This window comes from Streptomyces sp. NPDC043726, assembly GCF_056436565.1.
Genome location: NZ_JBWKCI010000001.1, coordinates 114,022 through 226,039 on the forward strand (window position 1 = coordinate 114,022; position 112,018 = coordinate 226,039).

Sequence of the window (112,018 nt, forward strand, 5' to 3'; positions counted from 1 at the left end):
GTACGGATGTTGTCGGACATGCCGCCGTCGACGGAGACGTAGGTACGAAGGTTGTCGAGCGGCTTGATGGTGCCGACCTCGTAGAGCGTGAAGGCCGTCGGACCGACGATGGCCCGCCCCGGCTCGACGGAGATCCGCGGCGTCCGCAGCCTGGCGCCCTCGCACTCGCGGGTGACGATCTCGGTGAGCGCCTTGGCGATCTCGTGCGGCTCGCGGGGGTCGTCGTCGCTGGTGTAGGCGATGCCGAGGCCGCCACCGAGGTCGATCTCGGGCAGCTCGACACCGTGCTCGTCGCGAATGTCCTTGAGCAGCCCGACGACGCGGTGGGCGGCGACCTCGAACCCGGACATGTCGAAGATCTGCGAGCCGATGTGCGAGTGGATGCCGATCAGCTCCAGCGAGTCGAGCTGAAGCGCCCGCCGCACGGCCTCCGCGGCCTGCCCACCGGCCAGTGGGATGCCGAACTTCTGGTCCTCGTGGGCGGTGGCGATGAACTCGTGGGTGTGGGCCTCGACGCCGACGGTGATACGGATCTGCACGCGCTGCCGCTTGCCGAGCTCGCGAGCGATGTGGGCGACGCGCACGATCTCCTGGAAGGAGTCGAGGACGATGCGCCCGACGCCGGCGCGGATGGCGCGCTCGATCTCTTCCGGGGACTTGTTGTTGCCGTGGAAGGCGATGCGGTCGGCGGGCATGCCGGCGGAGAGGGCGGTGGCGAGTTCGCCGCCCGAGCACACGTCGAGGTTGAGCCCCTCCTCGTGCAGCCAGCGCACGACGGCGCGGGAGAGGAAGGCCTTGCCCGCGTAGAAGACGTCCGCGTCATGGCCGAACGCGGTGCGCCAGGCCCGCGCCCGGGCCCGGAAGTCGGCCTCGTCGACGACGTAGGCGGGGGTGCCGTGCTGTTCGGCGAGGGTGTTCACGTCGATACCGCCGACGGTGAGGACGCCGTGCTCGTCACGGGTGACGGTCTGGGCCCACACCTTGGCGTCGAGGGCGTTGAGGTCCGCCGGCGGCGCGGAGTAGTGCCCCTCGGGCAGGACATCGGCGTGCCGGGGCCCGGCGGGGTGTGCGGAACGGCTCATGACTCTTCTGGCTTCCTCAGAGGTGTTCGGGTGCGTCGATGCCGAGCAGGGACAGGCCACCGGCCAGCACCGCCCCGGCGGCTTCGGCGAGCGCGAGCCGGGCACGGTGGGCGGCCGAGGGTTTCTCCGCACCGCGCGGCAGCACGGCGGGCAGAAGGACGAGAACGGCATCGGCGACGCTGACGAGGTGCCGGGCGAGACGATCGGGGGCGCGGTGCGCGGCGGCTTGGGCGAGGATGCGGGGGTGGTCGGCGAGGAGGGCGAGGAGGGGGGCGCCGGCGGGCACGGGGCGGGCTTCGGCGGGCACCGGGCGGGCTTCGGCCGGCGTGGGGCGGGCTTCGGCCGAGGGTGGGGTGAGGGCTTCGGCCGGCGGTGGGGTGGGGGCTTCGGCCGACGACGGGGTGACGGCGTCGGTCGGCGCGGTCAGGGTGTCGGTGGGCGCGGTCAGGGCGTCGGTGGGCCCGGCGATTGCTTGGGTCCGCCCGGTTGGGGCTTGGGTCGGCCCGGCGAGGACGCGAGTCCGCCCGGTGGGGGCTTCGGCCGGCCCGGTCAGGGCTGGGGTCCGCCTGCTGGAGGTCTCGGTCGGCGGCGCGATGACAGCGTCGGCCGGCGCGGTCAGGGCGTCGGTGGGCCCGGCGATTGCTTGGGTCCACCCGGTGGGGGCTTGGGTCGGCCCGGTGGGGGCTTGGGTCGGTCCCGGTTCCGCTGAGAAGTTGAGGTCGGCGGCGTTGCGGGTCAGGGCCCGGGTGCGGGCGTGGGCGTAACGGACCCGGAAGAGGGGGTTGGCCTCGCGCTGGACGAGGTGTTCGTCGGAGATGCGGGGCCGGTCGTGGGCGGCGGGGTGGAGCAGCGCCCAGCGGGCGGCGTCCCGCCCGAGCGGGAGCGGATCGGCGGGCGCGGGGACGGGTCGTACGTTGACGTCGAGGGGCGCGGGTGCGCCGGGCCGTCCGCAGGCGTCGACGCGCACACCGAGCACGTCCTCCCAGGCGGCCTCGGGAGGGGCCGCGCAGCTGGTACGTACAAGAGCACCCTGAGCCCGCAGCAACCGCGCGCAGACGTCCATGACGACGGCGGCCCGGACCTCGTGGGGGCAGTGGAGCTGCACGACCTGCCCGGTGGGCCGCTCGGCGAACCCGTACCGCGGTCCGCGCCGCAGGATCTCCTCGACGAGACCGACGCCCTGGGAGCCCTGGCCGGCGAGGCTGAAGTTGATGAATCCGGGCCCGGTGACGACGACGTCGGCGACACCGTCGGCTCCGACGAGGTGCGGGCGCAGGATCTCGGCGACGCGCAGGGGCGGCTGCCCGGCGGATCGAGCGAGCTGAAGGGCGACGTTGGTGGCGTAATCCCCACAGCCACCGGCCCCGGGCACGGTCACGAGAACCCGCTCCGGCACGGCCACGTCCAGCTCCCCGTCATCGACAGCACGACGCACCGCGCGCAGCACGGTACGGGAGAGCTCGACGGGGGTCACGGGACAAGCGTATGGGAGAAGGGGGGTGGGTAAGCGAGCGGGTTTGGACGATGGTCCGGGATGTGGACAGGCCGGTGCCCGAACGGCTCAGGGAGCTCAGGAGTCAACGCGAGCCGCTGCGCTCAACGCCGATCGGCGGCGGCTCCGAGAACCCCGCCGAAGAGAGGTCCACCACCCTCACCCTCGCTCTCGCCCGTCCCGCCGCGCTTCCGCTCGATCAGCTTGCGTACGAGGCTGACGAGTTCGGCGGGTTCGAAGGGCTTGGCGAGGAAGGCGTCGACGCCGACATCGAGGCCGCCGTCGACCTCGTACTGAGTGCAGGCGCTGACGATGGCGAGGGGCAGGTCCCGAGTACGGGGATCCGCGCGAAGGCGCGCGGCGGTGCGCAGTCCGTCCAGCCGGGGCATGACGACGTCGAGGGTGACGACGTCCGGACACACCTGATGCACCACATCCAGACACTCGGCACCATCGGCCGCGGTCACGACCTCGAGGCCCTCCAGCTCGAGATTGACCCTGATCAGCTGCCGGATGACCTTGTTGTCGTCCACAACAAGCACCCGGCCCGACGCGCCTGGCACATGTTGAGAGTAGGTCCGGACCGGCCACCGCGTCCGGGTTTTGCCCACTTCCACCCCGTGCGGACGACCCGACCCTCCCGGAAACCCGTTCATGAACACCCTGTCAGAGCTGGTAGGGTTCTACCCGTCGCCGCCAAGCAAGGCGCCCGACACGCCCCCGTAGCTCAGGGGATAGAGCAACGGCCTCCGGAGCCGTGTGCGCAGGTTCGAATCCTGCCGGGGGCACTCGCCGGTCAGACAGCAGGAATCTGGCTCTGAACTGTGCGGATGCCGACAGAAGAGGGCGGGAGTCAGTTTCACTGGCTCCCGTCCTCTTTCGTTTTTCTCAGCGTTCGCTTGCGTGAGCCGCGGCGGTCGCCGGTTGTTGGCAGCGACGCTGCAACACGGCGATGGACTCGCCGCGTTCAGACCACCGCGGGCATGAGAAAGGCAAGGAGGTCGATGCGCTCCTTGCCACTCTTAACTTATAGCCGACGGGGGGCCTTGCGGCAAGGTCACCTCTCTGGCGCAGAATTCCCTCCTCGATGGCCGTGACCAGGGGGAATTGGGGTTCTGATGATTGATGTGATCGTGGTTGGCGGGGGGCCTACCGGGCTCATGCTCGCCAGTGAGCTGCGGCTGCACGACGTGGACGTCGTCGTGCTGGAGAAGCTGGACGCGCCCACCAAGGAGTCCCGGGGGCAGGGACTGCACGCGCGCAGTGTGGAGATCATGGATCAGCGGGGGCTGCTGGACCGGTTCCTCGCGGTGAGTGAGAAGTTCCAGGTCGGGGGGCTCTTCGGCGGGGTCGTCAAAGGCTGGCCGGAGGGGATGGACACAGCGCATCCCTACGGTCTCGCCACCCCGCAGCCGGTGAGTGAGCGGTTGCTCGGTGAGCGGGCCCTCGAACTCGGTACCGACGTCCGGCGCGGGCAGGAAGTGGTCGGGCTGAGTCAGGACGACGACGGGGTGAGCGTCGAGCTGGCGGACGGTACGCGGTTGCGTTCGCGGTTCCTCGTGGGGTGCGACGGTGGGCGCAGCACCGTGCGCAAGCTGATCGGGGTCGGGTTCCCGGGTACCGCCTCCACCGTGGAGACGCTGCTGGGGGACATGGAGGTGACCGCTGACCCGGAGACGATCGCGGCGGTCGTCGCTGAGGTCCGCAAGACCCAGCTGCGGTTCGGCGTCATTCCGCAGGAGGGCGGGGTGTGCCGGATCGGTGTGCCCGCCGAGGGTGTCTCCCAGGACCGGGGCGCGCCGACGCTGGAGGAGTTCAAGGAGCGGCTGATCGCCGTCGCGGGCACCGACTTCGGGGTGCACTCGCCGCGCTGGCTCTCTCGGTTCGGGGACGCCACCCGGCAGGCCGAGCGGTACCGGGTCGGGCGGGTGCTGCTGGCGGGCGACGCGGCACACATCCATCCGCCGACCGGCGGCCAGGGGATGAACCTCGGCGTCCAGGACGCCTTCAACCTCGGTTGGAAGCTCGCCGCGGCCGTGGCGGGCTGGGCGCCGGAGGGGCTGCTGGACACCTACCACTCCGAACGGCACCCGGTGGGCGCCGCCGTGCTGAACAACACCCGCGCCCAAATCACCCTGTTGGGCACCGACCCGGGGGCGACCGCGCTGCGGGAGCTGTTCTCGAAGCTCATGGACTTCGAGGACGTGAACCGGTACGTCACCGGGTTGATCACCGCGGTCGATGTCCGCTACGACCTGGGCGAGGAGCATGACCTCGTCGGGCGGCGGATGCGGGACGTCCAGCTGAAGGAGCGGGGGCGGTTGTACGGGCTGATGCACGCCGGGCGCGGGCTGCTGCTCGACCGGACGGGGCGGTTCTCTGTCGCCGGCTGGGGGGACCGGGTCGACCACGTCATCGACGTCAGCGAGGAACTCGACGTGCCCGCCGTGCTGTTGCGGCCGGACGGGCACGTGGTCTGGGCAGGCGATGATCAGCGGGAGCTCGAGGGCCGGCTGTCCCAGTGGTTCGGCGCCCCTTCGGACTGACCCGACGGCCGAAGTGTCCGACTAACTAGCCGCCCTCGCGGCCAGCGCCACGCGCAGGCACTCCGTGAAACGGGCCGTGATCGTGCCGGTGGGGTCCAGGTGGGGGTTGAAGATCGTGACGTCCAGGCCCCGGCAGCGGTCGTCGGCCAGTGCCGTGGTCAGGACGTGGCCTAGTTCCGCCCAGCTCAGACCGCCGGGGAGGCGGTAGTCGACGGCCGGCATGAGGGTGTCGTCCAGGACGTCGGCGTCCAGGTGGGTCCAGTAGGGGGTGGGGAGACGGGCGAGGGCCTGGGCTGTCGCCGCCTCGATGCCCAGTGCGCGGACCTCGGTCAGGTTCATCGCGTGCAGGGCCTGGGGCAGCGGCTGCATGCCCGCCTCCGCCGACTCCGGCTCGTCCCGGAAGGCGAAGGCCACCACGTCCTCGTCCCGGAGCAGCGGGCCCCGGCCTTCGAGGTCCGTCAGGACCGCCGGGCCCCGGCCGGTGGCCAGGGCGAGTTCCATGGAGGCGGCCTCGCCGTTCGGCTCGGCTGACGGCTGGTAGAAGTCCGTGTGCCCGTCCAGGAACAGGAGTCCGGGCCGGCCGCGGCGGCGCAGGGCCAGGAGGTTGCCCAGCAGGACGGTGCAGTCCCCGCCGAGGACCATCGGGAAGAGGTCCTGGTCGAGGGCGGTGGTCACGGCGTCGGCCAACTCGGTCGAGTAGCGCGCGATTCCGGCGGGGTTGAGGACGCCCGTCTCCGGGTCGCGGACGGGGTCGTACTCGGGGGGTTCGAGGCGCCGCGCCAGGGCCACCTGGAAGCCGTCCAGCAGTCCTGCCCGCCGTAGCGCCGTCGGCAGGTGGGTCACGCCGCCCGGGCGCAGGCCCAGTACGGACGGTGCCTCGATGATCGCCAGGCTCTGCACGTTCGTCTCCTCCACGTGCTCGATGATCGGCAGGCTCCGCACGATCGTCTCCTCCACGTGACGGAAGCAGCACGCTCGGCAGTGCGTCGAGGCCTACGCCGAGCGCTTTCGGGACGTCGTCTTCTTCGCCTGTGTCTTCTTGGCTGTGCTCTTCGCCGTCGTCTTCTTCGCCGTCGTCTTCTTCGCCGCCTGGGCCGACTTCGAGGTCGACTTCTTCGCCGACGCCGTCTTCTTCGCCGCCGTCTTCTTCGCCGTCGACTTCGTGCCCGTCGGCTGCTTCGGGGTGGACTTGCTGCGGGGAAGGTGTCTCACCTCCGCCGGTTCCTCGCCCCGGGACTCCTTGGCCTCACGGACGCTCTTCTCCAGGGCCGCCATCAGGTCCAGGACCTTGCCGCCCTTGGCCGGTTCGGGGGTCTCGCGCGGGGTCTCGCCGGCGGCCTTCGCGGCGATGACCTCCTCCACCGCCTCGCGGTACTCGTCGTGCAGGTCCTCCAGGTCCACCTCGCCGAGCGTGTCCATCAGGGCGTCCGCGAGGTCCAACTCCTTGTCGCGGACCGTCACGTCCACGTCCGGCGCCACGCCCTCCGGGGCACGCACCTCGTCCGGCCAGAGGAGACCGTGCATGGCGATCGCGTCGCCCACGACCCGGAGCATGCCGAGGCGTTCCCGGCCGCGCAGGGCGAACTTGGCGATCGCCACCTTGTTGCTGCGCTTGAGGGCTTCCCGCAGGAGTGTGTACGGCTTCGCCGCGGGGGCACCGCTCGCCGCCAGGTAGTACGCCGCGTCCATCTGGAGCGGATCGATCCGGTCCTCCGGCACGAACGCCACGATCTCGATCGTCTTCGCCGTCGGGATCGGCAGCTGGGACAGATCCTCGTCGGTGATCGGCACGATCGTGCCGTCCGCGTCCTCGTACCCCTTGCCGATCTCCGACTGGGTGACCTCCCGGTCCTCCAGCTCGCAGAACTTCCGGTACCGGATGCGGCCGCCGTCCTCCGTATGGATCTGGCGGAAGGAGATCGAGTGGCTCTCGGTCGCGTTCACCACCTTGATCGGGATGCTGACCAGACCGAACGAGATGGCACCGTTCCAGATGGATCTCACGTGCAGCACCCTTTCGCCGGGTTTGAGGCGACTTAAGATCTCTTCATCCTATTTCCATGGGATTCTCATCGTATGACGCCGATCACAGAGGTGGAGGGGCGACGGCTCGCGCTCAGCAACCTGGAGAAGGTGCTGTACCCGGCGACCGGCTTCACCAAGGGCGAGGTGCTGCACTACTACGCCACCACCGCCGAAGTGCTGCTGCCCCATCTGCGTGACCGGCCGGTCTCCTTCCTGCGCTACCCGGACGGGCCGGACGGACAGGTCTTCTTCACCAAGAACGTGCCGCCCGGTACACCCGAGTGGGTCACCACCGCCGAGGTCCCCCGTTCGGAGGGCCCTGCCCGGATGGTCCTCGTGCAGGATCTGCCGAGTCTGATGTGGGCGGCGAACCTGGTCACCGAGTTCCACACCCACCAGTGGGTCGCCCAGGCGCCCGGCGCCGCCGACCGGCTGGTCTTCGACCTGGACCCCGGCACCCCCGCGACGGTCGTGGAGTGCTGCGAGGTCGCCCTGTGGCTGCGCGAACGGCTCGCGGCGGACGGGATCGAGGCCCACGCGAAGACCTCCGGCTCCAAGGGGCTGCATCTGCTGGCCGCGGTCCGGGGCTCGTCCTCCGACGAGGTGTCGGAGTACGCCAAGAAGCTCGCCGTGGAGGCCGAGCAGGCCATGCCCCGGCTCGCCCTGCACCGGATGACCCGCAGCCTGCGGCCCGGGAAGGTCTTCGTGGACTGGAGCCAGAACGCCGCCCGGAAGACCACGGCCACCCCCTACACCCTGCGCGCCCGCCCCGAGCCCTGGGTCTCCGCGCCCGTCACCTGGGCCGAGGTCGAGCAGTGCGGCTCCCCCGCGCAGCTCGCCTTCACCGCACCGGACCTCGCCCCCCGGATCCAGGACTACGGCGACCTGCTGGCACCGCTGCTCGACCCGGACCGGGCCACGGCACTCCCCGGGCGCTGACCGGTCCGGGACCACATCGAGCGGCGCGGGCTGGACATCGTGGACGGAGCCCGGCTGTTCGCGGCGGCCAACACGGCGACCGCGGACGCGGCGATCACGGCGTGGAACGCCAATTTCACCCATGCGCAGCGGCGGCCCGTCACGGCGATCCGGAGGGCCGACACGGACGACAACGCGGCGACCACGGCCGACCCGGACTGGGAGCCGCTGCCGCGTACGCCGCCGTATCCGGACTACGTCAGTGGTCACTGCGCGATCGACGGGGCCGCGATCACGGTGCTCGACACGCGGACGTACAGGACCGCGGCCGAGTTCAACCGCCACGCGATCGACGCCCGGGTCCTCGGCGGGATCCGCTACCGGACCAGCGGCAGGGTGGGCAACGGGATGGGACGGGAGATCGGTAAGTTCGCCCTGGACCACTGCTTCGGGCCGGTGGACTAGACCCTCCCCCACGTGTTCCGGTCCCGCGCCATCGCGTGCAGCGCCTCCACGTCCGCCGGTTTGAGGACCCCGCCCTGCCTCGCCAGCTCGCCGAGGCCCGTGTCCTGGAGGACGCGGACCTCGCGGACCGGGGCCGTCACCGAGACGTCCGCCGGGCCCGCGAGGCACAGGACCGGGTGGACCTCGGCGGTCAGGGCGTAGGACGCCCGGTCCGCCTCCGCGCGCAGGCGGCGCAGCAGTGGCCGGGGTTCCCGGCGGGCCGCCGTGACCATGGGGTCCGCCACCCTGACGCGCTGCTTGCGGGCGTACAGGGAGTGGATCGCGAACAGGCCCGCCGGGCCGATCGCCAGATGGTGGATGCGGGCGCCGCCGGGCAGCGGGATCGAGTGGAGGGTGTGCCAGCCCGCGCCGTCCAGGCGGTCCAGGGCCTCGCCGACCGTCTGCTCGGCGGCGAGCGCGTGGCGCCTGGGGTCCGTGCGCAGGCGGCGGGCCGGCCCCGGGTCCCGGTCCAGGGCGATCAGGAGCGCCTCGCCGGGGCGGTTGGGCGCCAGGTCGTCGTCCGGGTGGAGCGTGAGGCGGGCCAGTTCCGCCGGGGTCGGGACCGGCGGCGGGCCCACCGTCACCGGGCCGGTCAGGAAGGGGCCCAGGGCCTCCAGGACGTCCTCCCTGCGCTCGTCGCTGAGCAGGTTGACCCTGGCCGCCTCACGGTCGTACCACGCGATGTTCCTGCCGTCCGTGAGGCAGACGTACAAACGTTCCTGACCGTGGCGCCAGGCCGGCACGACACGCAGTCCGCTCATGCACCATCACCCCTTTGACCATGGGAACAGGCGGGGTGCTCCAGGGGCAAGAACCCGGTTACCTTTGAGAGGAGTTGGGAGGGGAAGTTGGGGGAGGCGCCAATTGCGTACCCGCGGGAAGCAACCCGACGTTCCTGCTCCGGACACCCCGTGGGACGAGATCGTGCCCGGCCTGTGGATGGGCGGGCACGAGTTCCAGGCGGTGTCGGGACGGGTGGAGTTCGTCGTCGTGCGGGACGAGTTCGATCTCGTACAGACCCTGCTGCGGCTGCCCGGGCACGGGCCCGACGGCGAGGTGGAGCACCATGTGTGGCCCATTCCGGACGGGCCGCTGGACGGGACGCAGCTCGCGGGGGTCATCCGCCTCGCGCAGTCCGCCGGGGAGGCGCTGGACGCGGGGCGGTCCGTGCTCGTGCGCTGCTTCCACGGCTACAACCGGTCGGGGCTCGTCATCGCCCAGACGCTGGTGCGGCGGGGGCACTCCGCGGAGGAGGCGATCCGGCTGATACGGTCCCGGCGCTCGCCCTGGGCCCTGCACAATGACCTCTTCGTCGAGTACCTGCGTGCCGGGCTCTCGACCGCCCGCCTCCTGGAGGAGCTCACGGAGTGATCGACCCGGGCGGGCAAAAGGGACTTCCCTCCGAATAAGGTGTACGGGGCCACCGCTCACCTCAGAACCGCAGGAGCACCGTGCCCCTCAGCCGTGTCCGTACGACCGTCGCCGTCGCCCTGCTCCTGGCGACCGCGGCGGGCTGCGGTGACGCCGGGGGGCTCCAGGGCGCGGGCGCCACCCCGACCGCGGTCAGCCCGGCCCGGCTGTGGCCGGAACTGACCCCCGCGTCCAGCCCGGCCTTCGAGATCGGCGAGGTGACCACCGAGGTCGTCAAGGGCGTCGAGGTGCCCGGTGACGACATCCGGGAGGTGGACCCGGTCGCGGTCGTGCGGGCCGAGATCGCCGATCACCCCGGCGACTACGCGGGCGCGAAGGCGCCGTACCGGCAGACGGCCGACCGGATGGCCGACTGCGGCCCGGGCGGCGACAAGGCCCGCTGTCCCGTGCTGACGCCGTACTACCGCGACCTGAACGGCGACGGCCACGAGGACCTGACGCTCGGCTTCCGGCTGCTGCCGGACGGGCTGACCGCCATCCGCGTCTACACCGTCCAGAAGCACCGGCTGGTGCGGGTCATGTCCTACGACGACGCCGTCAGCGCGGTCGAGCTGGCCGGGCGGTCCGTCATCGTCCGCGCGCCCTCGGAGGTCGCCGGGTACGAGTACCGGCTCCAGTGGACCTGGGACGCCGACGCCAACGCGATGCTGCTGACCCACGACGAGATGCTGCGCACCGGGGAGCACAAGAGCTCGGTGAAGCCGGAGCACGACAGCTCGGTGAAGCCGGAGCACGAGAGCTCGGTGAAGCCGTCGCCTTCCGCGAGCGCGCGCCCGTCCGAGTCCGCGAGCGGCCGATGAGGCTCGCGCTGCCCCGCTGGGCCGGGACGCTGTTCACCAAGGCGGCCGTGTTCATCACCGTGATGTGCTGCGCGCTCACGGCGCTGATCGGCGTGCTGGTGCATGTCTCGGTGACCAACCAGACCGTCGGGCGGGCCCGCGGCGAGGCGCTGGACCGGCTGACCGACGCGACCACGGCGTTCGAGGCCGGGGACCGGCTGATGCCGGGGGCGGGCGTCGATCCGGCGGGGCTGCCCGGAGGTCTGCGGGATCTCGCGGTGTCCGGGGACCGGGGCACGATGGTCGCCGATCACGAGGGCCGGCCGACGATGTGGGCGGCGGGCCCGGCCGACGGCGGACGGGCGCTGGCGGTGCAGGTGGACTACTCGCAGCAGGCCCGCACGATCGACGGTCTGGACCGGGCGATCCTGTGGTCCTCGGCGCTGGCGATCGGGACCACGCTGCTGGTGGGCGCCCTCGCGGTGACCCGGGTGACCCGGCGGCTGCACACCACGGCCCAGGTGGCCCGGCGGATCAGCGGCGGCGACCTGGACGCACGCGTCGACGACCCCCGGACGAAGGATCCGACGCGCCCCCAGGACGAGGTGGCCGCGGTGGCCGCCGCGCTGGACTCCATGGCGGCCTCGCTGCAGGGCAAGCTCCAGGCCGAGCAGCGGTTCACCGCGGACGTGGCGCACGAGCTGCGCACCCCGCTCACCGGGCTGCACGCGGCGGCGGAGCTGTTGCCTCCGGGGCGCCCGACGGAACTGGTGCGGGACCGGGTGGCGGCGTTGCGGACGCTCACCGAGGACCTGCTGGAGATCTCCCGGCTGGACATGGGCCGGGAGCGCCTCGACGTGGACGCCGAGCAGCTGGGGCCGCTGGCCGAGCGGGCGGTGCGGGCGGCCGGGGACCGTACGGAGGTCGTGGTCGAGCGGGATGTGACGGTGGAGACCGACCGGCGGCGGCTGGAGCGGGTGCTCGGGAATCTCCTCGCGAACGCGCACCGGCACGGGCGGGCACCGGTGGTGCTGACGGTCGACGGTCCGGTCGTCACCGTGCGGGACCACGGGGACGGGTACCCGGACTACCTCGTGGAGCACGGGCCGCAGCGGTTCCGGACCGAGGGCGGGACGAAGGGGCACGGTCTCGGCCTGACCATCGCGCTGGGCCAGGCCGAGGTGCTCGGGGCGCGGCTGGAGTTCGGGAACGCGCCCGACGGCGGCGCCCTGGCCGTGCTGACGCTTCCTCAGGGCCCGGCCTGAGGCGGCGCAGGAGTGGCCCGCGTCCCTTATGGCTCACTGTGAGGGGCGCCGAGCGGGAGCCGATCCTAATGTGGCGAATAGTCAAGTTCGCCCCCTTCGTGGAGGTACTCCTCATGTCCCTGCGCTCCCGCCTCTCCATATCCGTCGCCGCCTGCGCCCTCGTGGCCGCGGCCGCCACCCCCGCAGTCGCGAACGACGACTGGGGCTCCTCCCGCGGCGACAGCGGCCGCCAGCAGAACCAGAGCCAAAGCCAGAACCAGAACCAGAACCAGAGCCAGAGCCGGAGCCAGCAGCGCCTTTACAAGGGCGTGGTCACCGCGAACACCCTGCTGCTGCGCAGCGCTCCGAACCGGGGCGGCCAGGTCATCCGGACCGCGCACCGCGGGGAGATCGTCAAGATCTTCTGCAAGGCGGTCGGCCAGAACATCCAGGGCAACCCGCTGTGGTACCTCCTCACGGACGGCACCTGGGCCTGGGGCGCCGCCCGGTACATCGACAACATCGGGGCCTCGCCACGCTGGTGCTGAGCCGCAAGGCGCACAAGACGCCCGATTTGGGTAAGTTCCGGACATGAGCAAGGCCGGAACCACCGTGGCGCGAGCGGACACACCCGCTCCCGCCGTACGCCTCCCCCGGCGCCGTGGCATCGAACTGGCCCTCATCGTCGTGGCCGTCCTGCTGTCCGTGTACGGCTACTGCGCTGTCGGCCTCGCCCATGACGGCACGGTCCCGCCCGGCGCCGCCGGCTACGGCGCCGGGCTCGGTGTACTGGCGCTCGTCGCCCATCTGGCGGTGCGGCTGCGGGCGCCGTACGCGGATCCGCTGCTGCTGCCGATCGGGGTGCTGCTCAACGGCCTCGGCCTGGTCCTGATCTACCGACTCGACCTGGAGACACCGGGCGACCGGGCGGCCCCCGCCCAACTCGTGTGGTCCACGCTCGGAGTGGCGTTCTTCATCGTGACGGTGGTACTCCTGCGCGACCACCGCGTCCTCCAGCGCTACGCGTACGTCAGCGTGGTCGCCGCCCTCGCGCTGCTCATCCTGCCGATCCTGTTCCCCGCCGTGAACGGCGCCCGGATCTGGATCCGGATCGCGGGATTCTCCATCCAGCCGGGCGAGTTCGCGAAGGTGCTGCTGGCGGTGTTCTTCGCCGCCTATCTGGCCGCGAACCGGGGGGCGCTGGCCTATGCGGGCCGCCGGGTCTGGCGGCTGCAACTGCCGACCGGACGGGTCCTCGGGCCGATCGTCACCATCTGGTTGCTGAGCGTCGGCGTCCTGATCCTGGAACGGGACCTCGGCACCTCGCTGTTGTTCTTCGGCCTGTTCGTGGTCCTGCTGTACGTCGCCACCGGGCGCACCGGGTGGATCGCCGTGGGGCTGCTGCTCGCATCGCTGGGGGCGGTGGCCGTCGGGTGGCTGGAGCCGCACGTGCACAGCAGGGTCCAGGACTGGCTGCACCCCTTCGCGTCCATCGAGGCGGGCCAGGGCCCGAACCAGCTCTCCCAGTCCCTGTTCGCCTTCGCGGCGGGCGGCATGCTCGGCACCGGCCTGGGGCTCGGCCACTCGGTGCTCATCGGCTTCGCCGCCAAGTCGGACTTCATCCTGGCCACGGCGGGCGAGGAGCTGGGCCTGGCCGGCCTGTCCGCGATCTTCCTGCTCTACGGCCTGCTGGTGGAGCGGGGCTACCGGGCCGGGCTCGCCCTGCGCGACCCCTTCGGGCAGCTGCTCGCGGTGGGGCTCGCCTCCATCGTGGCGCTCCAGGTCTTCGTGATCGCGGGCGGGGTGACCGGTCTGATCCCGCTGACCGGGATGGCGATGCCGTTCCTGGCGCAGGGAGGCTCCTCCGTCGTCACCAACTGGGCGATCGTGGCGCTGCTGGTCCGGGTGAGCGACTCGGCACGACGGCAGTACGACACGCTCCCCGAGGAAGCCCGGTGATCCGGCACATCCGGCTGGCGGCCGTCTTCTGCGCGCTGCTGCTGGCCGCGCTGCTGGTGAACGCCACCCGCGTGCAGGTCGTGGAGTCCGGCGCCTACGACGAGAACCCCGCCAACCGGCGGCAGACCATCGCCCGGTACGCCGCACCGCGCGGCGACATCCTGGTCGGCGGCCGCCCGGTCACCGGCTCCAAGGACACCGGCGAGCAGCTGCGCCACGAACGCACCTATCTGGACGGCCCGTTGTACGCGCCGGTGACCGGCTTCGCCTCGCAGGTGTACGGCACGACGTTCCTGGAGCACACCGAGGACGGGGTGCTGTCGGGCACGGATCCGATGCTGTCGCCGTTCCCGCTGCTGGGCGACCTGACCCGGGCCCGCGCGCCCGGCGGCGACGTGGTGACCACGCTCAACGCGCGGGCACAGCGCGCGGCCTACGACGGACTCGGCGGCCGCAAGGGCGCGGTGGCGGCGATCGAACCGTCCACCGGACGGGTCCTGGCGCTGGTGTCCACGCCCTCCTACAACCCGGAGGCGCTGTCGGGGAACGGTCCGACGGTGTCCCGGTCCTGGGTCGGGCTGAACGAGGACCCGGACAAACCGATGCTCAACCGGGCGGCACGGCAGACGTATCCGCCGGGGTCGACCTTCAAGGTGGTGACCGCGGCGGCGGCGCTGGACGCGGGGGTGGTGACGGACGTCGACGAACCGACCGACTCCCCCGACCCCTACACCCTGCCCGGGACCTCGACGAGCCTGACCAACGAGGCGAAGGGGTGTGCGGACGCCTCCCTGCGGGCCGCGTTCGAGTGGTCGTGCAACACGGTGTTCGCGAAGCTGGGGGTGCGGGTCGGGGTGACCGATCTGGCGGCCACCGCGCAGGCCTTCGGGTTCAACGACACGGGGGTGCGGATCCCGTACTCGGTGGCGCCGAGCACCTTCGACACGACGGTGGACCGGGCGCAGCTCGCGCTGTCGGCGATCGGGCAGTACAACACGCGGGCGACGCCGTTGCAGATGGCGATGGTGGCGGGGGCGGTGGCGAGCGGGGGCCAGGTCCGTGAGCCGTACCTGGTGGAGCGGACGACGAGGCCGGGCGGCGCGACCATCGCCACGGCGGGTTCCCGGACGGTCCGGCAGGCGATGCATCCGTCGACGGCCGTCCAGCTGCGGGAGCTGATGACGAACGTGGTGCGCGAGGGCACCGGCACCAACGCGGCGATCCCGGGGGCGACCGTCGGCGGCAAGACCGGCACCGCCCAGCACGGCATCGGCAACTCCGGTACGCCGTACGCCTGGTTCGTGTCGTGGGCGCAGGGCGAGCGGGACCTGGAGGCGAAGGTGGCGGTCGCGGTGGTGGTGGAGGACGCCGAGGCGGACCGCGGGGAGATCAGCGGGGGCGGGGACGCGGCGCCGATCGCGCGGGCGGTGATGAAGGCGGTGCTCGATGGGTGAGACGGGGGGTTCCACGACAGGAGCGACCGACCTAACGTTCGGTCCATGACTGCCGCATTCGAGCTTGCCGAAGTCAACATCGCCCGCCTCAAGTTCCCGCTGGACTCACCGGAGTTGAAGGACTTCGTGGACGCCCTGGACCCCGTCAACGCCGACGCCGACGCCGCGGACGGATTCGTGTGGCGTCTGCAGTCCGAGGGCGGCGACGCGACGGACATCCCCGTCCTCGGGGACGAGTGGCTGATCATCAACATGTCGGTGTGGCGGGACACCGACTCGCTGACGGCGTACATGTACCAGGGCCGCCACCGGGAGATGCTGGCCCGCCGCCGGGAGTGGTTCGAGAAGGTCCAGGAGGCGATGCTGGCGATGTGGTGGGTCCCGGCCGGCCACCGCCCGACCGTCGCCGAGGCGGAGTCCCGCCTGCTTCACCTGCGCACGAACGGCCCGACGCCGTACGCCTTCACCCTGCGCACGTCCTTCCCGCCGGGTGAGTCGCAGCCGCTGCTGGGCGAGGTGCCGGAGGGCCTCGGCTGCTCGGTCTAGTCTCCTGAGCCGGGAGACCGGCGGCCGTCCTCGATCGCCCGGCTCACCTCCGCCATCCGGTCCCGTTCCTCCGCCGCGAAGCGTTCGGCGTCGAGTTTCTCGGCGATCTCCTCGTCCTCGGCCATGAGGAGATCCAGGTTGGAGTCGCCCATCTCGAAGACGCCCATGTCGACATAGGCCTGCTGGAGGCGCTTGCCCCACAGGCCTATGTCCTTCACGCAGGGGACTATGCGGGAGAAGAGCAGCTGCCGGAACAGCGCCAGGAACTCGGACTGTTCGGTGTACTCCTCGGCCTCGGCGGTCGGGATGCCGAAGTTCTCCAGGACCTCGACGCCCCTGAGGCGGTCGCGCATGAGATAGCAGCCCTCGATGACGAACTCCTCGCGCTCGCGCAGCTCGGCGTCGGTGAGCTGCCGGTAGTAGTCGCGCAGAGCCATGCGGCCGAAGGCCACGTGCCGGGCCTCGTCCTGCATGACGTAGGCGAGGATCTGCTTCGGGAGCGGCTTGTCGGTCGTGTCGCGGATCAAGCCGAAGGCGGCGAGGGCGAGGCCCTCGATCAGGACCTGCATCCCGAGGTACGGCATGTCCCAGCGGGAGTCGCGGAGGGTGTCGCCGAGCAGCGCTTGGAGGTTGTCGTTGATCGGGTACAGCATGCCGATCTTCTCGTGCAGGAAGCGGCCGTAGATCTCGGCGTGCCGGGCCTCGTCCATGGTCTGGGTGGCCGAGTAGAACTTGGCGTCCAGGTCGGGGACGGACTCCACGATGCGCGCGGCGCAGACCATCGCGCCCTGTTCGCCGTGCAGGAACTGGCTGAACTGCCAGGAGGCGAGGTGCCGGCGCAGCTCGGCCTTGTCCCGGTCGCTGAACCTGGCCCAGTACTTGGTGCCGTACAGGGAGATGGACTCGTCAGGGACGCCGAGGGGGTCGTAGGGGTCGACCTCCAGGTCCCAGTCGATGCGCTTCTGTCCGTCCCACTGCTTGTCCTTGCCCTTCTGGTAGAGGGCGAGAAGGCGGTCGCGGCCGTCGTCGTACTCCCAGGAGAAACGTGCCTGGCCGGTGGCCGGTACCTGCCAGAGGGGGTCTCCCGCGGGGTTGGCGTACAGGTCGTGTGTCGGCATGTCTCGCAGGCTCCCGCGCGGTAGACGCGGGGTCAACAAGTGGCGCGCGAGGGATTGACGAGCTTGCTGACAGGCAGTCTCATAAGACTACGGAGGATGTGACCCCGGGTAACAGGTTGGGAGAACCATGACGACGCTCACGGAAGCCGACGCGCTCGCGGGCCTGCGCGACGCGCTGGGCCTGCTCAAGGACCGGGAGCAGGTGGCCGAACGGCTGCTCGACTCGTCCGCGAAGCATTCCTTCGATCCCGACAAGGAGCTCGACTGGGACGCGCCCTTCGAGGAGGGGAAGTGGTTCTGGCCGCCGGAGCTGGTGTCGCTGTACGACACGCCCCTGTGGAAGCGGATGGGTGAGGAGCAGCGGATCCTGCTCTCCCAGCACGAGTCGGCGGCACTGGCGTCGCTGGGGATCTGGTTCGAACTGATCCTGATGCAGCTGCTGGTGCGGCACATCTACGACAAGGCGGCGACGAGCGCGCATGTGCGGTACGCGCTGACCGAGATCGAGGACGAGTGCCGGCACTCGAAGATGTTCGCCCGGCTGATCTCCCGCGGTGAGACGCCGTGGTACCCGGTGAGCCGGGCACATCAGCAGCTGGGCCGGCTGTTCAAGACGATCTCCACGACTCCGGGGTCCTTCACGGCGACGCTGCTCGGTGAGGAGGTGCTGGACTGGATGCAGCGGCTGACGTTCCCGGACGAGCGGGTGCAGCCGTTGGTCCGGGGCGTGACGCGGATCCATGTCGTGGAGGAGGCCCGGCATGTCCGGTACGCCCGTGAGGAGTTGCGGCGGCAGATGGTGACGGCGCCGAAGTGGTCGCAGGAGTTCACGCGGGTGACGTCCGGCGAGTTCGCCCGGGTGTTCTCGGTGGCCTTCGTGAACCCGGAGGTCTACACGAACGTGGGCCTCGACAAGCGGGAGGCGATGGCCCAGGTGAAGGCGAGCGGCCACCGGCGGGAGGTCATGCAGACGGGAGCGAAGCGGCTGACGGACTTCCTGGACGACATCGGGGTGCTGCGCGGTGTCGGACGCCGGTTGTGGAGGTCTTCGGGGCTGCTGGCGTAGGCGAGGGCCGGGGCGGGGGTCTGGGCGGGGCCCGGGGCGGGCGTCTGGGGGCGTGCGGGCGAAACAGTTACGCTGCACGTCATGAGCCCCCCGGCCCCTACGCCCGCTTATCGCCGTCTCAGTGTCGAGGAGCGGCGCAGCCAGCTGCTCGCCGCCGCTTTGTCGCTGTTCGCGCATCGGGCGCCCGAAGAGGTGTCGCTGGACGATGTGGCGGAGGCCGCCGGGGTGTCGCGGCCGCTCGTGTACCGGTATTTCCCCGGCGGCAAGCAGCAGCTCTACGAGGCCGCCCTGCGGTCCGCCGCTGAGGAGCTTCAGCTCTGTTTCGACGAGCCCCGGGAAGGGCCGCTGCTGCCCCGGCTCGGGCGGGCGCTCGACCGGTACCTCGCCTTCGTCGACGAGCACGACGCCGGGTTCAGCGCGCTGCTGCAGGGCGGCAGTGTCGTCGAGACGTCCCGGACCACCAGCATCGTCGACGGGGTCCGGCGGGCCGCCGCCGAGCACATCCTCCGGCACCTCGGCGTCTCCGGTCCCGGGCTGCGGCTCCGGATGACCGTCAAGGTGTGGATCACCGCCGTCGAGGCCGCCTCCCTGCTCTGGCTGGACGAGGGCAAGCAGCCCCCCGTCGACGAACTCCGCGACTGGCTCGTCGACCAGTTCGTCGCCGTCCTCTCCGTGACCGGCGCCCGCGACCCGCAGACCGCCGCGCTGGTCCAGGCGCTCGCCGGAGATGGCTGACACTGGTGCCGTGAAGAGCGAAGACACCCCCTTCGAGGGCGGTCCCATGGACGGGCGCGTCCTGCCCGTGCTGCTGGGGATCACCGGGCACCCGCCCAAGACGTACCGCATCCCCGTCCCGGACCCCGACGGCGGCCCGCCCACCGTGCTGGTCTACCGGCGCGTCCCCCGCGTCGAGGGCCGGCCCGTCGGGCTCAGCCGCCGCTGGAAGTACGCCTACGACCCCGAAGGGCTCCTGGCGCCGAAGCGCAAGTGGCCGTGGTCGAGGCCAGACGCCACGCCGGGCGGCAAGCCGGACGACGCGGACGGGTGACGTGGTTGCGCCGAACCGCGCACACTCGGCGCGCGCGGGGCGAGCGCCCGCCTGATGCTCGCGGTGCGGGGCAGAGAGGCTGCCCGCACCGGAGGTGATGACGTGTCAGGAAGGCTTCTGCGCTTGGTGTGTACGGCGGCGGTGGCCGCCTGCACCGCCCTCGCGCCCGTCCCCGCGCTCGCCGTACCCGAACCCGGCGAGCCGTCCGTTTCCGGGCAACCGTCCGTCTCCGACGGGCCGTCCGCGGCCGAGCCGCCCGCCGCCGAGGAACCCTCCGTCGCCGAGTTGCTGGCGGACCTGCAGCGGCTGTACCGGGACGCCGAGCGCGCCACCGAGGCCTACAACGCCACCGAGGAGAAGCTCGGCAAGCAGCGTGCCGAGGTCGCGCGCCTGGACGGGGAACTCGCCCGCGTCCGCCTCTCGCTGCACGACAGCCGGGGCGCGGCGGGGCGGCTGGCCCGGCAGCAGTACCAGAGCAGCACCGAGATCTCCTCGTACGTACGGCTGTTGCTCGCCCGCGATCCCCAGCACGCGCTCGATCAGGGGCATGTGATCGGGCAGTTGGCGCGGGAGCGGGCCGAGACGGTGGGGCGGCTGACCGGCAGCGAACGCAAGGCCGCCGGACTCGCCCGCAAGGCCCGCGCGGCCCTCGACAAGCAGCTCGCGCTGGCCGAGCGGCAGAAGAAGGACCGCGCGGAGGTGGAGGGGCGGCTGAAGGACGTCCAGGAGATGCTGGTCGCGCTCAGCGCCGAACAGCTCGCCGAGATCGCCGAGTTGGAGAGGAAGGGCGTCGACAGGGCCCAGCGGGACCTCGTCACCTCGGGGGCCCTCAGCAGTGAGCGCGAACCCTCGCCCGGCGGCGAACGGGCGGTGCGCTACGCACTGCGGCAGCTCGGGAAGCCGTACGAGTGGGGCGCGGAGGGGCCGAAGACGTACGACTGCTCAGGGCTCACCTCGGAGGCTTGGAACGACGCCGGTACCCCCATCCCCCGCACCAGCCAGGAACAGTGGGCCCGGCTGCCGAGGGTGCCGCTGAAGGAGCTGCGCCCCGGCGACCTGGTGATCTACCACCGCGACGCCACGCACGTGGCCCTGTACCTCGGCGAGGGCGAGGTGGTCGAGGCCCCCAGGACCGGCGAGCGGGTCAAGATCTCGCCGATCGCGTCCCACCCGATCCTGGGAGCCGTACGCCCGGACCGGATCAGGCCAGAGACGCCAGGTACGCCTCGGTCTTAGCCGGATCGTAGAAGAAGTTCTCGAAGTCCGCCGGGTCGTTGAAGGCGTTGGCGAAGCGGTCCGCCGCCGGCTGGAGCTGGCCCGCCGCGCCGATGAGGTTGAGGATGTGCTCCGGCGGCGGGGCCAGCATCGCGTTCGTCCACTTGGTGACGTGCTGGGCGGTGTCCCAGTAGCGGTCGAACGTGGACTGCATCCACTCCTCGTCGAACGGCTTGTCACCGTGCTCGACGATGGACGCGAGGTAGGCGGCGGCGCACTTGGACGCCGAGTTGGAGCCCTGGCCGGTGATCGGGTCGTTCGCCACGACCACGTCGGCCACGCCCAGCACCAGCCCGCCGCCGGGCAGCCGGCCGATCGGGTTGCGGACCGTGGGCGCGTAGCGGCCGGCCAACGTGCCGCCCGCGTCGGTCAGTTCGACCTTCGTCGCCCGCGCGTACTCCCAGGGCGTGTACCGCTCCATGAGTTCCAGGGTCAGGGAGAGGTGCTCCGCCGGGTCCTTGACGCCGTTGAAGACGTCCAGCGGGCCTCCGGGTATGCCCTCCCAGAACAGGATGTCGGCGCGGCCGGAGGTGGTGAACGTCGGCATGATGAACAGCTCGCCGACACCGGGGACCAGGTTGCAGCGGACCGCGTCGAACTCCGGGTGCTCCGGGCGCGGGCCGAGGCCGTGCACGTAGGCCACCGCGAGGGCGCGCTGCGGCTCGCTGTACGGCGAGCGCTCCGGGTCCCGGGCGAACATCGACACCAGCTCGCCCTTGCCGGCGGACACCAGCACCAGGTCGTACGTACGGGAGAAGTAGTCGAGGTCGCCGACGGCCGCGCCGTGGATGACGAGCTGACCGCCGCGCTGGGCGAAGGTCTCCATCCAGCCGGCCATCTTCACCCGCTGGTCCACGGACTGCGCGTACCCGTCGAGGTGCCCCACCCAGTCGATCGCGCGGGCCGCGGGGCCCTCCGCCCACGAGCCCGGCGCCGCCACCGAGACGCCGAGTGCTTCGATCTTCGGGGCCTGGGACTCCCAGAAGTTCAGCTGGAGATCGCGCTCGTGCTGGAGTGCCGTGTGGAACATGCACTGCGTCGACATGACCCGGCCGGTGCGGATCTCGTCCGCGGTCCGGTTGGACATGAGGGTGACCTCGTACCCGTGCGACTGGAGTCCGAGGGCGAGCTGGAGTCCGGACTGGCCGGCTCCGACGACGAGTATCTTCCGCATACGGGGTCTGGTCTCCTACTCGGGTGTTTCGTCCAGCGCGTGTCCCACGAGGGACAGGAGGGTCTCGATGACCGAGATCCGGCGCCGCGCGTCCATGATCATGACAGGTATGTGCGCGGGGATGGTGAGCGCCTCCCGCACGTCCTCCGGCTCGAACCGCTCGCTGCCGTCGAAGTGGTTGACCGCGACGATGTACGGCAGCCCGCAGCTCTCGAAGTAGTCCAGGGCCGGGAAGCAGTCCTTCAGGCGCCGGGTGTCGGCCAGCACGACCGCGCCGATCGCGCCGCGCACCAGGTCGTCCCACATGAACCAGAACCGCTGCTGGCCCGGCGTGCCGAACAGGTAGAGCACCAGGTCGTCGTCGAGCGTGAGGCGGCCGAAGTCCATGGCCACGGTGGTGGTCAGCTTCTGCGGCGTGGCGGTGAGGTCGTCGGTCTCCTCGCTCGCCTCGGTCATCAGCGCCTCGGTCTGCAGAGGCGTGATCTCCGAGACGGCGGTGACCAGCGTGGTCTTGCCCACGCCGAACCCGCCCGCCACCACGATCTTCGTGGCTATGGGGGCCCGGGTGCGGTCCGTCTGCCAGGACTTCAGGTCCTCATCGGGGTCCGCAATACCGGTGTCATCAAAGACGACGGAGTCCACTCAGCACCCTTTCGAGCAGAGCGCGGTCCGGACGGCCGGTGCCGTGACCGGTGCCGGTGCCGTACACACGGATCTTTCCCTGGTCCGCGAGGTCGCTGAGCAACACCCGGACCACGCCGAGCGGCATGCGCAGCAGCGCGGCGATCTCGGCCACGGTGCGCATCCTGCGGCACAGTTCGACGATGGCCCGCATCTCCGGCATGACCCGGGTGCTGAGGGAACCCTTCGTCAGTTCCTTGCGCTCCTGCGGGGCCTCCAGGGCCGCCACGAAGGTCTCCACGAGGAGGACGTGGCCGAACCGGGTACGGCCGCCGGTGAGCGAGTAGGGGCGGACCCGCGCGGGCTTGCGGTCGCCGCCGCGGACGGGGAGCTTCTTCGGTGCGCTGCTGCTCATCGGGGACTCCCGGTCGACTCGGCTTCCAGGGATTTTCGTAGCTCGCTGCGGAGTTCGGGCGTCAGCACGTGGCCGGCGCGGCCGACGAACAGGGCCATGTGGTAGGCGACGACGCTCATGTCGCAGTCGGCGGAGCCGTGGACGCCGAGCAGGGAGCCGTCGCTGATCGACATCACGAAGAGGCTGCCCTCGTCCATGGCGACCATCGTGTGCTTCACCCCGCCGTACTCCATGAGGCGGGCGGCGCCGACGGTGAGGCTGCCGATGCCGGAGACGATGGTGGCGAGGTCGGCGGCGGAGCCCCTCGGGCCGGTGCGCGTGGGTTTGGCCGCCTTGGCCTCCTCGTTCCTTCCCGGGTCCGAGGAGAGCAGGAGCAGGCCGTCGGAGGAGACCACGGCGACCGACTCGATACCCGGCACCTCCTCGACCAGGTTCGTCAGCAGCCAGTGCAGGTTGCGGGCCTCACTGCTCAGTCCGAAGGTACTGGGCGCGGTCAACTGCTTGCCTCCTCGACTGTGCCCCCCGTGGCTTCTTCGGAATCTTCGATTTCGGCTTGTACGTCGCGGTATCCGGCCTCCGCCCCCCGGCGGAAACCGCCGAGCCTCCGGCGGAGGGCGTCGGCGTCCACGGAACCGCTGCGCTGGCGGGGCGGTTCCGTGGGGGCGGTGATCTTCGGGGTGCGCTTGGGGAGGCCCTTCGCGGTGAGCCGGTCCTCGTCGTCGGCGCGGGCGTGCTCTGTGTCGGCCTCGGCTTCGGGTTCGGGGGTGCGTTCGGCTTCGGACGCGGGTTCCGGCTGGGCCGGGACCAGGAGTTCCATCGTGGTTTCCGCGAGGGCCTCGGTCGGCCTTTCCGTGGAGCCCGCTGCGGAGTCGTCTGTGGAGGCCTTCGCCGGTTGCTCCTCCGACTTGTGCTCCTCCGACTTGTGCTCCTCCGACTTGTGCTCCTCCGACTCGCGGACCGCCCGCTCCGCCAGGGCCACCAGGTGGTCGTCGTGGGCCCTGGCGCCGTGGAGGACGTTGGAGTTGGCCTCCGCGTCGGCGCCCGGGAGGGAGAAGGTGTGGGTCGCGCCGGGGGTGGGGGCGGCCGGGGCCGGGACCGCCGTGGGCGGGGCCGGGGAGAGGAGCTGCTGGGGCAGGACCGCCACCGCCGCCACGCCGCCCTGCTTCTGCTCGCGCAGCTGGACCCGGACTCCGTGGCGGTGGGCCAGGCGGGCGACCACGTACAGGCCGAGGCCCAGACCCTCCTCGCCCTCCTGGTCGTAGGAGGCCTCCGGGTCGAAGTCGGCCAGCCGGGCGTTGAGGCGGGTCATGCGGGCGTCCGTCATGCCGATGCCCTCGTCCTGGACGGAGAGCATCACCTCGCCGTTCTCCAGGAGCCAGCCGGAGACCTCGACCGGCAGGTCCGGCGGGGAGAACGACGTGGCGTTCTCCATCAGTTCGGCCAGCAGGTGCGACAGGTCGTCCGCGGCGAAGCCCGCGATGTGCGCGTGGGGAGGGAGCGCCGCGATGCGGACCCGCTCGTAGCGCTCGATCTCGCTCACCGCGGCCCGGACCACGTCCACCAGCGGGACCGGGCCCGCGCTGTGCTGGACGTGTTCCGTACCGGCCAGCACCAGGAGGTTCTCGCTGTGGCGGCGCATCACCGTGGCGAAGTGGTCCAGCTTGAAGAGCGTGGCCAGGCGCTCGGGGTCCTGCTCCCGCTCCTCCAGGCCCTCGATCACCCCCAGCTGGCGTTCCACCAGGCCCAGCGTGCGCAGGGCGAGGTTCACGAAGGTCGAGCCGATGCTCGTGCGCAGGCGTTCCAGCTGGGCCGTCGACTCCGCCAGTTCCGTGCGCAGTTCGTCCCTGGCTTCCGCCATCTTCTGGCGCTGGCCCACGAGGTGCTTGCGGTCGGACTCCAGCGTCGCGATGCGCTCGTGCAGGGCCACCGCCTGGGCGTGGAGGGTGTTGACCGAGTCGACGACCTTCGCGAACTCGTCCTTGCGGCCCGTGAAGCGCACCGGCTCCTGTGCCGCCGGCTCCTCCGCTCCGGCCAGCCGCGCGGAGCCCAGCCGCAGCACCGCGAGGGGCCGCGTCAGACTGCGGGCCATCCCCGTCGCGACGCCGATCGCGAGCAGCACCAGCACGCCGAGGATCGCGATCCGGATCTCCAGCTCGGTGACGTCGTCGTCCCGGAGGAGGGCCAGGTCCTTGGTGCGCCGGTCGTGCAGGGCGGACTCGGCGCCGCGCATCATCTCGACGCGGGCGGACAGCGCCTCGTCCAGTTTCTTGACGCTGGTGGCGAGTTCGGCGTCGGAGAGGGTGGGCTGGTCGGTGAGGGAGGCGAGGTACTTCTCGGCGGCCTCGGCCTCCGGTCCGGTGACCGTGGAGTCGTAGGACGTGACGGACTTCTTCGGCGCGGTCTCGCGGAAGTCGGCGAGGGCCGCGTCGGAGCGCAGCCGGGCCTCCTGGGCGGCGGTGGTGAGCGCGTCGCGCTGCTTGCGGTCGGCGTCGGAGGAGGAGCTGACCGTGCTGGGCAGACCGGTGATCGGGTCGATGACGGTCTGGGTGGAGCGCGGGACGCTCAGTGCGGCGAGCAGCAGACCCCGGGTGGAGGCGGCCTGTTGTACGGCGGTGTCGAGCTCGGTGAGGGCGTGGGCGCCGGAGCCCGCACGGGGCGGCATCTCCTCGGCCAGCCGCTCGGCGAGGCCGTGCAGTTCGGTGAGGGCGGCGGAGTACGCCTTGTGCGTGTCGAGAGCGCTGCTCTTGCCCGTGAGCGCCGCTCTGCGCAGGGCCGCGATGTCGTCCAGGTCGGCGCGCAGGGAGGCCGGGGTGTCGGGGTGGGCGCGCAGTTCCTCGACCAGGCGGTCCACACGGGCGCTGCGCTGCTCCGAGGGGGCCTTCGACTTGGGGCGTCCCGCGGCGACGTAGGAGGTGACCTCGTCGCGTTCGTCGGCCAGCGAGTGGGCGAGCGCGAGGGCGTCCTCGGTCTGCTCGGAGAGGGTCACCAGCTCCTGGGTGTCGTGCAGCTGCGCGGAGGCGGTGACGATCGACGGGGCGCCGGCCGCGGCGATGGCGGCGGCGACGACGGCCACGGCGACGATGAGCCGGTTGCGTACGTGGGTGGGCCGCCCTTTGCCGGCCGAGGTGACGCCGGTCCCGGTCGTGGCGCCGGTCCCTGCCGTGGTGCCGGTCCCAGTCGTGGCGCCGGGCGTGTGCTCCGGGCCCCCTGCGGAGGCCTTCTGCTTGCCTGAGCGACGAGGCCGCGTCTTCTGCACCGGTGCTCGCATTCCTGAACTCGTGATACCCATGGGCCCGGGTGACGCTCCGTCAACTGGCGCATACGCCCGGTACGCTTCCCGACCCTCCCAGTGCCGGTGGGCGGTTCTCTCGCATCACCTGACCCGCCACCCGAAGGAGTGAACCTCGGAGGGGAGTTGGCGGGCAAGTTCCCGCGGCGCTTGCGGAGACCTTGTCCGGCGGGCCGGTTGGACGTCTGCGGCGGGCGGTGGCAGGATTCGCCACCACGTCTGCCCGGAGTGAATCATTACCGCCCAAACCAGGCGGTTGACCTGCGCGAGTCCGCCAATTGCGCAGCGGTTGCCAGCCTTTGGCGAACGTTGTGAAGGGCTCGTGCAGACTGACCGGATGCGCACTGAACTTGTTTCGGAGCCCGGCGATCCCGCCCGCCCCAACGAGGACTTCGCCAGTGTCGGACTGCCCGCTTCCGGACAGGGCGGAACGGTGGTCCTCCTGGACGGGGTGACCCCGCCCCGGGACGGCACGGGCTGTCTGCATTCCGTCCCCTGGTACACCGCTCGCCTCGGCGGGGCGCTGACCGAACTGACCGTTTCACTCCCGGATGTTCCTCTCGCCGACGCCCTGTCACTCGCCCTCGCGCGTACCGCCGAGGCGCACCGGGAGACCTGTGACCTTTCTCACCCGCGGACACCCCAGGCGACGGTCGTCATGGTCCGCTGGTCGCCCGAGACCGTCGAGTACCTGATCCTCTCGGACTCGGCCCTCCTGGTGGAGTCGCCCGACGGCACCGTGACGCCGTACCTCGACGACCGGCTCTCCCTGCTGCCCCGCTCCGCCCTGGCCACCGACGCGATGGTCGACGCGGACCTCCGCAACAAGGAGGGCGGCTTCTTCACGGCCGCCGCCGATCCCGCGGTGGCGGCCAGGGCGGTGACCGGGACCCTGCCCCGCTCCGGCGTCCGCGCCCTGGCCGCCTGCACGGACGGCGCCACGCGCTGGGTGGAGAAGTTCGGCGCCGGTGACTGGGGGGACCTCTTCGGCGTCGTACGCAAGGAGGGGGCGCAGGCGCTGGTCGACCGGGTGCGGGCGCTGGAACTGGCGGACACCGAGCGGCGGTTCCTGCACCGGAGCAAGACGCACGACGACGCGACGGTGGCGTTCGTGGAGTTCTAGCCGGGTGGGGTCCGGCGGGCGCCTGCCGAGGCGTCGGGGCGGGTCGATCGCGGACGTTCTTCCGCCGGTACGTCGGGTTCGGCAGCCCCTGCTGGGTCGAGATTCACCCGAGTGGACGCGGACGCGGTCCGGGGGTCGCGCGCCAGGAGGACGAGGGCGACATCGCGGGCAGGCGGGCGCGGGCTCAGCCCTGCTCCATCTCCTCGTTCAGCTGGTTGAGCAGCCGGGCCAGTTCCGAGACCTCACGGGGGTCCCAGCCGGAGAGCCGGCGGGCGTACCGGGCCCGCCGGGCCTCCCGTACCTTGCTCACCCGCCCGCGGCCCTCCTCGGTGAGGTGGACCAGCCAGGCCCGGCCGTCGGCGGGGTCGGGCTCGCGGGCGACCAGGCCCAGGTCCTCCAGGGCGCGCAGCTGGCGGGACATGGTGGCCTTGCCGACGCCGATGTAGGCGGCCAGCTCGGTCGCGCGCTGCCGCCCGCACTCGTCCAGGCGGATCAGCAGCCCGTACGCCGCCGACTCCAGGTCCGGATGGACCTCCCGGGCCATCTCCCCCTGGCTGGCCCGGGCCCGGCGCAGCAGCACGGTCAACTCCCGCTCCAGGGACAGGAACTCGGGCTGCTCCACACCACGCCCGGGCACTCCCGCGGGCACCCCGGATCCGACTCGACGTCCGTCGCCGTTCCCGTCTTCGCGCACGTCAGCCCCTGCCTCGGTTTCCCAGCTCTGAAAGTTTCCGTCAAATGGCGCCATCGCCCCAGCTCCGTCAGTATTTCTCAGGCGTAGACCAACGGCAGCCTCCAGGCCCTCTTCCACCCGCCGACCCCCGTCCGCAGCGTCCTCAACAGGCACTGCCTGGCATGCCCATGGCAGCATCTTCGGACGGTGGACCAACAGCGGGCCAACGACGACCCGGCCGGCCTCCGTCCTCACGCACCGTCCTTGTCGCACCGTGCGTCTCAGCGCATCACCGAGCCTTCGGAGGCACGTCATGCCCGTGCACAGACCCGGCCCGCTCCGTCTTCTCCTCGTCGGAGCACTGCTCACCGCGCTCTCGCCGGTACTCGCCACCCCCTCCCCGGCCGCCGAATCCCCGGACCGGGGCTCCGCCTACATGGGTATGGGCGTCGCGGCCCACGACGGCGTCCACGGTCTGCCCCATGACACCCGCGCTTCCCAGTCGGAGGGCGTCGACGTCTCCTCCCACCAGGGCGACGTGGCCTGGTCCACCCTTTGGAGCAGCGGCGTGAAGTGGGCCTATGCGAAGGCCACGGAGGGCACGTACTACACGAACCCGTACTTCGGCCGGCAGTACAACGGCTCCTACGACGTCGGCATGATCCGCGGCGCCTACCACTTCGCCACCCCGGACACCACGTCCGGCGCGACGCAGGCGAACTACTTCGTCGACCACGGCGGCGGCTGGTCCCGGGACGGCCGGACCCTCCCCGGCGCGCTGGACATCGAGTGGAACCCCTACGGTGCCGCCTGCTACGGCAAGAGCCAGGCCGGCATGGTCGCCTGGATCCGCGACTTCCTGAACCAGTACAAGGCCCGCACGGGCCGCCACGCCGTGATCTACACGGCCACGAGCTGGTGGACCCAGTGCACGGGCAACTACTCCGGCTTCGGGGCCGCCAACCCCCTGTGGATCGCCCGCTACGCGACGACGGTGGGAACACTGCCGGCCGGGTGGAGCAACCACACGATGTGGCAGTACACCTCGACCGGGCCGACGGTCGGTGACCACGACAGGTTCAACGGCGCCCTGGACCGCGTCCAGGCCCTGGCGTACGGCTGAGCGCACGACGAGGGCCCAGGCTCCCTCACGGGACCCGGGCCCTCGCCCTGAACCGGTGGCGTCCGTCACGCCGCCACCGGAACCTCCGGCGTCGCGCCGCTCGTGGCCGGGGACAGGGCCAGGTCGAGGACCTGGCGGACGTCCGTCACGGCGTGGACGTCGAGCTTGTCCAGGACCTCGGCGGGGACGTCGTCGAGGTCGGGCTCGTTGCGCTTGGGGATGATGACGGTCGTGACGCCCGCCCGGTGCGCGGCCAGCAGCTTCTGCTTCACCCCGCCGATCGGCAGCACCCGGCCGGTCAGGGAGACCTCGCCCGTCATGGCGACGTCCGTGCGGACCAGCCGGCCCGACAGCAGCGACGCCAGTGCCGTCGTCATCGTGATGCCCGCGCTCGGCCCGTCCTTCGGCACCGCGCCCGCCGGGAAGTGGATGTGCACGCCCCGGTCCTTCAGGTCGCCGACCGGCAGTTCCAGTTCGGCGCCGTGCGAGCGCAGGAAGGACAGCGCGATCTGCGCCGACTCCTTCATCACGTCACCCAGCTGGCCGGTCAGCGTCAGACCCGCCGCGCCCGTCTCCGGGTCGGCCAGGGACGCCTCCACGAAGAGCACGTCGCCGCCCGCTCCGGTGACCGCGAGACCGGTCGCCACGCCCGGCACCGCCGTACGGCGCTCCGCCGGGTCCTGGGCCGACTCGGGCACGTGGTGGGGGCGCCCGATCAGACCGCGCAGATCGCCGTCCGTCACGGTGAAGGGCAGCTCCCGCTCACCGAGTTCGTGCTGGGCCGCGACCTTGCGGAGCAGCCGCGCGATGGAGCGCTCCAGGGTGCGCACACCCGCCTCGCGGGTGTACTCGCCGGCGAGCTTGCGCAGCGCGCTCTCGTCGATGACGACCTCGTCGGTGTTCAGGCCCGCCCGCTCCAGCTGGCGCGGCAGCAGGTGGTCCCGGGCGATGACGACCTTCTCGTCCTCGGTGTAGCCGTCCAGGCGGACCAGCTCCATACGGTCGAGCAGAGCCTCGGGGATGGCCTCCAGGACGTTCGCCGTCGCGAGGAAGACGACGTCCGACAGGTCCAGCTCCACCTCCAGGTAGTGGTCCCGGAAGGTGTGGTTCTGCGCCGGGTCCAGGACCTCCAGCAGGGCCGCCGCCGGGTCGCCCCGGAAGTCGGAGCCCACCTTGTCGATCTCGTCGAGCAGGACCACCGGGTTCATCGACCCGGCCTCCTTGACGGCCCGCACGATCCGCCCGGGCAGCGCGCCGACGTACGTACGCCGGTGGCCGCGGATCTCCGCCTCGTCGCGGACGCCGCCGAGGGCGACCCGGACGAACTTCCGGCCCATCGCGTGGGCCACGCTCTCGCCGAGCGACGTCTTGCCGACGCCGGGGGGTCCCACGAGGGCCAGCACCGCGCCGCCGCGCCGCCCGCCGACGACGCCCAGGCCCCGGTCGCTACGGCGCTTGCGCACCGCCAGGTACTCGGTGATCCGCTCCTTCACGTCCTCGAGACCGGCGTGCTCGGCGTCCAGCACGCCCTTGGCGCCCTGGATGTCGTAGGCGTCCTCGGTCCGCTCGTTCCACGGCAGTTCCAGAACGGTGTCCAGCCAGGTGCGGATCCACGAGCCCTCGGGCGACTGGTCGCTGGACCGCTCCAGCTTGTCGACCTCCTTCAGGGCCGCCTCGCGGACCTTCTCGGGCAGGTCGGCGGCCTCGACGCGGGCCCGGTAGTCGTCGGACTCCTCCCCCTCCGCCTCGCCGTTCAGCTCGCGCAGCTCCTTGCGCACGGCCTCCAGCTGGCGGCGGAGCAGGAACTCGCGCTGCTGCTTGTCGACGCCCTCCTGGACGTCCTTGGCGATGGTCTCGGCGACGTCCTGCTCGGCGAGGTGGTCGCGCAGCTGCTGGGTGGCGAGCTTCAGCCGGGCCACCGGGTCGGCGGTCTCCAGCAGCTCCACCTTCTGCTCGGTGGTGAGGAAGGGCGAGTAACCGGAGTTGTCGGCGAGCGCGGACACGTCGTCGATGGCCTGCACCCGGTCCACGACCTGCCAGGCGCCGCGCTTGCGCAGCCAGGCGGTGGCGAGCGCCTTGTACTCCTTCACCAGTTCGGTGACCTGTCCCGGCAGCGGGTCCGGGGCGCTGTCGTCGATCCGCAGGCCCTCGACCCACAGGGCGGCGCCGGGGCCGGTCGTCCCGGCACCGATCCGCACGCGGCCACGGCCGCGGATCAGCGCGCCCGGGTCACCGTCGGCGAGCCGGCCGACCTGTTCGACGGTGCCGAGCACACCGGTGCTCGCGTAGGTGCCGTCGATCCGCGGCACCAGCAGCACCCTGGGCTTTCCCGGCTGGGACCGGGCGGCGGCCTGGGCGGCCTCCACCGCGGCGCGTACATCGGCGTCGTTCAAGTCCAGCGGGACCACCATTCCGGGCAGCACGACCTCGTCGTCGAGCGGCAGCACAGGCAGGGTGAGCGAGGTAGACGTCGAAGCCATGATCTCCCCTTCGGCAGTCAAGTTGAGTTATGCCGACTCAATGCACGGGAGTCCTTGAATGTTCCCCGACCGTCGTTCGCTCTGAGCGATCAGCCGCAGGCCCTCCGGTGACCTGGAGGTTTCTTCGGTCAACCAGGTGCCGGGGCCACCCCATTCCCCGACGGCTTCCCAATCCCCGACGGCCTCCCATTCCCCGCTGGCCGCACCGCTCACAGAAACGCACCGCACACTGCGAGCTCGCTCACAGCCTGTGCGACGATCTGCCGGGCTGCACGGGGACTTGGGGAAGCGGATGACCGAGCAACAGCGGCGGGGGCCGGCCCGGCGCGCGCTGATCGCGGGCGGGGTGGTGGCCGCGGCGGGGGCGGCGCTGCCGTGGGCCCTGAGCCGGGGAAGCGACGGCACGGCCCCCGCCGCACCCCGCACCGCGGTTCCGGTGGCGAGCCGCCGCCCCCGCTCGGACGACCGGCCCAACGTCCTCCTGGTGCTCACCGACGACCAGCCGAAGGAGACGGAGTGGGCGCTCCGCCGTACCGTCGACTGGCTCGGCGGCACCGGCGTCACCTTCGATCGGGCGTACGCCAACACCCCGCTGTGCGCGCCCTCGCGGGCCTCGGTCATGTCGGGCCGCCATGCCCGGCACCACGGCCTCCTGGACACCCGCCACCCCTACCACCTGGACCAGCGCACGACGGTCCAGCGCCGGCTGCGCGAGGCGGGCTACCGCACCGGTCTGTTCGGCAAGTACCTCAACTTCTGGCGCACCGACGACGACCCACCCCACTTCGACGAGTGGCTGCTCCAGGAGCCGGTGCGCTACTTCAACGGCCACTACAACGACAACGGCACCGTCCGGATCATCCCCGGCTACAACACCACCGTCATCAAGGACCGCGCCCTGGCCTTCATCGAGGCCTCCCGCGCGGACGACCGCCCCTGGTTCGCCTACGTCGCCACGCGCGCGGCGCACGAGGCGAACACCCCGGAGTCGAAGTACACCCACGCACGCGTGCCCGCGTGGGAAGGCCGCCCCTCGGTCTTCGAGACGGACAAGCGGGACAAGCCCCCCTTCCTCCAGGCGGCGGACCACACCTTCCGCGAGGGCAGCGCCCTGCGCGCCCGCCAGTTGCGCACCCTGCTGTCCGTGGACGACGCGATGCACGACTTCCGCGAGAAGCTGCGCGCGCTCGGCCAGTTGGAGAACACGCTGGTGCTGTTCACCAGCGACCACGGCCTGTGCTGGGGCGACCACGGCTGGCTGCGCAAGTCGGTGCCGTACCGCCCGAGCCTGGAGGTGCCGTTCCTCCTGTCCTGGCCCGCCGGGGGTCTGGGCTCGGCTCGCGCGGACGACCGTCTGACGGGGCTGATCGACATCGCGCCCACCTTCCTGGACGCGGCGGGCCTCCCACCCGACCCGGAGCACGACGGCCACTCGCTGCTGAACCGCGACAACGACCGCCGCCACCTCCTCGCCGAGTGGTGGTGGAACCAGCAGGACCAAAGGCCGATCCACAGCTGGACGTCGTACATCGGCAGGGCGGAGCAGTACACGGAGTACCACCGCACCCGCCTCGACCGCGCCGGACGTCCGACGCTGGGTGACGGGAAGGTGCTGTTCCGGGAGTACTACGACCTGCGCGCGGACCCCTGCCAGCTCACCAACCTCCTCCACGCGGCGAGCGCGGAGGAGGAACGGCGGCTGGGCATCCCGGAGTTCAGGGCATAGGGACGGAGAGCCCGTGGCCGTGGGGGAACACCGGGTCCTCGGTGTCGTTGGGCACGTCCGGCCGGGACGCCGCCACGGCCGCCATGGAGCGCGGCAGTTCGAAGGGCAGCCGCCCCTCGGGCCGGGCCCGGCCGAAGGCCACGTCGAGCAGGGCGGCGTCCGAGGCCCCGAAGTCGGAGACCAGGGCGGCGGCCCGCTCGGCGATCTCGGGCAGGACGGCGGGCCGCTCCAGGTTGACGCAGACCAGGGTCGGTACCGACTCCAGCAGGCGCAGGATCTCCTTCAACTCGGCGTCGGGGAAGGCCAGTGACCCCGAGTGGAAGAAGGACTCGAACAGGCCGGGCCGCGGTTCGTGGGGCGTCCGCAGGCGCAGTACGGCGAGATCCGCGTCCGCCGGATCGGCGACGACCTCGCCGTAGGCCCGCGCGGTGGCGGCGTCCACGCCCTGGACGTACAGCCGGGGCCGTCCGGTGACCGGCAGGAGCCCGTCGTTGGTCAGCACCGTCAGCGACCGGCGCTGGGCGGCCTCCCCGAGCGCCGTGAAGTCGGCGGCGCCCACGATCTCCTCGGCGCGGTCGGCATCGACGTACGGATTCTCGAAGAGCCCGAGGACGAACTTCTCGCGCAGCACCCGCCGTACGGACTGGTCGATGCGCTCCTCGGGAACGACACCTCCGCGCACCAGCTCCACGATCACCTCGGGGCACTCCTCGCCGCCGAACTGGTCGGAGCCGGCGTGCAGGGCCTTGGCCGTGCGCTCGGCCACCGTCAGGTGCTCCACGCCCCAGGCCCGCGCCTCGGCGGGCTCCCCCATGATCTCGGCGTCGGTGAGCAGGCCCCAGTCGGTGCAGATGATCCCCTCGAAGCCGAGCCGTTCCCGCAGCAGCCCGGTCAGGACGTCCCGGTTGAAGCCGAAGCCGACCTCCTCCCAGTCGGTGCCGACGGGCTGGCCGTAGTAGGGCATCATCTGCGAGCAGCCGGCCTCGACGGCGGCCACGAACGGCCGCAGGTGGTGCTCGCGCAGACCGCCGGGGTACACCTGCTCCTTGCCGTGCGGGAAGTGCGGGTCCTCACCGTCCTTCTGCGGCCCGCCGCCGGGGAAGTGCTTGACCATGGCGGCGACCGACTCCGGGCCGAGCGCCGGGCCCTGGAGTCCTCGTACGTACGCCCGCACCAGCTCGCCCGCCGTCTCGGCGCTCGATCCGAAGGTGCCCGACTGCCGGGACCAGCGCGGCTCGGTCGCCAGGTCGATCTGGGGATGCAGCGCGACCCGGAAGCCGACGGCCAGGTACTCGCGCCGCACGGTGTCCGCGAACCGCTCCACCAGTGCCGGGTCCCCGATGGCCGCGAGCCCCAGCGGCTCGGGCCAGGCGGAGAAGTCGCCGGAGTTGAAGGAGGCGCCCGGGTTGTCGGTGAAGGCGTGCCGGGGGTCGGTGGAGAGCGTGACCGGGATGCCGAGCCGGGTGCTCGCCGCGACTTCCTGCATGCGGTTGGCCCAGGTCGCCATGGCGCGGGCGCTGCCCTGCCCGATCAGGTTGAAGTGGCTCAGATGGCGCCCGGCGACCAGCTCCGTCGTGCCGGACCGCAGGAACGGCCCTTCCTCGGCGAGGGTGCCGTCGGGGTTCATCGCCACCATGGTGTGGAAGAGCTGTCCGGCCTTCTCCTCCAGCGTCATCCGGGCGAGAAGATCCTCGACACGCTCGTCGACGGGCACCTGCGGGTCGCGGTACGGGGGTGTGGTCACCGGGGCATTCCTCACTTGACGGTACGGATGAACTGGACGGCGAGCGCGCCCAGTACGGCGGCGACGGCACCGAACAGGAACAGCGCGCCGTAGTTGTCGCCGCCGCCGATCGCGAGGAGCGCCGGGGCGGCGATGGGGACGAGGGACTGCGGCAGGGCGTTGCCGATGTTCAGCACGCCCATGTCCTTGGCGGACTCCTCGGGGTTGGGGAGCACGGCCGCGGCGAGCGCCATGTCGACGGAGAGGTAGAGCCCCTCGCCGAAGCCGAAGACGGCCAGGGCGACGACGTACATCCCGAAGGACTGCGCACCGGCGATCATTGCCAGGCTGACGGCCATGACCAGCGAGGAGCCGAGGACGTACGGCTTGCGCCGCCCGGAGCGGTCGGAGAGCTGCCCGCCCAGCACGGAGCCGAGCACGGTGGCCGCCACCATGGCGATGGTCCCGGTGAACACCTTGCCGGTGACGTCGTCGTCGCTGTATCCGAGGCGGTCCATCAGGAAGTAGACCTGGTAGCTGGTGACGCAGGAGGCGCCGGTGAAGACCAGGAAGCGGCCGGCGAAGTTCCAGGCGAAGTCGGGGTGCTTGCGCGGGTCGACCCAGAAGCTGCGCAGGAACTCCCTGAGGCTGTACGGCGCGAAGGCCCCGGCCCGCGCGGGCCGGTCCGTCATCACCGCGGCCAGCAGTCCCACCGCGACCAGGCCGATGGCGCCGGGTACGAGGAAGGCGAGGGCCATGGAGCCGCTGAACACCTGGGCCAGCGCCGAGCCGGCGATGATCGCGAGCGGGATGGTCATGCCGACCAGGCCGGAGACCCTGGCCATCTGGGCCTGCGGGATCAGGTCGGGGATGCAGGAGGTCAGCGCGGCGAGGGCTGCGTTGATGCCGAGCTGGGCGAGGGCCCAGCCGAGCAGCAGGGTGGGCACGTTCGAGCCGAGGGCGACCACGCCGAGCCCGGCGAGCCCGGTGATCATGCCGCCCGTGAGCCAGGGGCGACGGCGGCCGAAGCGGCTGGTGGTGCGGTCGGACAGGGCCCCGAAGACGGGGTTGCCGAGCATCGCGAGCAGTGCGCCGACGGACAGCACCTGTCCGAGGGCGGCTCCGCGCTCGCCCTCCGGCACGATCTGGCTGACCCGCAGGGCGAGGGTCACCATGACCGGGGTCAGTACGGCCAGATAGGCGCCGAACTGGGCGAAGGCGAGGGTCATGACCAGCTTGGCGGGGGCGGCCTGCTGGGTGGGCTCGGGCGAGGGAGCGGTTCTCGCGCCGAGCGGGGCGTCGTGGCTCACGGCCATGCGGCACTCCAGGGGGACGGGGAGCGGCCTCCTCGCCGCACCTGGCAGCAAAGGGAACCAGCGAAACCGAGTAGGTACTAGGTTTTCTCCGCGTGGCCAGAATCATGCTGCGCACGACTTGAAATCACGGCTCACTTACACGTGTAATCATCGATTTCGCCGTTCGGTTAAGGTGACCGCCATGCAGCCCAGGGAACCCCGCAGGACGTACGCCGTCGGTGACGAGCGCCGCTCCCGCATCCTCGACGCCGCCGTCGAGCACTTCGCCCAGTGGGGCTTCCACGCCTCCTCGCTGGCCCGCATCGCCAAGGACGTGGGGATCACCCAGGGCGGGCTGCTCCACCACTTCCGCAGCAAGGAGGACCTGCTGGTCCAGGTCCTGGAGCGGACCGAGGAGCAGGACAAGGAGCGGTTCTTCGCCGAGGAGTTCCCCACGGCGACCGCCTGCTACGCCGGCCTGCTGCGCCTCACCGAGCACAACGCGGCCCGCCCCGGCCGCACCCGGATGTTCAACGTCCTGCTGGCCGAGGCGGGCGACGTGGCGCACCCCGCCCACCCCTACTTCGTCCGCCGCTACGCCGAGTTGGGGGAGGTCATGTCCGCCTCGCTGCGCCGGGCCGTGCAGAGCGGGGAACTGAAACCGGACACGGACGTGGTCGAGGTCTCGCAGGAGACGGCCGCCGTGATGGACGGCCTCCAGCTCCAATGGCAGCTCAACCCGAAGGACTTCGACATGGTGGGCCGCTTCCGCCAGTACGCCGACCGACTGCTGCGCTCGATCAAGACGGACGGAACGGGGCTGTGACCGTTCACCACAGGACGGGGTTCAGGCCGGTCCGCACCCGCTCGTAGACCTCGCGGACGTGTGGCCGGCGGACGGCGGGGAGCCTCGCCAGGGTGGCCAGGAAGACCCGCTTGTCCGGGTGGAAGGGGTACCCCGGGTGCGGCGGCAGCGGGTAGTCGTCACGCAGGACGCCGTCCGGAAGCGTGCCGGAGACCGGCAGCGGCGAGGTCTCCGGGGGCCGGGCCAGATACGCCCAGACCTCCGCGGCCAGCGGGACCGCCGGCACCGGGACGGAGGGCCGCCACGGTTCGCCGGTGCGCGGATCGCGGGGCACGAGGGCGATGTCGGAGGCATCGGTCCGGCCCGGTCCGGCGAGGGCCACGGACCTCGCCCCGGGAGCCGGCGGGAGGATCCTGGCGGCCACCCGGCCGAAGGTCTCGGCGAGGAGTCCGCGTGGAAAGACCACCGGCCCGCCCTCGCAGACCGCCACCAGATGCGCCAGCGCCGCACCCGTCGCCGCCGCCCAGCGCACGTCCCACATGCCGTGCCGGTCGATGGGCGGCAGACCTCTCAGGTCCGCCCGCTCGTCCGGCGGCGGCGCTGCCTCACCCCCGGGAACGCGTCGTACGGCGTCCGGTTCCAGCCATACCGCGTGCCAGATCCCGCAGTCGTCCGTCCGCGTCGCCACCGCGCGGCCGCACCGCTCACACGCCAGATTGGGCCCGTCCTCACCGCTCAGCCCCAGGCAGGAACCCTCGCACCGCTCGGGAATCAGCCCCGTGCCGCGGGAGTCGCCGGGCGCGACCGCGATCCGCCCGGACGCCCCGACGGACAGGGCGGGGACCGGCGCGTACACGCCATGGGCCGCCGCCGCCTCCGCGCCGACGTCGTCGTACGTCCGCCAAGGAGCGCCGGAGGGCAGGGGATCGACGGCGTACGTCCCCGGCGCCATCAGCGGCGGGAACAGGCCGTGCCCGTACGACGCGTGGGCGTGCGCGGGAAGCGCGACCCGCCGGACCGGCGCCGTCAGCGGCGCCTCGCACCCGGCGCACACGAACACGTCCACGAACTCCCCCTCGCCCCAAGGGGATCCTCCCAGCCGCCGGGTCCGCGCACCCAACGGTTTTCCGGCGCCGGACCTGCCAAAATGAACGGATGCCCACTGCGTACGACATCCCCGAAGTCCTGGACCGTCGCGAGGGACCGCACGGCGAGGTAGTGCTGCGCCGGCACGGCGAGCTGCTCCAGATCATCGCCAACGGCTGTTTCCTGATGGACACCTCGGACGGCCGCTCGGAGCGACGGCTCGTCGACGCGGCGTGGGACGCGCTCGACGGCCGCCCGCTGCCAACGGTGCTGATCGGAGGCCTGGGCGTCGGCTTCTCGCTCGCACACGCCGCCGCCGACGACCACTGGGGCCGCATCACCGTCGTGGAACGCGAATCCGCGGTCATCGACTGGCACCGCACGGGACCCCTGCGCGACCTCACCGAACAGGCCCTCGCGGACCCCCGCACCGAGATTGTCGAGAGTGACCTGATCGAGTACGTCAATGAGACTTCCGCCACGTTCGACGCGCTCTGCCTGGACATCGACAACGGCCCCGACTGGACCGTCACAGAGGGCAACCACAGCCTGTACTCGGCGCCCGGACTGGCAAGCTGCGCAAGGGTGTTGAGCCCCGGCGGGGTACTCGCGGTATGGTCCGCGCGGCCCTCTCCGGAATTCGAAGAAACCTTGCGGAATGCCGGGTTCAAACAGGTGCGTACCGAAGAGATCCCCGTTGCCCGGGGCGTTCCCGACGTCGTGCACCTCGCCGTCGGACCTGGATAGCCGAGCTGCGGTGACTCCCCGTACGCTGCTTCCCTGGCGCGGATCATTCAAGCGTCAATCGCAAGCATGCGCAGGCATGTGCCAGTAAACGGATCACCCCACGGATTCCGGAAAGCAACTTCAGGGGCGGGCGATGGAGCAGACACACACCTCCCACAACGGCACGGCGGCGACCCCGGGCGCACAGCGCCGGGTCCTCGTGGTCGAGGACGACCCGACCATCGTGGACGCCATCGCGGCCCGCCTGCGCGCCGAGGGATTCCTCGTGCAGACCGCGGGCGACGGGCCCGCGGCGGTGGACACCGCGGAGGCCTGGCAGCCCGACCTGCTGATCCTCGACATCATGCTGCCGGGCTTCGACGGCCTGGAGGTCTGCCGTCGGGTGCAGGCCGCGCGGCCGGTGCCGGTGCTGATGCTGACGGCGCGCGACGACGAGACCGACATGCTGGTCGGCCTCGGCGTGGGCGCCGACGACTACATGACGAAGCCCTTCTCGATGCGGGAGCTGGCGGCCCGCGTGCACGTGCTGCTGCGCCGGGTGGAGCGGGCGGCGATCGCCGCGTCCACCCCGCGCTCGGGCATCCTGCGCCTCGGCGAGCTGGAGATCGACCACGCCCAGCGCCGGGTCCGCGTCCGCAGCGAGGACGTCCACCTCACGCCCACCGAGTTCGACCTCCTGGTGTGCCTGGCGAACACCCCGCGCGCGGTGCTCTCCCGCGAGCAGCTGCTCGCGGAGGTCTGGGACTGGGCGGACGCCTCCGGCACCCGGACCGTCGACAGCCACATCAAGGCGCTGCGCCGGAAGATCGGCGCCGAGCGCATCCGTACGGTGCACGGTGTGGGCTACGCCCTGGAGACCCCGACGCCATGAGCGACGGGCCGGCGCGGAGAGGCCCCGGGGAGCCCTGGGGCGGCGTACGTCCGTTCTCGATCAAGACCAAGCTCGGCGCGCTGGTCGTCATCTCGGTCCTGATCACCACGGGCCTGTCGATGATCGCCGTGCAGACCAAGACCGAACTGCGCTTCATCACGGTCTTCTCGATGATCGCCACCCTGCTGATCACCCAGTTCGTGGCGCACTCCCTCACCGCGCCGCTGGACGAGATGAACACGGTCGCCCGCTCGATCTCGCACGGCGACTACTCGCGCCGGGTGCGCGAGAACCGCAGGGACGAGCTGGGCGACCTGGCCGAGACGATCAATGTCATGGCCGATGAGCTGGAGGCGCAGGACCAGCAGCGAAAAGAGCTGGTCGCGAACGTCTCGCACGAGCTGCGCACCCCCATCGCGGGCCTCCGCGCGGTGCTGGAGAACATCGTCGACGGGGTCACCGAGGCCGATCCGGAGACGATGCGCACCGCGCTGAAGCAGACCGAGCGCCTGGGCCGGCTGGTCGACACCCTGATGGACCTGTCCCGCCTGGACAACGGCGTCGTCCCGCTCAGGAAGCGCCGCTTCGAGGTGTGGCCGTACCTCTCCGGCGTGCTGAAGGAGGCCAACATGGTCGCCTCCACGCGCGCGGGCATCGCCTCCGGCTCGGGCGGCCACACGCGTACGGACGTCCATCTGCACCTCGACGTCTCGCCGCCGGAGCTCACCGCGAACGCGGACCCCGAGCGCATCCACCAGGTCGTGGCCAACCTGATCGACAACGCGGTCAAGCACAGCCCGCCGCACGGCCGGGTCACGGTCAAGGCCCGCCGGGGCTCCCTGCCCGAGTCGCTGGAGCTGGAGGTGCTGGACGAGGGTCCCGGTATCCCCCGGTCGGAGTGGCACCGGGTGTTCGAGCGGTTCAACCGCGGTGCCGTGTCCGCGCCGCACGGCCCGGGCAGCGACGGCGGCACGGGTCTGGGGCTCGCCATCGCCCGCTGGGCGGTGGATCTGCACGGCGGCCGGATCGGAGTGGCCGAATCCCAGCGGGGTTGCCGGATTCTTGTCACTCTTCCGGGAGAGCCTTCCGCGTCGAGTTGACGTATGGTTCGAACCGGAGCCACAAGATCCACGGACGTCCGCGCAGCCGGACACGTGTGATCAGGCCGGGACCAGACAGAGGCCCGCGCTGTCAGCGCGTTCGGCCGGCGGTGAGCCATACCTCAGAGAGCGGAACCTCGCTTGTTTCCCGCCATTTCCCGGCACGAAACACGCTCTTTGATGTGACTTACGCGACGATGACCTTGCTCAGCCTGACCTTCCCGGCCATGGAGGCGTAGCCTTTATTCCCGCTGTCCATCACCTTGTGAAGCGGAAGAGGGCGGTTGCCGCCGTGTCGCCACAGTCCCCCAGTAACGCATCGAGCATCTCGACCGACGCAGACCAAGCGGGTAAGAATCCCGCGGCCGCGTTCGGTCCGAACGAGTGGCTCGTCGACGAGATCTATCAGCAGTACCTCCAGGACCCGAATTCGGTAGACCGCGCCTGGTGGGACTTCTTCGCCGACTACAAGCCGGGAGCGCCCGCCGCCTCGGCTCCGGCGGCGCCCGCCGCCGCTCCGGCCACGCCGGCGGCTCCGGCCGCCCCCGCGGCTCCGGCGCCCGCCGCGCCCGCCCCGGCTCCCGCGGCGCAGGCCGCGGCCCCCGCCCCGGCCAAGCCGGCGCAGCCCGCACAGGCGCCCGCTCAGCCGGCGGCCAAGGCCGCTCCCGCCGCCAAGCCGGCCGCGAAGGCCGCTCCGGCCGCACCCGCGGCCGCGGCCCCCGAGGGCCCCGAGCTGGTCACGCTGCGCGGCCCGGCCGCCGCGGTCGCGAAGAACATGAACGCCTCGCTGGAGCTGCCGACCGCCACCTCGGTCCGCGCGGTCCCGGTGAAGCTGCTGTTCGACAACCGCATCGTCATCAACAACCACCTGAAGCGCGCCCGGGGCGGGAAGATCTCCTTCACGCACCTGATCGGCTACGCGATGGTGCAGGCCATCAAGGCCATGCCGGCGATGAACTACGCGTTCGGCGAAAAGGACGGCAAGCCGACGCTGATCAAGCCGGCGCACGTCAACCTCGGCCTCGCCATCGACCTGGTCAAGCCCAACGGCGACCGCCAGCTGGTCGTCGCGGCGATCAAGAAGGCCGAGACGCTGAACTTCTTCGAGTTCTGGCAGGCCTACGAGGACATCGTCCGCCGCGCCCGCGACGGCAAGCTGACGATGGACGACTTCACCGGCGTCACGGTCTCCCTGACCAACCCCGGCGGCCTCGGCACCGTCCACTCGGTCCCGCGTCTGATGCCCGGCCAGTCCGTGATCATGGGCGTGGGCTCCATGGACTACCCGGCGGAGTTCCAGGGCACCTCCCAGGACACCCTGAACAAGCTCGGCATCTCGAAGGTCATGACGCTCACGTCGACCTACGACCACCGGGTCATCCAGGGCGCCGCCTCCGGCGAGTTCCTGCGCCAGGTCGCGAACCTGCTGCTGGGCGAGAACGGCTTCTACGACGACATCTTCGAGGCCCTGCGGATCCCGTACGAGCCGGTCCGCTGGCTGAAGGACATCGACGCGTCGCACGACGACGACGTCACCAAGGCCGCCCGCGTCTTCGAGCTGATCCACTCCTACCGGGTCCGCGGCCACGTCATGGCCGACACCGACCCGCTGGAGTACCGCCAGCGCAAGCACCCCGACCTGGACATCACCGAGCACGGCCTCACCCTGTGGGACCTGGAGCGCGAGTTCGCCGTCGGCGGCTTCTCCGGCAAGTCCCTGATGAAGCTGCGCGACATCCTCGGTGTCCTGCGCGACTCGTACTGCCGCACCACCGGCATCGAGTTCATGCACATCCAGGACCCGAAGCAGCGCAAGTGGATCCAGGACCGCGTGGAGCGCGGCCACACCAAGCCGGAGCGCGAGGAGCAGCTGCGCATCCTGCGCCGGCTGAACGCGGCCGAGGCCTTCGAGACCTTCCTGCAGACGAAGTACGTCGGCCAGAAGCGCTTCTCCCTGGAGGGCGGCGAGTCCGTCATCCCGCTGCTGGACGCGGTCATCGACTCCGCGGCCGAGTCCCGCCTGGACGAGGTCGTCATCGGCATGGCCCACCGCGGCCGGCTGAACGTGCTGGCGAACATCGTCGGCAAGTCGTACGCCCAGATCTTCCGCGAGTTCGAGGGCAACCTCGACCCGAAGTCGATGCACGGCTCCGGTGACGTGAAGTACCACCTGGGCGCCGAGGGCACCTTCACCGGCCTCGACGGCGAGCAGATCGCGGTCTCCCTGGTCGCGAACCCCTCGCACCTGGAGGCGGTGGACCCGGTCCTGGAGGGCGTCGCGCGCGCCAAGCAGGACGTGATCAACAAGGGCGGCACGGACTTCACGGTCCTGCCGGTGGCGATCCACGGCGACGCGGCCTTCGCGGGCCAGGGCGTGGTGGCCGAGACCCTGAACATGTCGCAGCTGCGCGGCTACCGCACCGGCGGCACGGTCCACATCGTGATCAACAACCAGGTCGGCTTCACCGCCGCGCCGGAGTCCTCCCGCTCGTCGATGTACGCGACGGACGTGGCGAGGATGATCGAGGCCCCGATCTTCCACGTGAACGGCGACGACCCGGAGGCCGTGGTCCGGGTGGCCCGGCTGGCCTTCGAGTTCCGCCAGGCGTTCAACAAGGACGTGGTGATCGACCTCATCTGCTACCGCCGCCGCGGTCACAACGAGTCGGACAACCCGGCCTTCACTCAGCCGCTGATGTACGACCTGATCGACAAGAAGCGCTCGGTGCGCAAGCTCTACACCGAGTCCCTCATCGGTCGCGGCGACATCACCCTGGAAGAGGCCGAGCAGGCGCTGCAGGACTACCAGGGCCAGCTGGAGAAGGTCTTCACGGAGGTCCGTGAGGCCACCTCGCAGCCGGCCACGGCCGAGCCGTCGGACCCGCAGGCCGAGTTCCCGGTCGCGGTGAACACCGCGGTCACCGCCGAGGTCGTCAAGCGGATCGCCGAGTCCCAGGTCAACATCCCGGACACGATCACCGTCCACCCGCGTCTGCTGCCGCAGCTGCAGCGCCGGGCGGCGATGGTCGAGGACGGCACGATCGACTGGGGCATGGGCGAGACCCTGGCCGTCGGTTCGCTGCTCCTGGAGGGCGTGCCGGTCCGTCTGGCGGGCCAGGACTCCCAGCGCGGCACCTTCGGCCAGCGGCACGCGGTGATCATCGACCGTGAGACGGGCGACGAGTTCACTCCGCTGATGTACCTCTCCGAGGAGCAGGCGCGGCTGAACGTCTACAACTCCCTACTCTCCGAGTACGCGGCGATGGGCTTCGAGTACGGCTACTCGCTGGCCCGCCCCGAGTCCCTCGTGATGTGGGAGGCGCAGTTCGGTGACTTCGTCAACGGCGCCCAGACGGTCGTGGACGAGTTCATCTCCTCGGCGGAGCAGAAGTGGGGCCAGACGTCCGGCGTCACCCTGCTCCTCCCGCACGGCTACGAGGGCCAGGGCCCGGACCACTCGTCCGCGCGCCCGGAGCGGTTCCTCCAGCTCTGCGCCCAGAACAACATGACGGTCGCGATGCCGACGTCGCCGTCGAACTACTTCCACCTCCTGCGCTGGCAGGTGCACAACCCGCACCACAAGCCGCTGGTCGTCTTCACCCCGAAGTCGATGCTGCGTCTCAAGGCCGCGGCGTCGAAGGCGGAGGAGTTCACCACGGGCCAGTTCCGCCCGGTCATCGGCGACGCGTCGGTGGACCCGGCGGCGGTCAAGAAGGTCGTCTTCTGCGCGGGCAAGGTCTACTACGACCTCGAGGCCGAGCGTCAGAAGCGCGGCGTGACGGACACCGCGATCATCCGCATCGAGCGCCTGTACCCGCTGCCGGGTGCCGAGCTCCAGGCGGAGATCGCCAAGTACCCGAACGCCGAGAAGTACCTGTGGGCCCAGGAGGAGCCGGCGAACCAGGGCGCGTGGCCGTTCATCGCCCTGAACCTCATCGACCACCTGGACCTGGCGGTCGGCGCGGACGTCCCGCACGGCGAGCGCCTGCGCCGCATCTCCCGCCCGCACGGCTCGTCCCCGGCGGTCGGCTCGGCCAAGCGCCACCAGGCCGAGCAGGAGCAGCTGGTGCGCGAGGTGTTCGAGGCGTAAGCCTCTGAACGAACCTGTGCGACAGGGCCCGTTCCCCGAACCGGGGTGCGGGCCCTTCGTCATATCAGTGGCGATCCCGGGGAATTGCAGTAAACGGCCAAGTGGTGTGCCCAGGCCGCGACCGGGTCGGGTGGGTCGGCTGCGGCACGGGCACGCAGCTGCCGCACGCGGTCAAGGAGTTCGTTCACGGTAAGACAGTGCTTCAGGACGCTCTCCGCGCCCGTGAAGAAGTCGGCGCAGTCCGTGTCGGACGCGGCCCGGCGGTCCCAGAGGATGAGCGGGTATCCGGATTCACGGGCGGAGTTCAGCGCCTCATGCCCGGCGTGTCGGCATGCCACCGGAACCTCGCCGGTGGACGAGAAGACCGGTCGTCGCCCGCGCGACCACAGGCCGCGCCGGTGGAAGCCGGCGTCCAGCCGGACCGGGCTGAAAGGCTTCCGCGCCGCTTTGTGCTGGTGCCACCAGTCTTCCGTCCCGTGGCCCCTCGAAGTCGGCCCGCTACCGACGTAGACGTGGTGGCGCGCACCCAGGGGCGCCGCCGTCTCTCCCCCCAAACGCCAGGTCTCGACCGGCAGTTCCCACAGCAGCGCGGGCGGCAGCCAGAACTCGACATACCTGGCGGTGCCGCCATTCACTTCCGGTAGGACTTCCGCCAAGTGCGCACGCAGACTGCTCTCCGCATGTTCCCAGGTCAGCTGATGCGGCGAACCCTCGACTTCCCAATTGCGGTATGTCCCCACTCGCCAGGTGAAGGTAGCGTTCGGCCCATGGAGAGGCCGGGCTTCGAGCTCGACACAGGTGTACGGGATGTCGGCGGCAGCCAGCGTCTCCACGAGCACTCGCCGCTGTGTCTCGTCCAGGTTCTCCGCAGTCCGTGTGATCCAGATGCGCAGCGCCTCCATGGCCTTCGGCCGTGGCAGCTCGCGGGTGTCGTGCCGCGCTGACGCCACGTGGGCCCACACCCGTGCGGCGTATCGCAGGGCCGCCTCTCGCCCCCGGCCCACCCCGTCACGCCAGTTCAGCGCAGGGATGCCAGAAGCGGGACGGGGGTCGAGCAGATCCTGGGGGTCGAGCAGATCCTCCATCGCGGACAAATTCGCCGGCGGGGGCAACTCGGCGAGCAGGGAAAAGAGTTCGACGCGCTCGGCCGACGAGAGTTCGGCCGGGTCCGACGGCCCGGCGGCCGAGGACTCCTGCACACCGACCCAGGTCATGTTCAGGCCACGCTTGCGGAATCGGTCCGCGTGGTGCCGATCGTGCGTCCGTACCAGCTCCTGCCACAGCGCGGCCCTGCTGTCCCTCGCGAACACGTCCTGTCGCGCCCAGGAGTTGGCCGGCGGGGCGCCGAGTGCCCACAGCGAGCCGATGCGTACGGCCCGGCCCTCACTCGTGACGACGGCGACGACGGCTCCGCTCACCGGGTCGAGGACCGGGCCGCCCTCCATGGTTACGTTCTCGGGTCCGCCCTGGAGCACACGTTCGTCGCTCGGGGCGCCCCGGTCTCCGCTGATCGCATACGGAAGGAACTGGCCCGCACCGGATACCGGGTACGGGGGATCCGGGAAGGCACCGACCGCGTGCATCGTCACCTGGATGTATGAGACGTGCGGCTGGTCGGTGAGCCACAGGCAGTCCGGCTCCCGCGCACTGGGAACGTGCAGAAGGGCCAAGTCGTCGAAGATGACCGGCCGTTCGACGTGGTAGAGGCGCCCGTCCAGCGTGGTGACGGTCAGACTCGGCTTCCGCGGGGATGTGCGAGGAGCGGGCGGCACGAGACGTGTCGTCGTGACGACCCAGCCGGGGGCCAGGAAGAAGCCGCTCCCCGCGTGGCCGGTGACGGTGGCCTCGACTCGTACCAGCGCCCGCCGGATCAGTTCGTCCTTGTCCGAGTAGTCCATCCGGACGACGTCGGTGACCTGCGACCACGCGGCCTCCCGAGAGGTGATCACGAAGTGTCCGCCGGAGTGGAACAGGTCACGGATGCCCTGGACATCGTCGCAACCGTCCAGGACGACCAGCGGGCGCAACCCCGCTCCGTTCAGTTCGCCGAGCAGTTCCCCCGCCCGGCCGCTCTCCGGCTGGAACTCGGACGCGAACTCGGCCAGGCCGGCCGTGACATCGCCTCGTACCCACCACACCAGGTCGTACCTACCGGCGGAGAGGTGGACGTATTCGGCCGCGAGCTGCGACTTCCCGGTGGCGGGAGCTCCGATCACAGCGCAGGCGGCAGGGTGTCCGGCCGGCAGCCGCTGCCTGAGCTCAGCCACGGCTTCCTGACGGAAGACATACCCCGGCGTCCGCTCGGGCACCTCACCGCGGACCGTCGCCGCGGGTCCGGGGTAGGGGGGCGCAGGGGTGTCCGCGGGCGGCGCGTACGCGCTCTGCTCAAGGCCCAGCCGCCGCAGCAGCAACCAGCGGGCCACGCCCGCGCCCTGGCGGCCCAGAACGAGATCGATCTCCATCTCAGGGTCGTACGAGGGCGTGGCCCGTTCCGGATGCACGTCGATCGGGACCACCTCGGCACGACGCGAGAACTGCACTGCCGTCGCCTCCGCGGAGCCCTCGTCGTATGGGTCGTACCACCCGCTGACGAGGAGCAGGACGGAATGGTCGCCGCGACGGCCCGCCGACCGCCCCATGACCGCCGCCAGCCCTTCCGGGTCCCGAGTGTTCCACTCCCTCAGGTTCACCTCGCAGCCGCAGGCGCCGAGCACGTAGGCCAGCCAGGAAGCCCATGACTCCTCGGACATCGTGAACACGACGTCGAACGTCCTTCGGTCCGGTGTGGGTGCCGGCTCCGTCGACCGGGTCCCGAACCGCCCCAGCACCAGTGCCGAAACCTCGGCGAAGGCTTGGGGCAGCTGCCCAGGCTCCGTACCCGGTGGCTCGGCCTCGATGCTCCGTGCTTCCAGCAGCGCAGGGAAGGTGCGCGCCCGTCGGCCGAACTGCCGCTCCACGTACTCCCCGGCGAGCTTCAGCAGAAGCATGGCGTCCCCTCGGTGCAGCAGACGCAGCAGCTCCTCATGGACGCCTGGCACGAAGGCGTACCCGTCGTCGCCGGCACGCCGCAGCAGACCGCTCAGAAGCACCTCGGAGAGCACGGTCGGCCCGCTGCGTGGCAGCATCACCCGCTGCACGAGCTGCATCACGGGGAGCGTGAGCGGTACGGCCGAGAGGTACACGGCCAGTGACACGGCCTGCCGGGAGGCGGTCCGCCGGAAGACGTCGACGAGGGCCGGTGCGTCGGATGCCTCCGGTGCCGGACGCGGTGCGGCCGCTGATTCGTCGGCCCGCACCCAGGCTGCCGCTCCCGGCAACGAGAGTCCCGTGTTCCCGGCCAGCAGGCGAGCCCAGGTGCCCAGTGCCGTCCGGGTGGGAGACAGCACGGGCACGGGCACAGCACCGTCCAGGCGCGCCCCGTGCGCCGCCTCGAAGCCCAGTCGCGCTCCCAGCCCTTCCCGCCGCCGAAGCACACCGGGCAGCGCGGGAAGGTACGTCCGGTGCCACATCCGCTGTGCCAACGGCTGTACGACGGCGACCGGCGCCGCCTGCCCCCAGTGGTGCAGCAGCCGCTGCATCCGACCGGAACTCCACGAAGGCCCGGCGCAGTCGCTGAGCACCAGCGTCAGCTGCCGTCCCGTCGGGTCGCGCAGCTGGTCCGCCGCCCGCACCGGCCCCGCACCGCCGAGGGACCGTGACATCGCGGTGACCAGTCGGTCCTCGAAGCCGTCCGCCACGTCGTGGACGTACTGCAGGGCCACCTCACGGAACGCACCGATGCCCGCGCAGATCTGGCGGAGCTCGACGAAGGTGGCGTCCCAGACGCTCGTCGACGTCGACACGTCCATGAGCAGCCGCAGTCTCGCCTCCCGTCGGGCGTCGGGGAGCAGCACGGGCAACAACAGGCCGGTTTCGGCGGCCTGTTCCGCGGTCGCCTGCTCGTCCAGGCGGTGGGTGCGAGTGCGGACTGGCGGTCGGTAGTGCTGCAGGGGCCGGAGAGCGCGCTGGAGCTGAAGAGAGTTCGGCAGCGTGGTGGCGGTGGGGACGCGGACCCGGACGAGGTCGTCCGCCGGGCCGGCCGGGCGAGGTCGCCTCCGAGGTTCGGAGCGGTCGGCGTAGAGCCGTGCGGCGTCCGCGGGCTCCCCCACGGGGGTGTGGGGTTCATCGGGCCGCGCCGCGGGCGGTACCGAGGCGGGCGGCGTGCTCTGGTGCGGTGCGGGCGACGGCTCGTCCGGATCCGTTTCGGCCTGCCCCAGGTGATCCGCCAGCCACAGTGCCTCTGCGAGCTCCCGCGCTGTCGGCTCCACGCCCAGACAGGCCCGCAGTCGCGCCGCCAGGACACCCACCGGGCCACCGCCGGGATCTCCAGGCGGTCCGGGTTCCACGCGTCCCTCGGACATCAGCGGGGCCCGTGCCCGCCCTGGTCGAGCGGCCGCATCAGCAGCTCGGCCAGCCGCTGCCGGTCGGGCTCGCTGTCGCGCACGGCCTCCTGAGTGAGGTAGACAGCGTTCAGGAGCTGGTCGGCAGCGCGCAGGGATCCGGGGCTGGACTGGAGGAAAGCGCGGATCAGGGAGTCCTTGGCGGGCATGTCGGCATCGCCGAAGTGCGCTCGGACCATGCTCGCCAGCCGGGCGTTGCCCCACTCGTCGTCGCGGGGCGAGGGCAGGTCGAGGTGGATGCAGCGGCGGAGCAGGGGGGCGGGAAAGTCGCGCTCTCCGTTGCTGGTCATCACCACGATCGGAAAGGCCCGGCAGCGTACGCGGCCCTCCCTGACGAGAGCACGCCGACCGTCGTCGGTGAGGACCTCGACCTCGGCCCGGCGCCGGGAGATGCGCTGAAGCTCGGTGATCGCGAACTCACCTTCCTCCAAGGCGTTGAGGAGGTCGTTGGGCAGGTCGATATCGCTCTTGTCGAGTTCGTCCACGAGCAGGACCCGCGGCCGTGTGTGGGGCAGCAGGGCGGTGCCGAGCGGACCGAGGCGCAGATAGTCGCCGATGTCCTCGGCGTACTCCACGCCTTGCCCGCCGGCCGTGCGGGCCATCTGCATGTCCTGGAGACGGGCGATGGCGTCGTACGTGTAGAGGCCGTCGCGCAGGGTCGTACGGCTGACGATGGGCCAGTGCAGGACCCGGCCGAGGCCGAGTTCGTGAGCCAGGGCGTGGGCGAGGGTGGACTTGCCCGAACCGGGGTCTCCGGTGACCAGCAGGGGGCGACGCAGGTAGAGGGCGGCGTTGATCAGCTCCAGCTCCTGAGGACGCCAGGCGACTCCACCCAGCCCGCGGGTGCCCAGCCGCCGGGCCGACTCGGTGCCGAGCGAGGGCGGACCGTCGATCGCGGGCTCCCCGTCGAAATCCCGCCAGGGAGGGGGTGGGGAGAGCCTGTCGATACCGTCGTGCGGTTCGCCGACGCCCCGGTAGACGAACCAGTCAGGGATGGTCACGGCGGTCTCCTTCGGACGGGTGCGCAACGAGTGGGCGGTGTTCAGGAGGGTGATTCCAGCCGGTCGTCACTCCGTGGTATCGGCCGGCGCGGGTCGTCGTAGAGCATGGCCAGGTGCTCGGCCCAACTCGCCTCCGCGTCCGCCTCGCTGATCCGCTCACGCAGCACCCGTACCTGCTCGGGCAGGGCGGTCACCCTGCGGGCGGCGGAGATCATCCTGGACGCGGAGTCGTGGAGTTCCTCGCAGCCTTCACCGCAGCCGTGCGTGTGTTCGGACCGCAGATTCCACAGCATGAGGCCGTACCCGGCCACGACCGCTTCGGTGAGCGGGCCACGACTTTCGGCCGGTGGCCGACAGAGCACGGGAACGGCACCCGGTGGTGCGGCGTCCAGTGTGTCCCTCGCGAAGACCGGGGACTGCACGGGGAGCGCCTTGAGACCGCCCTCGACGACGCCGCGCCAACGCTCCCGCCACATGGCCTCGGGCTCGCCACGCCGCTTCAGGCAGCGCAGCACGACCTGCCGGTGCACACCGAAGGGCCGCTCGGCGGGGTCCGGCCGCAAGCTGCGGACGACCGGGCCGGGGCGCCAGAGATGGATGTCGACATCGAAGTGCTCTATGGGCAGGGCGAGTTCCAGCCGGGTCCGCCAAGGGCCGTCGAGCTGGGCGAAGGCGTGGGCCAGCGGTGCGCCGAGCACGTAAGGGAGTGCGGCGAGCGCTGCTCCCTCGTCCGGTGGGCTCTCGTCCAGGACGCGTACGGTGTCGGCGTCCCCGCGCCAGGCCCAGATCCGCCAGTGGAAGCGGTCGTGCGGCTGGAAATGGTCCGGGTCCAGCTCCACGGCGACGACGGGTCCGTCGCCGTCGTCCGGTCCCACGGGTCCGCTCGCGCGGGGCTGGAAGGAGACGGGCCGCGTGTCGTCGTTGCCGACGACCAACACCCGCAGATGGTCGGGCAGCCGACCTGCCCGGTGCTCGACCCAGCGCTCCAGTTCGCGTGCGGCGCCGGGCGATCGCCGCGTGTTGGCGCGGGCCACGGCATGCAGGTAGTGCAGTGAGCGGAGATCTGCGTCTTCCCCCGACTCGTCCAACCAGCCCTGGCCGTCTCGCCAGTCGACCGGGGCGGTCTCGTCCTCCCAGAGTGGCTCGTGGCCGAGCACACGGGCGATCACGTCCTGGAGTTCGGCCGGGGAGTCGGGGGGCGGCAGTCCGGCGAGCAGCGCGGCCGCCACCGCGTTGTCCCGCGGCGTCCAGGCGCGAGCGTCGCCGGTCCTCGAATTGTCCTGCAGCCTCACCCACGACAGGGAGCCGGTGGCAGCTTGGTGCCACCGGTCGTGCGCGCGGATCAGTTCCGCGTACGGGTCCGCTCCGAGGCCCTCCTCACCGCCTGCCGGCCGTGCGCCGCGGAAGCGGCGCAGGGCGGCCGTGGATACGGCTAGGCCGCCGTCCCGTCCCGCGCGACGGGCCTTGACGATGCCCACGACCGTGCCGTGCTCCTGGTCGAGGAGCGGTCCCCCGGAAGCCCCGCTCGGTATCTCCGTCTGCGGCGCGAGAGTGAGGCCGTACGCGCCGAGTCGGCCGTTGCACACGCTCTCGCCGTGCCAGCGTTGCGGCTCGCCGTCCCGCGGGCTGCGCCAACCGTGCGCGGCAACGCCGAGCGGGCGGTCACAACGGTCCGTGAGCCGCACACACGCGTGGTGGACGTCTTCGAGGAGTCGCACGAGGGCCAGGTCGTCCTCGGGGTCGGCGCCTCCTCCGAGCCAGTAGCCGAGCCGGGCGGACGCATCCAGCTGATACCCCCGAACGCTGAGCGGACCCACGTCTTCCGGGCCGCGGCCGAGCGGCAGGACGTGCGCGCACGTCAGCAGCCATCCGGGCGCGACGAAGAAGCCGCTGCCCCACAGGGTGCCGGGGTCGCCGTCGGGGCCGAGGCGGACGGTGGCGCGCGCGGCGAGCTGTCCGAGCTGGTCGGTCATGCCGAGGCGGCGTCCCGGTCCCCGTCGGCCGGCGGAACGGGGACATCGCCGACGGCTCCGGCCCGCTCGCCCTGCCACGTGAGCGTGATCGACAACGCCGCCTTGGCCTCCCCGTCGGCGAGCAGGGCGACGGCCTTGCCGGGCTTGAGCGCCAGTTCTACACCGAAGGTGGCGCTGACCTCGTCGGGCCGTACAGCGCGCGCCGCGTCCAGGACCGCACCGCCCACGCCTCGCACGAGCTCATTGAGCTGGTCGACCCTGGCGGCCATGTGGTCGAGTGCACCGACGTCCTGGTAGGCGAATTCGTCAGCGCCAGCCTGCACCTCGTCGGGATCGAGCACACTGACCCGGGCGAGCACCTTCGCGCCGCCGGGAAGCTCGATCTCCTGGATCCTGCGTTCCACTGCTGCCGCCCCCGTACGCACCTGGCCAACTCGTCGCGCCGTGAAGGCCGTTACCGACCTCGGCTGGTGCCGACCATTGTGCCCGGGCACGCGCGCGCGGAGCGATGGTTTGCGCGCACTTATCCTTGAGCCATGTACTTCACCGACCGAGGCATCGAAGAGCTGGAGAAGCGGCGCGGCGAGGAGGAGGTCACCTTCGAGTGGCTCGCCGAGCAGCTGCGGACGTTCGTGGACCTCAACCCGGACTTCGAGGTTCCGGTGGAGCGGCTGGCGACGTGGCTGGCGCGGCTGGACGACGAGGACGAGGAGTAGTCCTTCGCCGAGGGCGAGGAGCAGTTCTTCGCTGTACGGCCGTACTGAGCGGGGTGCCTTGGAGGCGCCCGTTCGTCGGTCCGGGGCCGCTCAGTCGCGCGGGCGCGTCACGTCGTACGCCAGGCCCAGCGCCCCGTGCGCCAGCAGCAGTGCCCCCGCCGCGGTCCAGCCCGCGCTGCGCCGCCGTAGGCCGAGGGCCGCGAGCGGGAGGCCCGCGGCGAGCTGGACGGCGCCGAGCAGGCGGGCCTTGGGAGTGCCGGACCAGGGGAGCCAGGGGCCCAGCCGGCTCGCGTCGACGGCGTCGAGCTCCGTGCGGACCGTCTGCCGCCAGCCCGGCCACTCGACCGCCCGCGCGTGGGGCTGGAGGCGGGCGGCGTGGCGCAGGCCGTCGGCGGGTTCGCCGGGGGTGAGACCGGGGGGCAGGGAGACTCCCGCGCGGGTGAGGACGGCGAGCAGGCCGCTCAGGCGGGCGCGGGCGTCGGCCTGGGGGTCCGGTTTGGTGAGCGCCTCCAGGGACTCCATGTCCAGGACGGGATCGAGGCCCAGCCGCGCGGCGAAGGTGCGCATGGCCTCGTCCTCGCCGACCGGGGTGCCGTTGGTGAGCCAGACGTAGCCGACGGGACGGCGGAAGCCGGACGCCAGGAGGTACCCGGCGCGGTCCTCGTCCCACCACAGGGCGAGCACGGGCCAGGGTGCGCCGACGGCGAGGGCGGTGGCCCATCCGGCGAGCACGCGGTCGACCGGCTCGCCGTCGTCCGTCCAGGGCCTGCCCTCGGGCACGAGCACGCTCCACTCCTCACCGGCCGGGGTGAGCAGCATGCGTTCGCGCAGGAGGTGGGCGGCGGGGGCGACGTGATCCGGCACCGCCCGGCAGAGCAGCAGGGCTCCGGGAGTCGACATGGTCACACGCTAGGGCGTTTTGTCATGGTTCGTCATATTCGAGGGTCGCAATGCTCCCCGAAAGAGTGTCTTGACTTTCCGTGTGCGCGATATATCGTGAATGACAGGAGACGCGATATGGCGTGTTGTCTGGGGAGGTCGTCACCATGTCCGAGTGGTCGGTCGAGGAGCCGAGGAAGCTCACCTTCGACGAACCGGTGCGGGAGCTGCACGTACGGATCGTCAATGGAACGGTGAACGTGGTGGGCACCGACGAAGGTTCCGCCCGCCTGGAGGTCTCCCGGCTCGAAGGGCCTCCCCTGCTGGTCACCCAGGAGGGCGGCACTCTGACGGTCGCCTACGAGGACCTGCCCTGGAAGGGCTTCCTGAAGTGGCTGGACCGCAAGGGCTGGCGGCGCAGTGCCGTGGTCTCCCTCGCGGTGCCGGCCGACACCCGGGTCGAGGTGGGCGTGGTCGGCGCGGGCGCGGTCGTCTCCGGGGTGCGCGGCCCCTCGGTGGTGAAGGGGGTCACCGGCGACACGACCCTGGTGGGGCTCTCCGGCCCGGTGCGCGCCGACACGGTCTCCGGGAATCTTGAGGCCCAGGCGGTCACCGGCGACCTGCGCTTCAACTCCGTCTCCGGGGACCTGACGGTCGTCGAGGGCGCGGGGTCCTCGGTGCGGGCGGACTCGGTCAGCGGCTCGATGATCGTCGACCTCGACCCGGACGGCCCGACCGACGTCCGGCTCACCAGCGTCTCCGGCGAGATCGCCATCCGGCTGCCCCAGCCGGCCGACGCCGACGTCGAGGCCAACACCGCGAGCGGCACCATCTCCAACGCCTTCGACGGACTCCGGGTGCACGGGCAGTGGGGCGCCCACAAGATCACCGGTCGGCTGGGCGCGGGCAACGGCAAGCTGCGGGCCACCACCGTCTCCGGCTCCATCGCCCTGCTGCGCAGGCCACCCCGCGAGGAGGAACCCTGGGACGCGGAGGGCTGGGAGGAGGCCCCGGTGGAGAGCACCCCGGCCGGCGCGGGAGAGAATTCCGACTCCGGCCCGGGTACGACGCCCTCCACCGAAGCCGACTCGGGCGACGACCGGGCCGACGGCACGACCGACAAGAAGGTGCTCTGACATGCCTCCCGTCTTCGCCCACGGCCGCCTGCGCCTGTATCTGCTGAAGCTGCTGGACGAGGCCCCGCGCCACGGCTACGAGGTGATCCGCCTCCTGGAGGAGCGCTTCCAGGGCCTGTACGCCCCCTCGGCGGGCACGGTCTACCCCCGGCTGGCGAAGCTGGAGAGCGAGGGTCTGGTCACGCACACCACCGAGGGCGGCCGGAAGGTGTACGCCATCACGGACGCGGGGCGGGCCGAGCTGGCCGACCGCAGTGGCGAACTGGCCGACCTGGAGCTGGAGATCCGGGAGTCGGTCGCGGAGCTCGCCGCCGAGATCCGGGCCGATGTGCGCGGCGCCGCCGGGGATCTGCGGCGCGAGATGCGGGAGGCGGCGTCCGAGGCCCGCCAGGGCAACGGCGCCAAGGGGGACGCCCCCTTCGGCGACTTCACGGAGTACACCGACAAGGAGGCCTGGCGGGCGGCGAAGGAGGAGATGCGCCGCGCCAAGCAGGAGTGGAAGGAGCAGGCCCGGCGCGCCAAGGACGAGAGCCGCCGTGCCCGCGAGGAGGCCCAGCGTGCGCGGCGCCAGGCCAAGGAGGCGCAGGACCGGGCCCGCGCCCAGGCGCAGGAGGAGATGCAGCGCATCGCCAAGCGGGTCCAGGAGCATGTGCAGGACCACTTCACCCGGGGCGACTGGCCGACCGGCGTGCGCGAGGGCCTGACGGAACTGGCCAAGGAGTTCGGCGAGTTCGGGAAGGACTACGGCAAGGGGTTCAGCAGGGACTGGGACTTCGGCTTCGGCCGCCCCGGCACCGCGGCGAAGCCCCAGCCCGCGGACACCCCGGAGTACGCGGACACCCCGGAGGACTTCCCCGGGACGTACGAACCGTCCTGGGCCCATGAGACCCCCACCGGCGACCCGGCCCGCGACCTGGACCGCCTCCTGGACCGCTTCCGGGACGACATCCGTGACGCGGCCCGCGACCACGGTGTCACCCCGGACCAGCTCCGCGACGCCCGCCGCCATCTGTCGACAGCGGCGGCCCACATAGCGGCACTGCTCAGGACACCGAAGGCGTGAGACAGCCGGAGGCCGGAGACAGTCGGGGCCTTAGACATCCGGGGCCTTAGACATCCGGGACTGGAACATCCGGAGGCCTGAGACAGCCGGGGGCCTGTGACTTCCGGGGGCCCGAGACAGCCGCAGGCCCGAGAGACGTCCGGGCCTCGAAGGTCTGACCCGGAGAGCCTGTCCGCCTGGGCCTGACCGGAAGGCCAGACCTCGAAGGCCTGACCCGGAGAGCCTGACCCCGCCTGGGCCTGACCCGGAAGGCCAGACCTCGAAGGCCTGACCCGGAGAGCCTGACCCCGCCTGGGCCTGACCCGGAAGGCCAGACCTCGAAGGCCTGACCCGGAGGGCCCGGGTCGGTCACCCGGCCTTGGCCTCGCCGCCGCCCTCTCCGTACAGCACGCGGGTGAGGGACAGGTTCGTCACGCCGTGGTCGGCCAGGGTCTCCGCCGCCACTCCGGGGCGGGCGGTGAGGGCGAGGAGGATGTGCTCGTCGCCGATATGGCGGTCGTTGTGGGCGAGAGCGATCCGCAGCGACTGCTCCAGCGTCTTCTTGGCCTCCCGGCCGAACGAGGGGCGTCCCTTGCCCTTCCGGCCCCCGGACATCGCGCCGACGCCGTGCACCTCCTCGACCCGGGCGACGATCTCCGCGACGTCGATGCCGAGACCCGCGAGGGCGTCCGCGTCGGCCCGGGACAGACCGGCCCGCCGCCGGGCCGCGCCGAGCGCCTCCCGTACCGACTCCTTGCGCTCCGCGAGCCCCGCCGCGGCCAGCGCGAAGGAGGCGCGGCTGCCCTCCCGGTCGAGCAGCGCGAGCAGCAGATGCTCGGCGTCCACCGTGCCGGCCCCCGACCGTTCCGCGTGCTCGACCGCGCCCAGGACGACCGCCCGGGCATCCTTCGTGAACCGCTCGAACATCAATGCCTCCCGTACTTCTTGTGCACGGCCTGCCTGCTGACACCGAGCTCCGCGGCGATCTCCTGCCACGACCACCCCTGATTGCGCGCACTGCGCACCTGCACCGCCTCCAGCTGCTCCAGCAGCCGGCGCAGCGCGGCGACGGCACGCAGGCCGACCCGGGGGTCGCGGTCACCCGCGCGCTCGGCGAGATCCGTTGCCTCACTCATATCGTCAACCTACGTTGACAGCTCGGCCATGTCAACCAGAGTTGACACACCCGGTACGCGAAAGGCGGGCCCGGACATCACCCGGACCCGCCTGGCCGAACTCCTGGCCCCGAACCCCGCTCAGGAGTTGGTGAGCACGATCTTGCCGAACAGCTCCCCCGTGGCCATCTTCTCGAAGCCCTCGCGCGCCCGGTCCATCGGCAGCACCTCGTCGATGACGGGCCGCACACCGGTGGCGGCGCAGAAGGCGAGGAGGTCCTCCAGCTCGTCCTTGGTCCCCATCGTGGAGCCGACGACCTTCAGCTCCAGGAAGAAGATCCGGGTCAGCTCGGCGTGCGAGGGCCGGTCACCGCTGGTGGCGCCGGAGATGACCAGCGTGCCCCCCGGCTTGAGCGACTTCACCGAGTGCGACCAGGTCGCGGCGCCCACGGTCTCGATGACCGCGTCGACCCGCTCCGGCAGCCGCGCACCCGACTCCACCGCCTCCACGGCGCCGAGCTCCAGGGCCCGCTTCCGCTTGGCCTCGTCCCGGCTGGTGGCGAAGACCCGCAGTCCGGCCGCCTTGCCGAGCACGATCGCGGCCGTGGCCACCCCGCCGCCGGCGCCCTGGACCAGGACGGAGTCACCGGGCCGTACGCCCGCGTTGGTGAAGAGCATGCGGTACGCCGTCAGCCAGGCCGTGGGCAGACAGGCGGCCTCCGCGAAGGACAGCTCCTTCGGCTTGGGCAGGACGTTCCACGTCGGCACGGCGACCTGGTCGGCGAAGGTGCCCTGGTAGCGCTCGGTGAGGATGGAGCGGGGTTCCCTGGGGCCGACCCCGTGCCCGCTCTGGCCGATGACGGAGTGCAGGACGACCTCGTTGCCGTCCTCGTCGACGCCGGCGGCGTCGCAGCCGAGGATCATCGGCAGCTTGTCCTCCGCGAGGCCGACGCCCCGCAGGGACCAGAGGTCGTGATGGTTGAGGGAGGCGGCCCTGACATTGACGACGCTCCAGCCGGAACGGGCCTCGGGGGCGGGACGCTCCCCCAACTCGAGCCCGGTGAGCGGCTGGTCGCGGTCGATGCGGGCGGCGTAGACGGCGAACATGACCTTGACGATAGGCTCCGGCGGCGGCGCGGGGAACCGAGGAGCCGTGTGACACATGCCCTCTTGCGGCAGCCGCGGGTCCGCACCAGGCGGCCCGTCGCGGGCCCGTGGCCCCGGACCACCCGACCGGCCCAACCTCCAGGTAAAAAATGACCCCGGCCGGAGAACCCGGCCGGGGTCACTCAGTCAGCGCTCAGCTCAGCGCCGAGCCACACCCTCCGCACGCGCCGCGGCGGCGACCGCCGCCGTGACCGCCGGAGCGACCCGCTCGTCGAAAGGCGAGGGGATGACGTAGTCGGCGGACAGGTCGTCGCCGACCACGGACGCCAGCGCCTCCGCCGCCGCGATCTTCATGCCCTCCGTGATCCGGGAGGCCCGCACCTGGAGCGCGCCCGCGAAGATGCCCGGGAACGCCAGCACGTTGTTGATCTGGTTCGGGAAGTCCGACCGTCCCGTCGCCACGACCGCCGCGTACTTGTGCGCGACGTCCGGGTGCACCTCGGGGTTCGGGTTGGCCATCGCGAACACGAAGGCACCCTCCGCCATGGAGGCCACCGCGGGCTCCGGCACCGTGCCGCCGGAGACGCCGATGAAGACATCGGCGCCGGCCAGGGCGTCCTCGAGCGAGCCGGTGAGCCCGGCCTTGTTGGTGAAGGAGGCGACCTCGCGCTTCACGTCGGTCAGATCCGCACGATCCGCCGAGATGATGCCCTTGCGGTCCGCCAGCGCGACATCCCCGATGCCGGCCTCGACCAGCATCTTGGCGATGGCGACCCCGGCCGCTCCGGCGCCCGAGATGACCGCCCGGAGCTGCCCGATCTCCCGCCCGCTCAGCCGCGCCGCGTTCCGCAGCGCCGCCAGCGTCACGACCGCCGTACCGTGCTGGTCGTCGTGGAAGATCGGGATGTCCAGGGCTTCCTGCAGCCGCCGCTCGATCTCGAAGCACCGGGGCGCCGAGATGTCCTCGAGGTTGACGCCGCCGAAGGAGGGCGCGAGACGGACCACCGTCTCGACGATCTCGTCGACGTCGGTGCAGTTCAGCGCGATCGGCACCGCGTCCACGCCGCCGAACTGCTTGAACAGGATGGCCTTGCCCTCCATCACCGGAAGGGAGGCCTCAGGACCGATGTCACCGAGTCCCAGCACGGCCGTACCGTCCGTCACGACGGCGACGACCGACGACTTCCACGTGTAGTCGTGCACGAGCTCGGGCTGCTCGGCGATGGCGCTGCACACTTTCGCCACGCCGGGTGTGTACGCGAGGGACAGGTCGTCCTTGTCGCGGATCGGCACGGTGGCTTGCACTGCCATCTTGCCGCCGCGGTGCAGCGCGAACGCGGGGTCGAAGGAATCGAGGGGCTCCGCCCCTCCGTCCTGACCCGTATCGCTGTCGCTGCGAGGATTGACGATCTCCGCTGCCACTTTGTCTGACCCCTTAAGTATTCATGGTTTGAGGGTGGCCACTCCCAGGTGAGGGGTGGGCGGGCACCGCGCACGGCCCAGTTACCGATACGTACGGTCACTTGAGGCCATATACGCGACGGGCGCGCCGCACACGCGCCCTGAGCCCCGGATGAGGGGTGTAAAGCACCTTCTTACCGGACGGACGGCGTCGAGGACGAGTCCAATACGTGCAAGCTCACATGGCGGAACGAAGAACGATCATCGATCACCGCATACCGGTGACATGAATCATGCGACGTCATAAGGACAATTAGCCGTACCCCCTTGACGCGCGCCCGAGTCGGACTCAAGCGCCAGGAGGGCGGGGCCGTCCGGTGATCCGCATACTGAGATGCGCCGAAGATCTTCCGGCCGGAAGCGGGGATTCCCGCAGATGCTGCGGTCACGATGTACCGACCTGGTGGGGTTCGGGAGTAACCCGTTATCCGATTTTGACATGGCTGGCCCCCTGAATCGCTCAGTCCGAATGGCAAGATGCCGTAATCACACGAGGTCGCGACACTCGAAGACGTGTGCTCTCGTCGACCCATCGGCAACTCCACCCATCCGCCGGAGGAACCCACCATGACCGCAAGCTCCACCCGTCGTACGACCGCCACGCGCCGCCGGCTGGCAGCGGTCGGCTCGATCGCGGTCGCAGGCGCACTGATTCTCACCGGTTGCGGTGACCAGACCGACAGCGGCAGCGACAGCTCGGAGTCGAAGGAGACCGGGAAGTCCAGCACCGCTCCCCTCTTCTCCAAGCTGCCCAAGAAGATCCAGGAGGCGGGCGAGATCAAGGTCGGCACCAACGCCGAGTACGCCCCCATGGAGTACCAGGAGGGCGGCAAGATCGTCGGTGTCGACCCCGACATCGCCGCCGCGCTGGGCGAGCAGCTGGGCGTCGAGTTCAAGTTCACCTCCGGCTCGTTCGACGGCCTGATCACGTCCCTGAACTCGGGCCGCTACGACGTCGCCATGTCCTCCATCACGGACAACAAGCAGCGCCAGGAGGGCCTGGACGACAACGGCAAGAAGCTCGGCCCGGGTGTCGACTTCGTCGACTACTTCGTCGCCGGCACGGCCGTGTACGTCCAGAAGGGCAACCCGAAGAAGATCAACTCGATCGAGGACCTCTGCGGCCAGACCGCGGCCGTCCAGCGCGGCACGACCTACGAGCAGGCGCTGAAGGACCAGTCCAAGAAGTGCACGGACGGCGGCGACAAGGCGATCAAGATCGAGTCGTTCGAGAATGACACCGAGGCCCAGACCCGAGTGAAGTCGGGCGGCGCGGTCGCGGGCGTCAACGACTACCCGGTCGCTGTCGACCTGGCCCGCAAGGCCGACGGCGGCAACGCCTTCGAGGTCGTCGGCGAGCAGATCGACGCCGGCCCCTTCGGCATCGCCGTGAACAAGGACAACAAGGAGCTCACCGCGGCGCTGGAAGAGGCCGTCAACGCCATCATCGAGGACGGCACCTACATGAAGATCCTCGAGAAGTGGGGCGCCGAGACCGGCGCGATCGACAAGGCCGAGATCAACGGCGGCAAGTGACGGTCCGAGCACCATTGAAGGGCAGTCACCGTGACTGACAAGTTCGACAAGGAACCGGCCGACGCCAAGCCGTCGGCCGGGGCCTCCAAGGAGGGCTCGGCCCTCCCGCCCGAGGCGATCAAGGCGATCCCGGTCCGCCACTACGGCCGCTGGGTCAGCGGTGTGATCGTGCTGGCCCTGCTGGCCCTGCTGGTGAACGCGTTCGCCACCGCCAAGAAGATCAACTGGGACGCCGTCGGCGAGTACATCTTCGACTCCACGGTCATGGCGGGCGCCGGCCGCACGCTCCTGATCAGCGTCCTGGCGATGATCATGGGCGTGGTCCTCGGCGTCATCCTGGCCGTGATGCGGATGTCCAAGAACCCGGTGACCAGCTCGGTCGCCTGGCTCTACATCTGGATCTTCCGGGGCACCCCGGTCTACGTCCAGCTGCTCATCTGGTTCAACCTGGCGCTGGTCTTCGAGTACCTGAACCTCGGTCCGTTCTACAAGGACGAGATGGTCCAGGTCATGACCCCGTTCATGGCGGCGCTGCTGGGCCTCGGCCTGAACGAGGCCGCGTACATGGCCGAGATCTGCCGGGCCGGCCTGATGGCCGTCGACGAGGGCCAGACCGAGGCCGCGCACGCGCTCGGCATGAGCCACGGAAAGACGCTGCGCCGCATCGTCATTCCCCAGGCGATGCGCGTCATCGTGCCGCCCACGGGCAACGAGTTCATCAACATGCTCAAGACCTCGTCGCTGGTCTATGTCGTGACCTACAACGAACTGCTGCGGGCCACCTCGACGATCGGCTCCACGTCGTACGCCGTGATGGAGCTGCTCTTCGTGGCGTCCATCTGGTACCTGGTCATGACCAGCGTGTTCAGCGTCTTCCAGTACTACCTGGAGCGCCGTTTCGCGCGGGGTTCGCTGCGCCAGCTCCCGCCCACGCCGTGGCAGAAGGTCAAGGCGAACATGCTCTCGCTCGGCCGTGAAAGGGGTGCGTCGGCATGACCGCCATGGTGAAGGCCGAGGGCGTCCACAAGTCGTTCGGCGCCGTGAAGGTCCTCCAGGGCATCGACCTGGAGGTGCAGACCGGCGAGGTGTTCTGCCTCATCGGCCCCTCCGGCTCCGGCAAGTCGACGTTCCTCAGGTGCATCAACCACCTGGAGAAGATCAACGCCGGCCGGCTGTACGTCGACGGTGAGCTGGTCGGCTACCGCCAGAAGGGCGACAAGCTGTACGAGCTCAAGGACAGCGAGGTCGCGCTCCAGCGCCGGGACATCGGCATGGTGTTCCAGCGGTTCAACCTGTTCCCCCACATGACGGCCGTGGAGAACGTCATGGAGGCGCCGATCCAGGTCAAGGGCGCGAGCAAGGGCCAGGCCAAAGAGCGGGCGCGGGAGCTGCTGGAGCGGGTCGGCCTCGGTGACAAGGCCGGCAACTACCCCTCGCAGCTCTCCGGCGGTCAGCAGCAGCGCGTGGCGATCGCCCGCGCGCTGGCGATGGACCCGAAGCTGATGCTGTTCGACGAGCCGACCTCGGCGCTGGACCCGGAGCTGGTCGGTGACGTCCTCGACGTCATGCGCGACCTCGCCGAGTCCGGTATGACGATGGTCGTCGTCACCCACGAGATGGGCTTCGCCCGCGAGGTGGGCGACAACCTCGTCTTCATGGACGGCGGTGTGGTGGTCGAGTCCGGCAACCCGCGCGACGTCCTGACGGACCCGCAGCACGAGCGCACGAAGGCGTTCCTGTCGAAGGTCCTCTGACGCGGAACACGACGAAGGGGCGGTACGGGTCTTCCGTACCGCCCCTTCTCGCTGCGCGGCCTACTTCAGCGCGAGCAGCAGGGTGTCCGAGGGCGAGCACCACACCGGACGCGCCTCCCCGAACCCCTTCTCGCGCAGCACGCGCGCGTGCCACTGCGCCGAGGGGGTGTCGCCGTCGGCGTGCTCGCCGTAGATCTCGAAGCGGCGGGCGGTCGGGGCGGCGAGGACCGGGTCCTGTGCGGCGACCTCCCACCACTCGGCCCAGTCCAGGGCCCCGTCCCGCTTGGCCCGCTCCATGAGGGCGTGCCGCTGCGCCCGCTCGGCCGCGTTGATCCGGGGCGTGGACTCGTCGATCATGTGGTCCGCGTTCAGGAAGACACCGCCGTCGCGGACGAGGCCCGCGACCTGGCCGTAGAGATCCGCGAGGGGTTCGCTGTGCAGCCAGTGCAGGGCCGTGGCGGTCAGTACGGCGTCGTAGGAGTCGTACGGCAGCCTCGCCGGCCAGTCCGGGTCCTTGAGGTCGGCGGTGACGAGGGTGACCCGCTCGTCGCCGGCGAAGGTGCCCTCGGCGATGGTGAGGAGGGCCGGGTCGAGGTCGACGCCGGTGCTCACCGCGTCCGGGAACCGGGCGAGCAGTCGGGCGGTGATCGAGCCGGTGCCGCAGGCCAGGTCGAGGACCCGGGGCGCGGGCCCGACGAGCGCCTCGACCATGTCGAGCATGATCCGGAAGCGTTCCTCCCGGTCGGGCATGTACCACTCCTGCTGCCGGTCCCAGCTCTCCTGCCAGGCCTGCCAGTCGGTTCCGGTACTCGTGGTCATGGAAGCCCCCTCTTCGGACGCATGCGTAATACCCTGGAAGCACGATCGTCTGTTACCCCGACCGCACCACGACCATAGAACGCCTCCGTAAGGACTACAAGTGGAACTGGCCTATTACTCGGACTACGCCGTACGTCTCGTCAACAGCGAGGACCCGGCCCGGGGCAAGGACACGCTGACGTCCGTCGAGGCCGTCCGCGAGCTGTTCGGCGTGAACCAGTCGGCGGCCCGGCGCGCCGCGGACGCCGACGTGACCCGGTTCCGCTCGGTCCGGGCACGGCTGCGCGCGGTCTTCGAGGCGGCGGACACCGGGGACGAGACCCTCGCCGTCGACCTGCTCAACTCACTGCTGCTGGAGTTCCCGGTCAGCCCGCAGATCTCCGGGCACGACTTCCGGGACGACGACGGCCGCCCGCTGTGGCACATGCATCTCGCGGACCACCCGTCGAACGTGACCGCGGGCTACGCGGCCATCGCGGCGATGGGCCTCGCCTTCCACCTCACCGAGTACGGCGTGGACCGCCTCGGCCTGTGCGAGGCGGCGCCGTGCCGCAACGCCTACCTCGACACCTCGACCAACCGGTCCCGGCGCTACTGCTCCGACCGCTGCGCCACCCGTGCGAACGTGGCCGCCTACCGCGCCCGCAAGCGCCTGGAGGCGGACCGGTCGGAGAGCACGGGCCGGACGGCGGACAGCGCCCAGAGCACCAGCGCGAACGGCGAGCGCTGAGCCGCCTTGCGCGGCCGGAACCTCATCCGCACCTTCCCCAGCACCAGTTCGGCCGGGACCGTGCCGTAGTCCGTGCTGTCCCCGCCCGCGTAACTGTTGTCCCCGAGCACCCACCAGCCGCCCTCGCGGCGCTCCGCCGCCCGCTTGACGACCAGCAGGTCCTGCTGGAACGGATGACGCAGGACGACCACGTCACCGGGCCGGATCCGGGCCCCGTAGTGCACCAGCAGCCGGTCCCCGTGGTTCAGCGTGGGCACCATCGACGGCCCGGTCACCTCGGCCGGCCCGAAGGGCAGCAACGGCCGCCCGCGTTCGGTCTCCTGCGACAGCTCCGGCATCACCGGCACCTCCCCGGTCCTATCCTCCACCAGTCTCAGTCTGACCCTGGACTTTTGTCCTAAGCCCATGGGGGCACTCGCGAAAACCAGTCCCGCAGGGAGTAATGTCCCACCTGAGAAGACGATCACGAGGAAGGAATGCTCCATGCTTTCCCGCCTGTTTGCCCCCAAGGTCAAGGTCAGCGCGCACTGCGACCTGCCCTGCGGTGTGTACGACCCGGCCCAGGCCCGCATCGAGGCGGAGTCGGTCAAGGCCGTGCAGGAGAAGATGGCCGCCAACGACGACCCGCACTTCCAGGCCCGTGCGACCGTCATCAAGGAGCAGCGCGCCGAGCTGGCCAAGCACCACGTGTCGGTCCTGTGGAGCGACTACTTCAAGCCCCCGCACTTCGAGAAGTACCCGGAGCTGCACCAGCTGGTCAACGACGCCCTGAAGGCCCTCTCGGCCGCGAAGGCGTCCACCGACCCGGCCACCGGTCAGAAGGCCCTGGACTACATCGCCCAGATCGACAAGATCTTCTGGGAGACCAAGAAGGCCTGAGCGTCACCAGGTCTCGATCGAGGGGTCCGGCCGGTCGGCAGGGCCCCTCGACTGTCATGCTGGCGGGGTGAACACCGAGGATCTGGTCCGGTTGCGGCGCGCGCGTGACCGTATGGACCGGGAGTACACCGAGCCCCTCGACGTCACCGCGCTCGCCCGGACCGCACTGATGTCGCCGGGCCACTTCCAGCGCAGCTTCCGCGCCGCGTACGGCGAGACCCCGTACGCCTATCTCATGACGCGCCGGATCGAGCGGGCCAAGGCCCTGCTGCGGCGCGGCGACCTGAGCGTGACCGAGGTGTGCATGGCCGTCGGCTGCACCTCCCTCGGCTCCTTCAGCGCCCGCTTCACCGAGCTGGTCGGCGAGACGCCGAGCGCGTACCGGGCCCGCTCCCACGAGGACAGCGCGCGGATCCCGCCCTGTGTGGCCCGCCGCTTCACCCGGCCGAAACGCTCGTAGCGGCCTAGCCTGCTGCCATGGACATCAAGCTCAAGAACTGTTTCCTCGCCGTCGACGACCACGACAAGGCGATCGCCTTCTACCGGGACGTCCTGGGCATGGAGGTCCGCAACGACGTCGGGTTCGAGGGCATGCGCTGGGTGACCGTGGGTTCGCCGGCCCAGCCCGACGTGGACATCGTCCTGGAGCCGCCGGGCGCGGACCCGAACATCTCCCCCGCCGACCGGGAGGCCATGGCGGGCCTGCTCGCCAAGGGTGTACTGCACGGGGTCAACTTCACCACCGACGACTGCGACGCCCTCTTCGCCCGGGTACGGGAAGCCGGCGCCGACGTCATCCAGGAGCCGATGGACCAGCCGTACGGCATGCGCGACTGCGCGTTCCGGGACCCCGCGGGGAACATGCTGCGGTTCATGGAACCGAACAGCTGAACCAGTCAACTGATCTACGATCGCGTCCATGACCATCCGCTGGACGTACGCCTTCGTCGACCGGCCGGCCGCCGTCTTCGGCCCCGCCTGCGACTTCTGGACCGCCGTCACGAACACCGGCCTGTCCGGACTCCGGGGCGACCAGGGCGAGTTCGTGACCCTGCTGCCCAAGTCGGGTGATCCCTCCGTCAAGGTCCAGGGGGTCGCCGAGGGGGACGGCGGGGCCCATCTGGACTTCGTCGTCGAGGACGTGCCGGACTTCGTGGAGCGGGCGCTGCGCACCGGCGCGGAACAGGTCGCCGAGCACGACGGCTGGGCCGTACTGCGCTCCCCGGCCGGGCAGTTGTTCTGCGCGGTGCCCTGGGCCGGGGAGACGGTACGGCCGCCCGTGGTGCGCGGCACCCGCCTCGACCAGGTCTGCCTCGACACCCCGCCGTCGCGCTACGACGCCGAAGTCGCCTTCTGGAGCGCCCTGTTGCCGGAGTGGGAGTCGGCGCCGGGTTCCCTCCCGGAGTTCCACGTGGTCAAGCCGCCGCCCCAGCTGCCCGTCCGCGTCCTGATCCAGCGGCTCGGCGAGGAGCGTCCGGCCTCGGCCCACCTGGACCTGGCCTGCGCGGACCTGGAGGCGACCCGGTCGGCCCACGAGGAGCTCGGCGCCACGCTCGTGCGCCGCGGCGGCCACTGGCTCGTGATGCGCGACCCGGCGGGCGGCGTGTACTGCCTGACCGGACGGGACCCGCACACGGGCGGCCTGCCAACCTAGGCCGGGACGAGGGGGGGCTAGGCCGGGACGAGGGGGCTTAGCGCCAGACCCAGGGCTCCACCCCGACCACAGCGTCCACCGGGACCGGCCCGTACACATGCGGGAACTCCTCGCCGCCGGGCTCGGCCGCCTCGTAGCGCACGGGCGCGTCGAGGCGGCCGGGGTCCACGACGAGGACCACGAGATCGTCCAGATCACTGAAGACGGCCGCCGCGACGCGCGGGAGCTGGACGCGCGTCGAGCAATGGATGAACCCCTCCTCCTGGAGGGTCCTCCCGCGCGTGGAGATCTCGTAGGTGCCCGCGGCCCGGGCCGCGTCCCACTGGGAGCGTCGGGTGAGGTGCAGGATCGGCTCGCTCATGCGTTCACGTTACGGCGTCAGCCGCGCCGCCCGCCCCCGCAAATACCGCTGCTCCGGCAGGCTCATGGTCTGCGCGGCCGCCGACTCGTAGGCGGCCCGGGCCTCCTCGTGGGCCCCGGCACGCTCCAGCAGATGCGCCCGTACGGCGTCCCGGCGGTGCCCCAACTCCCCCGCCAGCGCGTCCACCTCGGCGAGCCCCGCCTCCGGTCCGCGCACCATGGCGACGGCGACCGCCCGGTTCAGGCGCTCCACGGGACCGGGCACGAGGCCCACCAGGACGTCGTACAGGCCGAGGATCTCCCGCCAGTCCGTGGCGTCCGCGGTCGGCGCCTCGTCGTGCACGGCGGCGATGGCCGCGCGGAGCTGGTACGGCCCCGCCGGGCCCGAGCCGAGCGCCCGGGTGACCAGCGCGACGCCCTCCTCGATCGCGGCCTTGTCCCAGCGCTCGCGGTCCTGTTCGTCGAGGGGCACGAGGTCGCCGTGCGGGCCGGTGCGGGCGTCCCGGCGGGCGTCGGTGAGCAGCATCAGCGCGAGCAGCCCGGCCACCTCGCCGGTGTCGGGGAGCAGCCGGTGGACCATCCGGGCCAGCCGGATCGCCTCGCCCGCGAGCTCGCGGCGCTGCAGGCTCCGGCCCGAGGTCGCCGTATAGCCCTCGTTGAAGATCAGGTAGAGGGTGTGCAGCACGGCGGGCAGCCGCTCGGCCCAGTTGTCGGGGCGCCCGAAGCTCACCCCGCGCACCTTCTGCTTGGCCCGGCTGATGCGCTGGGCCATGGTGGCCTCGGGCACCAGGTACGCGCGGGCGATCTCCGCCGTGGTCAGACCGCCGACCGCGCGCAGGGTCAGCGCGACCTGCGCGGGCGCGGTCAGATCGGGATGGCAGCACAGGAACAGCAGGGACAGGCTGTCGTCCTCACGGGGAGCCCGGTCGGCACCGGAGGCGAGACGCTCGCCGAGGGCCACGGCCCGCTCCTCCCGCGCCCGCCGGGCGTCCTCCGCCCGCAGCGCGTCGACCAGCTTCCGCGAGGCCACCCGGATGAGCCAGCCGCGCGGATTGTCCGGCACCCCGGCCGACGGCCACCGCCCGGCCGCGGCGAGCAGCGCCTCCTGTACGGCGTCCTCGGCGGCGTCGAAATGGCCGTACCGCCGCACGAGCGCGCCGAGGACCTGCGGCGCGTTACGGCGCAGCAGGTCCTCGACGGTGTCGCTCACGGGAGTCGTGTCGTTCGCCGGGCTCAGACGTCCCCGGCGTCCTCGCCGATCGGCCGGATGACGACCGGGTAGACCGGGGCGCCCTCGGGCTGGGGGCACTCCAGGACCCGGGCGGCGATCTCGGTGACGCGCTCCAGGCTCGCGCAGTCCAGGACCCAGTAGCCGGCCAGCAGCTCCTTGGTCTCGCCGTACGGGCCATCGGTGATGACGGGCTTGCCGTCCGTGCCGAGGCCGACGTGCCGGGCCCGGGCGGGCTCGGTCAGCCCCTGGGCGTCGATCATCTCGCCGCTCTCGGCCAGCTCGTCGTTGAGCTTGCCCATGAACGCGAACATCGCCTGGACGTCCTGCTCGGTCCACGCCGGGGAGTTCTCGGACGCCCGGCCCTTCATGGCCTCGTAGTCGACCTGGCTGCCCTGCACCATGACCAGGTACTTCATGACTGGCTCCTTCGTCTCGCGCCGCCGTTCGGGCGGCTCTCACAGGGGACGTCGGAGCCGGGCCCGTGTTCTCGACATGGTTCGGGTCGGAGTTTCAGGAATTGCTCGCGGCGGGTTCCTCGGGCTCCTCCCGACGCCCGGGTTCCTCCCGACGCCCGGGTTCCTCCTGGCCTCCGGGCTCCGTATGAAGATCGTGGTGGCGGCGGCGCCGGTGGTGGTGGTGCGGGTGGTGCTCCTGGGTCTCTTCCTCGGCGCCCTGCATGACGAAGGCCTCGCACTTGGGGTTGCGGCAGGGGCCGGACACCCAGCGCGGTACCCACGCGCCCAGCGTCTTATGACGCCGGACGACCGTTTCGACGGACTGTCCGCAGACGGGACAGGCGTGTTCTTCGCTGTCCATGCCATCCAGGGTAGGCCGGTCAGCGCTTCCGTGCGTAGGTGCGGACCAGCACTCCGTTACCGAACGTCCGTACGTTCTCCAGGGTGAAGTCGGTGACGGTGAAGCCGGCGCCGAACATCGGCATGCCCGCGCCGTACACCTGCGGGTAGGTCTTGATCACCAGCTCGTCGATCTCGTCGAGCAGTTCGCCCGCGACCTGGGAGCCGCCGCAGAGCCAGATGCCGAGCTCGCTGTCCTCGGCCTTCAGCTCACGGACCCGGGCGACCAGGTCGCCGTCGAGCACGGTGACGTTCGGGTCCGGGGAGGGCCCGAGGGTGCGCGAGGCGACGAACTCGCGCAGATGGCCGTACGGGCTGGTCTCGCCCAGGTCGAGGGCGAGCTGGTAGCTGCCGCGGCCCTGGATCACCGAGTCGAAGTGCAGGTTCTCGGCGCCCTTCAGGCCGAGCTGCTCCCGGCCCTGGGCGGGGATGGTGTCGGGCCAGGTCGACGCGAGATAGCCGAGGAACTCCTCGTCCAGGTAGGCGAACATCGACGTGGCGTCGCCGTCGGGGTCCCCGATGAAGCCGTCGATGGAGCAGGCGATGAAGTACGTGAGCTTGCGCAAGCGGGTCTCTTTCCGTGGGCTGCGAAGTGAAGTGCTTCAGTTGTAGTACTTCACTTGTAGTGGTTGCAAGCCCATATCGGGATCGGGCTGTAAGTGAGAGGGCTAATTCCGCTACGGCTCAGCACACAGCCTGCGGCTCAGCGCATGGCCTGCGGCTCCCGCCACATCGGGAACATCTGTGGGCCGTCGGGCAGGTCGAGGGGACCGCCGTGCAGCGCGAAGCCGAGGCGCTCGTACAGCCGGCGGCTGCGGGCGCTGCTCGCCTCCAGGTACGCGGGGACGCCGTCGCTGTCGCAGCGGTCGAGTACGGCGCCGATGAGCGCGGTGCCGAGGCCCTCGCCCTGCCGGTCGGGGGAGACGCCGATCATCCACAGGTACTCGTGGGCGCGGTCGGCTGGGTGGATCTCGGCGGTGAGCCTGGCTATCAGCTCGACGCGTTCGTTCGCCGGGTCCACCGCCTCGCGGACCTGGGCGGCCCCGTCGTCGTCGGCGTCGTGGTCCCCGTCCCCGGCGGGCGTCGGCAGCCACAGTGCGCAGGCCGAGCCGTCCGCGGTCACGTCGACGCGGCCGTCGGCCAGCACGATGTCGGTGAAGGCCGCCATCAGCCGGTGGTGGGTCGCCCTGCGGTACTCGGTGCCGGGGAAGACCCAGCCGCTGACGGGATCGTCCTGGAAGGCCTCGTCCAGCAGCCGCACCACCAAGTCCCGGTCCGCCGCGGTCGCCGTCCGGATCGCCACACCCATGTTCCGCCCCTCCGTCGCAATCGGCCTTGATCGTAAGGGGGTTGGGGGTGGCGTGGCGGGGGCGGCCGAACATTGACGGGATTCGGTCCCGTCGCGGACACCCGTGAGCCCCGCACACCGTGGGGATGTGCGGGACCCACCGAACCGGAACCGGCGACCGTGCGGGGTCAGGAGCCGCACGGCCACCGGTCCGGGGCCTTCGGGTGGTGCGCGGGTCTTTGGGTGGTGCGTGGGTCTTCGAGTGGTGCTCTGGTCTTCGAGTGGTGCGCGGGTCGTCAGGTGAGGCGCTGGGCTTCAGGTGACGCGCGGTGCTTCGGGTGATGCGCAGGTCGTCAGGTGAGGCCTGGGCTTCACCTGACGCGCGGTGCTTAGAGTGATGCTCGGGGCTTCAGGTGACGCGCTGGGCTTCAGCTGATGCGCGGGTCTTGGAGTGGTGCTCTGGGCTTCAGGTGCTGCTCTGGGCTTCAAGTGGTGCGGCGGGTGACGAACTCGGCCAGGGCCAGCAGGCCGCCCGCCGCCTCCGGCTCGGGGATCGCTCGGGCCAGTTCCTGCATCGCGCGGGCCATTCGGTCGGCGGCCTGGACCTGCGCCCAGTCCCGTCCGCCCGCCTGTTCCACGGCGAGTGCCGTGCGCGCGGTCTCCTCCTCCGCCGTCATCCCGCCCTTGCCGTACGGCACTTCGTACAGCTCGGCCAGCTCCGCCGCCGCCGGGGTGCCGGAGGTGAGCGCGGCGACGACCGGCAGCGACTTCTTGCGGGCGGCCAGGTCCGCGCCGGCCGGCTTGCCCGTGCGCCGGGGGTCGCCCCATATGCCGATCACGTCGTCGATGAGCTGGAAGGCGAGCCCGGCCTCCCGCCCGAAGGCGTCCATCGCCTCGACGTCCTCCACCGCCGCGCCCGCGTACAGCGCGCCGACGGCGCAGGCGCAGCCCAGCAGTGCCCCCGTCTTGGCCTCGGCCATGGCGAGCGTCTCGTCGAGGCCGATGTCGGCGCAGGGGCGTGTCTCCAGGGCCGTGTCCGCGTGCTGGCCCTCGCACAGTTCGACGACGCACGCCGTGAGCCGGGCGGTGGCCGCGGCGGCCGCGGGATGCGGATCCTCGGCGAGCAGTCGCAGGGCGAGCGCCTGGAGGGCGTCCCCGACGAGGATCGCGTCCGGGTCGCCGAACACGGTCCAGGCGGTGGGCCGGTGCCGCCTGGTGGGGTCCCGGTCCATCACGTCGTCGTGCAGCAACGTGAAGTTGTGGACCAACTCCACCGCCGCCGCGGCCCGTACGGCGGCCCTGCGAGCAGCCGGACCGCCGAGCGCCTCGGCCGCGGTGAGGACGAGCGCGGGGCGGATCGCCTTGCCGGCGCTGCCCGCGGCGGGTGAGCCGTCCGCGTGCTGCCACCCGAAGTGGTACAGCGCGACTCGACGCATGCCGACGGGCAACGAGTCGATGGCGGCGCGCAGTTCGGGGTCGACGGCCCCCCGTGCGCGCTCCAGGATCGCCATCGCCTCCTGCCCGTCGAGCGAACCCGGTCCGGCGTGTGTCTGGGTCCCGATGGGCCTCCGCCTTTCACGCGTCTCGGTCGCTCGCCGCCTCCCCAGGGGGAGTTGCCGCGGCTGAGCCGTGTCCGTCATGAACCCGCCCACGGGGCGCGTACCCCCAGGATGTACCCGCCCCGGAGGGCGGGAACACCGCGTGGCCGGGGGTGGATCACCGCCAGCGCCCGATCTCGACGTTCTCCAGCACGCCGAGGGCGTCCGGCACGAGGACCGCGGCCGAGTAGTAGGCGGTCACCAGGTACTTGATGATCGCCTGTTCGTTGATGCCCATGAACCGCACCGACAGGCTCGGCTCGATCTCGTCGGGGATCCCGGACTGCTGAAGCCCGATGACCCCCTGCTCGGCCTCGCCCGTACGCATGGCGATGATCGAGGTCGTACGGGCGTCGGAGACCGGGATCTTGTTGCACGGGAAGATCGGCACCCCGCGCCAGGTGGGGATCCGGTTACCGGCCATGTCGATGGTCTCGGGGACGAGTCCGCGCTTGTTGAGCTCACGACCGAACGCGGCGATCGCGCGCGGGTGGGCGAGGAACAGCTTGGTGCCGCGGCGCCTGCTGAGCAGCTCGTCCATGTCGTCCGGTCCGGGCACGCCGTCGTGCGGCTGGATCCGCTGGTCGTACTCGCAGTTGTTGAGCAGCCCGAACTCGCGGTTGTTGACGAGCTCGTGCTCCTGGCGCTCCTTGAGCGCCTCGACCGTCAGCCGCAGCTGCTGCTCGGTCTGGTTCATCGGCTGGTTGTAGAGGTCGGCCACGCGCGAGTGGATCCGCAGCACGGTCTGGGCGATGCTCAGTTCGTACTCGCGGGGGCGTGCCTCGTAGTCGACGAAGGTGTGCGGGATGTCCGGCTCGCCGCTGTGGCCGGCGGCGAGGTCGATCTCCTTCTCGCCGTACTTGTTGCCGCGCTGGGCGGGGATCGAGCGCTGCTCCTGGAGATGGTCGCGCAGGGAGTCGGCGCGCTCCGAGACCTGCTCGACGTCCTGGCGGGACAGGACGAGCACCGTGCAGGCGGTGACCGTGCGGACGGTGTACTCCCAGATGGCATCCTCGGCGAGCAGCGCCTGCTCGCCGAGGTAGGCGCCGTCGGCGGCCACACCGAGGGACTCGTCGTCGCCGTAGGGGCCGGTGCCGACCTTCTCCACGCGTCCGTGCGCCAGCAGATAGACCTCGTCGGCGGGGCTGCCGAAGGAGGCGAGCACCTCGCCCGCGGCGAGCTCCCGCTGCTCACAGCGCTGGGCGAGTTCGGCGAGCACGTCCTGGTCCTCGTACGTACGCAGCGCGGGCAGTTCGCCCAGCTCCGCGGGGATGACCTCGACTCGGTCACCGGTCTTGACGAAGGTGATACGGCCGTCCCCGACGGCGTAGCTGAGGCGGCGGTTCACTCGGTATGTGCCACCCTGCACGTTCACCCACGGCAGCATGCGCAGCAGCCAGCGCGAGCTGATCTCCTGCATCTGGGGTGCGGACTTGGTCGTGGTGGCCAGGTTCCGCGCGGCGGCAGTACCGAGGCTCTGCTGCGGCCTGCTCTCGTCAGTGCGGATCTCTTCGCCTACCGACATAAGGAATTGCCCTCCCGGTCATGCACCGGCACCGCTTTTGCGCCGGGCATCGATTCGCACGGCCAAGCCTTCCTCACGGAGCGTGCCGGTGCTATTACACGAAAGAGCGGGAATGGATCACGGAGGGTCTGGGCACATGGGCGTCCCCGGCCCGCCACGCCGATTCCGCTTGTTGGCCGGAACCGCTCGCACGCTGTACGAACGCTCTCGGCGGCTTCACGATGGCCTCGATGAGGGATCGGATCGCGGGTCGGCTGAACTGATCCGACCAGCGGCGACGCCACCTCGACGCCGGGCGACAATGGTTCGGTGACCAGCCTCGACGCCCTCCAGCCCCGGCTTCCCTCGCCGCTCCGGGAGGTCGTCGACGACCGTTTCGCCCGCTCCGGCGTCCGGCTGCTGCTCAAGCGGGACGATCTGATCCATCCGGAGCTCATCGGCAACAAGTGGCGAAAACTTGCCCCCAACCTCACCGCGGCGGCCGGCCGGACCGTCCTCACCTTCGGCGGCGCGTACTCCAACCATCTGCGCGCCACGGCCGCCGCGGGCCGCCTCCTCGGTCTGGAGACCGTCGGTGTGGTCCGCGGTCAGGAACTGGCCGACCGCCCCCTCAACCCCTCCCTCGCCCGCTGCACGGCCGACGGCATGCGCCTGCACTTCATCGACAGGTCGACGTACCGCCGCAAAACCGAACCCGCCACCCTGGCCGCCGTTCTCCGCGCCGCCGGCGCCGAGGACGCCCATGTCGTCCCGGAGGGCGGCAGCAACGCCCTCGCCGTGCGCGGCTGCCAGGACCTCGGCCGGGAGCTGCGCGGCCACGCCGACGTCGTCGCCCTCCCCTGCGGCACCGGCGGCACCCTCGCCGGCCTCGCCGCCGGTCTCGCCCCCGGCCAGCGGGCCCTCGGCATTCCCGTGCTGCGGGGCGGCTTCCTGGCTGACGACATAGAGGCGCTGCAGCGCCGGGCCTTCGGCGGCCCCCGCGGCACCTGGACCCTGGACGACCGCTTCCACTTCGGCGGCTACGCCCGTACCACTCCCGCACTGGAAGCCTTCGCCGAGGACTTCGAGCAGCGGCACGGCGTGCCCGTCGAGCGGCTGTACGTCGCCAAGTTGCTGTACGGACTCGTCGCCCTCGCGGACGAGGGCGCCTTCCCGCGCGGGACGACGATCGCGGCCGTCGTCACCGGCCGCCCGTTCCCGTGAGGCGGCCGACGCCGCTCACGCCGCCTCCCGGAACGCGGCCGCCTCCTCCAGGTCCAGGCGGCGCAGCAGGGTGCGGAGCATCTCGTCGTCGATGTAGCGGCCGTCCCGGAGCTTGACGAACACCTCGCGCTCGGCGCCGATCATTTCGCGGGACAGCCGCCGGTAGGTGTCGTCCACCGTCTCCCCGGTGACCGGGTTGACCTGGCCGAGGCGTTCCCAGACGGCGTTGCGGCGACGTTCCAGGACCGTGCGGAGACGGTCGGCGAGCGGCGCCGGCAGCGCGTTGCGCTCGTCGGACAGGAGGTCGTCCAGGCGACGTTCGGCGGCCCGGGAGGCCTGTGCCTGGGCGTTGGCCTCGGCGAGGGTCTCGGCCTGCACGTCGCGTCCCGGCAGCTTCAGCAAGCGGATCAGCGGCGGCAGGGTGACGCCCTGGACGACGAGGGTCCCGATGACCGTGGTGAAGGTCAGGAAGAGGATCAGATTGCGCTCGGGGAACTCCTCGCCGCCGTGCACGGTGAGCGGGATGGAGAAGGCGATGGCCAGGGAGACCACCCCGCGCATCCCGGCCCAGGAGATGATGAACGGCCCCTTCCAGGTCGGGTTCGGCTCCCGTTCCCTGATCCGCGCCGACAGGATGCGCGGCAGGAACGTCGCCGGATAGACCCACACGAACCGCGAGACGACGACCACCAGGAACACGGCGATCGCGTACCAGGCGGCGCGGCCTCCCTCGTACTCCCCGAGGCCCTTGAGGACCACCGGCAGCTGGAGTCCGATGAGCGCGAAGACCGCCGACTCCAGGACGAAGGCGACCATCTTCCACACGGCCTCTTCCTGGAGGCGGGTCGCGAAATCGACCTCCCACGCGCGGTGTCCCAGCCAGAGCGCGACGACCACGACCGCGAGGACACCGGAGGCGTGCACCTGTTCGGCGACCGCGTAGGCGACGAACGGGATGAGAAGCGACAGCGTGTTCTGCAGCAGCGCCTCCTTGAGATGGGTGCGCAGCCAGTGGATCGGCACCATCAGCAGCAGCCCGATGCCGATGCCGCCGAAGGCCGCGAGCAGGAACTCGCCGATCCCGCCGGCCCAGGTGGCGCCCTCGCCGACGGCCGCCGCGAGGGCCACCCGGTAGGCGGTGATCGCGGTCGCGTCGTTCACCAGGGACTCGCCCTGGAGGATCGTCGTGACCCTCGACGGCAGCCCCACGCGGCGGGCGACGGCCGTGGCGGCGACCGCGTCGGGCGGCGCGACCACCGCGCCCAGCACCAGCGCCGCCGTCAGCGGCAGGCCCGGCACGATCATGTACGCGGCCCAGCCCACCACGAAGGTCGCGAAGAGCACGTACCCGACCGACAGCAGCGCGACGGGCCGCAGTTGCGCGCGCAGGTCGAGATAGGAGCTGTCGGTGGCCGCCGTGTGCAGCAGCGGCGGCAGGATGAGCGGCAGCACGATGTGCGGGTCGAGCGTGTACTCGGGCACGCCGGGCACGTACGACACGGCGAGGCCCGCCGCGACCAGCAGCAGGGGCGCGGGCACCGGGGTGCGTCTCGCGGCCGCGGCGACCGCGGCGCTGCCCGCCACCAACAACAGCAGCGGCATCACGTCCATGGATCTCGCCCGCCCTCACTCATCGCCGTTCGCCCACCCTCGTTTTTCCGCGCGGCCTTCCACGCGGCCGTCGTAACCTGGCAATCATGAAACAGTGCACGCATGCCGACGTGCTGCCGCACCCGGAGCCCGACCCGCTGAGCGAGACGTGTCTGGAGTGCCTGGCGGACGGCGGTCATCCGGTACAGCTTCGGCTGTGCCTCATCTGTGGTCACGTCGGCTGCTGCGACTCATCGCCGGGACGGCACGCGACCGAACATCACAAGGATTCCGGGCATCCGGTGATGCGGACCTTCGAGCCCGGCGAGAGCTGGCGGTGGTGCTTCGTGGATCACGTCCTGGTGTGACCGGCGCCACTGCGGATCCGGACGGTTCGACCGTCTGACGCGTGGGTACGTCAACCCGGCGCGCGCTCTTCCCATTTGGGCCCGCCGAACCCCTAGCCACGGAGCGTATCCGAAGGTTTACTATGAGTGACAGCAGGGGGTTGGGGTCCCGGGGACAGGACAGTTCGGAGCGCGATAGCGTCACCGCTGAACCACTCATCGCGTTACCCCGGGGGGCGACCCTCGGCCCCGTAAAGCTTGTACCACCTTGGAGGTGAGGGTGTCCCAGATCGCAGGCGAGCCCGCGACCCAGGACTTCGTGGAAGTCCGGCTGCCGGCCGCGGGTGCCTACCTGTCGGTGCTGCGTACGGCCACCGCCGGACTCGCGGCCCGTTTGGACTTCACCCTCGACGAGATCGAGGATCTGCGCATCGCGGTGGACGAGGCCTGCGCGATCCTGCTTCAGCAGGCCGTGCCCGGCTCGGTGCTCAGCTGTGTCTTCCGGCTCGTCGACGACTCGCTGGAGGTCACCGTCTCGGCGCCGACCACTGATGGTCACGCACCGTCACGGGACACCTTCGCCTGGACCGTGCTGTCCGCCCTCGCGGGCAAGGTCTCCTCCGCCGTGGACGAGGACAAAACCGTTTCGATCAGCCTCTACAAACAGCGCGGCGCGGGACCCGGGCCGGCGTGAGGAACGGGGACGGGCCGGTGCGGGACGAAGAGCGCGGCACACGGGAGCTGCCGGCCGAGAACGCCGACGAGGCAGTCGCTCCGGGCGGTTCCCGACACTTGGCGGACGGCGTCGACGGGATTCCCGAGCAGGCCAGGCCGCACCCTGAGGACGACGCGGCCTCGGCGCGGGCGGGTTTCCCGGACAGCGCCGCGCAGGGCTCGCCTCGACAGAGGCGGATCGGGGGCACCCCCGGCCGGGCTGAGACAAGGGCTCGACAGAGGGCGACGGGCGGGACGATGAGCGAGCACGAGCGAGACGACGATCAGGCGGTGCCGGCCACGCGGCACGAAGGGCAGGACCGCGAGCCGCAGGACCGCAGCGGGGCGCGCGCCATGTTCGTCGAGCTGCGCAAGCTGCAGGACGGCAGCCCGGAGTACGCGGAGCTGCGCAACCGGCTGGTCCGGATGCACCTGCCGCTCGTCGAGCATCTCGCCCGCCGCTTCCGCAACCGCGGCGAGCCGCTGGACGACCTCACCCAGGTCGCCACCATCGGCCTGATCAAGTCGGTCGACCGCTTCGACCCGGACCGCGGGGTGGAGTTCTCCACGTACGCGACCCCGACGGTCGTCGGCGAGATCAAGCGGCACTTCCGTGACAAGGGCTGGGCGGTGCGCGTCCCGCGCCGGCTCCAGGAGCTGCGCCTGGCGCTGACCACGGCCACGGCGGAGCTGTCCCAGCTGCACGGCCGCTCCCCCACGGTCCACGAGCTCGCCGAGAAGCTGGCCATCTCGGAGGAGGAGGTCCTGGAGGGCCTGGAGTCCGCCAACGCGTACTCCACGCTGTCCCTGGACGTGCCCGACACCGACGACGAGTCGCCGGCCGTGGCGGACACCCTGGGCGCGGAGGACGAGGCGCTGGAGGGCGTCGAGTACCGCGAATCCCTCAAGCCGCTGCTGGAGGATCTGCCGCCGCGCGAGAAGCGCATCCTCCTGCTGCGGTTCTTCGGCAACATGACCCAGTCGCAGATCGCGCAGGAGGTCGGCATCTCGCAGATGCACGTGTCGCGCCTGCTGGCGCGCACCCTGGCCCAGCTGCGGGAGAAGCTGCTCGTCGAGGAGTGACGGCGCCGCGGGACGCTGACGGGCGCCGCGGGACGCTACTTCTGGTCCTGCACGCTGCCGGGCCCCCGGATCCCGAGGGCCCGGGTGGTCTCGGCGTTCACCAGCAGCACCAGCGCGGCGACGGCCACCACCGCGAGGGCGATCCCGGCCGGAATGGCCATGCTGTCGGCCTGGAGCAGGTTGTAGGCCACCGGCAGCGCCATGATCTGAGTGATCACGGCCGGGCCCCGGGACCAGCTGCGCCGGGCGAGCAGTCCGCGGGCGGCGAGCAGCGGCAGCAGCGCGAGCACCACCAGCGTCACCCCGCCGGTGACGGCCTGCTGCCGGTCGTCCGGGTCGCCGGTGAGCCCCAGGACGAGGATCCAGATCCCACCGACCAGCAGGGCGAGCCCCTCCAACGCGGCGAGCCCGGCCGCGTAGGTCAGCCGCCGCGGGCGGGGTCCGGTCTCCGGGGCGGGGTTCTGCTCAGCGCTCACCCCTGAAGGGTAGCCCTCGCCCGGTACGCCCCCACGGGCGCCCGGAGCGCGGCCGGGACACTCGGAGCGCGGCCGGGGCACTCGTGGCGAGTTTCACGCACCGATTCTCATACTGGATCTCTGTTCGGTGTGGGCCCAGTACCCCCCAGTAGGTACTCTGCAGTCCATGCGTGCACTTCTCGTGGTCAATCCGGCGGCAACCACCACAAGCGCACGTACGCGCGATGTCCTGATCCACGCGCTCGCCAGTGAGATGAAGCTGGAGGCGGTCACCACCGAGTACCGCGGCCACGCGCGCGACCTCGGCCGGCAGGCGGCGGACAGCGCGGACATCGACCTGGTGGTGGCCCTCGGCGGCGACGGCACGGTCAACGAGGTGGTCAACGGTCTGCTGCACGCGGGCCCCGACCCCGAGCGGCTGCCGCGCCTCGCGGTGGTCCCCGGTGGCTCCACCAATGTCTTCGCCCGCGCCCTGGGTCTGCCCAATGACGCGGTCGAGGCGACCGGCGCCCTGCTGGACGCGCTGCGCGAGGGCAGTGAGCGGACGGTCGGCATGGGCATCGCCGCGGGCACGCCGGGGACCGAGGACGAAGGGGTGCCGGCGAGATGGTTCACCTTCTGCGCCGGGCTCGGCTTCGACGCGGGTGTCGTCGGCCGGGTCGAACAGCAGCGCGAGCGGGGCAAGAGGTCCACACACGCCCTCTACATGCGCCAGGCCCTGCGCCAGTTCCTCCAGGAGCCCAATCGCCGACACGGCACGATCACGCTGGAGCGGCCGGGCGCCGAACCGGTGACCGATTTGGTGCTTTCCATAGTCTGCAACACCGCTCCATGGACGTATCTGGGCAATCGCCCGGTGTACGCGTCGCCTAAGGCCTCGTTCGATACGGGCCTCGACGTACTCGGCCTCAGCCGTATGTCCACGGTGTCGGTTGCCCGGTATGCGACCCAGTTGCTCACTTCGTCCCCCGAGCGGGGCCCCCACGGCAAGCACGCCACCTCGCTGCACGACCTTGACCAGTTCACCTTGCATTCGAAGGCCCCGCTGCCCCTCCAGATGGACGGTGACCACCTGGGGCTGCGCACGAGCGTGACGTTCACAGGCGTACGCCGTGCACTGCGTGTGATTGTGTGAGCAGAAGGGGCTAAAGTCCTTTCACTCGAACGTTTAGACCAGGGTCCACCCCATGGAAGTACGGCTGTGACCTAGTCGACACCGAGGAATCAAAAAAAACTTTCCGGAAGGGGTTGTATCCGCCGCTGAGGTTTGCGAGTCTCTACGTGGCGATCGGGACAGCCCGCAACACCGGCTCCACAGATCACCGGAACCCCTCTTCAAAACCCAGGACCACGCCAGGGAAACCTGACGGTCGGCCCTTCACTTGTTGAGGGATTCGTGAAAGCGTTCACATTCACAAGCAACCTGCATGTCATACAAGGAGAGGTAGCAGCCATGGACTGGCGTCACAACGCCGTTTGCCGCGAGGAAGACCCCGAGCTCTTCTTCCCCATCGGCAACACCGGTCCTGCGCTGCTGCAGATCGAGGAAGCCAAGGCCGTCTGCCGTCGCTGCCCGGTTATGGAGCAGTGCCTGCAGTGGGCGCTCGAGTCCGGTCAGGACTCCGGCGTCTGGGGTGGTCTCAGCGAGGACGAGCGTCGCGCGATGAAGCGCCGTGCCGCCCGCAACCGGGCCCGTCAGGCCTCCGCCTGACACACCCACCCCGCTTGAGCTTGGCGGCGCGTACAGCGAGTACGCATCTCCCGCCCCCGAGCCGCAGCGCGCAGTACCCCCGATGCGCATAGCAACGAGCTTTAGCCCCGGACCACTCGATGGTCCGGGGCTCATTGCTTTACTTCTGCGCCCGCACCGGAATGTCGAGGACGACCTGCGTCCCGCGCTCCGGCGCCGGGACCATGTCGAACGTGCCGCCCAACTCCCCTTCCACCAGGGTCCGTACGATCTGCAGACCCAGATTTCCGGCGGTGTGCGGGTCGAATCCCTCGGGCAGTCCTACGCCGTCGTCCTGGACGGTGACCAGGAGACGGGCCTCCTTGGTGGTGCCGCCACGGACCGCGGAGACCTCGACCGTGCCGGTCTCGCCCTGCCGGAAGCCGTGCTCCAGGGCGTTCTGGAGCACCTCGGTCAGCACCATCGAGAGCGGGGTGGCGACCTCGGCGTCGAGGATGCCGAACCGGCCCGTGCGCCGGCCGGTGACCTTGCCGGGTGAGATCTCGGCGACCATCGCCAGCACCCGGTCGGCGATCTCGTCGAACTCCACGCGCTCGTCGAGGTTCTGGGAGAGCGTCTCGTGCACGATCGCGATCGAGCCGACCCGGCGCACTGCCTCCTCCAAGGCCTCCCGGCCGCGGTCCGACTCGATGCGCCGGGCTTGGAGGCGCAGCAGGGCGGCGACCGTCTGGAGGTTGTTCTTCACCCGGTGGTGGATCTCCCGGATGGTGGCGTCCTTGGTGATCAACTCGCGTTCCCGGCGGCGCAGTTCGGTGACGTCCCGGAGCAGGACGAGCGAACCGATGCGCGTGCCCTTGGGCTTGAGCGGGATCGCCCGGAACTGGATGACCCCGTCGTCCGACTCGATCTCGAACTCCCGGGGCGCCCAGCCGCTGGCCACCTTGGCGAGCGCCTCGTCCACCGGCCCGTGGGTCGGGGCGAGTTCGGCGGTGGTCTTGCCCAGGTGGTGGCCGACGAGGTCGGCGGCGAGGCCGAGCCGGTGGTAGGCGGACAGGGCGTTCGGGGAGGCGTACTGGACGGTGCCGTCCGCGTCGAGGCGGATCAGTCCGTCGCCGACGCGCGGCGAGGCGTCCATGTCGACCTGCTGGTTCGCGAACGGGAAGGAGCCGGCCGCGATCATCTGCGCGAGGTCCGAGGCGCTTTGCAGATACGTCAGTTCGAGCCGGCTCGGGGTGCGCACGGTCAGCAGGTTGGTGTTGCGCGCGATGACTCCGAGGACGCGTCCGTCCCGTCGTACCGGAATCGACTCGACCCGGACCGGGACCTCCTCGCGCCACTCCGGGTCGCCCTCGCGCACGATGCGGCCCTCGTCGAGCGCGGCGTCCAGCATCGGGCGGCGGCCGCGCGGGACGAGGTGGCCGACCATGTCGTCCTGGTAGGAGGTGGGGCCGGTGTTGGGGCGCATCTGGGCCACCGACACATAGCGGGTGCCGTCCCGGGTGGGGACCCACAGAACGAGGTCGGCGAAGGAGAGGTCGGAGAGCAGCTGCCACTCCGAGACCAGCAGATGGAGCCACTCGAGGTCGGACTCGTCGAGGGCGGTGTGCTGGTGGACCAGCTCGTTCATGGAGGGCACGTGTGTGAGCGTACCTGGGGGTATGTGGGTGACCTAAATACACCTGCGGTGGCCCGGAAACACCCGCGGGCCGCGGCGCCTGGGAGGGACCCTCAACCCTCCCGGCACCGCAGCCCGGAGCAATATCGGCCGTGGGGTGTGCGGTCCCGGTCGGCCGAAGGATGAGGAGCCGGGGCAGTCAGGGCAGAGAGCCTCGGTTCCTCGGTCCGCCCTCCTGTGCGGGGAAGGCGGAAGTCTGGCGTCCTCGTAGCACATGGACTTGCAGCACCATTGTGGACTAGACCACTCGGTGTGTCCATGTGCGGTGAGGTGTTTGTTCAGCACGCAGCCTAACCCGCGCGGGTTCCCGCGCGGGGCCAGATGGACAGGGCAATTTCGGCGAGCGCCTCCAGCTCCGCGCGGCTCGCGCCGTCGCGCGCCTGTTGGGACATGCCGTGGACGATGGCGCCGGTGTGCCGGGCGAGTGCGCCGGCGTCGGTGTCGGCGGGGAGTTCACCTGCGGCGATGTCCGCGCGGATCCGGCTCTCGACGGCGGCGATGGTGGCATTGCGCCGGTCCCGCAGCGCTTCCCCCACCTCTGGGCTGGTGCAGTTGGTGGCCGCGTGGGCGTAGAGGCAGCCGGGCGGGCGGCCGGGGGCGGTGTACCGGACGGCGGCCTCGCGCAGGATGCGCTCCACGGCCGAGCGCGCGGTGGGCTCCTCGGCCAGGGCGCGGTCACCGAAGGCCGCGTAGCGCTTGCCGTACGCGTCCACGGCCTCGTCGAACAGGGCCCGCTTGTCGCCGAAGGCCGCGTACAGGCTCGGGGCGCCGATGCCCATGATCCGGGTGAGGTCGGAGACGGACGTGGCCTCGTAGCCGTGCTCCCAGAAGGCCATGATCGCCTTCTCCAGCGCGGTCTCCCGGTCGAAGGAGCGGGGACGGCCACGACGTGCGGCGGCGGGGCGCTGCGCTGCGGTCCCCGGATCCTCGGTGCTCACCATGGAGTGCATTTTATAGCGAGCACTAGAGAAACTTCCCGGCGTTGTTGTACGTTCTTTCTGTAGCGCTCGATAAACAAATGCGGGGGTGTGGCATGGGTGTGCTCACGGGCAGGACGGCGCTGGTCACGGGGGCGAGCAGGGGGATCGGACGGGCGGTGGCCGAGCGGCTGGCGCGGGACGGGGCGCGGGTCGCCGTGCACTGGGGCAGCAGCGAGGCGGCGGCGGAGGACACGGTCGCGGGGATCGAGGCGGCGGGCGGGAGCGCCTTCGCCGTCCGGGCCGAGCTGGGGGTGCCGGGCGACGCGCGGACCCTCTGGGAGGCCTTCGACCGGCAGGCGGACGGGGTGGACATCCTGGTCAACAACGCGGGCGCGGCCACCTTCGCGACCATCGGGGAGACCGACGAGGAGCTCTACGACCGCGCGCACGCGCTCAACGCCAAGGCACCGTTCTTCATCGTCCGGCAGGGGCTCGGCCGACTGCGCGACCACGGCCGGATCATCAACGTCACGGCGGCCACGGACGCCGGTATACCCGGCATCGCCGCCACGCACATGGCCAAGGGCGCGGTCACGGCGCTGACCCGTTCCCTCGCCGTCGAGCTGGCGCCGCGCGGGATCACCGCCAACTCCGTCGCGCCCGGGTTCATCGACACCGACCTCACCAGCGCGGTCCTGGCAGATCCGGGAATCCGGGCGCACGCCGAGGCGCTCTCCGTGTTCGGCCGGGTGGGGACGGCGGCCGAGGTCGCCGACGTGGTGGCCTTCCTCGCCTCCCCCGACTCCCGCTGGGTGACCGGGCAGCACGTGGACGCGACGGGGGGCTCGCTGCTGAGCCTTCAGTAGGTCCTCGTCCGGCGTGGATCCCGGCGTCGGTGCGGGTTTCCGCGTCGGCTTCGGCGACGGTTCCGGCCCCGTGTTCGCCTGGGAGCGCGAGCCCTCCTCTGTTAGATTGGTCTAAACCACATAGCCCCTTCGGGAACCGGTTGAGTCCCCTCTTCAGATCGGCAGGCCCAGCGTGGAAGTTGTCATCGTTCCGGACGCCCAGGCGGGCGGCGAGCTCATCGCCGAGGCCATGGCACAGCTCCTGCGGCGCAGGCCCGACGCCGTGCTCGGCGTGGCCACCGGCTCGACCCCGCTGCCCATCTACGAGGCGCTGGCCGCCAAGGTGCGCTCCGGTGCCGTGGACGCCTCACGGGCGCGGATCGCCCAGCTCGACGAGTACGTGGGGCTGCCGACCGAGCACCCGGAGTCGTACCGCTCGGTGCTGCGGCGCGAGGTGCTGGAGCCGCTCGGGATCGGGATGGACGCGTTCATGGGGCCGGACGGCACGGCCGAGGACGTCCAGGCGGCCTGCGAGGCGTACGACACGGCGCTGGCGGAGGCCGGGGGCGTGGACCTCCAGCTGCTCGGGATCGGCACGGACGGGCACATCGGGTTCAACGAGCCCTGTTCCTCCCTCGCGTCCCGTACGCGGATCAAGACGCTGACCGAGCAGACCCGGGTGGACAACGCGCGCTTCTTCGACGGGGACATCGCGCAGGTGCCGCACCACGTGATCACTCAGGGGATCGGCACCATTCTGGAGGCCCGGCATCTGGTGCTCCTCGCCACCGGCGAGGGGAAGGCCGACGCGGTCGCGGCGACCGTCGAGGGGCCCGTCGCGGCGGTGTGTCCGGCGTCGGCGTTGCAGTTGCATCCGCATGCGACGGTCGTCGTGGACGAGGCGGCGGCTTCCAAGCTGAAGCTCGCGGACTACTTCCGGCACACCTACGCCAACAAGCCCGCCTGGCAGGGGATCTAGCCCTCCGAGCCGCACGAGGCGCCGGTCCCCCGCCTGGGACCGGCGCCTTCGTCGTCGTACGTCCTACTTCCCGGCGATGACCTCCGCCGCCGCCCTGCCGCAGACCCTTGCCGCTCCGTGGGTCGCTATGTGGAGGGCGCCTCGGGGGGCGGACTGCGGGACGCCCATCTCGACCACGATGGTGTCGGGGCGTTCCGACAGGACGGTGTCCAGGGTCTTCGCCATCCACTCGTGGCGGTGCTCGTCGCGGACCACCACCACGATGCGGCGGGTGCCTGCCGCGTCCAGGGCGGCCCGGGCCGCGGATTCGTCGGTCCAGGTGGCCGATTGGGTGCCGGGGAGCAGTTCCGCCAGTTCGGCCGCCACGCCCCAGGGGGTCTCGTCGCCCACCGCGATGTTCGCGACCGGGGTGAGGGCTGCGACGTAAGGGGGCTCGGTCAGCGGGGTGTGGGCCTCGGTCGCCGTCACCCGCAGGGCTCGGCGCGCCGCCACCAGGCCGATGTCCGAGGGCGCCGTGTCCTGCGCCGGGGTCGCGCTCACCGTCCAGCGGGCCAGGGCGCGCACGCGTTCGGCGGCGTCCGCGAGGCGCTCCTCGGCGAGTTCGCCGGTGCGGACCGCGGTGATCAGGGCGTCGCGCAGGCGCCGTACCGTCTGCTCGTCGTTCAGGCCGCCGCCCACGCAGATCGCGTCCGCGCCCGCCGCGAGGGCCAGGACGCTGCCGCGTTCGATGCCGTAGGTGGCGGCGATGGCCTGCATCTCCATGCCGTCGGTGACGATGAGGCCGTCGTAGCCGAGTTCGCCGCGCAGCAGGTCGCTGAGGATCGGGCGGGAGAGCGTGGCCGGGCGGGTGGCGTCCAGGGCCGGGACCAGGATGTGTGCCGTCATGATCGCGCGGGAGCCGGCGGCGATCGCCGCGCGGAACGGGGCCAGTTCGCGCTCGGCGAGCACCTCGCGGCCCACCTCGATCCGCGGCATCGCCTCGTGCGAGTCGATCGCGGTGTCGCCGTGGCCGGGGAAGTGCTTGGTGCAGGCCGCCACGCCCGCGGCCTGGAGGCCGGTGACGTAGGCGGCCGTGTGCCGCGCGGCCAGGTCGGTGTCGGCGCCGAACGAGCGGACGCCGATGACCGGGTTGGCCGGGTTGGAGTTGACGTCGGCCGACGGGGCCCAGTTGAAGTTGACCCCGCAGGCGGCGAGCCGGCGGCCGAGTTCCCGGGCGACCTCACGGGTGAGGTCGACGTCGTCGACGGCACCGAGGGCGTGGTTGCCCGGGAAGGAGGAGCCGGTGCGCACCTCCATGCGCGTGACGTCGCCGCCCTCCTCGTCGATCGCGACGAGCACGTCCTCGCGCTCGGCGCGCAACTGCGCGGTCAGCGCGGCGACCTGCTCGGGGCCGGCGATGTTGCGGCCGAACAGGCCGACGGAGGCGAGGCCCTCGCCGATCCGGCGCAGCAGCCAGTCGGGGGCGGTGGTGCCGGCGAAGCCGGGCTGGAGGACGGTCAGCGCGTTCCGCGTCAGGGTGTCGCTGGCGAATGTCGTCATCGGTGAGCGTTATCCCTTCACGGCACCGTCGGTCAGACCGCTGACGGCCCGGCGCTGGAGGAAGACGAAGAGGATGAGGATGGGGACGGCGAAGAGGGAGGAGGCCGCCATGGTGGCGCCCCAGTCGTCGCCGAAGACCGTGCGGAAGCTGGTCAGCCACAGCGGCAGGGTCTGTGCCTCGGCCTCCTTGTTCAGGACCAGGACGAGCGCGAACTCGTTCCAGGCGGTGATGAAGCCGAACAGCGAGGTGGCCATCAGACCGGGCGCGAGCAGCGGCAGGATGACCCGGCGGAAGGCCTGGGCGCGGGTGCAGCCGTCGACCATGGCCGCCTCCTCCAGCTCGGCCGGCACGGCGGCGACGAAGCCGCGCAGGGTGAGGATGGTGAAGGGGAGGATCATCATCGTGTAGAAGGCCGTCAGCGGGACGAGGCTGTTCAGCATGTCGGCGTCCCGGACGATCATGTACATCGCGATGATCATGACCTCCCAGGGCGCCATCTGGGCCAGCATGAAGCCGATGATGAAGCCGCGCCGCCCCTTGAACTTCATCCGCGCCAGGGCGAAGGAGCCGGCGAGCGCGATGGCCAGGGAGAAGACGACCGCGCAGACCGTCACGGTCAGCGAGTTGGTGACCAGGGTCCAGAAGTTGTCGACGCCGGTCGCCGTCTTGAAGTGCTCGAAGGTGATGTCGGTCGGGAACCAGACGGGGTTCTCCGAGATGATGTCGCCGGTCGGCTTGAAGGCCGTGGCGAACATCCAGTACACGGGGAAGACGAAGCCGATGAACAGGACGACGGCCGTGGCGTTGGGCCAGATGCGGCCGAAGAGCGAGCGCTTCACAGCCCGGCCTCCTCTTCCTTCTCTTGCTTCAGGACGATCCGCAGGTAGTAGGCGGTGAGGCCGAGCAGGATCAGGATGGTGAGCAGGGCGATCGCCGCGCCCATGCCGTAGTGCTGGTTGCCGACGCCCTCGATGTAGGCGTACACGGGCAGGATCTCGGTGAGCCGGTCCGGGCCGCCCTGGTTGAACGTGTAGACCTGCACGAACGCCTTGAAGATCCAGATGATCTCCAGGAACGTGGTCGCGTAGAGGAAGGGCCGCAGGTACGGGAAGGTGACCGTCAGGAAGCTCTTCCAGGCGCCGGCGCCGTCCAGCGCGGCGGCCTCGTAGAGCTCTACGGGGATGGTCGTGGTGGCCGCGTAGAGGTTGATCGCCACGAACGGGATCGACATCCACACGATCAGCATGGTGACCACGAAGAACGTGGACATCTGGCCGCTGGTCCAGCTGTAGTCGGCCATCGAGTGCCAGCCGAGCTTGTCCAGCACCCAGTTGACGACGCCGAAGCGCTGGGCGAAGAGCCACTGGTAGACGGTGGTGGCGGCGACCACGGGCATGGCCCAGGCCAGCACCAGGCCGATCAGCAGGGTGAACCGCATCCGCCGGCCGAGGCGGGCGAGCAGCAGGCCGACGAGGGTGCCCAGGACCATGGTCAGGGCGACGTTGACCGCCGTGAACAGGATCGAGCGCAGGGTGACGCGCCAGAAGTCCTCGCTGCCGAGGACCTCGGTGTAGTTGTCGACGCCGTTCCACTCGGTGACGTGCTGGATCAGCTGCGCCATGTTGAGGTTCTGGAACGACAGCAGCGCGTCCTTCAGCAGCGGCCAGCCGAGCAGCAGCACGGAGGCCGCGACGGCGGGAAGCAGCAGAAGGTAGGGGGCGAGCGCGCCGAGGCGGGACGCGGCTCTCGGGGCGGGCCCTGATCCTGAGGGGTCCGACTTGCGGACGTCCGTCGGGCCCGAGGGCGGCCGTTCGGTCTGCACGGTCATGCTCGCGTTCTCTTCCTCCTAGACCTGCCTGAACGCGGGCGGGGGGCCGCCGACGCGACCCCCTGCCCGGTGCCTTTACTGCTGCTGCGAAAGGCGCTTGTTGAACTCTTCCTCGACCTGGGCGGCGGCCTCGGCCGGGGACTTTCCGTTCAGTACGGCGGTCATGTAGGTCTTGATCGGGTTGGGGGCGTTCTCGACGGCGGCCCACTCGGCGATCAGCGGGGTCGTGCCACCACCGGCGGCGGCCGGAGCCGCGGCCTCGGCGACGGCGTTGCCCTTGAGGTTGCTCTGCAGCGCCTCCTTGTTGGGGATGACGCCGTTCTCCTTGGCGAGCTGGCCCTCGTACTTGTCGCTCAGGGCGATCCGCAGGAACTCCTTGGCCAGCTCCTGCTTCTTGCTGCCCGCGGCGACGGCGAGGTTGGAGCCGCCGAGGAAGACACCCTCGGGCTTGTCGGCCGTGGCACCCGGGATGGTGAAGTAGCCGATCTCCTTCTCGATCTCCGGGTTGGCCTCGATGGCGATGCCGGCTTCCCAGCCCATGCCGATGAAGGCGCCGACCTTGCCCTTGCCGAAGACCTCACCCTGCTGCGGGGTGGCCTCGTCCTTGTCCTTCGGGGCCTTGGAGAGGGACTGGAACTTCTTGTACGTCTCCATGGCGGCGGCGACCTTGGGGTCGTCGAGGTTGGAGACGTACTTGTCGCCGTCCTTCTTCACCAGCTCGGCGCCCTCGGCGATGGTGAGGCCGACGAAGTGATACCAGTTCTGGCCGGGCAGGTAGATCGGCTCGGCGTCCGTCTTCTCGCCGATCGTCTTCAGGTCGTCGTAGAACTCGTCCCGGGTCTTGGGGGTGTCCTTGATGCCGGCGTCGGCCCAGATGCTCTTGTTGTAGAGGACGACACGGTTGGCGAAGTACCAGGGCGCCGCGTACTGCTTGCCCTCGAAGACCGAGGAGTTGTTCAGGGACTCGGTCCAGTCGGCGCCGATCTCGGTCTTGAGGTCGGCGAGGTCCGCGAGGCCGCCGGTCTTGGCGTAGGCCGGGGTCTGGGTGTTGCCGATCTCGAAGACGTCCGGCGGGTTCTCCTCCGACAGGGCGGTCGTCAGCTTCTGCTGGATGCCGTTCCACTGCTGGACCTCGAACTTGACCTTCGCCTTGGTCTTCTTCTCGAAGGCGGCGGCCACGTCCTTCTGCCACTGGTCCGGGGAGGAACCGTCCATCACCCAGACGGTGAGGGTCTGGCCCGCGTAACCGTCCGCGCCGGCCTTGCCGCCCTCGTCGCCGTCGTCGCCCCCGCACGCCGCGATGGAGACCATCATTGCCGCGACACCGATCGCGGATATCAGCTTGCGCTTCACGCCACCCTCCTCAGGGATGCCCACACCCCCCTGCCCATGGGCCGGGACCTGGACCAATGGTGTAGACCAGTACCGGGAGCTTGGACCAGACCATGAACCGTGTCAAGGGTGCTCGGAAGGGCTCTGACCAGGTGTTATCCGACGTACATATGCAAGGACCTTTAAGTAAGAAGCCAGCGAAAAGAGCGCTGCCGGAGTAGTCTCTTCCACTAGACCACTTGGGGCTGTGGACTAGACCAAAACTAGCGGCGACGGTATACAGAGGGGATCACCAAGTGACCCGCATCCGGAGCCGGGAAGGCAGACCATGAGCACCGACGTCAGCAGTGCTGAGAACGAGGGCGGGGCGAGTGTCCGTACCGCGCGCGTGCCCAAGTACTACCGCCTGAAGAAGCACCTGCTCGACATGACGGAGACCCAGGCGCCCGGCACTCCGGTTCCGCCCGAGCGCACGCTGGCGGCCGAGTTCGACACCTCCCGCACGACCGTGCGCCAGGCCCTCCAGGAGCTCGTCGTCGAGGGCCGCCTCGAACGCATCCAGGGCAAGGGCACGTTCGTCGCCAAGCCGAAGGTCTCCCAGGCGCTCCAACTCACCTCGTACACCGAGGACATGCGGGCCCAGGGCCTCGAACCGACCTCCCAGCTGCTGGACATCGGCTACATCACCGCCGACGACCGGCTCGCCGGACTGCTCGACATCACCGCGGGCGGGCGCGTGCTGCGTATCGAGCGGCTGCGCATGGCCAACGGCGAGCCGATGGCGATCGAGACGACCCACCTGAGCGCCAAGCGCTTCCCGGCCCTGCGCCGCTCGCTGGTCAAGTACACCTCGCTGTACACCGCGTTGGCGGAGGTCTACGACGTCCATCTCGCCGAGGCCGAGGAGACCATCGAGACCTCCCTCGCCACCCCGCGCGAGGCGGGCCTGCTCGGCACGGACGTGGGCCTGCCGATGCTGATGCTCTCCCGCCACTCCCTGGACCGGGACGGCCAGCCGGTGGAGTGGGTGCGCTCGGTGTACCGCGGAGACCGCTACAAGTTCGTGGCGCGACTGAAGCGGCCGCAAGGGTAATCGCGCCTCAAGCGGCCGCAAGGGTAGTGCCGACGGTGTAGCGCCCCTGCTGTTCCTGTTCTACGTTCCTCCCGTCATCGCATGGACGGGAGGACGACCCGGTGCGCACTGCGAACACTCGAACCATCGTCATCTGGACCCTCGTCGCGCTGATCGGCGCCACCGGCTGGGCGGTGCTCGCACTGGCCCGCGGCGAGGACGTCTCCGCCGCCTGGATGGTCGCGGCGGCCCTCGGCTCGTACGCCATCGCGTACCGCTTCTACGCCAAGTTCATCGCGTACAGAGTCCTCAAGGTCGACAAGACCCGGGCCACCCCGGCGGAACGGCTCGACAACGGGATCGACTTCCACCCCACCGACCGCCGCGTCCTGCTCGGCCACCACTTCGCGGCCATCGCCGGCGCCGGACCGCTCGTCGGACCGGTCCTCGCGGCACAGATGGGATATCTGCCGGGCACCATCTGGATCATCGCGGGCGTCATCTTCGCGGGCGCGGTCCAGGACATGGTGGTGCTGTTCTTCTCCACCCGCCGCGACGGCCGTTCGCTCGGCCAGATGGCCCGCGAGGAGATCGGCCCCTTCGGCGGCGCGGCGGCCCTCCTCGCGGCCTTCGCCATCATGATCATCCTGCTCGGGGTGCTGGCCCTCGTCATCGTCAACGCCCTGGCCGAGTCGCCCTGGGGCACCTTCTCCATCGCGATGACCATCCCCATCGCCCTGCTGATGGGCTTCTACCTGCGCGTCCTGCGCCCCGGCCGGGTCAGCGAGGTCTCCCTGATCGGCGTCGGCCTGCTGCTGCTCGCGCTGATCGCCGGCCGCTGGGTCGCCGAGTCCTCGTGGGCCGAGGCCTTCACCCTCGCACCCTCCACCCTGGTCGTCTGGCTGGTGGCGTACGGCTTCGTCGCCTCGATCCTGCCGGTGTGGATGCTCCTCGCGCCCCGCGACTACCTCTCCACCTTCATGAAGATCGGCACGATCCTGCTGCTCGCCCTCGGGGTCGTGATCGCGCTGCCGACGATGAGGATGGACGCGGTCACCGACTTCGCCTCCCGCGGCGACGGTCCGGTGTTCGCGGGATCCCTGTTCCCCTTCGTCTTCATCACGATCGCCTGCGGCGCCCTGTCCGGCTTCCACTCGCTCATCTCGAGCGGTACGACGCCGAAGATGATCCAGAAGGAGACACAGGTCCGGATGATCGGCTACGGCTCCATGCTGATGGAGTCGTCGGTCGCCGTGATGGCACTGGTCGCGGCGAGCGTCATCGACCCGGGCCTGTACTTCGCGATGAACGCGCCCGCCGGGGTCATCGGCGACTCCGTGCAGAACGCCTCGCAGGTGGTGGGGAGTTGGGGCTACCAGATCTCCCCGGAGGACCTGGCCCAGGCCGCGAAGAACGTCGAGGAGGCGTCCCTGCTGCACCGCACCGGCGGCGCGCCCACGCTCGCCGTCGGGATCTCCGACATCTTCTCCCAGATCACCGGGAACAGTCTGCGGGCCTTCTGGTATCACTTCGCGATCATGTTCGAGGCGCTGTTCATCCTGACCGCGCTGGACGCCGGCACGCGCGTGGGCCGGTTCATGCTCCAGGACACCCTGGGCAACGTCTACCGCCCGTTCAAGGACGTCAGCTGGAAGCCCGGCCTGGTGCTGTGCAGCGCCCTGGTGTGCGGACTGTGGGGGTACTTCCTGTGGGTGGGCGTCCATGAACCCCTCGGCGGGATCAACCAGCTCTTCCCGATCTTCGGTATCTCCAACCAGCTGCTGGCCGCCGTCGCCCTCGCGGTCTGCACGACCCTGCTGGTGAAGTCCGGCCGCCTCAAGTGGGCCTGGATCACCGGGATCCCGCTCGCCTGGGACGCGACGGTCACGCTGACCGCCAGCTACCAGAAGGTCTTCTCCAGCGACCCCAAGGTCGGCTTCTTCAAGCAGCGCCAGGTGTTCCAGGACGCGATCGACGAGGGCAAGGTGCTGCCGCCCGCCAAGTCCATGGACGACATGCACACCGTGGTCACCAACTCCACGGTGGACGGCGTCCTCACGGCGGTGCTGGCCCTGCTGATCGTCGTGGTCATCGTGGACGCGGCCCGGGTCTGCGTCCGGCACGTCCGACGCCCCGCCCTGTCCACGCTGAGCGAGGCACCCTACGTGAAGTCCGAACTCGTCGCCCCGGCGGGCCTGTTCCCGACCCGCGAGGAGAAGGAGGAGCAGCGCGATGCGGTCACTGCGGCGGGCGGCCAGGGCGGTGCGGTGGTACGTCCGTGAACTCACCGACGAATCGGCCTACGACCGTTATGTCGCGCACGTGCGCCGGGACCACCCCCTGGCGCCCGTGCCCACCAGGCGCGCCTTCGAACGGATGCGGACGGACCGCCAGGAGTCGGACCCCCGCCAGGGGTTCCGGTGCTGCTGAGCGGATCTTCGGCGACCGATATGCGGACGAGGGGTTCCGTTTCCGCGACACCGTGACCTAGATTGCCTGCGCATTACACCAGGTGATCGGCAAGGGGACGGAGCCGTCGGATGTCAGATGCCCCAGAGGTGCGCAGAGAACCGGTGGTGACGCCCGTTCGGGTCGTCATCGCCCTCTGCCTGTTCGCGCCCTTCGTGGCGATGTTGTGGGTGGGGTCGTACGCGAAGGCCGACCCGGCCTTCATCGGCATCCCTTTCTTCTACTGGTACCAGATGGCCTGGGTGCTCCTGTCGACCGTGCTGACGATGGTCGCGTACAAGCTGTGGCAGCGTGACCAGCGCGCCCGCAAGACGGAGGGCGCCAAGTGAACGACGGCGTGAACGGCGTCGCACTCGCCGTCTTCATCTTCTTCTTCCTGGCCGTCACGGTCATGGGCTTCCTGGCCGCGCGCTGGCGCAAGGCCGAGAACGAGCACAGCCTCGACGAATGGGGCCTGGGCGGACGGTCGTTCGGCACCTGGGTCACCTGGTTCCTGCTCGGCGGCGACCTCTACACGGCGTACACCTTCGTGGCGGTCCCGGCGGCGATCTACGCGGCCGGCGCGGCGGGCTTCTTCGCGGTGCCGTACACGATCCTCGTCTATCCGCTGATCTTCACCTTCCTGCCCCGGCTGTGGTCGGTCTCGCACAAGCACGGGTATGTGACGACCTCGGACTTCGTGCGCGGCCGGTTCGGCTCCAAGGGCCTTTCGCTGGCCGTCGCGGTGACCGGCATCCTGGCGACGATGCCGTACATCGCGCTGCAACTCGTCGGCATCCAGGCGGTGCTGGACGTGATGGGCGTCGGCGGCGGCGAGAACACCAACTGGTTCATCAAGGACCTGCCGCTGCTGATCGCCTTCGGTGTGCTGGCCGCGTACACCTACTCCTCGGGGCTGCGGGCCCCCGCGCTGATCGCCTTCGTCAAGGACACCCTGATCTACCTGGTGATCGCGGTGGCGATCATCTACATCCCGATCAAGCTGGGCGGGTTCGACGACATCTTCGCCGCGGCGAACGACAAGTTCACCAGCACCGGGGCGGGCGGTCTGGTCCCGGCGGAGGCCGGCCAGTGGACGTACGCCACGCTGGCGTTGGGCTCGGCGCTGGCCCTGTTCATGTACCCGCACTCGATCACGGCGACCCTCTCCTCCAGGAGCCGTGACGTGATCCGCCGCAACACCACGATCCTGCCGCTGTACTCCCTGATGCTCGGCCTGCTCGCGCTGCTGGGCTTCATGGCCATCGCGGCCGGGGTGAAGGTGGAGAACGGACAGCTGGCGATCCCGCAGCTGTTCGAGAACATGTTCCCGGACTGGTTCGCGGGCGTGGCCTTCGCGGCCATCGGCATCGGCGCGCTGGTGCCGGCGGCGATCATGTCGATCGCGGCGGCGAACCTCTTCACCCGCAACATCTACAAGGACTTCATCAAGCCGGACGCGACACCGGCCGAGGAGACCAAGGTCTCCAAGCTGGTGTCCCTGCTGGTGAAGGTGGGCGCGCTGGCCTTCGTCCTGACCATGGACAAGACGGTCGCCATCAACTTCCAGCTCCTCGGCGGCATCTGGATCCTGCAGACCTTCCCGGCGCTGGTCGGCGGCCTGTTCACGCGCTGGTTCCACCGCTGGGCGCTGCTGGCGGGCTGGGCGGTCGGCATGATCTACGGCACGGTTGCGGCGTACGGCGTCGCCTCGCCGACGCAAGCGCACTTCGGCGGTTCGTCGAAGGAGATCCCCGGCATCGGGGAGATCGGGTACATCGGCCTCACGGCGTTCGTGCTGAACCTGGTCGTCACGGTGGTCCTGACCTTCGTCCTGAAGGCGGCGAAGGCCCCCGAGGGCATCGACGAGACCAGCCCCGAGGACTACACGGCGGACGCGGGCGACCCGGGCGTGCAGAAGGAGCTGTCGCCCCTTCATTGATACGGAGCCGTTCCGCAGCGGGCCGCCGAAATTCAGGACTGTCGGCGGCCCGTTGTCGTACACACTCGATCACATGGACTTCCGGATCCGCGCGGCGGAACCCACCGAATACGACGAACTCGGCGAGATCACCGCCCAGGCCTACCTCCGGGACGGCCTGCTCACCTTCGGCGAAGCCGACTGGTACCTCGGCGAACTGAGAGACGTGGCCAAGCGGGCGGCCGCCGCGGACGTACTCGTCGCCGTGGAACAGGACCGCCTCCTCGGCGGAGTCACCTACGTCCCCTCCCCCGGCCCCATGGCCGACCTCGCCCGCCCCGGCGAGGCCGAGGTCCGCATGCTCGCCGTGGCTCACGAGGCCCGTGGCAGAGGCGTCGGACAGGCCCTCGTCCAGGCGTGCGTCGACCGCTCGAGCGCAGCGGGCGACCGCACCGGCGTCGTCCTGTCCACCCAGCCCCTGATGCACACCGCCCACCGCATCTACGAACGCCTCGGCTTCCGCCGCTCCCCGGAACGCGACTGGAACCCGATCTCGGACCACCCCGAGTTCACTCTCCTCACCTACGAGTTGACGCTCTGAAGTCGACGCGCGACACAACATCTGGGGGTGTCACCGCCGCCCGGCACAAGATGTATGCTCATGCTCGCTGTCGCCGCAGGGGAATCCGGTGTGAATCCGGAACTGTCCCGCAACGGTGTACTTGTGCACATCTGTGCACATGGTCCAGTCCGAGGACCTGCCGACAGTGCGCCCGGCCGTCCGGTCCGGGTGACTGACGTCCGGGCCTCGTGGAGTGGGCCGGTGGACGCGACGCCCCGTGCGCTCGTGAGCTGCCTCCTGCCCTCCGCAAGGCCCCGTGCCGAGCGAGGGAGAGCCCCACGTGACCATCGCGCCAGCCGATCCGGCTTCAGCCGTCCCGACCGTCGAGGACGCCCCGGGCACCGCCCTGCTGCGGACCCTGACCCAGCTGACCGCCGACCTCCCCGACGCCGACCCCGGCCGGGTCGCCGCCGCCGCGCTGCGCGGCCGGTCCGCGCGGGCCGACGAGGCGGAGCTGCGCGAGCTGGCCACCGAGGCCGCGGCCGGGCTCATCTCCGAGGACCCCGCCTACAGCAGACTGGCCGCCCGGCTGCTGACGGTCTCCATCGCCGCCGAGGCCGCCTCGCAGGGCGTCACGTCCTTCACCGAGTCCGTCGCGGTCGGGCACCGCGAGGGGCTCATCGCCGACCGGACCGCCGAGTTCGTCCGGATCCACGGCGCCCGGCTCGACGCGCTCATCGACACGGGCGCCGACGACCGCTTCGGCTACTTCGGTCTCCGTACCCTGCACAGCCGTTACCTGCTCCGGCACCCCCTCACCCGCAAGGTCGTCGAGACGCCGCAGCACTTCATGCTCCGCGTCGCCGCCGGTCTCGCCGAGGACGACACCACCAGGTCGGTGGACGAAGTCGCCGCGCTCTACGGGCTCATGAGCCGCCTCGACTACCTCCCCTCCTCCCCCACGCTCTTCAACTCCGGCACCCGGCACCCCCAGATGTCGTCCTGCTACCTCCTGGACTCGCCGCTGGACGAGCTGGACTCCATCTACGACCGCTACCACCAGGTCGCCCGGCTCTCCAAGCACGCCGGCGGCATCGGTCTGTCGTACTCCCGTATCCGCTCCCGGGGTTCGCTGATCCGCGGCACCAACGGGCACTCCAACGGCATCGTCCCGTTCCTCAAGACGCTCGACGCCTCGGTCGCCGCCGTGAACCAGGGCGGCCGGCGCAAGGGAGCCGCAGCGGTCTACCTGGAGACCTGGCACTCCGACATCGAGGAGTTCCTGGAGCTGCGCGACAACACCGGTGAGGACGCCCGGCGGACGCACAACCTGAACCTCGCGCACTGGATCCCGGACGAGTTCATGCGCCGGGTAAACGCCGACGAGCAGTGGAGCCTCTTCTCCCCGGCCGACGTGCCCGAGCTGGTCGACCTGTGGGGGGACGAGTTCGACGCCGCCTACCGCAAGGCCGAGGCGGCGGGGCTCGCGCGCAAGACCATCCCCGCCCGCGATCTGTACGGCCGGATGATGCGCACCCTCGCGCAGACCGGCAACGGCTGGATGACCTTCAAGGACGCCGCCAACCGCACCGCCAACCAGACGGCCCTGCCGGGCCATGTCGTGCACTCCTCCAACCTCTGCACGGAGATCCTGGAGGTCACCGACGACGGGGAGACGGCGGTCTGCAACCTGGGCTCGGTGAACCTCGGTTCGTTCGTGGCGGACGGTGACATCGACTGGGAGCGCCTGGACGAGACCGTCCGCACGGCCGTCACCTTCCTCGACCGGGTCGTCGACATCAACTTCTACCCGACCGAGCAGGCGGGCCGGTCCAACGCCAAGTGGCGGCCGGTGGGCCTCGGCGCGATGGGCCTGCAGGACGTCTTCTTCAAGCTGCGGCTGCCCTTCGACTCGCCGGAGGCCAAGGCGCTCTCCACCCGCATCGCCGAGCGCATCATGCTCGCCGCCTACGAGGCCTCCGCCGACCTCGCCGAGCGCGAGGGCCCGCTGCCGGCCTGGGAGAAGACCCGTACCGCCCGGGGCGTCCTGCACCCCGACCACTACGACACCAAACTCACCTGGCCGGAGCGGTGGGCGGCCCTGCGCAGCCGTATCGCCGAGGTGGGCATGCGCAACTCCCTGCTGCTGGCCATCGCGCCCACGGCGACCATCGCCTCCATCGCCGGTGTCTACGAGTGCATCGAGCCGCAGGTGTCCAACCTGTTCAAGCGCGAGACGCTGTCGGGCGAGTTCCTCCAGGTCAACTCCTACCTGGTGCAGGACCTCAAGCGGCTCGGCGTGTGGGACGCCCGCACCCGTGAGGCGCTGCGCGAGGCGAACGGCTCGGTGCAGGACTTCGCCTGGATCCCGGCGGACGTACGGGCGTTGTACCGCACGGCGTGGGAGATCCCGCAGCGCGGTCTGATCGACATGGCGGCGGCGCGGACCCCGTTCCTCGACCAGTCCCAGTCGCTGAACCTGTTCCTGGAGACGCCGACCATCGGCAAGCTCTCCTCGATGTACGCGTACGCCTGGAAGTCCGGGCTGAAGACGACGTACTACCTGCGCTCGCGCCCGGCGACCCGCATCGCCCGCGCGGCACAGGCTTCCGTCCCCGTCCAGCAGGTGACCTCCGAAGAGGCCGTCGCCTGCTCCCTTGAGAACCCCGAGTCCTGCGAGGCCTGCCAGTAATGCCCAGCAACCAGAACCTGCTCGACCCCGGCTTCGAGCTGACTCTTCGCCCGATGCGCTACCCGGACTTCTACGAGCGCTACCGGGACGCCATCAAGAACACCTGGACCGTGGAGGAGGTCGACCTCCACTCGGACGTCGCCGACCTCGCCAAGCTCAGCCCGGCCGAGCAGCACCTCATCGGCCGGCTGGTCGCCTTCTTCGCGACCGGCGACTCGATCGTCGCGAACAACCTGGTGCTGACGCTGTACAAGCACATCAACTCCCCCGAGGCGCGGCTCTACTTGAGCCGTCAGCTCTTCGAGGAGGCCGTGCACGTCCAGTTCTATCTGACCCTGCTGGACACCTACCTCCCCGATCCGGAGGACCGGGCGGCGGCCTTCGACGCCGTCGAGAGCATCCCCTCGATCCGGGAGAAGGCCGGGTTCTGCTTCAAGTGGATCAACGAGGTCGAGAAGCTGGACCGCCTGGAGTCCCAGGCCGACCGCCGCCGCTTCCTGCTCAACCTGATCTGCTTCGCCGCGTGCATCGAGGGCCTGTTCTTCTACGGCGCCTTCGCCTACGTCTACTGGTTCCGCAGCCGGGGTCTGCTGCACGGTCTGGCCACCGGCACCAACTGGGTGTTCCGGGACGAGACCATGCACATGAGCTTCGCGTTCGACGTCGTGGACACCGTCCGCAAGGAGGAGCCGGAGCTGTTCGACGACCAGCTCCAGCAGCAGGTCACCGACATGCTGAGGGAGGCCGTCGAGGCCGAGCTGCAGTTCGCGCGCGACCTGTGCGGTGACGGCCTCCCGGGCATGAACACCGACTCGATGCGGCAGTACCTGGAGTGCGTCGCCGACCAGCGTCTGACCCGGCTCGGCTTCGCTCCGGTGTACGGCTCGGAGAACCCCTTCTCCTTCATGGAGCTGCAGGGGGTTCAGGAACTCACCAACTTCTTCGAGCGGCGCCCTTCGGCGTACCAGGTCGCGGTGGAGGGCACGGTCGACCTGGACGAGGACTTCTGAGCCTCGGGCCGCCCCTCCTCGGCCTCCCGGAGCTGACGGTCGATGCGCCGGTCGTGCGCGATGCCGAGCAGTGACGGGAGGACGAGGAGGACGAGGATCCCGAGAACCACGATCATTCCGATGAGTGCTTCTGTCTGTTCACTGGTCATGTCACCACTGTCGCGCTGAACACTCCTGTCGAACAGTGGCAGGACTGCCGCACACCATCGATTTTCTGCCAGTACCGTGCCACACTGGCGGCATGCTGAAGAACGTGGCCGTCGCCCTGCTCGACGGCGTGCACCCCTTCGAACTCGGTGTCGTCTGCGAGGTCTTCGGGCTCGACCGCAGCGACGAGGGGCTTCCGGTGTACGACTTCGCGGTCGTCTCGGCGGAGGGCCCGGCGCTGCGCACCCATGTCCCGGGGTTCACGGTCTCCACGCCGTACGGCCTGGACCGGCTCGACGAGGCCGACCTGATCGCCGTGCCGGCGGGCAGCGACTACATCGGCCGGGACTATCCGCCCGCGCTGCTCGACGCCCTGGTGCGGGCCGTGGAGCGCGGGACCCGGGTGCTCAGCGTGTGTTCCGGCGTCTTCGTGCTGGGCGCGGCCGGGCTGCTGGACGGCCGGCGCTGCGCGGTGCACTGGCGGCAGGCCGAGGAGCTGGCCCGGCGCTACCCGCGCGCGGTCATCGAGCCCGATGTGCTGTACGTGGACGAGGACCCGGTGATCACCTCCGCGGGCACGGCCGCCGGGATCGACGCGAGCCTGCACCTCGTGCGCAAGGAACACGGCGTGGAGGTCGCCAACGCCATCGCCCGGCGCATGGTCGTGCCGCCGCACCGGGACGGCGGGCAGGCGCAGTACATCGACCGCCCGCTGCCCCGCTCCGAGTGCGACACCGTCGGCGACGTCCTGTCCTGGATGGAGCGGCATCTCGCCGAGGAGGTCACCGTCGAGCAGCTCGCCGACCTCGCGCACATGTCACCGCGCACCTTCGCCCGCCGCTTCCAGCAGGAGACGGGCACCACTCCCTACCGCTGGATCCTGCGCCAACGCGTCCTGCTGGCACAGCAGTTGCTGGAGACGACGGACGAGACGGTGGACGCCGTCGCGGGCCGGACCGGGTTCGGCACCGCGGCGGCACTGCGCCACCAGTTCGTCCGGGCGCTGGGGACCACCCCGAACGCCTACCGGCGCACCTTCCGGGGCCCGGAGGCGGCCTGAGCCGTCACCGGGGCACCGGCCTGAGCAGCAGGTTGTGCGGCCGGAGGGTGATGCCGACCCGGGTGGCGTCGTTGGATCCGGACACCTGCTCGAAGCGGTACTTCGTGGCCACCGCCGCCGTGATCAGCGTCAGCTGCGCCATGGAGAAGTGGTCGCTCGGGCACTTGCGGTTGCCCACACTGAAGGGGCTCATGGCGTATTTCGGCACATCCTTCACGCGTTCCGGAAGCCAGCGGTCGGGATCGAACCGGAGGTTGTCCGCGTAGGACTGCGGGTCCCGCTGGATCGCATACGGGCTGTATACGATGTCGGCTCCTGCCGGAATGCGATACCCGCCGAGCTCGGTGTCGGTCACCGCCCGGCGCGTCAATATCCAGACGGCCGGGCGCAAACGCATGGCCTCGACGACGACATTGTTCGTGTGCCTCAGCGCGCGCACATCCGCGAATGCGACGGGCCGCCCGCCGGTGACGGTTTCGACCTCCGCGGCCACCCGGTCGGCGTGTTCCGGATGTTCCGTGAGCACGTGCATCAGCCACATGATCGTGGACGCCACGGTTTCGCTTCCGGGGGTGAGTATCGCGACGACCTGGTCGTGGATCTCCTGTTCCCCGATCGGCTCGCCATTCTCGTCCTTCGCCTCCAGCAAGGCCGTCAGCAAATCGTCCGGCTTTTGACCAGATGCGCGGCGCTCGGCGACGATCTCGTCGACCAGCAGATGCAAATCGGCCAGAGCCCGGTTGAATTTGCGGTTGGGCGGAAGCGGCAGCCGGTAGAGCGGTCCGGCCGGAATCACCATCCGGCGGTACATACCACGGAACACGGTCGCGAGCGCGATGCACAGACGCTCGGCCCGTTCGTCCATGAAGTCGCCGCGCAGCAGACAGCGGGCGGCGATCCGGACGGCCACCCGGAAGGATTCCGAGGTGCAGTCGATGGTCTCGCCGGGCCGCCAGCGCTCGGCGAGTGCATGCGCCTCCTCCTCCATGATCGGCCCGTAGGCGGGGATGGCGTCGAGCCGGAACGCCGGCTGGATGGTGCGCCGCTGCCGCCGGTGCCGGGGGCCGTTCGCGGTGGCCACGCCCTCCTTGCCGAGCAGGCCTTCGAGGGACTCCCACAGCGGCCCGTCGATCTTGAAGTCGGTGCTCAGTGCCATGGCGCCGGTGAGGGCGGGAGTGGTGACCGCGTACACGGTCTTCGGACCGAGCCTCAGCCGGACGACGTCGCCGTGCTCACGCAGCCCCGCCATGAAGGAGAGCGGATCGCGCACCAGCTTCCAGCCGTGACCGAGAAGCGGAACACCGCCGCCCGCGTAAGGCGGCTCACGCAGCCCGGATTCCGCATATATCTGCGCGTCGGGCTTCACGGACTCGACGGTCATTTCTCACCTGCCGCTTCGTTGTTGACGTACGGGGGCGTGGACCGGTCGTCCCAGTTGTCGACCATGTACCGGCCGGACTCGTGGTGGAACCAGTAGACGGTGCTGAACCAGTTGCGCATATTGCGGACACAGGCCCGTACGGCGGCACTCAGTTCTTTTCCCCGCAGGGTGCCGTCGGCGAGATCGTCGGCCAGTCGAAGGGCGGCCCGTTCGGCGACCAGGAATTCGGAAATGCATTCCTCGACCCGCCGCCTTACTTCCACCACCGATTCTTCGAGGGTCAGTCCCTCATGCTTGATGAGACTGATTCCGAGATTGTGCACCTCATCGCCCGCTATTTCTTTCGGCAATGAGCAGAGATCGTTGTACCACGCGGCGAATTCCTGGCTCAGCAGCGCCGCCCGCCGATATGCCGGGTGTTTCCTCACCGAGTCCGGGAGTTCACGTCCGGCGCTCGGCTCCAGCAGATCGGTCCAGATCCAGTGCGCGAAGGTGAGGCGCCGCAGGGCGAGGTAATCCTCGACGGTGGGGATGATTCCGTTCGTGCGGTTGTGGAATTCCCGGTCGTACGCCTCGATCACCGCGTGGAAGTGCCGGGCGAACCGGGCGTTCCAGGTCTGGGGCAGGAAGGCGTACAGCCGGGTCATGCTGTCCGCGAACCCGGCCACCAGCGGATCCTCGTGGTACAGGTGGGCCTCGGGTGCGTCCAGGGCCGTGTGCAACCGGAACCTCAGCCGCCGCCAGGCGGACGGGCGGCGGTGCACGATGTCACGATCGTGCCGGTCGTCCCAGACGAAGAACCACGCGCTGTAGTCCGCAATCGCCTGCAGTACCTCGTCGGGGGCGCCAATGTAGTACCCCGCCATGAGGTCGGTGTAGCAAAGGCCATCGGCATATTCCTCCACCTTGTCCGCCGGCATGAGCCGTTTTTCCAGCAGCCAGGTACGGGTCTTCTCCTGAAGCCGGGGCCAATACGGGTGGAGTTGCCTGGGAAACGCCGCCTCGATCACCGGGAGAGACAGTGATGGTGGGACCGCGACCGCCGTCGGCGTCGATGTGGTGCTGTGTGAGAAAGCATGCACGAACAAACCCCTCTCAGCCGCCAGTTGCGCACACCCCTCCCGCCGTGCCGGGCGTGCGCCGTTGCGTATCCCCGCACTTCCCATTCAGCACTACAACTGACCGATCTGGGAACGGATTTGCTCCATTCACTACCCCACAGTGCCGAGAATCTCCCCTTGCGTGACTGATTATGGATCAGTAGCTGCGCACACGGGATCGAACATACGACGTACAGGCGAACGGCGCCTGGTCAGGAAGGGGCTCCTGAACAGACGCCGTTCGTATGTGACTTGAGGGAAACCAGTCAGCTTCCGTTGTTTGCGACCACCGGGTAGCGAGGCTCGTTCTCGGCCATCTGCCGCAGCGCGTCCTTGCGTTCCCGCTTGGAGAGCCGGTCGATGTAGAGGTAGCCGTAGAGGTGATCCGTCTCGTGCTGCAAACACCGCGCGAAATAGCCGGTGCCGCGCACCTTGATCGGGTTGCCCTTCTCGTCCTGCCCGGTGACCTCGGCGTAGTCGGGCCGGGCGAGCGGCGCGTACGCGGTCGGCACCGACAGGCACCCCTCGTTGCTGTCGTCCAGCCGGCGCTGCTCGGCGGGCAGCTCGACGAGCTTCGGGTTGCAGACGACGCCGACGTGCCGCTCGCCCTGGTCGTCCTGGCAGTCGTAGACGAAGACCTTCAGGTCCACGCCGATCTGGTTGGCGGCCAGGCCCACGCCCTCGGCGGTGCGCTGCGAGGCGAACATGTCCGCGACCAGCTGGTCCAGCTCGGGGCCGAACTCGGTGACGTCCTTGCACTCCTTGTGGAGCACCGGGTTCCCGACGACGGTGATCGGCCGCGAGGTGCCCCGCTCACGCCAGGCGTTCTCCCTCTCCTCGGTCTCCTCGGTGTCGATGACGAAGCCCTCGTCGTCCACGGGGAGCACGCCCGCGTGCTGCTGATCGGTGTCCTGCTGCGCCATGACCGACGTATGCCTTCCTGCAACCAAGTGAAATTCTGCGAATACAGGGTAAGGGGACGCGCCCCGAAGGGGCGCGGGGAACTGCGCGACCAGCCACGACGAAGCCGCGGCCGGGCGACGGCCTAACAGACCTCTTCCAAGTCCCGCCAGTCCCTCGAGTCAGGCGAGTCGGCGACCCACCCGTCCAGCAACCCCCGTACCAGCGAAGCCGGCGCGGCCACCCCGCACTCCCGCTCCGGCACCCACAGCTGCCCGTCCGTCCGGTGCCCCAGGGGCCCGGGGTGACCCGGCTCGCTGTGGTCGTGCGGGTCCAGGTGCTCCCCGTCACCCTCGTCCGAGGGCATCCGCGACTCGGAACACATCCGGCACAGCAGCCGGACCGAGGAGGACCAGTCCTCCGCGGCGAACCCGGCGTCCGCCGCGAGCTGCTCCAGCGCGTCCCGGTCCGCCTCGGTCGCCGCCTCCAGCAGCACCACCCAGGTCGGCACCGGAGAGGGCGCCCACAGCTCGATCTCGTCGAAGACGGGGTAGGCGTGCCCGGCGGCCGTGGTCCGCTCGCCGTGCGGGACACCGTCGTGCAGCACGACCTCGCCCCAGCGCCGTCCGGACGACGGCAGCGGGATCGACAGCACCTCGATCCGCGCGGGATCGAGCCGCCGCCCCCACACGACCTCGGCCTCCCCCTCGGGGGACAGCCGTACGGCCGCGCTGCCGAGGTCCATGCCGACCGGCTCGCCGGAGTCGGTCGCGCCGCCCGGCACCCGCAGCCCGTAGGCCTGCCAGGCCCGCCGGGCCAGCGGCCAGTCCTGGAGGGCGGTGGCCGCGATGCCGACGTTCCACCAGTCGGGCGCACCGGTCTCCCGGTCGAGCAGCGCCACGGCCCTCAGGCCCGCCGCCCGGGCCTGCTCCCAGTCGTGCCGGAACTTGTGCAGCAGGGCGAGGTTGAACCAGGACTCGGACAGCCAGGGCTCCAGATCGGCGGCACGTGTCAGCAACGCGCCCGCGTCCTCGTACCGACCGTCGCCGATCAGCGTGAACGCGCGATCGGTGGCCTGCCGCCAGGAGGCGGAGGGCCGGTGCCGTCCCTTGCCGAAGATCCTCACGATTCCCGCCTGCCAGTTCCGTGGAGTGGGCCGGCTGTGCCCCCGGACAGCCTCTCGGAGACCCTCTCCCTTCGCATCCAACCACGTACCGCTGGAGGGGCGCTCATTACCCATGGGTTACCCCACTCGCCCCAAGGTCAGACAGTCTCTTGACAGCACTCTGGCCAAGGCCTCGACAACCTCCGGCGCATAGTCGCCCGCGGTGGCCAGGCGCAGCTCCTCCAGCGCCTGCAGCGGGCCGCCCGGTCCCGCGCCCTGGGCCTTCTCCTCGTAGGCGTTCACAGCCCGGACGATCCGCGCGGCCCGCGGCTGCTCCCGGCAGGGGTCGGCCTGGCGCTCGACGATCACGGCGACCGCGCCGTCGACCCCGGTCTGGCGTACGACGGCACCGCCGAGCAGGGCGATCCTGCGCTGTTCGGCGGCGGGCAGGTCCGCGGTGGCGCCCGCCGGGACCGGGTCGACCAGGCTGAGCTGTCCGATGTCGTGCATGAGGGCGGCGTACTCCAGGACGGTGAGTTCGGCGCCGGACAGGCCGAGGTCCCGGCCGACGGCGACGCTGAGCGCGGCGACCCGCCGGGCGTGCCCCGCCGGGGTGTACCCGGCGACCTCGGTGGCGCGGGCGAGGGAGGCGATGGTCTGCCGGTAGGTGGCGCGGACGGCGGCGTAACGGCGGAAGGAGAGCTGGGTGAGCAGCAGCGGCAGACAGAACACGGGCAGCGCCCACAGGCCGACGACGGCCACCGCGAGCGCCATGACCGCGCCCGTGGCGCAGACGGCCGAGCCGATCCCGAGCAGCGCCCGCAGCTCGTCCCGGAGCAGCGGGCCGAACGGCCAGCCGGTCCTGGAGTGCGCGAGCGCGGCGACGAGCACGGCGTCGCACAGGGCGGTGAGGGCGAGCAGCGCGAGCAGCAGCAGCGCGTAGGCGGCGCCGCTCCACTCGTCGAACACGCCCCGGTTGTACAGCGGTTGGAAGCAGACGGCGGCGAAGCCGACGGTGAGCAGGCGCCGGGCCAGATGGTCGGGGTCCGGGCCGCGGCCGCGGGCGATGTGCGGGGCGCCGCCCAGGAGGCCGGCGAGGAGCACCACGGTGACGACCTGGAGCACGCCGTGGTGGGTGGGCTGGCCCGCGTCCTCGCCGAGCAGGGCGTACGACAGCGCGCCCGCGGCGGCGAGCGGCGCGGCCTCGCGGACCTCGGCGCCGGTCCACCGGGTGAGTTCACCCACGGTGATGAGAAGACCGAACGCGAGCGCGACGGGACGTTCCTCCAGGCCGTTCCAGAGGGTGCCGAGGAGAGCCACGGCGGCCAGCAGGGCGGCCGAGGCGTGGATGAGGACGAGGAGGACCCGGGGGCGGTTCATCGGTGCGCTCCCGGACGGCTGGGCGCGGACGGGACGCGCGGCACGGGCACCTCGTCGGCGGTGACCGCCGGATGCCATCCGCCGCGCTCGATCACGCGCGTGAGGGCTGTGACCATCCGCGGGTCGAACTGGGAGCCCGCGCACCGCTGGAGTTCCTCCAGGGCCACCGCGACCGGCCGGGCCCGCCGGTAGGACCGGGTGGACGTCATCGCGTCGAAGGCGTCGGCGACGGCGACGACCCGCGCGGACTCCGGGATCTGCCCGCCCACGAGCCCGTACGGGTACCCGCTGCCGTCCAGCCGCTCGTGGTGATGCAGTACGGCGGCCCGGGCCTCGCCGAGGAAGGAGATGCCCCGCACCATCTCGTGCCCGTACTCCGGGTGCAGCTCGATGACCCGGCGTTCCTCGGGGGTGAGCGGTCCGTCCTTGCGCAGCAGCCGGGTGGGCACCCCGAGCTTGCCGACGTCGTGCAGGATCCCGGCGAACCGCAGCACCTCGACGCGCTCGGCGTCCATGCCCAGCTCGCGGGCGATCATCATCGAGGCCTGTCCGACCCGCTCGCTGTGCCCGCGGGTGTAGCCGTCCTTGATGTCGACGGCCTGCACCAGCGCCCGGATGGTCGCCTGATGGGCGGCCCGCTCCCGGTGGACCTGCGCGAACACCCACCAGGAGACGCACATCGGCAGCAGTACCAGCAGCGCGGCGACCGGGCCGTACGGGCTGCGCCACAGCACGGCCATCATCAGTCCGGCGAGGCCGTGCACGGCGACCGGGGCGAGCAAGCGCAGGAACAGCCCGCGCCAGGCCCGGCGCACGGGCACCCTCCCCCGCTGCCCTGAAGGCGCGGGAGGTGCCCCCACGCCGAGGGCGAGGATGCCTCCGTCGAGGAGCGTGAGCGCCAGGCAGAAGGCCAGCACCGCGGCTCCGGCGGGGAGCAGGGCGTAGGGGAAGTCCGAGGCGACGACCGCGTCCCGGCCGTCCAGGGCCCAGTGCACGCGGGCGGCGGCCCAGGCGGCGAGCGCCAGCTGGGCGGCCCGCCAGATCCGCCGTACGGGAGCGCCCTGGGAGAGCAGGGCGCCGGGCACCGCCACGAGCGCGGCGGCGGGCGGGGGCAGCAGGAAGGCTCCGGCGAGCAGGACCGGATAGCAGGTCCCGGCGAAGCGCCGGCGGGCGATCTGCTCGCAGCCGGCGTACAGCGCGGCCAGGAGGGCGAGGGCCCACCAGGGCGTGCGGATGACCGGCAGCGGCAGCAGACAGAGCAGGGCACCGAGGGCGGCGCAGGCCACGTACACCCGCGCCCGCGCGGGAATCCCCTCCATGTGCCCCTCCCCTGACCATGCCTGTCCAGGCTCCGGAGCCTAGGGCGGCCAGGGGGGAGGGTGCGGGCGTATCACCCGCCGATTAGCACGTTCGAGTGACGACTGCCCGTGCCCGGGGCGGGAGTTCAGGACTCCTGCGGGGTCGCGGTCACATCGTGCTCGGGCACGGCCTGACCCGATCGGATCAGGTCCAGCCGTCCGAGCACCTTGGCGCGCAGGTCGGTGGGCACGTCGTCATGCCCGCAGCACCGCTTGACCAGCTTCTTCACGGCCTGCTCCAGGCCGTACTTCTCCAGGCACGGCGAGCACTCGTCGAAGTGCTGCTTGAACTTGTCGCGGTCGACGTCCGGCATCTCACTGTCGAGGAACTCGTACAGATGGTCCAGGACCTCACTGCAGTCCGTCTCGTGCGGCTCTCCGCAGCTCATGAGCCCGAGCCTTTCGCTTCGTTCGACTCTCCGGCGCCCGCCGGGACCAGTCCGCGCTCACGCGCGTAGTCCTCCAGCATTCCGCGCAGTTGACGGCGGCCCCGGTGCAGCCGGGACATCACCGTACCGATGGGTGTCCCCATGATGTCCGCGATCTCCTTGTACGCAAAGCCCTCGACGTCGGCCAGATAGACGGCGATGCGGAATTCCTCGGGGATCGCCTGGAGGGCTTCCTTCACGTCCGAGTCGGGCAGGTGGTCGAGCGCCTGCGACTCGGCGGAGCGCAGACCCGTCGACATGTGCGACTCGGCACGCGCCAGCTGCCAGTCCTCGATCTCCTCGGCCGCGGAGCGCTGGGGTTCACGCTGCTTCTTGCGGTACGAGTTGATGAAGGTGTTGGTGAGGATCCGGTACAGCCAGGCCTTGAGGTTGGTGCCCTCGCGGAACTGGTGGAAGGACGCGTACGCCTTGGCGTACGTCTCCTGCACCAGGTCCTCGGCGTCGGCCGGGTTGCGCGTCATGCGCAGCGCGGCCGAGTACATCTGGTCGAGGAATTCGAGCGCGTCCCGCTCGAAGCGCGCGGTGCGCTCGGCGGTGGTCTCCGCGGACGTGTCCGTGCTCGTGCCCTGGCCCTCGGGCAGCTCCGCCTGGCCGTTGTCGGTCCCTGCGTCGGTACCGGTGACCGGACCCACCTCCTCAAGATTCCGGGCGACGCCGAAACCGGTGTCGCCAGAATCGGAGGATAGACGAACCTCCGGTCCGCCCGCCGCTCGAATAGGAGCGGTCTTCGCCGCGTGCAGCACCGTCCAGTCCAGGTCAGTGCGGCTGCTGCGGGTCGGGCAGATGGTCGAACCCATGCGGCGGACTTCCTCTCCTACGACGTTCGGTGCTGGTGGCTCAGAACTTCTGTCCGCCACAACAGTGGTCCGGGGCACAACATTCCCGAACCTTTACCCCAGTGACCCGGCCCACTTGACCACCGCGTCGGTGACCAGGGCCACGGCCTGCTCCTGGGTGACGTCCGCACGCTTCGGCACGGCGAAGCCATGGTCGCCGTGGGGAACCTCGACCAGCTCGTAGTCGCCCTCGGGGAACTCCTCCGGCTTCCCGAAGGGATCGTTGCCTCCCTGTACGACGAGGGTGGGCACCCCGGATCCGAGCAGCTCCTCCGCGCGGGACTTCTCCGGCTTGCCCGGCGGATGGAGCGGGAAGCTGAGCGCGAGGACGGCGTGCGCGCCGAGTTCCGTGGCGGTACGGCAGGCCACGCGGGCGCCCGCGCTGCGACCGCCGGAGATCACCGGCGGCCCGGCCGCGGCGAGGGCTGGCCAGACGCCCCGCCAGCCGGCGTCGAGGGTCTTCGGGGCGGGGGCCACCTTCTTCCCGGCGACCCGCCAGGGCTGCTCGACGAGCGCCACGCTGACGCCGTGCGCGGGGAGGGCGTGGGCCAGGGCCTGGAGGTCGCGGGCGCCGATCCCGCCGCCGGCGCCATGGCTGACGGCGAGCACGAGCCGCGGCTTCTTCGCGCGGTGCCAGGTGATGCGGGCGTCTCCGGCCTCGGTGCCGATGATCTCTTCTGTCACATCAGAAGAGTGTGCCCTCCTCGGGCCCCTCCAGCTCCTTCAGCAGCTCCGGGCCGTTGTTGCGGACGTTGCTGACGGCGGTGGTCACCGGGTAGGCGCGCATCAGCCCGGCGGGCGGCGGGGCGAGCAGCTCGCGGAGGTCGTCGGGGTCGGTGCGGGCGGGGTCGAGCCAGGCGTCCCAGCGGTCCGGGGTGAGCATCAGAGGCATCCGGGGGTGGATCTCGGCGAGCACGTGCGGTCCCTCGGCGGGGGCCACGGCAAGGGGGGTCGTCTCCGCCTCGGTGGTGATCACCGAGCAGGTCACCCACCAGGCCCGCGGATGGTCGTCGGGCAGGGTCTTGTCCCGCCAGAACTCGTACAGCCCGGCCATCGCGAAGACCGAGCCGTCGGCGGGCAGCACGAAGTACGGCTGCTTGCGGGGCCGCTTCTTCTTCCCCTCGACCTCCAGATCCCGCTCCTGCTTGCCGGTGACCCACTCGTAGTAGCCATCGGCGGGCAGGATGCACCGGCGGGCGGCGAAGGCACGGCGGTACGACGGCTTCTCGTGGACCGTCTCGGCGCGCGCGTTGATCATCCGGGCGCCGCCCTCGGGCGTCTTCGACCAGGACGGGACGAGTCCCCACTTGAGCTTGCGCAGCTGGCGAACCGGCCGTTTGTCGTCCGCGTCCTTCACAGGACGGTCCAGGACCGCGTAGACCTCTTTGGTCGGGGCCACGTTGTAGTCGGGCTCCAGGGTCTCCTCGGGCTCCCACTTCTCGATCTCAAAGATTCCTGCGAGATCCTCGGGCCTACGACTCGATGCATACCGTCCGCACATACGTGCCACACTGCCAGACTCCGCAGGACGAGAGGGAGCACCCCGAAAACATGGACAGCAGCACCGCGACCTCTCTCTGGGACGAACTCGCCGGCACCCAGAGCGACCCCGACCTGTGGATCGTGATCGCGACCCTGGTCGCGGCCCTGGCGGTGGTCGTCCCGCAGGGCGTGTGGCGTATCGCCCGCAATACGATCACCATCGCCCACGAGGGCGGACACGGCCTGGTCGCCCTGCTCACCGGCCGTCAGCTCACCGGCATACGGCTGCACTCCGACACCAGCGGCCTCACCGTGAGCCGGGGCAAGCCGCACGGCCTCGGCATGATCCTCACGGCGGCGGCCGGCTACACGGCTCCCCCGCTGCTGGGCCTGGGCGGCGCGGCACTGTTGGGCGCGGGCCGCATCACGCTCCTGCTGTGGCTGGCGACGGCCCTGCTGCTGGCCATGCTGGTGATGATCCGCAACGCCTACGGCGCCCTGACGGTCATCCTGACCGGCAGCACCTTCGTCCTGGTGTCGTGGCTGGCGGGCCCCCAGGTGCAGGCCGCTTTCGCGTACGCGGTGGTGTGGTTCCTCCTGCTGGGCGGAGTGCGCCCCGCCTTCGAACTCCAGGCGAAGAGGTCGAGGGGCGGGGCGGGGGACTCGGACGCGGACCAGTTGTCGAGGTTGACGCATGTCCCGGCGGGGTTGTGGCTGTTCCTGTTCCACGCGGTGTCGCTCTGTTCGCTGATAGGCGGCGGAAGGTGGCTCCTGGAGGTGTGAGAAGCCGGGCGCGACCAGCCACAACGGCGCCGCACTCGGACCTCGGCCTGCTTATAGAGTGGGTCCATGGCCCCGAACCACGCACAAAACGCCCTCTGGCCCGCCCCCCACGCGCGCGGTGCCGTCGACGCGACCGTCCACGTGCCCGGGTCCAAGTCGGTCACGAACCGGGCCCTCGTGCTCGC

106 protein-coding genes, 1 tRNA gene and 1 riboswitch (2 of these 108 running past the window's edge) are annotated in these 112,018 nt (G+C 70.7%); of the genes, 53 read left to right on the plus strand and 54 right to left on the minus strand.

What is annotated here, in order from left to right; all coding sequences use genetic code 11:
- From lysA to AC068Z_RS00530, 3 genes are all read right to left on the minus strand, one after another.
- A protein-coding gene (lysA, locus tag AC068Z_RS00520) for a diaminopimelate decarboxylase (protein WP_478550915.1) crosses the window boundary here: on the minus strand, positions 1–1,082 show its 5' portion. The gene continues 310 nt to the left of window position 1, outside the view; 1,082 of the gene's 1,392 nt are visible here — the first part of the coding sequence; its start codon is at positions 1,080–1,082; its stop codon lies beyond the left edge, outside the window.
- A gap of 16 nt (positions 1,083–1,098) precedes the next feature.
- Complete coding sequence (gene nrtL / locus AC068Z_RS00525) at positions 1,099–2,556, minus strand: ArgS-related anticodon-binding protein NrtL (RefSeq protein ID WP_478550917.1); 1,458 nt, start codon at positions 2,554–2,556, stop codon at positions 1,099–1,101.
- A 122-nt stretch (positions 2,557–2,678) separates the two neighbouring features.
- The gene (locus tag AC068Z_RS00530; protein ID WP_478552236.1) at positions 2,679–3,230 is read right to left on the minus strand and encodes a response regulator; all 552 of its coding nucleotides are present in this window, start codon (positions 3,228–3,230) and stop codon (positions 2,679–2,681) included.
- 60 nt (positions 3,231–3,290) lie between these two features.
- Here AC068Z_RS00530 and AC068Z_RS00535 point away from each other — a divergent pair.
- Both AC068Z_RS00535 and rox read left to right on the plus strand, forming a co-directional pair.
- Positions 3,291–3,362: transfer RNA gene (locus AC068Z_RS00535), tRNA-Arg, on the plus strand.
- Positions 3,363–3,692: 330 nt separating this feature from the next.
- On the plus strand, positions 3,693–5,120 hold the full coding sequence (gene rox / locus AC068Z_RS00540; protein WP_478550919.1) for a rifampin monooxygenase: 1,428 nt from the start codon (positions 3,693–3,695) through the stop codon (positions 5,118–5,120).
- Positions 5,121–5,141: 21 nt separating this feature from the next.
- Here rox and AC068Z_RS00545 read toward each other — a convergent pair whose 3' ends face one another.
- Together AC068Z_RS00545 and ku are read right to left on the minus strand one after the other, a co-directional pair.
- Positions 5,142–6,062 (minus strand): arginase family protein, encoded by a 921-nt coding sequence (locus AC068Z_RS00545; RefSeq protein WP_478550921.1) that lies wholly within the window; start codon positions 6,060–6,062, stop codon positions 5,142–5,144.
- A 51-nt stretch (positions 6,063–6,113) separates the two neighbouring features.
- Positions 6,114–7,124, minus strand: a complete 1,011-nt coding sequence (ku, locus tag AC068Z_RS00550) for a non-homologous end joining protein Ku (protein WP_478550923.1) — start codon at positions 7,122–7,124, stop codon at positions 6,114–6,116.
- Positions 7,125–7,196: 72 nt separating this feature from the next.
- On the opposite strand from ku, the gene ligD reads away from it, so the two are divergent.
- Both ligD and AC068Z_RS00560 read left to right on the plus strand, forming a co-directional pair.
- A complete protein-coding gene (ligD, locus tag AC068Z_RS00555; protein WP_478550925.1) occupies positions 7,197–8,084 on the plus strand; it encodes a non-homologous end-joining DNA ligase in 888 nt (295 codons plus the stop codon).
- Between the two features lie 39 nt (positions 8,085–8,123).
- The gene (locus AC068Z_RS00560; protein ID WP_478550927.1) at positions 8,124–8,528 is read left to right on the plus strand and encodes a phosphatase PAP2 family protein; all 405 of its coding nucleotides are present in this window, start codon (positions 8,124–8,126) and stop codon (positions 8,526–8,528) included.
- On the opposite strand, the gene AC068Z_RS00565 is transcribed toward AC068Z_RS00560, so the two are convergent.
- Positions 8,525–9,328: a nuclease-related domain-containing protein gene (locus tag AC068Z_RS00565; RefSeq protein WP_478550929.1), complete on the minus strand. Its 804-nt coding sequence runs from the start codon at positions 9,326–9,328 to the stop codon at positions 8,525–8,527. The two genes, AC068Z_RS00560 and AC068Z_RS00565, sit on opposite strands and share 4 nt — an antisense overlap.
- Before the next feature lie 103 nt (positions 9,329–9,431).
- Here AC068Z_RS00565 and AC068Z_RS00570 point away from each other — a divergent pair, with 103 nt between their 5' ends.
- The 7 genes from AC068Z_RS00570 to AC068Z_RS00600 all read left to right on the plus strand — a co-directional run bounded on the left by AC068Z_RS00570 (position 9,432) and on the right by AC068Z_RS00600 (position 15,980).
- The gene (locus tag AC068Z_RS00570; RefSeq protein WP_478550931.1) at positions 9,432–9,938 is read left to right on the plus strand and encodes a protein-tyrosine phosphatase family protein; all 507 of its coding nucleotides are present in this window, start codon (positions 9,432–9,434) and stop codon (positions 9,936–9,938) included.
- 80 nt (positions 9,939–10,018) lie between these two features.
- Entirely contained in the window at positions 10,019–10,798 is a 780-nt protein-coding gene (locus AC068Z_RS00575) for a hypothetical protein (RefSeq protein WP_478550933.1), read from the plus strand.
- The gene (locus tag AC068Z_RS00580; RefSeq protein ID WP_478550935.1) at positions 10,795–12,042 is read left to right on the plus strand and encodes an ATP-binding protein; all 1,248 of its coding nucleotides are present in this window, start codon (positions 10,795–10,797) and stop codon (positions 12,040–12,042) included. The genes AC068Z_RS00575 and AC068Z_RS00580 overlap by 4 nt, the downstream gene beginning before the upstream one ends.
- Positions 12,043–12,155: 113 nt before the next feature.
- Positions 12,156–12,569, plus strand: coding sequence for an SH3 domain-containing protein (locus AC068Z_RS00585; protein ID WP_478552238.1), 414 nt, complete (start codon positions 12,156–12,158; stop codon positions 12,567–12,569).
- Positions 12,570–12,612: 43 nt separating this feature from the next.
- Positions 12,613–13,980, plus strand: coding sequence for an FtsW/RodA/SpoVE family cell cycle protein (locus tag AC068Z_RS00590; protein WP_478550937.1), 1,368 nt, complete (start codon positions 12,613–12,615; stop codon positions 13,978–13,980).
- A complete protein-coding gene (locus AC068Z_RS00595) occupies positions 13,977–15,434 on the plus strand; it encodes a penicillin-binding transpeptidase domain-containing protein (RefSeq protein WP_478550939.1) in 1,458 nt (485 codons plus the stop codon). The genes AC068Z_RS00590 and AC068Z_RS00595 overlap by 4 nt, the downstream gene beginning before the upstream one ends.
- A gap of 45 nt (positions 15,435–15,479) precedes the next feature.
- The gene (locus AC068Z_RS00600) at positions 15,480–15,980 is read left to right on the plus strand and encodes a DUF3291 domain-containing protein (RefSeq protein WP_478550941.1); all 501 of its coding nucleotides are present in this window, start codon (positions 15,480–15,482) and stop codon (positions 15,978–15,980) included.
- Here the strand turns inward: AC068Z_RS00600 and AC068Z_RS00605 are convergent.
- Entirely contained in the window at positions 15,977–17,098 is a 1,122-nt protein-coding gene (locus tag AC068Z_RS00605; protein WP_478550943.1) for a ferritin-like domain-containing protein, read from the minus strand. The genes AC068Z_RS00600 and AC068Z_RS00605 overlap by 4 nt on opposite strands.
- Positions 17,099–17,225: 127 nt before the next feature.
- Here AC068Z_RS00605 and AC068Z_RS00610 point away from each other — a divergent pair, with 127 nt between their 5' ends.
- From AC068Z_RS00610 to AC068Z_RS00625, 4 genes are all read left to right on the plus strand, one after another.
- Positions 17,226–18,164, plus strand: coding sequence for an AurF N-oxygenase family protein (locus AC068Z_RS00610; RefSeq protein WP_478550945.1), 939 nt, complete (start codon positions 17,226–17,228; stop codon positions 18,162–18,164).
- An 81-nt stretch (positions 18,165–18,245) separates the two neighbouring features.
- Entirely contained in the window at positions 18,246–18,899 is a 654-nt protein-coding gene (locus AC068Z_RS00615) for a TetR/AcrR family transcriptional regulator (RefSeq protein WP_478550947.1), read from the plus strand.
- A gap of 10 nt (positions 18,900–18,909) precedes the next feature.
- Entirely contained in the window at positions 18,910–19,212 is a 303-nt protein-coding gene (locus tag AC068Z_RS00620; protein WP_478550949.1) for a hypothetical protein, read from the plus strand.
- Between the two features lie 102 nt (positions 19,213–19,314).
- The gene (locus AC068Z_RS00625) at positions 19,315–20,448 is read left to right on the plus strand and encodes a C40 family peptidase (protein ID WP_478550951.1); all 1,134 of its coding nucleotides are present in this window, start codon (positions 19,315–19,317) and stop codon (positions 20,446–20,448) included.
- On the opposite strand, the gene AC068Z_RS00630 is transcribed toward AC068Z_RS00625, so the two are convergent.
- From AC068Z_RS00630 to AC068Z_RS00650, 5 genes are read right to left on the minus strand one after another with little or no spacing between them, the layout of a single operon-like run.
- Positions 20,414–21,661, minus strand: a complete 1,248-nt coding sequence (locus AC068Z_RS00630; protein WP_478550953.1) for a styrene monooxygenase/indole monooxygenase family protein — start codon at positions 21,659–21,661, stop codon at positions 20,414–20,416. The two genes, AC068Z_RS00625 and AC068Z_RS00630, sit on opposite strands and share 35 nt — an antisense overlap.
- 15 nt (positions 21,662–21,676) lie before the next feature.
- Positions 21,677–22,303, minus strand: a complete 627-nt coding sequence (locus AC068Z_RS00635) for a GTP-binding protein (protein ID WP_478550955.1) — start codon at positions 22,301–22,303, stop codon at positions 21,677–21,679.
- Positions 22,284–22,697 carry a DUF742 domain-containing protein gene (locus AC068Z_RS00640; RefSeq protein ID WP_478550957.1) on the minus strand — a complete coding sequence of 138 codons (414 nt, stop codon included), beginning with the start codon at positions 22,695–22,697 and terminating at the stop codon, positions 22,284–22,286. Before AC068Z_RS00640 ends, AC068Z_RS00635 begins: the two co-directional genes overlap by 20 nt.
- Positions 22,694–23,194, minus strand: a complete 501-nt coding sequence (locus AC068Z_RS00645) for a roadblock/LC7 domain-containing protein (protein WP_478550959.1) — start codon at positions 23,192–23,194, stop codon at positions 22,694–22,696. The genes AC068Z_RS00640 and AC068Z_RS00645 overlap by 4 nt, the downstream gene beginning before the upstream one ends.
- Positions 23,191–25,953, minus strand: a complete 2,763-nt coding sequence (locus AC068Z_RS00650; RefSeq protein WP_478550961.1) for a sensor histidine kinase — start codon at positions 25,951–25,953, stop codon at positions 23,191–23,193. The genes AC068Z_RS00645 and AC068Z_RS00650 overlap by 4 nt, the downstream gene beginning before the upstream one ends.
- Positions 25,954–26,323: 370 nt before the next feature.
- Here AC068Z_RS00650 and AC068Z_RS00655 point away from each other — a divergent pair, with 370 nt between their 5' ends.
- Entirely contained in the window at positions 26,324–27,109 is a 786-nt protein-coding gene (locus tag AC068Z_RS00655; protein WP_478550963.1) for a hypothetical protein, read from the plus strand.
- 184 nt (positions 27,110–27,293) lie between these two features.
- On the opposite strand, the gene AC068Z_RS00660 is transcribed toward AC068Z_RS00655, so the two are convergent.
- Positions 27,294–27,803: a MarR family winged helix-turn-helix transcriptional regulator gene (locus AC068Z_RS00660; RefSeq protein ID WP_478550965.1), complete on the minus strand. Its 510-nt coding sequence runs from the start codon at positions 27,801–27,803 to the stop codon at positions 27,294–27,296.
- 292 nt (positions 27,804–28,095) lie between these two features.
- Between AC068Z_RS00660 and AC068Z_RS00665 the strand changes: the two genes are divergently transcribed.
- Positions 28,096–28,905 carry a lysozyme gene (locus tag AC068Z_RS00665; RefSeq protein ID WP_478550967.1) on the plus strand — a complete coding sequence of 270 codons (810 nt, stop codon included), beginning with the start codon at positions 28,096–28,098 and terminating at the stop codon, positions 28,903–28,905.
- A gap of 65 nt (positions 28,906–28,970) precedes the next feature.
- Here the strand turns inward: AC068Z_RS00665 and lon are convergent, their stop codons facing one another.
- A complete protein-coding gene (gene lon, locus AC068Z_RS00670) occupies positions 28,971–31,385 on the minus strand; it encodes an endopeptidase La (protein WP_478550968.1) in 2,415 nt (804 codons plus the stop codon).
- 292 nt (positions 31,386–31,677) lie between these two features.
- On the opposite strand from lon, the gene AC068Z_RS00675 reads away from it, so the two are divergent.
- Positions 31,678–33,111 (plus strand): sulfatase family protein, encoded by a 1,434-nt coding sequence (locus AC068Z_RS00675; RefSeq protein ID WP_478550970.1) that lies wholly within the window; start codon positions 31,678–31,680, stop codon positions 33,109–33,111.
- Here the strand turns inward: AC068Z_RS00675 and AC068Z_RS00680 are convergent.
- Together AC068Z_RS00680 and AC068Z_RS00685 are read right to left on the minus strand one after the other, a co-directional pair.
- Entirely contained in the window at positions 33,101–34,855 is a 1,755-nt protein-coding gene (locus AC068Z_RS00680; protein ID WP_478550972.1) for a glycoside hydrolase family 3 protein, read from the minus strand. The two genes, AC068Z_RS00675 and AC068Z_RS00680, sit on opposite strands and share 11 nt — an antisense overlap.
- 11 nt (positions 34,856–34,866) lie before the next feature.
- Positions 34,867–36,150: an MFS transporter gene (locus AC068Z_RS00685; protein ID WP_478550974.1), complete on the minus strand. Its 1,284-nt coding sequence runs from the start codon at positions 36,148–36,150 to the stop codon at positions 34,867–34,869.
- Between the two features lie 181 nt (positions 36,151–36,331).
- Here AC068Z_RS00685 and AC068Z_RS00690 point away from each other — a divergent pair, with 181 nt between their 5' ends.
- Entirely contained in the window at positions 36,332–36,955 is a 624-nt protein-coding gene (locus AC068Z_RS00690; RefSeq protein ID WP_478550976.1) for a TetR/AcrR family transcriptional regulator, read from the plus strand.
- A gap of 4 nt (positions 36,956–36,959) precedes the next feature.
- On the opposite strand, the gene AC068Z_RS00695 is transcribed toward AC068Z_RS00690, so the two are convergent.
- Positions 36,960–38,000 (minus strand): hypothetical protein, encoded by a 1,041-nt coding sequence (locus tag AC068Z_RS00695; protein ID WP_478550977.1) that lies wholly within the window; start codon positions 37,998–38,000, stop codon positions 36,960–36,962.
- Between the two features lie 89 nt (positions 38,001–38,089).
- Here AC068Z_RS00695 and AC068Z_RS00700 point away from each other — a divergent pair, with 89 nt between their 5' ends.
- The 4 genes from AC068Z_RS00700 (at position 38,090) to AC068Z_RS00715 (ending at position 44,828) form a co-directional block, all read left to right on the plus strand.
- A complete protein-coding gene (locus AC068Z_RS00700) occupies positions 38,090–38,767 on the plus strand; it encodes a spermine/spermidine synthase domain-containing protein (protein ID WP_478550979.1) in 678 nt (225 codons plus the stop codon).
- A gap of 133 nt (positions 38,768–38,900) precedes the next feature.
- Positions 38,901–39,638, plus strand: coding sequence for a response regulator transcription factor (locus tag AC068Z_RS00705; protein ID WP_451719922.1), 738 nt, complete (start codon positions 38,901–38,903; stop codon positions 39,636–39,638).
- Positions 39,635–40,738: a HAMP domain-containing sensor histidine kinase gene (locus tag AC068Z_RS00710; protein WP_478550982.1), complete on the plus strand. Its 1,104-nt coding sequence runs from the start codon at positions 39,635–39,637 to the stop codon at positions 40,736–40,738. Before AC068Z_RS00705 ends, AC068Z_RS00710 begins: the two co-directional genes overlap by 4 nt.
- 292 nt (positions 40,739–41,030) lie before the next feature.
- On the plus strand, positions 41,031–44,828 hold the full coding sequence (locus tag AC068Z_RS00715; protein ID WP_478550983.1) for a multifunctional oxoglutarate decarboxylase/oxoglutarate dehydrogenase thiamine pyrophosphate-binding subunit/dihydrolipoyllysine-residue succinyltransferase subunit: 3,798 nt from the start codon (positions 41,031–41,033) through the stop codon (positions 44,826–44,828).
- Between the two features lie 59 nt (positions 44,829–44,887).
- Here the strand turns inward: AC068Z_RS00715 and AC068Z_RS00720 are convergent, their stop codons facing one another.
- The 4 genes from AC068Z_RS00720 to AC068Z_RS00735 are packed head-to-tail and all read right to left on the minus strand — an operon-like array spanning position 44,888 to position 52,645.
- On the minus strand, positions 44,888–49,174 hold the full coding sequence (locus tag AC068Z_RS00720) for an SAV_2336 N-terminal domain-related protein (RefSeq protein ID WP_478550984.1): 4,287 nt from the start codon (positions 49,172–49,174) through the stop codon (positions 44,888–44,890).
- 53 nt (positions 49,175–49,227) lie between these two features.
- On the minus strand, positions 49,228–50,262 hold the full coding sequence (locus AC068Z_RS00725) for an AAA family ATPase (protein ID WP_478552240.1): 1,035 nt from the start codon (positions 50,260–50,262) through the stop codon (positions 49,228–49,230).
- A 47-nt stretch (positions 50,263–50,309) separates the two neighbouring features.
- Positions 50,310–52,241 (minus strand): VMAP-C domain-containing protein, encoded by a 1,932-nt coding sequence (locus AC068Z_RS00730; RefSeq protein WP_478550986.1) that lies wholly within the window; start codon positions 52,239–52,241, stop codon positions 50,310–50,312.
- Positions 52,238–52,645 carry a CU044_2847 family protein gene (locus tag AC068Z_RS00735; protein WP_478550988.1) on the minus strand — a complete coding sequence of 136 codons (408 nt, stop codon included), beginning with the start codon at positions 52,643–52,645 and terminating at the stop codon, positions 52,238–52,240. Before AC068Z_RS00735 ends, AC068Z_RS00730 begins: the two co-directional genes overlap by 4 nt.
- Before the next feature lie 132 nt (positions 52,646–52,777).
- Here AC068Z_RS00735 and AC068Z_RS00740 point away from each other — a divergent pair, with 132 nt between their 5' ends.
- Positions 52,778–52,957, plus strand: coding sequence for a DUF6104 family protein (locus AC068Z_RS00740; protein ID WP_023586593.1), 180 nt, complete (start codon positions 52,778–52,780; stop codon positions 52,955–52,957).
- 90 nt (positions 52,958–53,047) lie between these two features.
- On the opposite strand, the gene AC068Z_RS00745 is transcribed toward AC068Z_RS00740, so the two are convergent.
- A complete protein-coding gene (locus AC068Z_RS00745) occupies positions 53,048–53,857 on the minus strand; it encodes a hypothetical protein (RefSeq protein ID WP_478550990.1) in 810 nt (269 codons plus the stop codon).
- Between the two features lie 146 nt (positions 53,858–54,003).
- Between AC068Z_RS00745 and AC068Z_RS00750 the strand changes: the two genes are divergently transcribed.
- Both AC068Z_RS00750 and AC068Z_RS00755 read left to right on the plus strand, forming a co-directional pair.
- Positions 54,004–54,972: a DUF4097 family beta strand repeat-containing protein gene (locus AC068Z_RS00750; protein WP_478550992.1), complete on the plus strand. Its 969-nt coding sequence runs from the start codon at positions 54,004–54,006 to the stop codon at positions 54,970–54,972.
- A 1-nt stretch (position 54,973) separates the two neighbouring features.
- Positions 54,974–56,035 carry a PadR family transcriptional regulator gene (locus tag AC068Z_RS00755; protein WP_478550993.1) on the plus strand — a complete coding sequence of 354 codons (1,062 nt, stop codon included), beginning with the start codon at positions 54,974–54,976 and terminating at the stop codon, positions 56,033–56,035.
- 348 nt (positions 56,036–56,383) lie between these two features.
- Here AC068Z_RS00755 and AC068Z_RS00760 read toward each other — a convergent pair whose 3' ends face one another.
- The 4 genes from AC068Z_RS00760 to AC068Z_RS00775 all read right to left on the minus strand — a co-directional run bounded on the left by AC068Z_RS00760 (position 56,384) and on the right by AC068Z_RS00775 (position 59,658).
- Complete coding sequence (locus tag AC068Z_RS00760; protein WP_478550995.1) at positions 56,384–56,941, minus strand: Clp protease N-terminal domain-containing protein; 558 nt, start codon at positions 56,939–56,941, stop codon at positions 56,384–56,386.
- The gene (locus AC068Z_RS00765; RefSeq protein WP_014674937.1) at positions 56,941–57,150 is read right to left on the minus strand and encodes a helix-turn-helix domain-containing protein; all 210 of its coding nucleotides are present in this window, start codon (positions 57,148–57,150) and stop codon (positions 56,941–56,943) included. Before AC068Z_RS00765 ends, AC068Z_RS00760 begins: the two co-directional genes overlap by 1 nt.
- A 120-nt stretch (positions 57,151–57,270) precedes the next feature.
- A complete protein-coding gene (locus AC068Z_RS00770; RefSeq protein WP_478550997.1) occupies positions 57,271–58,236 on the minus strand; it encodes a zinc-binding dehydrogenase in 966 nt (321 codons plus the stop codon).
- Between the two features lie 198 nt (positions 58,237–58,434).
- Complete coding sequence (locus AC068Z_RS00775) at positions 58,435–59,658, minus strand: NAD(P)-dependent malic enzyme (protein ID WP_478550999.1); 1,224 nt, start codon at positions 59,656–59,658, stop codon at positions 58,435–58,437.
- 606 nt (positions 59,659–60,264) lie between these two features.
- Between AC068Z_RS00775 and AC068Z_RS00780 the strand changes: the two genes are divergently transcribed.
- The 3 genes from AC068Z_RS00780 to AC068Z_RS00790 are packed head-to-tail and all read left to right on the plus strand — an operon-like array spanning position 60,265 to position 62,987.
- Entirely contained in the window at positions 60,265–61,233 is a 969-nt protein-coding gene (locus AC068Z_RS00780) for an ABC transporter substrate-binding protein (protein ID WP_478551000.1), read from the plus strand.
- Between the two features lie 30 nt (positions 61,234–61,263).
- Positions 61,264–62,229: an amino acid ABC transporter permease gene (locus AC068Z_RS00785; RefSeq protein WP_478551001.1), complete on the plus strand. Its 966-nt coding sequence runs from the start codon at positions 61,264–61,266 to the stop codon at positions 62,227–62,229.
- Positions 62,226–62,987 carry an amino acid ABC transporter ATP-binding protein gene (locus tag AC068Z_RS00790; protein WP_478551003.1) on the plus strand — a complete coding sequence of 254 codons (762 nt, stop codon included), beginning with the start codon at positions 62,226–62,228 and terminating at the stop codon, positions 62,985–62,987. The genes AC068Z_RS00785 and AC068Z_RS00790 overlap by 4 nt, the downstream gene beginning before the upstream one ends.
- A 60-nt stretch (positions 62,988–63,047) precedes the next feature.
- On the opposite strand, the gene AC068Z_RS00795 is transcribed toward AC068Z_RS00790, so the two are convergent.
- On the minus strand, positions 63,048–63,806 hold the full coding sequence (locus tag AC068Z_RS00795; RefSeq protein WP_478551005.1) for a class I SAM-dependent methyltransferase: 759 nt from the start codon (positions 63,804–63,806) through the stop codon (positions 63,048–63,050).
- Between the two features lie 100 nt (positions 63,807–63,906).
- Between AC068Z_RS00795 and AC068Z_RS00800 the strand changes: the two genes are divergently transcribed.
- Entirely contained in the window at positions 63,907–64,536 is a 630-nt protein-coding gene (locus AC068Z_RS00800; protein WP_478551007.1) for a CGNR zinc finger domain-containing protein, read from the plus strand.
- Here the strand turns inward: AC068Z_RS00800 and sodX are convergent.
- The gene (gene sodX, locus AC068Z_RS00805; protein ID WP_478552242.1) at positions 64,440–64,874 is read right to left on the minus strand and encodes a nickel-type superoxide dismutase maturation protease; all 435 of its coding nucleotides are present in this window, start codon (positions 64,872–64,874) and stop codon (positions 64,440–64,442) included. The two genes, AC068Z_RS00800 and sodX, sit on opposite strands and share 97 nt — an antisense overlap.
- A gap of 145 nt (positions 64,875–65,019) precedes the next feature.
- On the opposite strand from sodX, the gene sodN reads away from it, so the two are divergent.
- From sodN to AC068Z_RS00825, 4 genes are all read left to right on the plus strand, one after another.
- Complete coding sequence (sodN, locus tag AC068Z_RS00810) at positions 65,020–65,415, plus strand: superoxide dismutase, Ni (protein WP_020123534.1); 396 nt, start codon at positions 65,020–65,022, stop codon at positions 65,413–65,415.
- A 67-nt stretch (positions 65,416–65,482) separates the two neighbouring features.
- Complete coding sequence (locus AC068Z_RS00815; RefSeq protein WP_478551009.1) at positions 65,483–65,875, plus strand: helix-turn-helix transcriptional regulator; 393 nt, start codon at positions 65,483–65,485, stop codon at positions 65,873–65,875.
- 17 nt (positions 65,876–65,892) lie between these two features.
- Positions 65,893–66,306, plus strand: coding sequence for a VOC family protein (locus tag AC068Z_RS00820; RefSeq protein ID WP_478551011.1), 414 nt, complete (start codon positions 65,893–65,895; stop codon positions 66,304–66,306).
- Between the two features lie 28 nt (positions 66,307–66,334).
- On the plus strand, positions 66,335–67,069 hold the full coding sequence (locus AC068Z_RS00825) for a VOC family protein (RefSeq protein ID WP_478551012.1): 735 nt from the start codon (positions 66,335–66,337) through the stop codon (positions 67,067–67,069).
- A 37-nt stretch (positions 67,070–67,106) separates the two neighbouring features.
- Here the strand turns inward: AC068Z_RS00825 and AC068Z_RS00830 are convergent, their stop codons facing one another.
- From AC068Z_RS00830 to AC068Z_RS00865, 8 genes are all read right to left on the minus strand, one after another.
- Positions 67,107–67,430, minus strand: coding sequence for a DUF952 domain-containing protein (locus AC068Z_RS00830; RefSeq protein WP_478551013.1), 324 nt, complete (start codon positions 67,428–67,430; stop codon positions 67,107–67,109).
- A 9-nt stretch (positions 67,431–67,439) separates the two neighbouring features.
- Positions 67,440–68,639, minus strand: a complete 1,200-nt coding sequence (locus AC068Z_RS00835; RefSeq protein ID WP_478551015.1) for an RNA polymerase sigma factor — start codon at positions 68,637–68,639, stop codon at positions 67,440–67,442.
- Positions 68,640–68,662: 23 nt separating this feature from the next.
- Positions 68,663–69,076, minus strand: a complete 414-nt coding sequence (locus AC068Z_RS00840; protein WP_478551017.1) for a YciI family protein — start codon at positions 69,074–69,076, stop codon at positions 68,663–68,665.
- A 94-nt stretch (positions 69,077–69,170) separates the two neighbouring features.
- Positions 69,171–69,476: a hypothetical protein gene (locus AC068Z_RS00845; RefSeq protein ID WP_478551018.1), complete on the minus strand. Its 306-nt coding sequence runs from the start codon at positions 69,474–69,476 to the stop codon at positions 69,171–69,173.
- 19 nt (positions 69,477–69,495) lie between these two features.
- Positions 69,496–70,080, minus strand: coding sequence for a dihydrofolate reductase family protein (locus AC068Z_RS00850; RefSeq protein WP_478551019.1), 585 nt, complete (start codon positions 70,078–70,080; stop codon positions 69,496–69,498).
- 137 nt (positions 70,081–70,217) lie between these two features.
- Complete coding sequence (locus AC068Z_RS00855) at positions 70,218–70,823, minus strand: GNAT family N-acetyltransferase (protein ID WP_478551021.1); 606 nt, start codon at positions 70,821–70,823, stop codon at positions 70,218–70,220.
- Between the two features lie 464 nt (positions 70,824–71,287).
- Complete coding sequence (locus AC068Z_RS00860; protein WP_478551023.1) at positions 71,288–72,454, minus strand: family 2 encapsulin nanocompartment cargo protein polyprenyl transferase; 1,167 nt, start codon at positions 72,452–72,454, stop codon at positions 71,288–71,290.
- A gap of 64 nt (positions 72,455–72,518) precedes the next feature.
- Positions 72,519–73,925 (minus strand): family 2B encapsulin nanocompartment shell protein, encoded by a 1,407-nt coding sequence (locus AC068Z_RS00865; RefSeq protein ID WP_478551025.1) that lies wholly within the window; start codon positions 73,923–73,925, stop codon positions 72,519–72,521.
- Between the two features lie 309 nt (positions 73,926–74,234).
- Between AC068Z_RS00865 and AC068Z_RS00870 the strand changes: the two genes are divergently transcribed.
- The gene (locus AC068Z_RS00870) at positions 74,235–75,128 is read left to right on the plus strand and encodes a 1-aminocyclopropane-1-carboxylate deaminase/D-cysteine desulfhydrase (RefSeq protein WP_478551027.1); all 894 of its coding nucleotides are present in this window, start codon (positions 74,235–74,237) and stop codon (positions 75,126–75,128) included.
- A gap of 15 nt (positions 75,129–75,143) precedes the next feature.
- Here the strand turns inward: AC068Z_RS00870 and AC068Z_RS00875 are convergent, their stop codons facing one another.
- Positions 75,144–76,739 carry a Na+/H+ antiporter gene (locus AC068Z_RS00875; RefSeq protein ID WP_478551028.1) on the minus strand — a complete coding sequence of 532 codons (1,596 nt, stop codon included), beginning with the start codon at positions 76,737–76,739 and terminating at the stop codon, positions 75,144–75,146.
- 86 nt (positions 76,740–76,825) lie between these two features.
- Here AC068Z_RS00875 and AC068Z_RS00880 point away from each other — a divergent pair, with 86 nt between their 5' ends.
- From AC068Z_RS00880 to AC068Z_RS00890, 3 genes are all read left to right on the plus strand, one after another.
- Positions 76,826–77,086, plus strand: coding sequence for a UBP-type zinc finger domain-containing protein (locus AC068Z_RS00880; protein ID WP_478551030.1), 261 nt, complete (start codon positions 76,826–76,828; stop codon positions 77,084–77,086).
- A gap of 259 nt (positions 77,087–77,345) precedes the next feature.
- On the plus strand, positions 77,346–77,759 hold the full coding sequence (locus AC068Z_RS00885; RefSeq protein ID WP_004925829.1) for an ATP-binding protein: 414 nt from the start codon (positions 77,346–77,348) through the stop codon (positions 77,757–77,759).
- Positions 77,760–77,776: 17 nt separating this feature from the next.
- Positions 77,777–78,862, plus strand: coding sequence for an RNA polymerase sigma factor SigF (locus tag AC068Z_RS00890; protein ID WP_478551031.1), 1,086 nt, complete (start codon positions 77,777–77,779; stop codon positions 78,860–78,862).
- A 35-nt stretch (positions 78,863–78,897) separates the two neighbouring features.
- On the opposite strand, the gene AC068Z_RS00895 is transcribed toward AC068Z_RS00890, so the two are convergent.
- Positions 78,898–79,338, minus strand: coding sequence for a hypothetical protein (locus tag AC068Z_RS00895; protein WP_478551033.1), 441 nt, complete (start codon positions 79,336–79,338; stop codon positions 78,898–78,900).
- Positions 79,339–79,504: 166 nt separating this feature from the next.
- Here AC068Z_RS00895 and AC068Z_RS00900 point away from each other — a divergent pair, with 166 nt between their 5' ends.
- Together AC068Z_RS00900 and AC068Z_RS00905 are read left to right on the plus strand one after the other, a co-directional pair.
- Positions 79,505–80,473: a diacylglycerol/lipid kinase family protein gene (locus AC068Z_RS00900; protein ID WP_478551035.1), complete on the plus strand. Its 969-nt coding sequence runs from the start codon at positions 79,505–79,507 to the stop codon at positions 80,471–80,473.
- Positions 80,474–80,791: 318 nt separating this feature from the next.
- The gene (locus tag AC068Z_RS00905; RefSeq protein WP_016639615.1) at positions 80,792–81,049 is read left to right on the plus strand and encodes a WhiB family transcriptional regulator; all 258 of its coding nucleotides are present in this window, start codon (positions 80,792–80,794) and stop codon (positions 81,047–81,049) included.
- 139 nt (positions 81,050–81,188) lie between these two features.
- Here AC068Z_RS00905 and AC068Z_RS00910 read toward each other — a convergent pair whose 3' ends face one another.
- Both AC068Z_RS00910 and AC068Z_RS00915 read right to left on the minus strand, forming a co-directional pair.
- Positions 81,189–82,655 carry a sensor histidine kinase gene (locus AC068Z_RS00910; RefSeq protein WP_451720366.1) on the minus strand — a complete coding sequence of 489 codons (1,467 nt, stop codon included), beginning with the start codon at positions 82,653–82,655 and terminating at the stop codon, positions 81,189–81,191.
- A 338-nt stretch (positions 82,656–82,993) separates the two neighbouring features.
- On the minus strand, positions 82,994–83,644 hold the full coding sequence (locus AC068Z_RS00915; protein ID WP_478551037.1) for a TetR/AcrR family transcriptional regulator: 651 nt from the start codon (positions 83,642–83,644) through the stop codon (positions 82,994–82,996).
- Between the two features lie 92 nt (positions 83,645–83,736).
- Between AC068Z_RS00915 and AC068Z_RS00920 the strand changes: the two genes are divergently transcribed.
- Positions 83,737–84,489: an SDR family oxidoreductase gene (locus AC068Z_RS00920; protein WP_478551039.1), complete on the plus strand. Its 753-nt coding sequence runs from the start codon at positions 83,737–83,739 to the stop codon at positions 84,487–84,489.
- A gap of 172 nt (positions 84,490–84,661) precedes the next feature.
- Positions 84,662–85,447, plus strand: coding sequence for a glucosamine-6-phosphate deaminase (gene nagB / locus AC068Z_RS00925; protein ID WP_478551041.1), 786 nt, complete (start codon positions 84,662–84,664; stop codon positions 85,445–85,447).
- A gap of 63 nt (positions 85,448–85,510) precedes the next feature.
- On the opposite strand, the gene AC068Z_RS00930 is transcribed toward nagB, so the two are convergent.
- The 4 genes from AC068Z_RS00930 to AC068Z_RS00945 form a co-directional block, all read right to left on the minus strand.
- Complete coding sequence (locus AC068Z_RS00930; protein ID WP_478551042.1) at positions 85,511–86,986, minus strand: glycoside hydrolase family 3 protein; 1,476 nt, start codon at positions 86,984–86,986, stop codon at positions 85,511–85,513.
- A gap of 9 nt (positions 86,987–86,995) precedes the next feature.
- Positions 86,996–87,826: a carbohydrate ABC transporter permease gene (locus AC068Z_RS00935; protein WP_478551044.1), complete on the minus strand. Its 831-nt coding sequence runs from the start codon at positions 87,824–87,826 to the stop codon at positions 86,996–86,998.
- Positions 87,823–88,815: a carbohydrate ABC transporter permease gene (locus AC068Z_RS00940; protein WP_478551045.1), complete on the minus strand. Its 993-nt coding sequence runs from the start codon at positions 88,813–88,815 to the stop codon at positions 87,823–87,825. Before AC068Z_RS00940 ends, AC068Z_RS00935 begins: the two co-directional genes overlap by 4 nt.
- Positions 88,816–88,890: 75 nt before the next feature.
- On the minus strand, positions 88,891–90,168 hold the full coding sequence (locus AC068Z_RS00945; protein ID WP_478551047.1) for an extracellular solute-binding protein: 1,278 nt from the start codon (positions 90,166–90,168) through the stop codon (positions 88,891–88,893).
- A gap of 307 nt (positions 90,169–90,475) precedes the next feature.
- On the opposite strand from AC068Z_RS00945, the gene AC068Z_RS00950 reads away from it, so the two are divergent.
- The 9 genes from AC068Z_RS00950 to AC068Z_RS00990 all read left to right on the plus strand — a co-directional run bounded on the left by AC068Z_RS00950 (position 90,476) and on the right by AC068Z_RS00990 (position 101,059).
- Positions 90,476–91,240, plus strand: coding sequence for a GntR family transcriptional regulator (locus tag AC068Z_RS00950; protein ID WP_451720022.1), 765 nt, complete (start codon positions 90,476–90,478; stop codon positions 91,238–91,240).
- A 101-nt stretch (positions 91,241–91,341) separates the two neighbouring features.
- Positions 91,342–93,501: a carbon starvation CstA family protein gene (locus AC068Z_RS00955; protein WP_478551049.1), complete on the plus strand. Its 2,160-nt coding sequence runs from the start codon at positions 91,342–91,344 to the stop codon at positions 93,499–93,501.
- Positions 93,452–93,649: a YbdD/YjiX family protein gene (locus AC068Z_RS00960; RefSeq protein WP_478551051.1), complete on the plus strand. Its 198-nt coding sequence runs from the start codon at positions 93,452–93,454 to the stop codon at positions 93,647–93,649. The genes AC068Z_RS00955 and AC068Z_RS00960 overlap by 50 nt, the downstream gene beginning before the upstream one ends.
- Positions 93,650–93,759: 110 nt before the next feature.
- Entirely contained in the window at positions 93,760–94,017 is a 258-nt protein-coding gene (locus AC068Z_RS00965) for a DUF3311 domain-containing protein (protein WP_478551053.1), read from the plus strand.
- Complete coding sequence (gene mctP, locus AC068Z_RS00970; RefSeq protein WP_478551055.1) at positions 94,014–95,609, plus strand: monocarboxylate uptake permease MctP; 1,596 nt, start codon at positions 94,014–94,016, stop codon at positions 95,607–95,609. Before AC068Z_RS00965 ends, mctP begins: the two co-directional genes overlap by 4 nt.
- A gap of 73 nt (positions 95,610–95,682) precedes the next feature.
- The gene (locus tag AC068Z_RS00975; RefSeq protein ID WP_478551056.1) at positions 95,683–96,189 is read left to right on the plus strand and encodes a GNAT family N-acetyltransferase; all 507 of its coding nucleotides are present in this window, start codon (positions 95,683–95,685) and stop codon (positions 96,187–96,189) included.
- 54 nt (positions 96,190–96,243) lie between these two features.
- Positions 96,244–96,368, plus strand: a riboswitch (cobalamin riboswitch).
- A gap of 122 nt (positions 96,369–96,490) precedes the next feature.
- Entirely contained in the window at positions 96,491–98,842 is a 2,352-nt protein-coding gene (locus AC068Z_RS00980) for a ribonucleoside-diphosphate reductase subunit alpha (RefSeq protein WP_478551058.1), read from the plus strand.
- Positions 98,842–99,852: a ribonucleotide-diphosphate reductase subunit beta gene (locus tag AC068Z_RS00985; RefSeq protein WP_478551060.1), complete on the plus strand. Its 1,011-nt coding sequence runs from the start codon at positions 98,842–98,844 to the stop codon at positions 99,850–99,852. The genes AC068Z_RS00980 and AC068Z_RS00985 overlap by 1 nt, the downstream gene beginning before the upstream one ends.
- Before the next feature lie 241 nt (positions 99,853–100,093).
- Positions 100,094–101,059, plus strand: a complete 966-nt coding sequence (locus AC068Z_RS00990) for a GlxA family transcriptional regulator (RefSeq protein ID WP_478551061.1) — start codon at positions 100,094–100,096, stop codon at positions 101,057–101,059.
- 4 nt (positions 101,060–101,063) lie between these two features.
- Here AC068Z_RS00990 and AC068Z_RS00995 read toward each other — a convergent pair whose 3' ends face one another.
- The 10 genes from AC068Z_RS00995 to AC068Z_RS01040 form a co-directional block, all read right to left on the minus strand.
- Positions 101,064–102,440 (minus strand): bifunctional albaflavenone monooxygenase/terpene synthase, encoded by a 1,377-nt coding sequence (locus AC068Z_RS00995; RefSeq protein ID WP_478551063.1) that lies wholly within the window; start codon positions 102,438–102,440, stop codon positions 101,064–101,066.
- On the minus strand, positions 102,437–103,522 hold the full coding sequence (gene cyc1 / locus AC068Z_RS01000) for an epi-isozizaene synthase (RefSeq protein WP_478551065.1): 1,086 nt from the start codon (positions 103,520–103,522) through the stop codon (positions 102,437–102,439). Before cyc1 ends, AC068Z_RS00995 begins: the two co-directional genes overlap by 4 nt.
- Before the next feature lie 284 nt (positions 103,523–103,806).
- Positions 103,807–104,463 carry a peptide deformylase gene (def, locus tag AC068Z_RS01005; RefSeq protein ID WP_478551067.1) on the minus strand — a complete coding sequence of 219 codons (657 nt, stop codon included), beginning with the start codon at positions 104,461–104,463 and terminating at the stop codon, positions 103,807–103,809.
- Between the two features lie 122 nt (positions 104,464–104,585).
- Positions 104,586–105,566, minus strand: a complete 981-nt coding sequence (locus tag AC068Z_RS01010) for a tetratricopeptide repeat protein (RefSeq protein ID WP_478551069.1) — start codon at positions 105,564–105,566, stop codon at positions 104,586–104,588.
- Positions 105,567–105,683: 117 nt separating this feature from the next.
- Positions 105,684–106,925: an HD-GYP domain-containing protein gene (locus AC068Z_RS01015; RefSeq protein ID WP_478551070.1), complete on the minus strand. Its 1,242-nt coding sequence runs from the start codon at positions 106,923–106,925 to the stop codon at positions 105,684–105,686.
- Positions 106,922–108,244 carry an HD-GYP domain-containing protein gene (locus AC068Z_RS01020; RefSeq protein WP_478551072.1) on the minus strand — a complete coding sequence of 441 codons (1,323 nt, stop codon included), beginning with the start codon at positions 108,242–108,244 and terminating at the stop codon, positions 106,922–106,924. Before AC068Z_RS01020 ends, AC068Z_RS01015 begins: the two co-directional genes overlap by 4 nt.
- Positions 108,245–108,369: 125 nt before the next feature.
- Positions 108,370–108,672 carry a mycothiol system anti-sigma-R factor gene (gene rsrA, locus AC068Z_RS01025; protein ID WP_451720061.1) on the minus strand — a complete coding sequence of 101 codons (303 nt, stop codon included), beginning with the start codon at positions 108,670–108,672 and terminating at the stop codon, positions 108,370–108,372.
- Positions 108,669–109,364 carry an RNA polymerase sigma factor SigR gene (sigR, locus tag AC068Z_RS01030; protein ID WP_478552245.1) on the minus strand — a complete coding sequence of 232 codons (696 nt, stop codon included), beginning with the start codon at positions 109,362–109,364 and terminating at the stop codon, positions 108,669–108,671. The genes rsrA and sigR overlap by 4 nt, the downstream gene beginning before the upstream one ends.
- A gap of 258 nt (positions 109,365–109,622) precedes the next feature.
- The gene (locus tag AC068Z_RS01035; RefSeq protein WP_478551074.1) at positions 109,623–110,252 is read right to left on the minus strand and encodes an alpha/beta hydrolase family protein; all 630 of its coding nucleotides are present in this window, start codon (positions 110,250–110,252) and stop codon (positions 109,623–109,625) included.
- Position 110,253: 1 nt separating this feature from the next.
- Positions 110,254–111,069: an SOS response-associated peptidase gene (locus tag AC068Z_RS01040; RefSeq protein WP_478551075.1), complete on the minus strand. Its 816-nt coding sequence runs from the start codon at positions 111,067–111,069 to the stop codon at positions 110,254–110,256.
- 50 nt (positions 111,070–111,119) lie between these two features.
- Between AC068Z_RS01040 and AC068Z_RS01045 the strand changes: the two genes are divergently transcribed.
- On the plus strand, positions 111,120–111,833 hold the full coding sequence (locus tag AC068Z_RS01045) for a M50 family metallopeptidase (RefSeq protein WP_478551077.1): 714 nt from the start codon (positions 111,120–111,122) through the stop codon (positions 111,831–111,833).
- Positions 111,834–111,899: 66 nt separating this feature from the next.
- Positions 111,900–112,018, plus strand: partial view of a 3-phosphoshikimate 1-carboxyvinyltransferase gene (gene aroA, locus AC068Z_RS01050; RefSeq protein ID WP_478551078.1) — the 5' end (the start) only. It continues 1,198 nt past the right edge of the window; 119 of the gene's 1,317 nt are visible here — the first part of the coding sequence; the start codon lies at positions 111,900–111,902; its stop codon lies beyond the right edge, outside the window.

Excerpts from the sequence above, each read along its gene's own strand:
- AC068Z_RS00900 (WP_478551035.1), top strand. The coding sequence starts at position 79,505 with ATGCGTGCACTTCTCGTGGTCAATCCGGCGGCAACCACCACAAGCGCA.
- AC068Z_RS00915 (WP_478551037.1), bottom strand. The coding sequence starts at position 83,644 with ATGGTGAGCACCGAGGATCCGGGGACCGCAGCGCAGCGCCCCGCCGCC.
- AC068Z_RS00840 (WP_478551017.1), bottom strand. The coding sequence starts at position 69,076 with ATGAAGTACCTGGTCATGGTGCAGGGCAGCCAGGTCGACTACGAGGCC.
- AC068Z_RS00905 (WP_016639615.1), top strand. The coding sequence starts at position 80,792 with ATGGACTGGCGTCACAACGCCGTTTGCCGCGAGGAAGACCCCGAGCTC.
- AC068Z_RS00750 (WP_478550992.1), top strand. The coding sequence starts at position 54,004 with ATGTCCGAGTGGTCGGTCGAGGAGCCGAGGAAGCTCACCTTCGACGAA.
- AC068Z_RS00820 (WP_478551011.1), top strand. The coding sequence starts at position 65,893 with ATGGACATCAAGCTCAAGAACTGTTTCCTCGCCGTCGACGACCACGAC.
- AC068Z_RS01040 (WP_478551075.1), bottom strand. The coding sequence starts at position 111,069 with ATGTGCGGACGGTATGCATCGAGTCGTAGGCCCGAGGATCTCGCAGGA.
- AC068Z_RS00605 (WP_478550943.1), bottom strand. The coding sequence starts at position 17,098 with ATGCCGACACACGACCTGTACGCCAACCCCGCGGGAGACCCCCTCTGG.
- AC068Z_RS00705 (WP_451719922.1), top strand. The coding sequence starts at position 38,901 with ATGGAGCAGACACACACCTCCCACAACGGCACGGCGGCGACCCCGGGC.
- AC068Z_RS00685 (WP_478550974.1), bottom strand. The coding sequence starts at position 36,150 with ATGGCCGTGAGCCACGACGCCCCGCTCGGCGCGAGAACCGCTCCCTCG.
- AC068Z_RS00930 (WP_478551042.1), bottom strand. The coding sequence starts at position 86,986 with ATGACGACATTCGCCAGCGACACCCTGACGCGGAACGCGCTGACCGTC.
- AC068Z_RS00755 (WP_478550993.1), top strand. The coding sequence starts at position 54,974 with ATGCCTCCCGTCTTCGCCCACGGCCGCCTGCGCCTGTATCTGCTGAAG.
- AC068Z_RS00795 (WP_478551005.1), bottom strand. The coding sequence starts at position 63,806 with ATGACCACGAGTACCGGAACCGACTGGCAGGCCTGGCAGGAGAGCTGG.
- AC068Z_RS00585 (WP_478552238.1), top strand. The coding sequence starts at position 12,156 with ATGTCCCTGCGCTCCCGCCTCTCCATATCCGTCGCCGCCTGCGCCCTC.
- AC068Z_RS00910 (WP_451720366.1), bottom strand. The coding sequence starts at position 82,655 with ATGAACGAGCTGGTCCACCAGCACACCGCCCTCGACGAGTCCGACCTC.
- AC068Z_RS00745 (WP_478550990.1), bottom strand. The coding sequence starts at position 53,857 with ATGTCGACTCCCGGAGCCCTGCTGCTCTGCCGGGCGGTGCCGGATCAC.
- AC068Z_RS00960 (WP_478551051.1), top strand. The coding sequence starts at position 93,452 with ATGCGGTCACTGCGGCGGGCGGCCAGGGCGGTGCGGTGGTACGTCCGT.
- AC068Z_RS00990 (WP_478551061.1), top strand. The coding sequence starts at position 100,094 with ATGCTGAAGAACGTGGCCGTCGCCCTGCTCGACGGCGTGCACCCCTTC.
- AC068Z_RS00740 (WP_023586593.1), top strand. The coding sequence starts at position 52,778 with ATGTACTTCACCGACCGAGGCATCGAAGAGCTGGAGAAGCGGCGCGGC.
- AC068Z_RS00830 (WP_478551013.1), bottom strand. The coding sequence starts at position 67,430 with ATGAGCGAGCCGATCCTGCACCTCACCCGACGCTCCCAGTGGGACGCG.
- def (WP_478551067.1), bottom strand. The coding sequence starts at position 104,463 with ATGGCGCAGCAGGACACCGATCAGCAGCACGCGGGCGTGCTCCCCGTG.
- sodN (WP_020123534.1), top strand. The coding sequence starts at position 65,020 with ATGCTTTCCCGCCTGTTTGCCCCCAAGGTCAAGGTCAGCGCGCACTGC.
- AC068Z_RS00920 (WP_478551039.1), top strand. The coding sequence starts at position 83,737 with ATGGGTGTGCTCACGGGCAGGACGGCGCTGGTCACGGGGGCGAGCAGG.
- AC068Z_RS00780 (WP_478551000.1), top strand. The coding sequence starts at position 60,265 with ATGACCGCAAGCTCCACCCGTCGTACGACCGCCACGCGCCGCCGGCTG.
- AC068Z_RS01020 (WP_478551072.1), bottom strand. The coding sequence starts at position 108,244 with ATGGAGGGGATTCCCGCGCGGGCGCGGGTGTACGTGGCCTGCGCCGCC.
- AC068Z_RS00655 (WP_478550963.1), top strand. The coding sequence starts at position 26,324 with ATGCGCACTGAACTTGTTTCGGAGCCCGGCGATCCCGCCCGCCCCAAC.
- AC068Z_RS00760 (WP_478550995.1), bottom strand. The coding sequence starts at position 56,941 with ATGTTCGAGCGGTTCACGAAGGATGCCCGGGCGGTCGTCCTGGGCGCG.
- AC068Z_RS00845 (WP_478551018.1), bottom strand. The coding sequence starts at position 69,476 with ATGGACAGCGAAGAACACGCCTGTCCCGTCTGCGGACAGTCCGTCGAA.
- AC068Z_RS00590 (WP_478550937.1), top strand. The coding sequence starts at position 12,613 with ATGAGCAAGGCCGGAACCACCGTGGCGCGAGCGGACACACCCGCTCCC.
- AC068Z_RS00765 (WP_014674937.1), bottom strand. The coding sequence starts at position 57,150 with ATGAGTGAGGCAACGGATCTCGCCGAGCGCGCGGGTGACCGCGACCCC.
- AC068Z_RS00965 (WP_478551053.1), top strand. The coding sequence starts at position 93,760 with ATGTCAGATGCCCCAGAGGTGCGCAGAGAACCGGTGGTGACGCCCGTT.
- AC068Z_RS00630 (WP_478550953.1), bottom strand. The coding sequence starts at position 21,661 with ATGCGGAAGATACTCGTCGTCGGAGCCGGCCAGTCCGGACTCCAGCTC.
- rox (WP_478550919.1), top strand. The coding sequence starts at position 3,693 with ATGATTGATGTGATCGTGGTTGGCGGGGGGCCTACCGGGCTCATGCTC.
- AC068Z_RS01045 (WP_478551077.1), top strand. The coding sequence starts at position 111,120 with ATGGACAGCAGCACCGCGACCTCTCTCTGGGACGAACTCGCCGGCACC.
- AC068Z_RS00940 (WP_478551045.1), bottom strand. The coding sequence starts at position 88,815 with ATGACCGTGCAGACCGAACGGCCGCCCTCGGGCCCGACGGACGTCCGC.
- AC068Z_RS00615 (WP_478550947.1), top strand. The coding sequence starts at position 18,246 with ATGAGCCCCCCGGCCCCTACGCCCGCTTATCGCCGTCTCAGTGTCGAG.
- AC068Z_RS00640 (WP_478550957.1), bottom strand. The coding sequence starts at position 22,697 with ATGAGCAGCAGCGCACCGAAGAAGCTCCCCGTCCGCGGCGGCGACCGC.
- AC068Z_RS00975 (WP_478551056.1), top strand. The coding sequence starts at position 95,683 with ATGGACTTCCGGATCCGCGCGGCGGAACCCACCGAATACGACGAACTC.
- AC068Z_RS00730 (WP_478550986.1), bottom strand. The coding sequence starts at position 52,241 with ATGACCGACCAGCTCGGACAGCTCGCCGCGCGCGCCACCGTCCGCCTC.
- AC068Z_RS00875 (WP_478551028.1), bottom strand. The coding sequence starts at position 76,739 with ATGGACGTGATGCCGCTGCTGTTGTTGGTGGCGGGCAGCGCCGCGGTC.
- AC068Z_RS00865 (WP_478551025.1), bottom strand. The coding sequence starts at position 73,925 with ATGTCGGTAGGCGAAGAGATCCGCACTGACGAGAGCAGGCCGCAGCAG.
- AC068Z_RS00580 (WP_478550935.1), top strand. The coding sequence starts at position 10,795 with ATGAGGCTCGCGCTGCCCCGCTGGGCCGGGACGCTGTTCACCAAGGCG.
- AC068Z_RS00700 (WP_478550979.1), top strand. The coding sequence starts at position 38,090 with ATGCCCACTGCGTACGACATCCCCGAAGTCCTGGACCGTCGCGAGGGA.
- AC068Z_RS00825 (WP_478551012.1), top strand. The coding sequence starts at position 66,335 with ATGACCATCCGCTGGACGTACGCCTTCGTCGACCGGCCGGCCGCCGTC.
- AC068Z_RS00770 (WP_478550997.1), bottom strand. The coding sequence starts at position 58,236 with ATGTTCGCCGTCTACGCCGCCCGCATCGACCGCGACCAGCCGCTCACC.
- AC068Z_RS00665 (WP_478550967.1), top strand. The coding sequence starts at position 28,096 with ATGCCCGTGCACAGACCCGGCCCGCTCCGTCTTCTCCTCGTCGGAGCA.
- AC068Z_RS00855 (WP_478551021.1), bottom strand. The coding sequence starts at position 70,823 with ATGGGTGTGGCGATCCGGACGGCGACCGCGGCGGACCGGGACTTGGTG.
- lon (WP_478550968.1), bottom strand. The coding sequence starts at position 31,385 with ATGGCTTCGACGTCTACCTCGCTCACCCTGCCTGTGCTGCCGCTCGAC.
- AC068Z_RS00880 (WP_478551030.1), top strand. The coding sequence starts at position 76,826 with ATGAAACAGTGCACGCATGCCGACGTGCTGCCGCACCCGGAGCCCGAC.
- AC068Z_RS00600 (WP_478550941.1), top strand. The coding sequence starts at position 15,480 with ATGACTGCCGCATTCGAGCTTGCCGAAGTCAACATCGCCCGCCTCAAG.
- AC068Z_RS00565 (WP_478550929.1), bottom strand. The coding sequence starts at position 9,328 with ATGAGCGGACTGCGTGTCGTGCCGGCCTGGCGCCACGGTCAGGAACGT.
- ligD (WP_478550925.1), top strand. The coding sequence starts at position 7,197 with ATGACGCCGATCACAGAGGTGGAGGGGCGACGGCTCGCGCTCAGCAAC.
- AC068Z_RS00675 (WP_478550970.1), top strand. The coding sequence starts at position 31,678 with ATGACCGAGCAACAGCGGCGGGGGCCGGCCCGGCGCGCGCTGATCGCG.
- AC068Z_RS00995 (WP_478551063.1), bottom strand. The coding sequence starts at position 102,440 with ATGACCGTCGAGTCCGTGAAGCCCGACGCGCAGATATATGCGGAATCC.
- AC068Z_RS00690 (WP_478550976.1), top strand. The coding sequence starts at position 36,332 with ATGCAGCCCAGGGAACCCCGCAGGACGTACGCCGTCGGTGACGAGCGC.
- AC068Z_RS00710 (WP_478550982.1), top strand. The coding sequence starts at position 39,635 with ATGAGCGACGGGCCGGCGCGGAGAGGCCCCGGGGAGCCCTGGGGCGGC.
- AC068Z_RS00950 (WP_451720022.1), top strand. The coding sequence starts at position 90,476 with ATGAGCACCGACGTCAGCAGTGCTGAGAACGAGGGCGGGGCGAGTGTC.
- AC068Z_RS00790 (WP_478551003.1), top strand. The coding sequence starts at position 62,226 with ATGACCGCCATGGTGAAGGCCGAGGGCGTCCACAAGTCGTTCGGCGCC.
- AC068Z_RS00985 (WP_478551060.1), top strand. The coding sequence starts at position 98,842 with ATGCCCAGCAACCAGAACCTGCTCGACCCCGGCTTCGAGCTGACTCTT.
- rsrA (WP_451720061.1), bottom strand. The coding sequence starts at position 108,672 with ATGAGCTGCGGAGAGCCGCACGAGACGGACTGCAGTGAGGTCCTGGAC.
- AC068Z_RS00610 (WP_478550945.1), top strand. The coding sequence starts at position 17,226 with ATGACGACGCTCACGGAAGCCGACGCGCTCGCGGGCCTGCGCGACGCG.
- AC068Z_RS00530 (WP_478552236.1), bottom strand. The coding sequence starts at position 3,230 with ATGAACGGGTTTCCGGGAGGGTCGGGTCGTCCGCACGGGGTGGAAGTG.
- AC068Z_RS01015 (WP_478551070.1), bottom strand. The coding sequence starts at position 106,925 with ATGAACCGCCCCCGGGTCCTCCTCGTCCTCATCCACGCCTCGGCCGCC.
- sodX (WP_478552242.1), bottom strand. The coding sequence starts at position 64,874 with ATGCCGGAGCTGTCGCAGGAGACCGAACGCGGGCGGCCGTTGCTGCCC.